The organism is Aurantimonas sp. (assembly GCF_964217435.1).
GTDB classification, from domain to species: Bacteria; Pseudomonadota; Alphaproteobacteria; order Rhizobiales; family Rhizobiaceae; genus Aurantimonas; species Aurantimonas coralicida.
Map to the genome: position 1 here is coordinate 1 of NZ_CAXPJM010000037.1, position 113,822 is coordinate 113,822.

A 113,822-nucleotide genomic window follows, 5' to 3' on the forward strand; every position below is an offset into this window, starting at 1 on the left:
AGTTAACGCATTAAGCTTCCCGCCTGGGGAGTACGGTCGCAAGATTAAAACTCAAAGGAATTGACGGGGGCCCGCACAAGCGGTGGAGCATGTGGTTTAATTCGAAGCAACGCGCAGAACCTTACCAGCTCTTGACATGCCTCGACGGTATCCGGAGACGGATGCCTTCCTTCGGGACGAGTGCACAGGTGCTGCATGGCTGTCGTCAGCTCGTGTCGTGAGATGTTGGGTTAAGTCCCGCAACGAGCGCAACCCTCGCCCTTAGTTGCCAGCATTCAGTTGGGCACTCTAGGGGGACTGCCGGTGATAAGCCGAGAGGAAGGTGGGGATGACGTCAAGTCCTCATGGCCCTTACGGGCTGGGCTACACACGTGCTACAATGGCGGTGACAGTGGGCAGCCAACTCGCGAGAGTGAGCTAATCCCAAAAAACCGTCTCAGTTCGGATTGCACTCTGCAACTCGGGTGCATGAAGTTGGAATCGCTAGTAATCGTGGATCAGCATGCCACGGTGAATACGTTCCCGGGCCTTGTACACACCGCCCGTCACACCATGGGAGTTGGTTCTACCCGAAGGTGGTGCGCTAACCTAGCAATAGGAGGCAGCCAACCACGGTAGGGTCAGCGACTGGGGTGAAGTCGTAACAAGGTAGCCGTAGGGGAACCTGCGGCTGGATCACCTCCTTTCTAAGGACGATCCCTCACGGCGTCCGGTCCGTCATCTCGCAAGAGGTGGCCCGCCGGGCTTCCCGTATCGGATTGTTTTAGAACAAAGGTCCCGTTAGTCAGACGGGGCCGCGCAGAACAAGAGCGCCAACGAGCCCTTCGCAAGGAGGGTGTACGGCGTGATGGCAGGCACCGCCGCCTTCGTTTCTCTTTCTTCCCTGGATGAATTGCCGGACCATTGCGTCTGGTGTCGCAGGCCCGTCATGGGTTTGTGGGACCGGTAGGCTCGACACGGTTCGGGCCCGTAGCTCAGTTGGTTAGAGCGCACCCCTGATAAGGGTGAGGTCGGTAGTTCGAATCTACCCGGGCCCACCATATTTGGTCGGCACCGGTCGACGGCACCCGGACATGGGGCTTTAGCTCAGCTGGGAGAGCACCTGCTTTGCAAGCAGGGGGTCGTCGGTTCGATCCCGACAAGCTCCACCATTCGTCGGCAGTCGCCATCCAGGAGAAAGACAATAGTTTGCAGCCTCGAACTCCGGTTCGGGTGCCTGCCTGTTCTCAATCATCATCGTGAAGAAGAAGACGGATCTCGAAGGTCGTCATTTTGGCCAGCTTTGCTGGTCATGCCCCGCTCAGGGTTTGGACGATCTGTCGACGAAGGGTTCCAGTGAAGGGTTCATCGCCCGGCACCGGAGACAACAAGCCTTTCGTCCCATGATCGATGTGCCTGACCGCACATTGTCGGGGTCTGTCTCAAGAAGCTGGTCTTTCGTCGATCGGGTTTAGCCGCCCGGTCGACAGATAGAACACCGCTGCAGGATCTTGGACGAGGTTGCACACCTTGCCGGGATTTGCGGTGTTCGAAGAGGACATTGTGAATGTTCGCCTCTCTCTCCTGGTGCCGTTTAGGCGGGGCCGGGATGGTGGGCATTGACGATGAGAATGATCAAGTGACTTAAGGGCATTTGGTGAATGCCTTGGCATGCACAGGCGATGAAGGACGTGATACGCTGCGATAAGCCATGGGGAGCTGCGAATAAGCTTTGATCCGTGGATTTCCGAATGGGGCAACCCACCTTTGACGCCTGTTAAGTTCAAGCGGTTGGCAAGACTTCGTGTTTTGCGAACCGTTTGGATTAACAGGTGTCTATAAAAGGTATCTAACTCTGAATACATAGGGGTTAGAAGCGAACTCGGGGAACTGAAACATCTAAGTACCCGAAGGAAAGGACATCAACCGAGACTCCGTCAGTAGCGGCGAGCGAACGCGGACCAGGCCAGTGGCCATCGAGAGAAGAAGCGGAACAGGTTGGAAAGCCTGGCAAGAGTGGGTGATAGCCCCGTACGCATAATGTCTCCGATGGTCCTCGAGTAGGGCGGGACACGTGAAATCCTGTCTGAAATTAGGGGGACCACCCTCTAAGCCTAAGTACTCGTGCATGACCGATAGCGAACCAGTACCGTGAGGGAAAGGTGAAAAGCACCCCGACAAGGGGAGTGAAATAGTACCTGAAACCGAATGCCTACAAACAGATGGAGCTCAAGGTTCGTCCTGGGTGACATCGTACCTTTTGTATAATGGGTCAGCGACTTAGTCTGGCGAGCAAGCTTAAGCCGATAGGTGGAGGCGTAGCGAAAGCGAGTCTGAACAGGGCGTTCAGTTCGTCGGATTAGACCCGAAACCGAGTGATCTAGCCATGAGCAGGTTGAAGGTGCGGTAACACGCACTGAAGGACCGAACCCATATCTGTTGCAATAGATCGGGATGACTTGTGGCTAGGGGTGAAAGGCCAATCAAACTCGGAAATAGCTGGTTCTCCGCGAAATCTATTTAGGTAGAGCGTCGGATGAACACTCCAGGGGGTAGAGCACTGAATGGGCTAGGGGGTCTCACCGACTTACCAAACCTAATCAAACTCCGAATACCTGGAAGTGCTATCCGGCAGACACACGGCGGGTGCTAACGTCCGTCGTGGAGAGGGAAACAACCCTGACCACCATCTAAGGTCCCCAAGTTATGGCTAAGTGGGAAAGGATGTGAAGACTCCAAAACAACCAGGATGTTGGCTTAGAAGCAGCCATCATTTAAAGAAAGCGTAACAGCTCACTGGTCTAATTAAGAGTCTTTGCGCCGAAAATGTACCGGGGCTCAAGCCATACACCGAAGCTGTGGGCTCGTCTTTGACGAGCGGTAGCGGAGCGTTCCGTAGGCCTGTGAAGGCGGACCCGTGAGGGCTGCTGGAGGTATCGGAAGTGCGAATGCTGACATGAGTAACGATAAAGGGAGTGAGAGACTCCCTCGCCGAAAGTCCAAGGGTTCCTGCTTAAAGTTAATCTGAGCAGGGTTAGCCGGCCCCTAAGGCGAGGCCGAAAGGCGTAGTCGATGGGAACCACGTTAATAATCGTGGGCCTGGTGGAGAGTGACGGATCTCGTGTATCGTACGGTCTTATTGGATTGATCGTGCGGTGAAGAGGTTCCAGGAAATAGCCCCACCGTATAGACCGTACCCGAAACCGACACAGGTGGACTGGTAGAGTATACCAAGGCGCTTGAGAGAACTATGTTGAAGGAACTCGGCAAATTGCACGCGTAACTTCGGAAGAAGCGTGACCCCCATTTACGCAAGTAGGTGGGGGTGGCACAGACCAGGGGGTAGCGACTGTTTATCAAAAACACAGGGCTCTGCGAAGTCGCAAGACGACGTATAGGGTCTGACGCCTGCCCGGTGCTGGAAGGTTAAGAGGAGGGGTGCAAGCTCTGAATCGAAGCCCCAGTAAACGGCGGCCGTAACTATAACGGTCCTAAGGTAGCGAAATTCCTTGTCGGGTAAGTTCCGACCTGCACGAATGGCGTAACGACTTCCCCGCTGTCTCCAACATAGACTCAGTGAAATTGAATTCCCCGTGAAGATGCGGGGTTCCTGCGGTCAGACGGAAAGACCCCGTGCACCTTTACTATAGCTTTACACTGGCATTCGTGTCGGCATGTGTAGGATAGGTGGTAGGCTTTGAAGCGTGGGCGCCAGCTCGCGTGGAGCCATCCTTGAAATACCACCCTTATCGTCATGGATGTCTAACCGCGGTCCGTCATCCGGATCCGGGACAGTGTATGGTGGGTAGTTTGACTGGGGCGGTCGCCTCCTAAAGAGTAACGGAGGCGCGCGATGGTGGGCTCAGACCGGTCGGAAATCGGTCGTCGAGTGCAATGGCATAAGCCCGCCTGACTGCGAGACAGACAAGTCGAGCAGAGACGAAAGTCGGTCATAGTGATCCGGTGGTCCCGCGTGGAAGGGCCATCGCTCAACGGATAAAAGGTACGCCGGGGATAACAGGCTGATGACCCCCAAGAGTCCATATCGACGGGGTTGTTTGGCACCTCGATGTCGGCTCATCGCATCCTGGGGCTGGAGCAGGTCCCAAGGGTTTGGCTGTTCGCCAATTAAAGCGGTACGTGAGCTGGGTTCAGAACGTCGTGAGACAGTTCGGTCCCTATCTGCCGTGGGTGCAGGAGAATTGACAGGATCTGACCCTAGTACGAGAGGACCGGGTTGGACGTACCTCTGGTGGACCTGTTGTGGCGCCAGCCGCAGTGCAGGGTAGCTATGTACGGTCGGGATAACCGCTGAAGGCATCTAAGCGGGAAACCCACCTGAAAACGAGTTCTCCCTATCAGAGCCGTGGTAGACCACCACGTTGATAGGCCGGGTGTGGACGTGCGGCAACGCATGAAGCTTACCGGTACTAATCGCTCGATCGGCTTGATCATTCTCATTCGTTAATGCCCACCCCAAAAGGGTGGCAACACACACAATGCCCTCCCAAGACCAGCTTCCAACTTGCCATTTGCCGACCTGGTGGTTCTAGCGGGGCGGCCGCACCCGATCCCATTCCGAACTCGGCCGTGAAACGCCCCAGCGCCCATGATACTTCGTCTCAAGACGCGGGAAAGTCGGTCGCCGCCAGGTCTGCAAATCGCAAGTTGAAACAAGAGACCCTTCTTCACACCAAGCACCAAAGCCCCTCGCGCTCAACAGCCGAGGGGCTTTGTGCGTTCAGGGCGATGTTTCGGTGCCTGAGCTCTCGCAAGACGGCCGATGGGCGTCCGGTGAGGCTTGGGTTTCGGAGACCTGGATGCCGTCCGCACTCGGTGCCGTTGTGCGATTGTCGACGACGTCGACGGCCCCGCGCGAGTGGACGGAAGAGCTATAGGCGCTCTGCGTCAGTTGCCGCCTATTCTTTGTGACAGCGATCTCTCCGGCGAACGCTGCGCGTGTACGACGGCTGACACCGCCGGGAGGTCAAGGATCCGATCGCACGATCATGAGGGCGAGCCGCGAAGGTGCCCCCGTATGTGTGCGGTACGGGAGTTTTCTACACCCGCAACACGGCGTCGGTTCCCCGCTCAGCGCCTGCCGGCCCGGCCATAATAGCCGCGCATGAGGAGGGGCGTCAGGAACATCGGGATCTGGTAACAGCCGACGAAGACCATCATGGCCTCCAGAGACGCGGGCGGCAGGGCAACGAGGAACAGCGCCAGATTGCGGTTGCCGGCCATCAGCGCCACGGCGCCGCCGATGGCCGGATCGCTGCCGGCACGGCGCATGACGGTGTTGGCCGTGATCTGTAGCCCGAAATTCAGAGCGAAGGCGGCCGCGAGCATGCCGGCGACCTGCAGCGGATCACGCAGCAGCATCGGCTGGATCGCGTCCATCAGGCCCAAGACCAGGGCCGCGAGCAGAAGTGCGCTGACGGCATCGAGCATGACGATGGCGTCCGATTGCGGTCCGGGGCGCCAGATCCGGCGCATGATGATCGCCAGGCCACCGGCCAGCGCGATGACACCGAGAAGGCGCAGTGCGGGCTCCAACGGCGAGATTGTTGCGCCGGGAAAGACGATCTGCAGGGGCAGCATCGAAGTGAGCGGCAAGAGGATGGTGCCCCAGACCAGCAGTCGCAGCGCCGTCATGCCGTCGAGGCCGGTGAGGGCGGCGAGGCCTGCGCCGCCGGTGATCGGCGCGGCGGCCAGGGTGAGAATGACGACGCTGGCGAGCGGGCCGCTGATATTGCCGAGGTAAAGGATCGCGGCGACGGCGAGGGGCAGCGCGAGCTGCAGGAACAGGACCAGCGGCACGTCGCGCCGCATATGGGTGAGGGACCGCGCGATCTGGGCAGGATCCACCCGCAGGACGGAGACGAAGAGAATCGCGGCGATCAGCGGGAACAGGCAGGCCCGCATGAGCGACGCGAGGCCGGGAAACAGCACGCCGCCGACAAGGCCCGCCACCAGCATCCAGCGGCCATTGCGGGCGATGATCGTCAAAAGCCGTGTCATGGCGTGTCAGGCGCCTTTCTGCTCCGGCCGTCCAGATGGGGACATGCGCCTGTCACTATTCCGCCGCCTACGACGGAAAGTCTGAGCCTGCGGTTCACGCCGGGCTCTGGCCTGCGGCGCCGGTCTTGCGGCGATCGCGCCGCCAGGTGGCGGCGGCGAGACAGCCGCCGATGATGGCGAGGCCGGTGAGAACGCCGTAGCTGCCAATATAGCTGCCGACATGATTGTGCACCGAGGAGAACAGTGTCGGCCCCACCAGCACGCCGGCGAAGGTGACGAACATGGCGGTACCGGTGACCGAGCCGACGGCGCGCAGGGGGCTGAGGCGCGCGACTTCGGAGAGATAGACCCCGTTCCAGCCGACGCCGGTCAGGCCGAGCAGCATGAAGGCTGCGATCACCGCGGCGAGCGGCCATTGCGGCGAGACGAAGAGGATCGCGGTCGAGATCACGGCCATCAGCGCGGCGAGGCCCGTGAGGACGGCGAGGCCGCTGCGGATGCGATCGGCGACATGGCCCCAGAGCAGGCGGCCGACGGCGCCCATGACCTGGACGGCGGCCAGAACCATGCCGGCTTCGACGAGGCCCATCTGCAGCTCCTCCACCAGCAGCACGACCAGGAAGGCGACGAGACAGAGCTGGATGGCGGAAAAGCAGAAGGAGGCGGCGGCCAGCATGAGCAGCGACCGGTCGGAGCGGATGGTCGTAAGGCCGAGGCCGGCCGAGCGCAGCAGCCGGGTTGCCGGGTTCGCATGGGCATCGAGACGGGCGCGGCCGCGCTCGAGCGCCAGCATCAGCACGATGCAGGTCGCGGCCACGGCCCACAGCACGGCGCCCCATTCGAACGCCACGGCCATCGGCGCGCCGATGAGCCCGGCCATGATGCCGCCGATCGGGACGCCGGTCTGCTTGATGGAGAAGAAGAGATTGCGCCGATGCGCCGGCGAATGGCGCTGCAGGAGATCTGAGGCGGACGGGTTGATCAGCCCGTAGGAGAGGCCGATGGCCAGCGATCCGGCGATCATGCCGGCCAGATAGGGAATGCTGGCGAGAAGGCAGCCGGCGGCCGTCAGCGCCATCGCGGTCTGGCCGGTGCGGCAGGGGCCCCAGCGCGACACGACCGCGCCGCCGACCAGCGAGGACAGCATCGCCGCCAGATAGACCAGCCCGACCTGATAGCCGACGAAGCTCGACGGCACGCCGAGAGTGAGCGCGACGGCAGGGGCAAGGGCCGGCACGGTCAGCACCGCGGCGGTGCCGAGCGCCTGGATGATGGTGGTCTCGGCCAGCAGCCATGGCAGGCTCACGGCCTCACCGGGCCGATCGGAAACGGACGCGTCTGTCGTCATGGGGGGGATGCTGCCTCTGTCGAACCCGGACGCCGTCGGCGATCCGGTTGCGGGAGCCCGGCAAGACGGGCGCCAAGATCATGCGACCTTACTAGTCTGGGAGGGTCCGCGACAATGGCCGGTGGGTTGCCGTGTGGGACAGGATCGCTGTGGCGTCTTCCGGGTAATGGGTGACCGCGGCGTCGGGGACGGTTGCGGCGCGAAGCTGCGCAGCTTGATCGCTGGCGGAGCCCCGATCCCGACAGCTCGATGTCGCCCCGACGCTAGACGACGGTCTTCACGCGGTCCCAGGTCTTCTGCAGATGCCGGGCAAGGACCTCGCCGAGCCGCTCACCATCGCGGTTCCGCAGGGCCACGGCCATCTCCTCATGCTCGGCGACCGCCTTGGCCCAGGCCTCCGGCCCCTGGTTGCCGAGAAAGCGGATGCGCTTCAGCCGGCCCTGGATGGTGCCCTGCACGTCGATGAGCATGTTGTTGCGCGACAGCCGGGCGATGCCAGAATGGATCGCCTGGTTCATCTTGTAATAGGGCAGGCGCTCGCGCTTCTCGTAATAGCCGATCATGGCGTCGTGCACGGCCAGCAATTCCGCGAGCTCGTCGTCGGTGGCGCGTTCGCAGCACAGCCGGCCCGCCAGCTTCTCGAGCTCGGCCAGCACTTCCAGCATCGAGGCGACGTCTTCGGGCGACAGGCGCCGCACGACGCTGCCGCGCGACGGGCGGATGTCGATCAGCCCTTCGCCGGCCAGGGTACGCAGCGCCTCGCGCAAGGGCGTGCGCGAAACGCCGAGGCTCTGGACGAGGGCTGCCTCGTTGATTCGCGAATCCGGCGGGAGATGCCCCTCGATGATCATGTCGCGGATCCGCCCGGCGACCTGCTCGTGCAGGGTCTGCCGCTGGATCAGGGGCGCGTCCAGCGTCGCCGTCTCTGCCGCATCCATGTGGTTCACCTTCCTGCGTCGCTCGGGTCGTCGCGGAGATTATAGCAAAAAGGGGGCTTGTGGGGGCAAAGAAAAATATCGTATGCAAAATGCGATATGCGGAACCGGTGAGGAAACAGCATGCCCCAGTCCCAAGTCCTGGCCTTTGCCATTGGTGATCCGGCCGGAATCAGCCCGGAGCTGGCCGCGCGGCTTCTCGCCGATCCCGTGGCGCAGACGGCGACCCTCCTGGTCATCGGCGACCGCCGGGTGCTCGACATGGGTGCCGCCCATGCCGGCGTCACGCTGGATCTGCCGAATGTGACGGCCGCGGAACTCGGCAGCGAGCGGCCGCAGCGCAGCTGCTTCGTCGATCTCAAGAACTGCGATCCGGCGGCGATCACGCTGGGCGCCTCGAGCCCCGAGGGCGGCGCCTCGGCGCTGGCGAATTTCCGCTGCGCGCTGCTTGCGGCCAAGAACGGCTATGCCGACGCGGTGTTCTTCACGCCCTTCAACAAGCACTCGATGCGCCTGTCGGAAAGCGACTATGTCGACGAGATCGGCTTCGTGAACCGGACCATCGAGGTCACCAAGAACGGCAGCGAGTTCAACGTCCTCGACGAGGTCTGGAACGCCCGCTGCACCTCGCATATTCCGCTGTCGAAGGTCGCCGAGTCGATCACCGAGGACCGCGTCTTCGAGAGCCTGCGGCTGACCATCGAGACGATGCAGGGAGCCGGCTACGAGCGGCCGCGCATCGGCGTCGCCGCGCTCAACCCGCATGCCGGCGACGGCGGCAATTTCGGCACCGAGGACGACGCGATCATCCTGCCGGCCGTGCAGCGGGCCCAGGCCCACCAGATGGCCGTCACGGGTCCGGTGCCGTCCGACACGGTCTTCGTGCGCGCCATGAAGGGCGAGTTCGACGCCGTCCTGACCATGTTCCACGACCAGGGCCAGATCGCCATGAAGCTGATCGGCTTCGATCGCGGCGTCACGCTGATCGCCGGCTATCCGTTCCCGATCGTCACGCCGGCCCACGGGACGGCCTTCGACATCGCCGGACAGGGCATCGCCAATCCGGGCGCCGGGCAGAAGGCGATCGAACTCGGCCTGATGCTGGCGGCCCGAAAGGCTGCCGAGGGCAACATTCTGCCGCCGCCGGAAACGCCGTTGTCGGCACTGTTCGCCAAGGGGCTGCAGGGACCCCGGGCCGCCTGAGGGGCGAGTGCCCCTCCAATACATCCAAGACGGCCGCCAAGGTCGCGTCGCGCAGACACCAGCCACCACTTAACCCCAACGATCTGACGGGAGGACCCACATGATCCACTTCACGCTGAAATCGGCCGTTGCCGCCGCCGCACTTCTGGCCGCCAGCGGCTTCGCCCAGGCGCAGGAAGAAATCATCTTCGGCCTGAGCGCCGCCAACGGTTCGCTGCAGGAGCGCACCGCCAGCGAGTTCGCGCGCCGCGCCAACGAGAAGCTCGGCGACACCGCCGTGGTGAAGGTGTTCGACTCCTCGCAGCTCGGCAAGGACAAGGACATGCTCCAGAAGATCAAGCTGGGCACCATGCACATGACCCTGCCGTCTTCGACCATGCCGGAGATCGCCGCCGAATACGCGCTGTTCGACCTGCCCTTCATGGTGAAGGATCGCGATCACCTGGCGCGAATCGACGAGACGCTGTTCCGCGACGTGCTGGTGCCGGCCGCCGAGGAGCAGGGCTATCGCCCGCTCGCCATCTGGGAGAACGGCTTCCGCCAGATCACCAACAACGAGCGGCCGATCAACACCCCGGCCGACCTGGAAGGCCTGAAGATCCGCACGCCGAATTCGTCCTGGCGCGTCGAGATGTTCAAGACCTACGGCGCCAACCCGACGCCGATGTCCTTCTCGGAAGTCTTCGTCGCGCTGCAGACCGGCGTCATCGACGGCCAGGAGAACCCGCTGACCAACATCTCGGCAGGCAAGCTGAACGAGGTGCAGGAATATCTGTCGATGTCCGGCCACGTCTATTCGCCGGCCTATCCGACCGTCGGCGTCACCGCCTTCGAGAAGCTCGACCCGGAGATCCAGGAGGTCCTGAAGACCACCGCCGAGGAAGTGGCGTTGTGGGCCCGCGAGCAGGGCGCGGCCGATGACGAGAAGCTGCTGAAGGAACTCGAGGAGTCCGGCATGAAGGTGAACCAGGCCGATCGCCAGGCCTTCGTCGACGCCTCCAAGCCGCTCTACGAAAAGTTCGCTGCCGAAGTCGATGGCGGGCAGGAGATGATCGACAAGGCGATGTCGCTCGCCGACTGATCGATCGCGATCCATGACCGGCGGGGAGGGGCGACGCCTCTCCCCGCCGACCGGTCCGGGCCCTGCCCACAAGAACTCTTCATCGGGGGAACCCACCCATGTCCCGGCTCGCCCGCTGGCTTGACGTCTCACTTCAGGCCGTGACGATCTTCCTGCTCGTCGTCCTCGCACTCGTGGTGCTGCTCGGCGTCGGCTACCGCTATTCCGGCAATTCGCTGATCTGGTACGACGAGGTCGCTTCGGTGCTCCTCGCCTGGATCACCTTTTCGGGCGCCGCCCTCGCAACCATGCGCAATGCGCATCTGAGCTTCAGCGGCCTGCTCTATTCCCTGCCGCCCAAAGGCCGCCTGCTGCTGTTCTCCGGCGTGGAACTGATCTTCCTGGCGACCTTCGCCGTCATCGGCTGGGCCGGCTGGGCCATTCTCGACATCTTCGGCAACGAGACGCTGATCTCGGTGCGCTTCGTTTCCCGCAGCTTCGTGCAGAGCATCCTGCCGGTGAGTGCGGGCCTGGTGATCCTGGCGCGTCTCCTGACGCTGCCCGAACGCTACGAGGACGCCAGGATCGGGCTCGATCCCGAGGAGCGTGAAATCGCCGCCGAAATCGCTCGCGCCCAGGCCGAGCTCGAAGCTTCGCGCGCTGGAGAATCCAAATGACCGAGGCGTTGATCCTTCTGTCCCTGTTCGTGATGATCGCCATCGGCCTGCCGATCGCCGTCGCGATCCTCGCCAGCGCGCTGGTGGGCGTCTACATCCTCAACGGCCATCTCGGCTTCCTGAACGCCGCGCTGTCGGTGTTCGACGGGGCCACGAGCTTCCCGCTGATCGCCATTCCGTTGTTCATCCTCGCCGGTGCGCTGATGAACACCGGCGGCATCTCGCGCCGGCTGATCAATTTCGTCTCGGCGCTGATCGGCTTCATGCGGGGCGGCCTCGCCATGGTGAATGTCGGCGTGTCGCTGTTCTTCGCCGAGATCTCCGGCTCGGCCGTCGCCGACGTCGCGGCGATCGGTTCGGTGCTGATCCCGGCGATGAAGAAGAAGGGCTATTCGCCCCGCATGGCCGCGGCGGTCACCTCGTCCTCGGCATCGCTGGCAATCATCATTCCGCCCTCGATCCCGATGATCCTCTACGGCGCCCTGTCCGACACCTCGATCGTGCAGCTCTTCGTGGCCGGCATCGTGCCGGGCCTGCTCGGCGGCTTCGGCATGATGGCGCTGTGCTACTATTTTGCGGTGCGCTACGACCTGCCGCGTGAAGAAGCCTTCAGCCTGACCCGGCTCTGGAAGGCGGCGAAGGATGCCGGCTGGGCACTGATCCTGCCGGTGATCATTCTCGGCGGCATCTTCGGCGGCTTCGTCACCGCCACCGAGGGCGCGGGGCTCGCCGTCATCGCGGCGCTGGTGATCGGCGGCTTCGTCTATCGCGAGATCGACATCCGCCTGTTCTACCATGCGCTGACCGACGGGGTGATCCAGACCGCCGTGGTGATGCTGCTGGTGGCCAGTTCCGCGGTTCTCGGCCTCTATCTGACCGAGACCGAGATGCCGCAGCGGCTGGCGGCGAGCATCACCACGCTGACGACGGACAAGTTCCTCGTCCTGATGATCATCAACGTCTTCCTGCTGTTCGTCGGCATGGTGCTGCACGGGGCCGCGGCGATCATCCTGACGGTGCCGATCTTCATGCCGCTGGTCCATCAGATCGGCATCGATCCGGTGCAGTTCGGCATCCTGCTGACGCTGAACATCGCGCTCGGCCAGCAGACCCCGCCGGTCGCCAGCGTGCTGGTCACGGCCTGCTCGATCGCCCGCACCGACATCTGGCGCACGACGCGGACGAACCTGCCGTTCATCGGAATCCTGCTGGTGGTCCTGCTTCTGGTGACCTACGTGCCGGCCGTCTCGCTGTCGCTGGTGGATTTCTTCTACAAATAGCGCGGCGTCGCCTCACACCACATGCAACGAAAAGGGCCGGTCTGACCGGCCCTTTTTCGTTGTCGCAACTCTGCGGAACATGCGCTTCCCTGCCGCTTCCGCATGGGAGCTATTCGCCAGAGGCCCTAACCGGGACGGCCGCGCCGGCATAATTTAATGGCACAGCAATTCGCTCGGCGAGGAAGAGACATGACGATCGACGCACGCGCTCCCAAGAGCTACTCCCGCATGATCGACTATTTGCGCGGCGCCACCGGCAGCCTGCGCGAAGCACGCCGGATGCGGGCCGAGTTCCGCAACCGCTATCCGCATCTGATGGACTGAGACCGAAGCGCCTGGCGCGGCCTCAAGGGCGCGCCAGTGCATTTTCGGCGAGGATGTCCGGGGTGATCGCATCCAGCGATGGCGCCCCGATCATCGCCATGTCGCGGTCGATCTCGGCCGCGAGCAGCGAGACGGCGTGCTTGACCCCGGCGTCGCCCGCCACGGCGGCTGCGAACAGGAACGGCCGCCCGACAAAGACGAAGTCCGCGCCCAGCGCGATCGCCTTCAGGACGTCGGAGCCGCGCCGCACGCCGCCGTCGAGCATGACGGCCATGTCGCCGGCCGCGGCCTTCACCGCCGGCAGCGCCGCAATTGCCGACACCGCATAATCGAGCTGCCGGCCACCATGGTTGGAGACGATGATGCCGTCGGCGCCCAGTTCGCGGGCCCGTCGTGCGTCCTGCGGCGACAGCACGCCCTTGATCACCAGTCTGCCCTTCCAGCGCTCGCGCGCGATCGCGGCGTGGCGCCAGGAGAAGGTGCCGCGCCCGCCGAAGGAGCGCACGACGTTCTTCGAGATGATGGCCGGGCCGCGCTCGACATCGGCATTCTCGAAATGCGGCATGCCGTGGTTCATCAGGGTGCGGGCCATGGTGCCCATCACCCAGCCCGGCCGCATCACACCCTGCAGGGCGAGATCGAGGCTGGGCTTCATCGGCGCGCCGAAGCGGTCGCGCCTGGAATCCTCGCGGTTGCCGGCAACCGGCACATCCGCCGTGATGACCAGCGTGTCGTAATTGGCGGCGGTGAGGCGGTCGACCATGCCGGTGACCCGCGCGTCGTCGCCGGGCAGATAGGCCTGGAACCAGCGCGCATGGCCTTCCTTGGCGACCCGCTCGAGGCTGATCAGCGAGGTGGCGCTGAGGACGGCCGGAATGCCGCATTCATGGGCGCTGCGGGTGAGAACGATGTCGCCGTCATAGGCGGTGAGGGCGCTGAGCCCCATGGGCGAGATGCCGAAGGGGTGCTGCCAGGTCTTGCCGAACAGGGTGCGGCTCTGGTCGCGGACCGCAAGGCCGGCGAGAATGCGCGGGACGAGGCGGATATCCTCGAAGTCGGCGCGGTTCGCCTTAAAGGCGGCGCCGGTCTCGACCGAGCCGGAGATGTAGGAGAAGACGCCGCGCGGCAGCCGCTTGCGCGCCGCCGGCTCGAACTCGCCGATGTTGAAGATGTTGCGAAGTCTGCGCGGAAGCCGTTCCTCGCGCCGCGCCTCGGCGACGCCGGTGGGGGTGCCCGCAGCCACCCGGCCGCCGGTCTGATCCGTCATTGTGTTCTCCCTGGTGGTCCGCTCTCTCGTCTCGGTCGGCCCTATCGGCTGGCGTCCAGCGGACGGTCCGACAGGGCCTTGCGCAGCCGGGCGAGAAGCTCATCCGACAGGGCGACCCCCTCCGCCATCTGCTGACGGCGAAGGCGCAGCGCCCGCTCGCCCGGCAGGCGCACGGCACTGGCGCCATCAGGCACCTTCGCGTCCCGTGCGGCCCCGGCCATGAAGCCGGTCTGCCGCTCGAAGGCGGCGCGGCCGCCATGGTGCTCCGGATCGACGACCATTACGAAGACCGAGGCGCCCCATTGGTCGGGCGCGTCGGCCCGGCCATGGCCGGCGAGACCCGCCGTCAGCATCTCGACGATCAGGCCGAGGGCGAAGCCCTTGTGGCCGTATTCGGTGCCGCCCAGCGGCAGCAGCGCGCCGGCTGGCTCGGCTGTCAGAAGCGCCGGATCGTCGCTGGCCGTGCCGTCGGGGCCGATCATCCAGGCGCCGGGGAGCGTCCGGCCTTCTTCGACGCGTTCGCTGACGAGGCTGTTGGTGGTGATCGAGGCGGAGATGTCGACGAGAACGGGATCGCCGCCCGTCGGCCAGCCTGCCGCGATGGGGTTGGGCGAATAAATGCCCTCGACGGCGCCGAACGGCGCGACCGAGGCGGTGGCCGGCGAGGACGAGGCGATGATCGCCGCCATCCCTTCGTCGGTCACCGCCTTCAGATAGGCGGCGAGGCAGGCAACGTGATGGCTCTGGCCGATCGCCACGGTGGCGACGCCGGTGTCGCGGGCCCGCTGCGTGCATTGAGCCAGCGCCCGGCGCACCAGCACCGGGCCCGGCAGATAATTGCCGTCCCAGGCCTCCGAGGCGCCATGGTCGCGAACGACCGAGGGCTCGCCCGCCTTGGTCATGTGCCCGGCCGCGAGCTCCCTGAGATAGCGCGGCAGGAGCGCAAGGCCGTGGGTGGAATGGCCGAGGAGATCGCCTTCGACGAGCGTCTCCGCGACGATCTGCGCATGACCGGCATCCAGTCCGCTGGCGGCAAGGGCGTCCTGGGCGTAGCCGATCAGCGCGCGATAATCGTAGCGCCGGCTCATCCCCGGGTTTCCGGCACGCTGCCGCTGGCGGGCGGAACGAGGAAGTCGAAGTCGCAGCCCTTGTCGGCCTGGGTCACCGTTTCCAGGAACAGCCGCTTGTAGCCGCGATCGGACCCGGCATGGACCGGGGCGACGAAGCTCTTGCGCCGCTCGGCCAGTTCGGCCTCGCTCACATCCAGCGAGATCGTGCGGTTCGGCACGTCGAGCGTGATCCGGTCGCCAGTGCGCACAAGGCCCAGCGGGCCACCCTCGGCGCTTTCCGGCGTCACGTGCAGGACGATGGTGCCCGACGCCGTGCCGCTCATGCGGGCGTCGGAAATGCGCACCATGTCCTTGACGCCGGCGGCGGCGAGCTTGCGCGGGATCGGCATGTAGCCGGCTTCCGGCATGCCCGGTGCGCCCTTCGGTCCGGCATTCTGGAGAACGAGGATGTCCTCGGCGGTCACGTCGAGATCGGGATCGTCGACCCGCTCGGCCATGTCGGCGATGGAGGAGAACACCACGGCCCGGCCGGTGTGGCTCATCAGCGCCGGGGTCGCGGCGGACTGCTTCACGATGGCGCCGCCGGGGGCCAGATTGCCACGGACGACAGCCATGCCGCCTTCCGGATAGAGCGGCGCGGAGACCGGCGCGACGATCGACTGTTGCCAGCCGGCGGGTGCGGAGTCGATCTCTTCGCCGAGCGTGCGCCCGGTGACGGTCAGGCAGTCGAGATGCAGGAGGTCCTTCAGCTCGCGCAGGATGGTCGTCAGGCCGCCGGCGGCGTGCAGGTCCTGCATGTAATGCTGGCCGGACGGTTTCAGGTCGACCAGCACCGGCACCTTGCGGCCGATCCGGTCGAAGGCGTCGAGATCGAGGGACAGGCCGAGGCGGCCGGCCATGGCGGCCAGATGCACGATGCCATTGGTCGAGCCGCCGGTGGCGAGGAGCACCGTCAGGGCGTTCTCGAAGGCCCTCACGGTCATGATCTTGTCGGGCGTCAGATTGCTGGCGGCCATCTGCACGGCCAGCGCACCGGTGGTCTCGGCGATGCGGCGACGGTCGGCGGAGACCGCCGGCGGCGTCGCGCCGCCGGGCGCCATCATGCCGAGCGCCTCGACGACAAGGGCCATGGTCGAGGCGGTGCCCATCACGCCGCAGGTGCCGGCGCCCGGCACGAGCTGCGAATTGACGTCGGAGATCTCCTCCGCATCGACCTCGCCGGCGCGGTGGCGCGCCCAGAAGCGGCGGCAATCGGTGCAGGCACCGACCTTCTCGCCGCGATGGCTGCCGGTCAGCATCGGCCCGGTGACGAGCTGGATCGCGGGGACCTTCGCGCTCGCCGCGCCCATCAGCTGGGCCGGAACGGTCTTGTCGCAGCCGCCGATCAGGACGACCGCGTCCATCGGCTGGGCGCGGATCATCTCCTCGGTATCCATCGCCATCAGATTGCGCAGATACATCGAGGTCGGATGGGAAAAGGATTCATGGATCGAGATGGTGGGGAAGGGGACCGGCAGGGCCCCCGCCAGCATGACGCCGCGCTTCACCGCCTCGATCAGGTCCGGGACGTTGGCATGGCAGGCATTGTAGCCGCTGGCCGTATCGACGATGCCGACGATCGGCCGATCGAGCGCATCGTCGGAATAGCCCATGCCCTTGATGAAGGCCTTGCGCAGGAACAGCGAGAAACCGGCATCGCCGTAGCTCGTCAGTCCCTTCTTCAGCCCCCGTCCGTTCTCTTCCGACATGCGATACGCTCCTTACCCTTTTACGCCTGCTGCTCTGGGTTGACCTGACAGACGATTGCCAAGATTGTCAACAATATGTTTGACACCTGCACAGGTGTCGATAAGGTCCATCGACGCGCTTGGAGGAGTGCGTCAATCCAAAAGGGAGGATTCACCCATGAGAATGACCATTGTCGCGGCTCTCGCCGTTACCACCGCCATCGTCGCGCCCGCCTTTGCACAGGACGCCAAATACTCCGCATCCGACGAGATCAACGTCATGCAGGGCTTCAAGGCCGGCGGCGGTTCCGACGCCCTGGCGCAGCTCGTCCAGCCGTTCCTCGCCGAAGAGCTCGGCGTCAATTTCGTCAACCAGTACATTCCCGGCGCGACCGGCGCGATCGCGTGGACGCAGCTCGCCAAGCAGACCAAGCCGGACGGCGCCACGGTCAGCATCACCAACACCCCGATGCTGACGACGAACTACATCATGAATCCGTCGATCACCTACACCGTCGACGAGATCACGCCGCTGGCCAACGTGGTCACCGATCCGGGCATCGCGGTCGTCGCCAAGGACAGCCCGTTCCAGACCTTCGAGGATTTCGTCAAGGCGGCGAAGGACAATCCGAGCACCGTGACCGTCGGCAATTCCGGCGTCGGCGGCGACGACTTCTTCACTTCGCTGATGTTCGAGAAGGCGGCCGGCGTGCAGCTCCAGAAGGTGCCGTTCCAGGGTGACGGCCCGTCCTGGACCGCCGCGATGGGCGGCAAGATCGACGCCAGCTTCACCAATGTCGGCGTCGCCTATCCGCAGGTGAAGGAGGGCAATCTGCGTGCCCTCGCCGTGTTCACCGAAGAGCGCCTGCCGGAGCTGCCGGACGTGCCGACCGCCAGGGAGCTCGGTTACGATCTCGTCGCCGGTTCGTCGCGCGGCTACAGCGGCCCCGGCGGTTTCCCGGAAGAGGCGCGCACGCAGTTCGTGGAGGCGCTGCGCCGGGTGACCGAGAATCCGGAGTTCCTCGAGAAGGCCAAGGCATCGGCGATGAACATCGATTTCATCGGTGGTGACGACTACACGGCGTTCCTGAAAAAGCAGGAAGGCGAGTACCGGGAGATCTGGGCCGACATCAAGGACGAAGTCCAGGCCAAGTAGCACCCTCGGGGGCGGCGACCCGCCGCCCCCGCCACAGACTCCGTCCGGAGACCATGTCATGGGTCGAATCCTGGTTGCGCTCGCGGCCATCGCGCTCGCCTTCTTCTTTTGGAGCGAGGCCGCTGCCTATCCCCGAACAGCCGCCCGCCTGCCGAACCTTCTCGGTTGGATCGTCCTGATCCTGGCGCTCGCGGCGATCGCGCAGACGCTTCTGGCATGGCGCCGGGAGAGGGCCGCCGGCACGCTGGTGCTGATCCCGCCCTTCGCATGGCGCGACATCGCCGTCGGGGCCGGCTTCGCGGGTCTGATCGTGCTCTATGCCTGGAGCATCAACCATGTCGGCTATCTCGTCGCGACGCCGTTGTTCCTCCTGATCCCGCTGGCCGTGCTGCGGCCGATCGGATGGACCGCGACCGTGCTGACCACGCTCGTGGTGACCGGGTTCATCTGGGCCGTCTTCGTCTATTTCCTGAACCTGTCGATCCCCCTCTACCCGGCCGTCTGAGGAGACCCGTCATGCCTGAATCCTTCCTCTGGATCGGCCTGGCCAATGTGGTCGACCCGATCAATCTCCTGGCGATCTTCGCCGGCGCGCTCATCGGCATGTTCGTCGGTGCGATGCCCGGCCTGTCGGCGACGATGGCCATCGCGCTCTTGTTGCCGCTGACCTATTCGATGCGGCCCGAAACCGGGCTGGCCATGCTCGCCTCGCTGTATCTGGCGGCGATGTATGGCGGCTCCGTCGCGGCGATCCTCTTGCGCACGCCGGGAACGCCGGCGGCGGCGGCCACCGTCCTCGACGGCTATCCGATGGCGCAGAAGGGGCTTGCCGGCAAGGCGCTCGGCCTGTCGCTGACGGCATCGCTGATCGGCGGCGTCATCTCTTCGATCGTGCTTCTCACCGTCGCGCCGTTGCTCGGCCGGGTGGTGCTGAATTTCGGCCCGGTGGAGATCTTCGCGGTCGCCGTCCTCGGCATCACCATCATCGGCTCGCTGTCGCAGGGATCGGCGATCCTCGGCCTGATGTCCGGCGCGATCGGTCTCTTGATCGCCACGGTCGGCATGGACCCGACGACCGGCACGCCGCGCTTCACCTTCGGGGTGCTGGACCTGTTCGGCGGCGTCAATTTCACCGTCGCGCTGATCGGCCTGTTCTCCATTCCCCAGGCGATCCGGCTGATCGTGCAGGGCAATTCCAACCAGGACGAGCGCGTCTCCAGCATTCGCGACCGGATGTTGCCGACCGGCGCGGAGTTCATCAAGCTCCTGCCCAACAGCGTGCGCTCCGGCTTCATCGGCGTCTTCGTCGGTCTCATTCCGGGCACGGGCGGCGATACCGCCTCCTGGTTCGCCTATAACGAGGCCAAGCGCTTTTCGCGGCACAAGGCGGAGTTCGGCACCGGCTATCCGGCCGGCATCGTGGCGCCGGAAGCGGCCAACAACGCCGTCGTCGGCGGCGCGTTGATCCCGACCATCTCGCTCGGCATACCCGGCTCGTCCTCCACGGCCGTGCTGCTGGGCGGCCTGATGGTGCACGGCATATTGCCCGGGCCGTCGCTGATGACCGAGCATGGCGACGTGACCTACACGCTGCTCTGGGCGGTGATGTTCGCCAATATCGCGCTGTTCGTCGTCGGCCTCCTGTTCACCCGCGCCTGCATCACCGTGACCCGGATCCCCAACCGCGTCGTCGGCCCGATCATCGTCGTCCTTTCGGTGATCGGCTCCTTCGCCATCAACAATTCGGTGTTCGACGTCGGGCTGATGATCGCCTTCGGCATGGTCGGCTTCGTCTTCGACCAGTTCCGCATTCCGACGCCGCCGCTGGTGATCGGGCTGATCCTCGGACCGATCCTCGACACGACGCTGCAGCAATCGATGCTGATCGGGCGCAACGACTGGATGATCTTCCTGCAGAACCCGATCTCGGCGACCCTTCTGGCCGTGGCCTTCCTGTCGATCCTGCAGGCGACGCCGTTCTTCGGATCGCTGGCCCGGCTGTTCCGCAAGCCGGCGGCGGCCAGGACCGTATCCTCGGTGGAGGGGGACGTCGCGGGGAGCCGCGACTGACACCATCGTCAGTTGAGCAAACCTTCCGGCGCCGCTATGCGGGGCCGTTCGATCGCAGGAGTTGCCAATCCATGTCCAGAACGGCCGCACCCGGCGATGCTGACGAAACCTATGCGACGGCCACGGGCCGACAGAGCGGCGAGGAGGCGTCGCTGGAGATCGCCGGGCAGCTGGAGGAAGACATCGTCTTCGGTCGCCTGCATCCCCGCGAACGGCTGATCGAGGAAGACATCTCCAGCCGGTTCCAGGCCAAGCGCCACGTGGTGCGCCAGGCGCTGATCGAGCTGGAGCGGCTCGGGCTGGTCAACCGGGTCCGCAATCGCGGCGCGGTCGTGCGGCTCTACAGCGAGGCCGAAGTCGAGGACATCAACGCGGTACGCGAGCTCCTGGAATCCCATGCGGCATCGCTGATCGAACTGCCGATGTCCGACGCGGCGATTGCCGAGCTCGAGGCGATCCAGGACCGGCACTCCGCGGCGATCGAGGCGGAAGACCGGCGCGGTGTGTTCCGCTCCAACATCGAATTCCACCAGGCGCTGTTCGCCCATTGCGGCAATGCGGCGCTGATCGAGGCGATCAACAGCTTCGCCCAGAAGTCCCATGCCTATCGTTCGATCTTCGTCAACGACAGGGGCTATCTGCTCTGGGCCGCCAATGCGCATCGGGAGATGATCGCGGCGATCCGTTCGCAGAACCGCGCCGAGCTGATCGCGCTGTGCCGGGCGCATCTCGCACCGGCGAAGAACCATTACATCGAGATGTTCCGCACCCGCTTCACCTGAGCGCGGCGTCTTACGCCGGCTCGTCCAGATGGGCGATCAGGCGGCGCAGCCGCGCGGCCGCCGCGGCGATCTCCGCCCTGGCGTCGCGCCCGTCCCAGTCGTAGAAGCCGCGGCCGGCCATCGCACCGGTCTCGCCGCGCTCCAGCATCGCCTGGACCGCCTCGTTGGGCTCGGCATCGTGGCAGAGGTCCGGCACGATGCTGCGCTGGGCCAGGATATGGCCGGTGAGGCCGGCGAGATCCTTCTGTTTCAGGAGCCCGGCGATGCACATGCGGGGCCCCAGCAGCCAGCGGGCCGCCCGGTCGATGTCCTCGACGCTCGCCAGTCCCTCGGCCATCAGATGATAGGCCTCGTGCAGGATCGCATGCTGCAGGCGATTGACGACCGCGCCGGGAACGGGCCGCGGCACGACGATGCTGTCCCAGTCGGCCGCGCGCAGAAGTGCAAGCGCGGTGTCGACCGTCGCCGGCGCCGTTTGTGCAACGCGCACGCTTTCCACCATCGGCAGCTCGTCAGCGGGATGGAACCAGTGGATGCCGAGAAACAGATCGGGCCGGGCCAGCCGGTCGGCGATGTCCTGCAGCGGCAGGCCGGAGGTGTTGGAGGCCATCAGCGGGACCGAATCCGGCCCGTAGCGCGCCTCGACCGAGCGGAAGAAGGCGGTCTTCAGCGCCAGGTCCTCCGGGATCGCCTCCACGACCATGGCCGGCGGTTCGTCGGGCAGGGCGCCGACGAGATCGACGCCCGCCGGGGCGGGATCGGCACCGGCCGGATCGCGGGAGACGAGAAGGGTCCGCTCCCCCGAGCGGGCAAAGCCCGCGGCGATCGCCCGGCCCATCGTGCCGGCGCCGACGATGGCGACGCCGGTCATCAGGCTGCGTCCCCGCGGCCCGGCATGGCAAAGCCGCGACCGTCCAGCATCTGCGACAGCGACGCCAGATCGGCGTCGGTGAGCGGGGTCAGCGGCGGGCGCACCCGCTCCCAGCCGCGTTCGCCGGTCGCGAGGCCAATCGTCGCCTTCAGCGCCGGGATCATCGGGAAGGCGGCGACGGCCCTGCGGAAGTCGGTGATCGCCGCCTGGCGCTGGTCCGCATCGGCGGCCTGCCAATTGGCGTAGACGTCGTGAATGGCGGCCGGATTGATGTTGGCCGTGGCGCTGATGCAGCCGGCGCCGCCGGCCCGCATCGTGTCCAGAAGGAAGGCTTCCGAGCCAGCGAAGACGGCGAAATCATCGAAGCCCGCGATCATCGCCCGGGTGTTCTCCCAGTCGCCGGAGGAATCCTTGATGCCGGCGACCGTGCCCGGATAGGCCTTCAGCAGCCGTTCGATCAGCGGCAGCGAGATCGGGACCTGGGCGACCGGCGGGATATGGTAGAGATAGACCCGCAGCCGGGCATCGCCGACGCGCTGGATCACCTCGCTGTAATAGGCGAAGAGGCCGTCGTCGGAGACGTTCTTGTAGTAGAAGGGCGGCAGCATCAGGACGCCGGCGGCCCCGCCGTCGACGGCCGCCCGGGTCAGCTCCACCGTCTCGGGAAATGCCGAGGACGCCGTGCCGGGCATCATGCGGGCCGGGTCGAGGCCCGCCTCGAAGGCAGCCTCCAGAAGCGCCCGGCGCTCGGCGACGGCCAGCGAGTTGGCCTCGCTGTTGGTGCCGAAGATCGCCAGGCCGCATTCCTGCGACAGGAGCCAGCGGCAATGGGCGAGCCAGGCCGCCCTGTCCGGGCGCAGCTCCGCGTCGAACGGTGTCACCACGGGCGACAGAACGCCCCTCATCGCATCGGCCGGCATGGTCTACTCCCCCTCAAGATGCGGCGTCGGCGCCGCGGTCGCCCCCTCGCGAAAACGCTGCCTACGCCCAGTCGTCGAGCGCGAAGGTGTCGAGCGCCTTGTCGTCGAAGTCGAAGCCGAGGCCCGGCTCGGTCGGCAGGATGAGCCGTCCGCCCCTGGTCTCGAGCTGCCGGTCGATCAGCCGGCGGAAATTCAGCACCTGGTCGTCCGGGAAATATTCGACGAACTGGCCGTTGGCGGCTGAGCCGACGAGATGGACATGCAGATCGTGGAACCAGTGCGGGCACAGTTTGACGCCGTAGCTCGCCGCCGTCGCGCCGATGCGGCGATATTCGCTGATGCCGCCGCACACGGCGGCGTCGGTCTGCAGGATCGCGGCGGCATCCTGGTCGAGCAGTTCCTTGAACCGCCAGCGGCCGGCCTCGATCTCGCCGGTGGCGACCGGGACCCGGGTGTTCTGGGCGAGGCGCGCGTGGTTGGCGATGTCGTCCGGCGAGAACGGCTCCTCGATCCAGTAGGGATCATAGGGCTCGTAGCGATCCATGAAGCGCAGGCAGGTTGGCAGGTCGCTCCAGGCATTGTTGGCGTCGAGCATCAGGAGAACGTCGGGGCCGATCGCCTCGCGGGCGGCCCGGATGCGGGCCTCCTCGTCGGCGGGATCGAGCCGGCCGACCTTCATCTTCACTGCCTGAAAGCCCAGCGCGACATAGCCGGCGAGTTCCTCGCCCAGCGCCTCGGGCGACTTGCCGTCGAGATAATAGCCGCCGGAGGCATAGGCCGGCACGCTCTCGTCGTGATAGCCGCCGAGATAGCGGTGCAACGGCATGGCGACGGCGCGGGCGTTGCGGTCCCACAGCGCAATGTCGAGGATCGACAGCGAGCGCATCAGCGATCCGGTGCGGCCCTGCAACAGGCCCGACGCATACATCTTGTCCCACAGGCCTTCGACGCGGGTGGCGTCCTCGTCGATCAGGAGCGGCGCGAAGAGCTCGCGGACGCCCTGGGTGACGAGACTGCCGGCATCGCTGCCGCCATAGCAGAAGCCGATACCACGCACGCCGTCGTCGGTGGTGACGCGGGTGACGGCATAGTCGCGGTGATGGACCTGCCGGGTCGAGAAGGAGGTCGGAGAATCCAGCGGAACACGGATCGTCCGTGCCTCGACGGTCCGGATCGTCGACGGTCTTGCCATGGTCATCTCCCGTTTGGTCACCCCTTGCATAAACGCCCATGGCAAATTGTCAAATAGATTGTTGACAATCGGAGCTTTGAATCACGTCGCTGGAGCGTGCGAGGGTATCGCCGCTCCTTCGCCCAGTCGGACCGCAGCCCGGGAACAGCTCGGCAGAGTCGTTCCGTATGGCGATACTGCACAACTGACCGTCGTTCGGGCCCGTCGCCGCCTCGCCCCGCTTAATCCCCGCTGCACTTCCATCGTCGCTACCGAACCTCCGGAACGGCCTCCTGCGAGCGCTCTGCGTGCCGAATGTTGGTGTGCGGCGTTACGTCCGATGCGGTTTCGCACGCTTGTATCCCGGTGGATACTTTGACATAAGTCGGGCCGGGCGACGCCCGATCTGAATTCATCCGAAGGGACTGATGTCGACGATGGCAGGCGAGGGAGACCAGCTCGACGTACTCGTTGCCGGGGGCGGCAACGCCGCCCTTTGCGCCGCGATCTCGGCGGCCTGTACGGGCGCAAGGGTCATGGTCGTGGAGCGGGCGCCGAAATCCTATCGCGGCGGCAACACCCGGCACACGCGCAACATGCGCGTCGCCCACGATGCGGCGAACGGCACCCTGACCGGTCCCTATCCGGTCGAAGAGTATCTCGACGATTTGATGCGGGTGACCAAGGGCCGGACCGACGAGGAACTGGCGCTCCTGACCCTGGAACGGTCCAAGGAATTGTGGGATTTCATGTGGGAGCAGGGGGTGCGGTTCCAGCCCTCGCTGGGCGGCACCCTGTCGCTGGGGCGCACCAACGCCTTCTTCCTCGGCGGCGGTCGCTCGATGCTGAACGCCCTCTATCGCACGGCCGAGGATCTCGGCGTCCAGATCCGCTACGACACGCGTCTCGTCGACATGGAGATCGACAACGGCTTCTTCGTCGGCGCCACGCTCAAGGTCGAGGGGCGCATGGAAGAGGTCGCGGCGCGCTCCTTCGTCGCCGCCTCGGGCGGCTTCGAATCCAACATCGAATGGCTGACCGAGGCCTGGGGCCCGGGGGCGAAAAACTTTCTCATCCGCGGCACGCCCTACAATCGCGGCGAGATCCTGCGCATGCTGCTCGATCGCGGCGTCGAGCAGGTCGGCGATCCGACCCAGGGCCATGCGGTGGCCATCGACGGGCGGGCGCCGAAATTCGACGGCGGCATCGTCACCCGGCTCGACTGCGTGCCCTTCGGTGTCGTCCTCAACGCCAATGCCGAGCGCTTCTACGACGAGGGCGAGGATTTCTGGCCGAAACGCTACGCGATCTGGGGCCGGCTGGTCGCCGCCCAGCCCGACCAGATCGGCTATGTGATCATCGACGAGAAGTCGATCCGCTCCTTCATGCCCTCGGTGTTTCCGCCCGAGCGGGCCGATACGCTGGAGGAGCTCGCGACCAAGATGGGGCTCGACCCCGCCAGGACGCGCGCGACGATCGACCGTTTCAATGCCGCCTGCCAGCCCGGCCATTTCGACCACACCATCCATGACGACTGCCGGACCGAGGGGCTGGAGCCGCCGAAATCGCACTGGGCCCGCACCATCGATCAGCCGCCCTTCTACGCCTACACGCTGCGGCCGGGCATCACCTTCACCTATCTCGGGGTCAAAGTGAACCGCGAGGCCCGCATGGTCATGGCGGACGGCACGGAGTCGCCGAACATGTTCGCGGCCGGCGAGATCATGGCCGGCAACGTCCTGGGCGAGGGCTATCTGGCCGGAATTGGAATGACCATCGGCAGCGTCTTCGGGCGGCTGGCGGGAGAAGGAGCGGCTCGCTATGTCCGGAATTGATCTGGCGTCCCTCGCCTCGGCCTCGCAGGAGGAAGCCGCGCGCCAGATGAGCGTGTGCAATGCCTGCCGCTATTGCGAGGGCCTGTGCGCGGTGTTTCCGGCCATGGAGCTGCGCCGCGACTTCGCCGGCGGCGACGTCGATTTCCTCGCCAATCTCTGCCACAATTGCGGGGCCTGCTACTACGATTGCCAGTACGCCCCGCCGCATGAATTCGCCATCAACGTGCCGGTCGCCATGGCCGAGCTGCGCGACGAAACCTATGCCCGCTACGCCTGGCCGCCGGTCTTCTCCGGGGTCTTTCAGCGCAACGGCCTCTGGGTGGCGCTGGCTGCGGCGGGATCGGTCGCGGCCTTCCTGATCGGTTTTGCCGCCTGGCAGGACGCCTCGGTGCTGTTCGGCGTCCATACCGGCGAGGGCGCCTTCTACCGGCTGATGCCCCACAACACGATGGTCGCCATCTTCGGCGGCGTCTTCCTTTACGCCATGGTAGCGCTGGGGATGGGCGTGCGGTCCTTCTGGCGGGCCAGCGGCCCGGTGCAGGACCTGCGCCTGTCGTCGCTGTGGCAGGCGGTCAAGGACACCAGCCGTCTGCGCTATCTCGACGGTGGCGGCATGGGCTGCATGGACGAGAGCGAGCGGCCCAACGATCGCCGGCGCCTCTACCATCATTTCACCTATTACGGCTTCCTGCTCTGCTTCGCGTCGACCTCGTCGGGCACGCTGTTTCACTATTTCGGCTGGGAAGCGCCCTATCCGGTCTGGCATCCGACCGTGATCCTCGGGGTTCTCGGCGGGATCGGCCTCGTCATCGGGCCGATCGGACTGTTCCGCCAGCGCGAGCGCCGCGACGTCGCCATCCGCCGCGACGACCGCACCGGCATGGGCGCGGCCTTCCTGTGGATGCTCCTCCTGACCAGCGTCACCGGCCTGGCGCTGCTCGTGTTCCGCGCCACACCGGCCATGGGCGTCCTGCTCGCCGTCCATCTCGGCGTCGTCTTCGCGCTGTTCCTGACATTTCCCTATGGCAAGTTCGTCCACGGCATCTACCGCTTCACGGCCCTCGTGCGCCATGCCCATGAACAGCGGCTGGCCCATGGCGACGTCGCGGTGAACGCCCCGCTGGCCGGCGATCGCAAGCGCACGTTGCTGCCGGTGGCCGGCCGATCGCAGGCCTGAGGACGGTCCGGTCCGCATTGGCCGCGTGATCGCGGGCCTGCGGGGGGCGGCGCCGGCGGGTGGGCCTGTGCTATGGTTCCGGTCGCACGCCCGGCATTTCGAAATGGGTGCCGTTTCCAACCGGATATGGACAGACATGAGCAAATCGGATGTCTCGCGCGGCGAGACCGCTTACCAGCAGTTGAAAGCCGCCATCCAGGCCGGCGAGATGCCGCCCGGATCGCGGGTCAGGGAACTGGAGATCGCCGAGCGTCTCGGCCTCAGCCGCACGCCGGCCCGCGAGGCGATCCGCCGGCTCGAGGCGGAAGGACTGATCTCCTTCACCCCGCGATTCGGCGCCGTGGTCTCCAAGCTCGATCACCAGGAGACCATCGAGCTCTATGACATTCGCGAGGTTCTGGAGGGCGCGGCCGCCGGCTTTGCCGCCCGTCACGCCTCGGTCGCCGAGATCGAGGAACTGGAAGAGCTGATCGCCTCGGAGGTCGACCATTTCGGCCAGTCGAAATCCATGGCCGACCTCAACCGGCTGATCCATTCGGCGATCTACCATGCGGCCCATAATCGCTTTCTCAAGCGGTCGCTGATCGGCCTGCGGGACTCCATGGCGCTGCTCGGCGGCACGACGCTGCGCCTGCCCGGGCGGGACGAGAGCGCCCATAACGAGCATCTCGCCATTCTCGCCGCCATCAAGGGGCGCGATCCCAAGACGGCGAACGAGGCGGCGCAGATCCATATCCGCAATGCCCAGCGCAGCCGCCTCAAGCTCATGCGCCAGGAATATCTGTCGCGCTCCAGCGATGAGGACGAGCCGGGCATCACCGACGACTGACCCCGACCGGCGCCGTGGCGCCCCACGGCCGGTATGGCGTCGGGCGCTCGCGCCGGCGTGGGCTTGGGGCCGTTCGGCGCGACGCCCGTTCAACACCAGGGAGACCAGCATGGCCGACTATCCGAAACGCGTGAGGATCAACGAGGAGGGACCGCGCGAGGGCTTCCAGTTCGAGAAGGGACCGATCGCGACGGCCGACAAGATCGCGCTGATCGATGCGCTCTCGCAGGCGCGCCTGCCGCAGATCCAGGTGGCGTCCTTCGTCAATCCGGCCCGGGTGCCGGGCATGGCGGATGCCGACGCCGTGGTCGCCGGCATCCGCCGCGCGCCGGGCACGGCCTACACCGCGCTGTGGCTGAACGAGAAGGGGTTCGACCGGGCGCTGGCCCATCGCGGCCAGCTCGATCTGAAAGGCTCGATCTCGATGGTCGCGTCGGAAAGCTTCATGCTGCGCAACCAGAACCGGGATTTCGCGGAGAACCGCCGGGTCCAGACGCGCATGGTCGAGCGCTATCTGGAGGCGGGGCTGACCGTCGAGCGGGCCTCGATGATGGCGGCCTTCGGCTGCAATTTCGAAGGCGAGGTGCCGGTCGCGCGGGTCCTCGCGGTGATGGCCGAGACCTTCGAGATCGCCGAGGAATGCGGCGTCACGATCAAGACCTATTCGCTGGCCGACACCATGGCCTGGGCGACGCCTGCCGCGGTGCAGCGGGTCGTCGGCGCGGTGCGCGAGCGCTGGCCGGATCTGAAGGTCGCGCTGCATCTGCACGACACGCGCGGCATGGGCATCGCCAACGCCTTTGCCGGTCTGCAGATGGGCGTCGACACCTTCGATGCCTCGGTGGCCGGTCTCGGCGGTTGTCCGTTCGCCGGGCACAAGGCCGCGGCCGGCAATGTCTGCAGCGAGGATCTGGCGTTTCTCTGCGAGGAGATGGGCATCGAGACCGGGATCGATCTGGAGGCCCTGTCGGAAGCGGCGCGGCTTGCCGAACAGGTCGTCGGCCATGCGCTGCCCGGCAGCGTGATGAAGGCCGGCCGCCTCAACGCCTATCGCCGCGCCGCCTGAGGCATCAAACGCGTCCGGGGCGGGCGGTCAGTCCGTTCCGGCCCGGTCGCGCCATTCCTCCAGCGACATGCGCGGCATGGAAAACCGCGTGCTCTGGCGCGAATAGAGGCTGGCGAACAGGCGGCCGAGCGGCTCGTAATTGTCGATGTCGACATTCAGCGTCTGCGGATCGACGAGACCCTCGCGCACATGGACGCAGAGCACCTCGCCCAGAACGATGTTGCGTCGGGGCGAGAATTTCAGCGTCTGCACCTCGCGGCATTCCAGCGCGATCGGGCTTTCCACGATCCGTCCCGGCCCGACCATGGACGAGGCGGCGATGGTCAGGCCCGCCGCGTCGATCTCGCTTTCCTCCGGCGGCAGGTCGACGGCACAGATGTTCATCCGGTCGGCCAGGGCGTCGTCGACGAGGTTGATGACGAATTCCTTTTCCCGCGCGATGTTGTTGGCCGTGTCCTTGTGCTCCCCGGCCGCATTCACCTGCAGGCCGAGAGCGACGATGGCCGGATCTTCCGACAGGACGTTGAAGAAGGAATAAGGCGCGGCGTTGTGATGGCCCTGGGGCGAGCGCGTCACGACCAGCGCGATCGGGCGCGGCACGATGGCGCTCGACAGGAGCTTGTAGCGCTCGCGCGGGGTCAGCTCGGCAAGGTCGAAACGCGTGGTGGCGTCGGTCATGTCATCTCAGGCGTAGAGGAGGGAAGGGGTGTCGACGAGGATCGCCCGCAGCGCCGCCGCGTCGCCCTCGCACCAGCCGGCAAGGACGTCGAGAAGGTCGGCGTCGTCGGGCATGATGCCGGCATGGTTGGGATGCGGCCAGTCGGTGCCCCAGACCAGCCGGTCGGGTGCGGCGGCGATGATGCGGGCGGCCATCGGCGCGACGTCCGGATAGCCGGGCGCATGGTTGGAGATCCGATAGGCGCCGGAAATCTTGGCATAGGCCTCGCCCGCCGCCAGCATGTCGCACAGGAGAACAAAGCCCGGATCGTCGGCGCCGCGGGAAGCCTGGGTGCGACCGAAATGGTCGATCACGAAGGGGATCGGCAGCCGCCGCAGCTCGCTCCGCAATTCCGGCAAAAGGGCCGAATCCACCCAGAGCTGGGCGTGCCAGCCGAACTGCTTCACCCGCTCGGCGAGAGGGAAGAGGTGTTCCTGGCCGACGCCACCGCGAAAATGCGGGCCGCCGGTCTGCTGCATGAGATTGATCCGGAAACCACGCACGCCGGCCCGGTGCATCGCCTCCAGCTCGGCATCCGAAATGGTGGAGTCGATCACCGCGATTCCGCGCAGCCAGCCATCGTCGGCGGCGTTGCCATTGGCTTCCGCGAGCGCTTCGATCAGAAGGCGGTTGTTGGTGCCGTAGACGGTGGAGGTGACGAAGACTCCCCTGGCAAGGCCGAGCCGGTCGAGCAGGCCGCGATAGTCCGCAAGCGTCGCTTCGGGCGCCATGTGGGTTGCGGTGTCGGCCGGCAGATAGCGATCATGGGCGCCGAAGAGATGGCAATGGCTGTCCCAGGCTCCCGCCGGGATCGTTGCGCGGGGCCGCCGGTCGCTGCTCAGCGGCGGTGCGCACAGGGGCTTGCCGTGGACCAGCCGTGGCGGAACGGTGGGGGCGTTGGAGCTGGCGGAAGCCATGGGCGGTCGCGATTTTCGTTGAAGTTGTCCTGAACGCTGGTATACATTTGCATCCTGTTGCGCGCAAGACGACGCCGCTGCATCGGAATTGTCGCCATTATACTGGGAGGTAAGCATGGCATTCACGACAGGAACGCTCACGCGTCTGATCGGCGCGCTCGGCATCGTCGCCGTTGCCGCCACGCCGATCACCGCCGTCGCGCAGGAGCGCATCACCATCGGAACCGGCTCCACGGGCGGGGTGTATTATCCGCTCGGCGGCGGCATGGCCGACATCTTCTCCAAGACCATCGACGGCGTGTCGGCGGCGGCGGAAGTCACCGGCGCCTCGATCGAGAATTCCCGCCGCGTCGGCGCCGGCGAGATGACGCTGGGGATCGGCAACGCCAACACGGTGTTCTTCGCCCGGAACGGGGAGGAGCCGTTCCGGCAGTCCTGGCCGCTGCAGGCGGTCGCCGCGCTCTATCCGAGTACCATCCAGATCATCGTGCGGACCGATTCCGGCATGGAGAGCATTGCCGATCTCGAAGGCAAGCGCGTTGCGGTCGGCCCTCCGGGCGGCTCGACCCGGGTGATGGCCGACGCGGTGTTCGAGGGGGCGGGCATCGACGTGCAGCGCGAATATCTCGACTTCACCGAGGCGACCGAGGCCCTCAAGGACCGCAATCTCGACGCGTCCGTGGTGCTGGCCGGCTTCCCGACGCCGACGGTGATCGATCTGGCCACCGCGGCCGAGATCAAGATCCTGCCGCTGGACAAGGCCGCCATCGCCGCCACGCACGAGAAATATCCCTATTATATCGAGGGCGTGATTCCGGCCGGGACCTATGAGGGTCAGACCGCGGACATCCCGACGATGGACATCTGGAACATCCTCTTCGTCAACGAGAAGACCGACGAGGAACTGGTCTATTCCATGACCAAGGCGCTGTTCGAGAATATCGGCGAACTGCAGGCGATCCATCCGGCGGCCAACCAGATCACGCCGGAATCGGCGGTTAAGACGCCGATCGATCTGGCGCCGGGAGCCCAGCGCTACTATCGCGAAATCGGCGCGCTCGACTGAGCCACGGTTTCGACCGAACAGCAGGGCGCGACCGGCGGGGCCGGCCGCGCCCATCCTGCTCCAGCCAGCGATGTTGCGATGTCCGACAAGTCAACTCCCGCCGCCGGCGTGCTGCTTGAGCGCGACCTCCTGCCCGCAGAGGACCCGGCCCTGGCCGCCGGTGCCGCCATCGGCGGCAACGGGCACTGGATGCTGCGGCTGATCGTCGGCATCGGCGTCGTCGCATTCACGCTGTTCCACCTCTACACCGCCTATTACGGCCCCTTCACCGCGCTGCAGCAGCGCGTCGTCCATGTCTGCGGCATCGCCGCGATCCTGTTCCTGTCGACGGCGGCGGTGAGCGGTCGCTGGCTGCGCACCGCGCTCATTGTCCTGGCGCTGGTGACGGCCCTGCCGGCACTCTATGTCTGCCTCGACTATCGCGAGATCATCGAGACCGCCGGCATCGTCACCGAGCAGCAGATCTGGCTCGGCGCGATCCTAATTTCCGTCGTGCTGATCGCCACCCGCATGGTCATCGGCTGGCCGCTGGTGATCATCGCCCTTCTCGCGCTGGCCTATGCCGCCTTCGGCAACCTTCTGCCGCCGCCGATCGGGCATACGGGCTACGGCATCGACCGCATCGTCTCGCATCTCTACCTGACCACCGAAGGCGTCCTCGGCACCCCGGTCGGCGCCTCGGCGACCTATATCGCCGTCTTCGTCCTGTTCGGCGCGCTGTTGCAGACCACCGGCATGGGCGACGTCTTTATTGGCTTCGGCCATGCGCTGACCGGCCGCAAGAAGGGCGGGCCGGCCTATGTCGCCGTGATCTCCTCGGCGCTGTTCGGCTCGATCAACGGCAGCGCCGTCGCCAACGTCGCCAGCACCGGCACCTTCACCATCCCGCTGATGATCCGCACCGGCTACAAGCCGCAGACGGCGGCGGCCATCGAGGCGGCCGCCTCGTCGGGCGGGCAGATCATGCCGCCGATCATGGGCGCGGCGGCCTTCCTGATGGTCTCCTTCACGGGCATTCCCTATGTCGAGATCATCAGCCACGCGCTGTTCCCGGCACTGCTGTATTTCGGCGCGGTGTTCGCGGCGGTGCAGCTCCATGCGGCCCGATACGACGTGAAGGCGGTCGCTGCGGCGGACCTTCCGAATTTCCGGCATCTTCTTCTGACGCGGGGCTACATGCTCCTGCCGATCCCGATCCTCCTCTACTTCCTGCTCGACGGCTACACGCCCTATCGTGCCGGCTTCTATGCCATCGTGGCGGCGCTGGTGCTGGCGATGTTCGCCAGATCGTCGCGACCGACCCCGGCGCGGCTGATGGCGACCTGCCGGGCCGCGGTGGCCGGGCTGCTGCCGGTGGCGACGGCCTGCGCCTGCGCCGGCATCGTCATCGGCATGCTGACCCTGACCGGGCTCGGACTGAAGCTCTCCGGCCTCATCGTCGACGCCAGCGGCGGCTCGCTCTTCATCGCGCTCTGCCTGACCGCGGTCGCCTCGATCGTGCTGGGCATGGGACTGCCGACCGTGGGCGTCTATCTGCTTCTGGCGGTGCTCGTCGCACCGGCGCTGACCCAGATGGGCGTGCCGCTGATCGCCGCGCATCTCTTCATCTTCTACTACGGCCTCGTCTCGGCGATCACGCCGCCCGTGGCGCTGGCGGCCTATGCAGCGGCGGCCATCGCCAAGTCGAAACCGCTGGAAACCTCCGTGGAGGCGTTCCTGATGGGGCTCGCCAAGATCGTCGTGCCCTTCGTCTTCGTCTATGGCCCGGAAATCCTCCTGATCGGCACGACGGGCGACATCGTGGTCGCCATCACATCGGCCTTCGTCGGGGTCTATGCACTGTCCATCGCCACCACCGGCTGGTGGGGCGGACCGCTCGCCCCGTGGCGGCGCATCGTCGTCGGGGCGGGGTCGGTGCTGATGATGATGCCCGGCCTGTGGACCGATCTTGCGGCGATCCCGGTGATCCTCGCGCCGCTCTATCTGCTGCGCCCGACCAACCCCAAGCCTGCATGAGACGAACGACATGACTGCAGACGAACTGCGCGCCCTCGCCACCCGGGCGATCGCGGCGAACGGCGCTCCGCGCAAGATCGCCGAGACGGTCGCCGATGTGCTGGTGGAAGCCGATCTTCGCGGTGTCGCGTCCCATGGCGTGGCCCGCCTGCCCAATTACGTGGCGCGGGCGAGGAAAGGCCTGATCGATCCGGCCGCCGAAGCGACGATCGTCAGCGACGCCGGCGGTCTGGTGATCCTCGACGGCAACAACGGCTACGGGCCGACGGCCGCCATGCGGGCCGTGGAGTTGGCGGTCGAGCGGGCGGCGGCCCACGGCGTCGCCTGGATCTCGGTGCGGGGCTCCAACCATTTCGGCCTCGCCTCGGCCTATACCCAGCGGCTGGCGCGCCGGGGCTGCGCGGCGATCGTCGTCTCCAACGCGCCGCCGGCCATGGCGGCGATCGGGGGCAAGCGACCGGTGCTGGGCACCAACCCGGTGTCGATCGCGGTGCCGGGCGCCGAGCCGCCCGTCACGCTGGACATGGCGACGACCGTGGTGGCGCGCGGCAAGATCCGCCGGGCCGCCGCCGAGGACCAGCCGATCGCCGAAGGGCTCGCCCTCGATGCCGACGGCCGGCCGACGACCGACGCCCATGCCGCGCTGGCCGGGACGCTCGCCCCGATCGGGGGACCGAAGGGATACGGTCTGGCGCTGATGATCGAATTGCTGACCGGCTTCTTCGCCGGCGGCTCGGCCGCGACCGAGCTCGGCGAATCCAGCGATTTCTCCCGTACGGCCGGAACCTGCTTCACGCTGATCGCGGCCCGTACCGACCATCTGGGAGAGCCCGACGCGCGGCTTGCGGCGATCACCGGCATGATCCGGGCATCGGGCGAGCCGGGCGAAGTGCTTCTGCCGGGCGAGATCGAGGAGCGGCGCAGCGCCGCGAACCGCGAGAGCGGGCTGTCCATCCCGGCCAAGGTACTGGCGGAGATCGACGCGCTTCTGTGACGGACGGGACACGCGTGGCTGAAGGGGCACCCCTCAGTCGCGGGTGTCCAGCGCCGGGTCGCGGGGAGCCATGCGGATGACCGCGTCGAGGGCGAGGATGCCGCGCGCATGTTCGCGGACCAGCACGGGATTGATCTCGGCCTCGGTCACGCGCGGCTCCGCGGCGAGCTGCGACAGGGCGACGAGACCGTCGGCCAGCGCGTCGAGATCGCCTTCCGGCGCCCCGCGATAGCCCCGCAGCAGCGCAAAACTCTTCACCGATGCGATCATGGCGCGCGCGCCGTCACGCGAGACCGGGGCCGGGCTGACGGCGAGGTCGGCGAAGATTTCCGTCATCACGCCGCCGAGCCCGACGCTGACCATCGGGCCGGTAACCGGGTCGCGTGTAAAGCCGAGAATGGCTTCGCCCAGGCCGCGCGCCATCTGCGCCACCATGTAGCCCCTGATCCGGGCCTCTGGCACCTGCCGGGCGAGATGGGCGCGCATGTCGAGAAGTGCGGCGGCGACGTCGCTGCGACCGGCAAGATCCAGCCGAACGGCGCCCGCCTCCGATTTGTGCGGCAGATCGGCCGAGACCGCCTTCAGGACATAGGGCCCGGCAAAGGGCAGATCGGGCAGAGGCTCGTCGGCCCCCACATGCAGGCATTGCGGTCCGGCGATGCCGAGCGTCGCGAAGATGTCTGCCGCGGCGATTTCGTCGGCCAGCCCTTCGGGCAGCGCCGCGAGCCGCTCCGTGACGGCGTCGGGCAAGCGGGCGGGACCCGGCGGCGCCGGCGCGGGATCGGCGAGAAGCGCCGCAACGGCCTGGGCACAGCTTTCCACCGTCCGGAAGGCCGGCACGCCGCCATCGTTGAACAGCGCCAGGCTCTCGGGCGCGTGCGGGACCGGCATGGCGATCACCGGTGCGGCCTCCGGTCCAAGCTCGGCGACCGCGTCGACAATGGGCCGGACGGCGATCTCGGGATTGAACTGGGCCGAGGAGCCGATGGCGGCGACGATCAGGCCGGTCTCTGGATCGCTCGCCAGCGCGGCGACCACGGCCTTCATCGTCTCGTAGCGGGCCCCGGCGAAGGTGACGTCGACGATCAGTCCGGGCTTGATGGCGATCCCCTCGGCGCGAAGGGCGGCATCGGCGCGGGGCGACAGGCCGGCCAGCGCCGAGCTCCTGAGGGCGATGCCGTCATAGACCATGCCGCCGCCGCCGCCCGTCGTCGTCAGCACGGTGGCCCGCTTCGGGCGCGACGCGAGGCGGGTGCGCAGGGACAGGGCGCCGGCGGTCTCGATCATGCCCTCGAAACTGTCGGCGACGACGATGCCGTGATGGGCGAGGAAGCTTGCCAGGGCCCGCGGCCCGCCGATCATCGCGCCCGTATGGGACTGGGCCAGAGCCCGGCCGGCTTCCGAACGGCCAACGAGGAAGGCGGTGATCGGCTTGCCGAGGGCACGGGCGCGCGCCGCAAAGGCGGCGACCCTCTCGGGCCGGCGCAGGGTCTCGACGAACAGCGCGAAGGAATCGAAGGCCTCGTCCTCGACCAGCGCCTCGCCGAGTTCGCCGACGCCCAGCATCGCCTCGTTGCCGACGGACACGAAGGCGCCGAAGCCGCGCCCCGTGGCGGCGCCGCGCGACATGATGGCGCCGATCACCGAACCCGATTGCGACAGCACAGCAGTGCGCCCCTGGGGCAGGGCGTCGACGGCGAAGGCGGCATTGGTCGTGGCCGAAAAGCCCGCGGCCGACCCGACGACGCCGGTGGAATTCGGCCCGATCAGTGCAACGCCGGCCTCGCGCGCGGCGGCGACGAGCCGGGCCTGCCGGGCGATGCCCTCGCCGCCGGATTCGGCAAAGCCGTCGGCCAGGACGGTGGCGACCCTGACGCCGGCGGCGGCGCATTCGGCAACGGCGCCGATCGCCCGCTCCGTATCGAGCAGGATGTAGGCGTGGTCCGGCACCTGCGGCAGGGCGGCGAGGCTGGGCCAGGCCCTTGCCCCCTGCACGGTCTCGCGGCGCGGATTGACCGGATAGACGGTGCCGGCATAGCCGTGGCGGGCGAGAAACGCCTGCGGCCGGGCGGTCAGCCGGCCGGCGGTGTCGGAGGCGCCGATGATGGCGACGCTGCGCGGGCGCAGCAGGGCATCGACGAAGGCCGGGCCGCGTGCGCTGCCGGTCATGGCCGGGCGTCCGACGGTGCCGTCCGGGGCGGCCGTTGCGAGAACTTCTCGCCGAAGATTTCCTCGGCGATGCGGTTCTTCAGGATCTCGGTGCTGCCGCCGGCGATCATCCAGCCGCGGGTGCGGCGCAGGCAGTACTGGACGATATGGTCCTCGCCGAAGCCCAGCGCGCCCATCACCTGCAGCGCCTCGTTCGCGGCGAAATGGCCGGCCTCGTTGCAGGCGAGCTTGGACATCGCGGTCTCCATGGCGGAGGGCAGGCCGTCACCGGCATTGATCACGGCGCGGGCCAAAAGCAGTTCGGCCGCGTCGAGCTTCACCGCCATGTCGGCGAATTTCCACTGGATGCCCTGGAACTCGGCGAGACGGCGGCCGAACTGGCGCCGCTCCAGCGCGTGGTCACGGGCGACCTCGAAGGCAAGGCGGCCAAGGGCGACGGCCCGCGAGGCATTGCCGAGGCGCTCGACATTGAAGCCGGAGATCTGCTTCTTGAAGCCGCCGGGGCCGAGCAGGACGTTCTCGGGCGGCACGTAGAGATTGTCGAAATAGAGCTGGCTCCAACTCTCGCCGTTCATGTAGCGGACCGGCTGGCCGACGCTGAAGCCCTCCATGCCGCGCTCGAGAATGACCGAGCCGATGCCGGAGACGCCGGGCGCGAAGCGGCAGTAGCAGAGGATCAGGTCGGCGGAGCCCGAATGGGTGCCGAAGACCTTGGTGCCGTTCAGGCGGTAGCCGTCGCCGTCGGGCGTGGCGGTGGTCGCCAGTTCGGTCACGGCGGAACCGGCCTCCGGTTCGCTCATGCCGACCGAGATCACCGTCCGGCCGGCCAGCAGGCCCGGCAGCCAGCGCGCCCGCTGCGCGGCGGTGGCGAATTCCGACAGGGTGCGGATCGCGCCGAAATTGCCGGCCTGCACCACATCGGCGGAGCGGGGGCAGACCTGCGCGATTTCGCGGATGGCGATGACCGCGTCCATCAGCGTGCCGCCCTGGCCGCCATCGGCCTCGTCCATCATGATGCCCATCAGCCCCATGTCGACGAGTTTCTGCGTCGTGGCCGGATCGAGACCGTCGGCATTTGCGCGGGCAACCCGGCCCTCGGCCAGTTCGGCCCGGGCGAATTTCGCGACCGCGTCGCGGAACATGATCTGTTCCGGCGTGTAGAGGCTGTCCATGGATCGTCCTTTCAGCGGTGTCTCAGCGCGACAGGGCCCGAACGACCGCGTCGGCGAAGCCGGCGGTCGTTCCGTCGCCGCCGAGATCGGGCGTGTGGGTGGCGGGATCGGCAAGGGCGGCGGTCACCGCGGCCTCGATCGCCCTTGCGGCATCGGTCAGGAGCGGCTCGCCCCGCCGCGCTCCGAGCCATTCGAGGAGGAGGGCGGCCGAGAGGATGAGCGCCACCGGATTGGCGATGCCCCGGCCGGCGATGTCGGGCGCCGAGCCGTGGACGGCCTGCGCCACGGCGTGCTCCGCCCCGACATTGAGCGCCGGGGCGAGACCCAGCCCGCCGGCCAGTTCGCCGGCCTCGTCGGAGAGAATGTCGCCGTACATGTTGGTGGTCACGACGACATCGTAGACGGAGGCATCGCGCACCAGATGCGCCGCCATCGCGTCGACAATCACCTCTTCGAGCGACACCGTCGGATAGTCTCCGGCCACATGGCGCACGGCCTCCAGAAACAGGCCGTCCGTCTGGCGCAGCACATTGGCCTTGTGGACCGCCGTCACCTTGCGGCGACGATGCAGGGCGGCCTCGAAGGCGGCGCGGGCGATCCGCTCGCAGGCGCTTCGGGTGATCTTGCGCACGGCCAGCGCCATGTCGGGGCTCGGCATGAACTCGCCGCTGCCGGCGAACATCGAGCGGTCGGCGTAGAAGCCTTCGGTGTTTTCCCGGTAGATCACCAGATCCATCCGCCGGGCGGCGCCCGGCAGGCGCGACACGCTGGGCCGGATATTGGCGTAGAGGTCGAGCCCGCGGCGAATGCGGGCCGAGGGATTGGGCTGCCCCTCGGCATATTCGTAGGTGGCGAGCGGCGCCAGGATGACGCCGTCGGCGGCGCGGATCCGCGCTTCGCTGGCATCGGAAAAGGTCGTGCCCTCCGCCGCGAAGGCCGCCAGCCCGACCGGTATCTCGCTGAAGGAGAGGCCGAGCCCGAAACGGCGGTCCGCCGCCGCGAGCACGGCGAGGGTCGCCTCGGCGATCTCCGGGCCGATGCCGTCACCCCTCAGAACCGCCAGATCGATCGCCATGACACGCCTCCCCATGCTGTTGTCCGGCAAATGTTCGGTTGACCGGACAATTGGTTTGGGGTTCATTCGCACGGAATGAAGGCGGGCGGCAAGCCTTGCGGCACACGGGTCGCCGCCCTCGCCATCACCGGACCAGAATGGGAGGAAACCAGCCGTGCTTCTGAAAGAGATCGGGGCCTATGTCGCGCGCGAGCGCAGCTCGCAGCTGTCGGACAAGACGATCCACCACGCCAAGCGCGCGGTGATCGACTGGTTCGCGGCGACCATGCCGGGGACCGCGCAGGACCCCGGGCCGATGCTGCGCGCCGCGCTCGCCGAGGAGATCGGCCATGGTCGCGCCGTCGTGCTGCCGGGTGGCGCGTCGGCGCTGACCCGCACGGCCGCCTTTCTCAACGGCACGGCCGCCCACACCGCCGAGTTCGACGACATCCATCGCGACTCGGCGGTTCATCCCGGCTGCGCGACCATCGCGGCGGCGCTCGCCTGCGCCCAGACCACGGGCTGCGACGGCGAAACCTTCCTGCGCGGCGTGATCGCCGGCTTCGAGGTGTCGACGCGCATCGGCCTTGCGATGACCCGCGAGCACTACAAGTTCTGGCACGCGACCGCGACGATCTCGACCTTCGGCGCGTCGGCCGCCGCGGCGCTGATCCTCGGCCTCGACGAGGACGAGACGGCCCATGCGCTGGCGACGGCCGCGACGATGGCGGCGGGGCTGCAGCAGGCCTTCCGGTCCGACGCCATGAGCAAGCCGATCCATGCCGGCCATGCCGCGGAAGCCGGCGTCACCAGCGCGATGGCGGCCGGCAAGGGCGTCACCGGGGCGCTCGACGTCCTCGACGGGCCGGTCGGCATGGGGGCCGCGATGAGCGGGCGGGCCGACTGGTCGAAGGCAACCGCCGGGCTCGGCAGCGCCTACAATATCGAGGTCATGACCTTCAAGAACCACGGCTGCTGCGGCCATACCTTCGCGGCAATCGACGGGGCGCTGGTGCTGAAGCAGCAGCACGGCATCGACGCCGCGGACATCGACAGCATCCATGTCGGCACCTACCGGCCGAGCGTCGACATCTGCAACCGGCCCGACCCGCAGACGCCGGTCGATTGCCGGTTCAGCCTCCACTACGTCGTCGCCCATGCGCTGGTCCACGGCTCGGTCCGCCTCGCAGCCTTCGAGCCCGAGCGCATGGCGGACCCGGCGGTGCGCGATCTCCTGCCGAAGATCACGCTGGAGCTCGACGAGGACATCGATTCCCGCTTTCCCGGCCAGCGCGCGGCGCGGGTGACGATCGCCATGAGGAATGGCGAGCGCTTCAGCTTCCTGCAGCCGACCCGCAAGGGCGATCCGGACATGCCGCTGAGTGACGAGGAACTGTCCGACAAGTTCACCGAACTGGCCGGCTCCGTGCTGGCCGAAGCCGAAGCCGAGGCGCTGCTGGCGGCGCTCTGGGGTCTGGAGAAGCGGAGTTCCCTCGACCTGCCGGGTCTCCAGGCGAAGGCGGCGCGTGCCAGCGTCGCCTGACCACCTTCCGATGCAACGAAAAAGGCCGGGCCCCCGCGGGTCCGGCCTTTTTCATGTCCGGCGTTGCCCGCTTCAGGCGGGCGCCGTTCGGCGCCTGGCGATCATGTCGCGGATGATCGGGAAGGCCAGGACCAGCAGCGTCAGCACCGCGATGGTGACCGAGATCGGCCTAGTGACGAAGACCAGCCAGTCGTTCTGCGAGATGAGCAGCGCCAGCCTCATGTTCTCCTCCGCCATGGGCCCGAGGATCAGGCCGAGCACCGCCGGGGCAAGCGGGAAGTCCAGCCGCTCCATGGCGTAGCCCAGAAGGCCGAAGCCCAGCATCATGTAGAGATCGAACATGGAATTGTTGATCGAGTAGACGCCGACGGCCGTCAGGCCGGCGATGAGGGGCACCAGCAGCACCCGCGGCAGGCGCAGCACGTGGATGAACACGCGCGTGCCGATGATGCCGCCGATGAACATCAGCAGCGCCGAGGTCACGAACATCTGGATCATGAAGCCGTAGACAACGTCGGGATAGTCGCGGAACAGCGCCGGGCCGGGCCGCAGACCGTGGATCAGAAGGCCGCCGAGGATGACGGCGGCGACTGAACTGCCTGGCACGCCGAGGGTCAGGGCCGGCACGAGGGCTGCGGAATTGTCGGCATTGTTGCCGCATTCGCCGGCGGCGACGCCTTCCGGCGAGCCCTCGCCGAACTCGTCCGGCGTCTTGGAGGCGCGCTTGGCCTCGTTGTAGGACAGGAAGGCGGCGATGTTGCCGCCGGCGCCCGGCAGCAGGCCGACGATGACGCCGATGACCGACGAGCGCGTCCAGGTCTTCCACAGCCGCCGCCAGTCGTCGAACATGCCGTGGCTGGATTTCACCCGCAGCTTGTCGCGGCTGATGCCCGTCTTCACCGCCTCCTCGGCCATCGCGATGGCCGGCGGGATGGCGTAGAGGCCGGTCAGCAGCACGACGATGTTGAAGCCGTCATAGAGATTGATGTTGCCGAAGGTGAAACGCTGGGCGCCGGTGATCGTGTCGATGCCGATGCAGCCGATCAGGAGGCCGATGCAGGCGGACAGGACGCCCTTGATCGGGTTCTTGCCGACGAAGACGGCAATGGCCGACAGGCCGAAGATGCCGACCCAGAAATATTCCGCCGGGCCGAAGGCCAGGGTAACGCGGGCCAAAGGCGGCGCCAGCGTCATCAGGACGACGGCGCTGACCATGCCGCCGATGGCCGAGGAGACCACCGCGATCTGCAGGGCGCGGCCGGCCTCGCCCTTCTGGGCCATGGGGTAGCCGTCGAAGGTGGTGACGATCGAGGCCGGGGTGCCGGGAATGCGCAGCAGCACGGCCGGGATCGCGCCGCCATACATGGCGCCGTTGTAGATGCCGGCCATCATGCCGAGCCCGACCAGCGGATCGAGCCCGAAGGTCAGGGGAATGAGAACGGCGATGCCCATGGTCGCGGACAGGCCGGGCAGGGCGCCGATGGCGATGCCCAGCACCACGCCCGCCACCATGGCGAAGAGATTCGCTGGCTGGAAGACATAGGGAAGGGCGTGAAGGAGCGGTTCGAACACGTCAGGAACTCCGAATGGCCGCTGGTGTCAGTAGAACATGCCGTGCGGCAGCGGCCGCTCGAACACGAGGATGAAGACCACGTAGACCAGCACCAGGAAGCTCGCCGTGGCGGCGGCCAGAAGGCGATAGTCCCGGAAGCCGAGAGCGAGGGCGAGGGCGACGATGAGGATGGCCGTCGCCACGAAATAGCCGAGGGTGCTGATGGCCACGACGTAGGCGATGAACGCCCCGAAGGTGATCAGGAAGTTCCGCGAATTGCGGAAGAAGGGCTGGTTCAGCTTGGGGTCCGTGGCCGCCGCGGGGGCCCGGCCGGACCGCAGCGGCACCGTGCGCAGGAGCATCAGGACCGCGCACAGGGCCATGACGGTGCTGATCATCCGCGGGAAGATCATCGACTTGAAGGGCAGCGAACCCGAGGCGACGAACACGCTGACCGCCAGCAGCAGCAGCGCCACCGCGCCAATTCTGTCCTTGATGTAAGTCATCCTAAGTATCCGTTATTAGATTCCGGCATAAATTCTCTGGAATGCGCGGTTTTGTGCTTCGCGATCTGGCGATTCGTCTTCCATAAATCGCATTTTTCGTGATTTCAATGTTTACATCTTCATATGATTATTCCACGCTATTGCGATTCCCGGCGAGGTGCCGGGAAGTTCAGACCAGAAGCAGTGGAGGAAACCATGCGAATATTCAGGGCAATCGCGGCAGCGGGCCTGGCAGTGTCGGCGCTGGCCATGGGCGCGTCGGGCAGCGCCGCGGCCTACTATCCCGAGCGCAACGTCACCATGTATGTGGCCTACTCGCCCGGCGGCGGCACCGACGTCATGGCGCGCACCCTCATTCCCTATCTGGAGAAGTATCTGCCGGGCGACGGCTCCATCGTCGTCGAGAACAAGCCGGGCGCCGGTGGCGAGATCGGCTTCACCGCCATCGCGACCGCCGAGAATGACGGCTACAGCATCGGCATGATCAACGTGCCGGCCGTCGTCACGCCGCTGATCCAGCGCACGCCCGGCTACGACCTCGACAGCTTCGAAACCCTGGGCAATGTCGTTTCCGATCCCGGCACCATCGTCGTGCGCGAGGATTCCGAATTCCAGACGCTGGACGATCTCGTGACCTATGTCCGCGAGAATCCCGGCTCGCTTCCGATCGGCAATTCCGCCATCGGCGGCTCGACCCATACGGCGCTGCTGCGCTTCCTCGGCATGGCCGATCTGGAAGTGACCCATGTGCCGTTCCCGGGCTCCGCGCCGAGCCGCACGGCGCTTCTGGGCGGGCATGTGGCCGCGTCGATCATGGGGCTCGGTGAGGCCGGCCCGTATCACCAGGAAGGCAAGCTGCGGATCCTCGGTACCATGGCGTCCGAGCGCTGGGACGAAGTGCCGGAGGCCCCGACCTTCAAGGAACTGGGCTATGACATCGTGGCCGGCTCCGATCGCGGCCTCGTCGCGCCGGCGGGCATTCCCGAAGATGCGGCCACTGCGCTGGCCGAGGCCGTGCGCCAGGCGGTCGCCGATCCGGAGTTCCAGGAGGAGGCACGCAAGCAGCTCCTGCCGCTGAACTACCTGCCGCCGAAGGAGCACCGGGAGCATCTCGCCGAGACCCTGACCAAGATGGAAGAGGTCTGGGAGCGCACGCCCTGGGGCAAGTGACGCCCTGAACCGAACACCCCTGCCGCATTCGCTGCGGCGGGGGAACGGTCCGGACGACTGCGAAGGCCGGCGGGACCGCAGCGCGGACGCGCCGGCGCTGCCGGACGTTGTCATGCGCATGTCTCTGCCGGCCTCGAGCAACCGTACACTCCTCCCATGGCCAGCCGGCTGAACGCCGGTCTGCGACCGTTTCCCAGCTCCAGACTACGACGGTATACAGAAGTCTACAAGAGGTGGTCCAGCGTACAGTCGCGGTCAGCCGGGACTGGTCGCGCGCGCCATCCGCGTGGTGACGGCGTCCGGCGCTTCGTACGGGGCCCAGTGCCCGACACCCGGCAGCACGGCCTGGCGCGCGGATGGCAGCATGTCGCGCAGGATCGCGAGGCGCTCCTCATGTTGTGGGGAGACGACGTCGTGCTCGCCGTAGATGGCGGTCAGCGGGCAAGCGATGCGGGCGAGGGCATCGCCGAGCGCGGTGCTGCGGGAGACGAGACGGCTGGGCGTGCGCGCCCGCGGGACGTTCAGCGCCTGGATGCGAACCGCCAGATCGTCGATCAGCGCGGCGTCGTGGATCATCATGGCGGCGAGATTGTCCCGATGGGCCGCCATGAGCGACGCCTCGGTCGGGTGATTGCGGACCGACCGCGTGGCCAGGGGCCCGGTCGGCAGCAGCCCGAGGCCCGGCGCGCCGACGATCACCAGGGCCGTGGCCGAGGGGCCGAGCTGCGCCGCCATGGTCGCGGCGATGACGCCGCCGAAGGAGAAGCCGGCGAGGGCAACCGGCCGTTCCCCGCAGATCCTGTTCAGCCCGGCCAGCACCGGTGCGGCGACGGCTTCGGCCGCGGCGGTGCCGGCCGCCGGAGCGTCGTCGAGGCCGGCGGATTCTCCGAAGCCGGGCAGGTCCGGCACCAGGAGCCGGTGATGCCGCGCCAGCGCAGGGATCGCCAGCAACCAGTGCAGCCAGGAACCATGCCCGCCGTGCAGCAGCGCCAGCGGCGGCCCGTCGCCGAAGACCCGCCAGGCCATCGTGCCGGCGCCGCAAGGCGTCTCGAACCGCGTGCCCGCCTCTTCCACGGCGGCGATCACTGCATCCGGGTCCTCTTGCCGGCGGCCGGCGAGCATCGCAGCCGCGTGGTCCAGCGGGTCGTGTTGCATCGTCTGGTCAGTCCTTCACTGCGGGTTCGACGGGTGGCGCGGCGGACATGCGGGTCCCGCGACAGGCCGTGCGACGGGGGCGGGATCGGTGCGCCGAGCGGCGACGGGAATGATTGTATCCTATTGTGTTCTGTCGTGCGCTTTGTCTATGTTGCCACGACGCGATGCGGGAGGTCCATGCAGGGCGACAGGCAGCCGGCACCGGCTGCCGTCGCTTTCGGGAGCGCATCGACGGCAAGATTTTCCGAGTGGAGGAGACGACAATGAGCTTACGTACCAAGATCGCGGCAGCGCTGGCGGGCACGCTGATGCTGGCCGGCGCTGCCCATGCCCAGGGTTATCCCGAGCGGGACATCACCGTCATCGTCGGCTACTCGGCCGGCGGCGGTACCGACGTGATGGCGCGCACCGTGGCGCCGTTCCTCGAGAAATATCTCGGCAACGGCGTCTCCGTGGTCGTGGAGAACAAGCCGGGCGCCGGCGGCGAGCTCGGCTTCACCGCGATCGCCAATGCCAATCCCGATGGCTACACGATCGGGATGCTGAACATCCCGTCCTTCATCAACCCGATCATCGAGCGCGAGCCCGACTACACGATCGATTCCTTCGAGCCGGTGGCCAACATCGTCTCCGACGGCACAACGCTGGTCGTGCGCGAGGACAGCCAGTTCAAGACGCTGGAAGACTTCATGTCCTATGTGAAGGAGAATCCGGGCGTGATGCCGGTCGGCAATTCCTCGCTCGGCGGCGCCACCCACACCTCGCTGCTGCGGGTTCTGACGCCGAACGATCTGGAAGTGACCCATGTGCCGTTCCCGGGCGCCGCGCCGAGCCGCACGGCGCTGCTCGGCGGTCACGTCGCCGCCTCGGTGATGGGGATCGGCGAAGCCGCGCCTTACGTGACCGACGGGACGCTGCGGGCGCTGGCGACGATGCGTGCGGAGCGCTGGGACCAGCTGCCGGACGTGCCGACCTTCAAGGAGTTGGGCTATGACGTGGTCGCCGGCTCCGATCGCGGCCTCGCCGCACCGGCCGGCATTCCCGACGAGGCCCGCGACGCGCTGGTCACGGCCGTCGACAAGATGATGCAGGACGAGGAGTTCCAGGCGGCCGCCAAGAAGCAGGACCTGCCGCTGAACTTCCTGCCGCCGAAGGAATATGGCGAGCACATGCGCTCCACCAAGGAGCAGATGCAGGCGCTCTGGGAGAAGGCGCCCTGGATCCAGTAATTCGAGACCAGATTGCCAACCAAGCACGGCCCCCCGTCCGCGGGGGGCCGTTTGCGTCAACGGATCAGGACGACGACCATGCAGGACAGTAACGCAGCCATTCTCTGCGACGTGGCGGACGGCATCGCGACCGTCACCCTCAACCGGCCGGACAAGCGCAACGCCATCGACGACGCGACGCGCGTCCTGTTGATCGACATTCTCGAACGGCTGAACGTCCAGGAGGAGGTCCGGGCCATCGTCCTGACGGGGGCCGGCAGCGCGTTCTGCGCAGGCGGCGACATTGCCGGCATGAAGGCGCGGCTCGACGCCCCGATCGGGCAGGTCGGCATCAATGGCTGGAAGCGGCAGAAATCGACGCACCGGGCCATCTCGACAATGAACAATATCGACAAGCCGACGATCGCGGCGGTCAACGGACCGGCGTCGGGCCTCGGTTGCGATCTGGCGCTGGCCTGCGACTTCGTCATGGTCTCGGCAGAGGCCAGCTTCGCCATGGCCTATCGCAAGCGCGGCCTGATCCCGGATGGCGGCGGCCTGTATTTCCTGCCGCGGCGGGTCGGCCTGCCGCGCGCCAAGGAGCTGATCTATTCGGCTCGCACGGTCGCGGCGGACGAGGCGCTGGCCATCGGGCTGGCCGACCGGCAGGCGGCGGGCCCGCTTCTGGACGAGGCGCGCGCCTGGGCCGGGGAACTGACCCGCGGCTCGATGATTGCCATGGCGTTGTCGAAATCGATCCTCAACCGCGCCCTCGACCTGCCGGCGGAGCAGATCTTCGCCCTCGGCTCTGAGGCCCAGTCGATCTGCTACGCCTCCGACGAGCACCGCGACGCGGTGCGCGCCTTCCTCGACAAGAAGAGCGCCAAGTGACCGGCGCCGGCCTGGCGAGCCCGCCATTCGAGGGGCTGAAGGTCGTCGAGCTCGCGCAGGGCGTCGCCGCGCCCTATTGCGGCATGATGCTGGCCCAGAACGGCGCCAGCGTCACCAAGATCGAGCCTATCGGCTATGGCGACTGGAGCCGCGGCCTCGGCAAGCGGGTGGACGACTTTTCCGCCGAGGCGATTGTCCTCAATCGCGGCAAGCGCTCGCTGGCCCTCAATCTGAAGGCGCCGGAGGGGCGCGAGACGGCGCTGCGGCTCCTGGAGCAGGCGGATGTGGTGATCGAGAATTACCGGCCCGGCGTCACCAGCCGGCTCGGACTGGACTATGCCAGCGTGGCGGCCCGCAACCCGTCCGTTGTCTATGCCACCGTCACCGGCTTCGGCGAGACCGGCCCGAATAGGGACCTGCCGGCCACCGACACGGTGATGCAGGGCTATACCGGCTTCATGTCGATCAACCGCGATCTCGCCGGCGTGCCGCGCCGGCTCAACATGCTGGCGATCGACATCTCCACCGGGCTCTATCTCGCCCAGGCCGTGTCGGCGGCGCTCTACCGCAAGGCGGTCAAGGGCGAGGGCACGCATCTGCGCACCAGTCTGCTGGAATGCGCCATGGCCTTTCAGGAGGCGCGGATCGTCGCCGAGATCTTCGACGGCGCGGCGGTCAAGCCGGTCGGGGCGCCGGTCGGCACCTTCCCGACGGCGGACGGTTATCTGAGCCTCAATGCCCGGCGCGATGCCCATTTCGCCAAGCTGGTGACCATTACCGGCACGCCGGAATGGCTGGAGGATGCGCGCTTTGCGTCCGAACAGCAGCGCGTCGCCAATGCGGCCGACCTCAACGCGCTGGTCGCGCCGCATGTCGCCGCGCATCCGACGCGCTGGTGGCAGGAGAAACTGTCCGAGGCCGATATCCTGCACGCCAAGGTGCACGATTACCGTGAGCTGATGGAGGATCCGCAGGTCGTCGAGATGGAGGCGATCGGCTGGGCCGAACTGAACGGCCTCGGCCGTCTGCCGGCCACCCGGCTTCCGGGCCTGGCGAAGCCGTCGGAGCGGGATTCGGCGCTCGCCACACCGCCGAGGGTGGGGGAAGGCGGCCGTGCGGCACTGGCCGAGGCCGGCTTCGACGAGGCCGAGATCGCGGCGCTGGCCTCGAGCGGCGCGGCGGCTTTCGCCTGAACCGGGCGAAGCGGCGCGATCAGCCCAGCGACGGGGCGTCCGGCGTCAGACGACGGATGGGCGCTCCAGCCTGGAAGGCGGCGATGTTCTCGACCATCTGGCGGTAGAACACGCCCATGTTCTCGCGCGAGACATAGCCGACATGGGGCGTCAGGACGAGGTTCGGCACGCCGCGCAGCGGATCGTCCGCCGGCAGCGGCTCTTCGTCATAGACATCGATGGCGGCGCCGGCGATCCGGTTGTCCTGCAGCGCGGCAATCAGCGCCGGCGTCTCGACCAGCCCGGCGCGGGCAGCGTTGACCAGAAAGGCCGAGGGCCGCATCGCGCCGATCGCCGCCGCGTCGACGATGTGCCGGGTTCGCTCCGACAGGGTCAGATGCACCGTCACCACGTCGGCGGTTGCGAAGAGTTCGTGCTTGGAAACGCGGCGGGCGCCGCCGGCCGCGGCCGCTTCGTCGGTCAGGTTCTGGCTCCAGGCGACGACCTCCATGCCGAAGGCCGGCGCGATCGCCGCAACGCGGCTGCCGAGGCGGCCGAGGCCGACCACGCCGAGCCGCCGGCCGGCCAGAAGCGTGCCGAGCCCGGTCTGCCAGCCGCCGGCCTTCATCGCCGCGTCGTTCTGCGGGATGCGCTGGGCAAGGGCGAGGATCAGTGCCCAGGTGAGTTCCACCGTGCCGCCACCATGACTCTCGGTGCCGCAGACGATGATGCCGCGCTCGGCGGCCGCGTCGAGATCGATCCGCATGTTGCGGCGTCCGGCGGTGACGATGAGGCGGAGATCCGGCAGTGCCGCGATGACGTTGCGGGGCAGGGCCGTGCGCTCGCGCATCAGGCAGACCGCGTCGAAGCCGGCCAGCGCCTGTGGGAGATCCTCCTCGCGGATGTGGCGGGTGACGAAGGTGATCTTGGCGTCGAGCTGGTCCCAGTCCGCCAGGTCGCGGGCCGTGTCCAGCCAGTCGTCGAGTATGGCGATCTTCATCGTCAGTCTCCTGGGATCGTTCCGGTCTTGTGCGCGCCGACGGCGGTCGGTTCGTCGAGGGGCAGCGTCGCCGGGCGGCGACGGCGGATGTTGAGGACGATGATCGTCGCCACGAAGATGATCGCGGTGCCGACGAAGGTCCACAGGGTCGGGCTTTCGCCGAAGACCATGAAGCCGATGGCCGCGGCCGCCGGCACGCGGATGAAATCGATCGGCGTGACGACGGTCATGTCGCCGTATTTGACGGCGAGCGAGGACATCAACTGCCCGGCCGAGCCGCAGATTGCCATGAGACAGAGCCAGGCCATCTGGGTCAGCGTCGGCGTCTGCCACCACAGGATCGCCGGGCCCACCAGGATTACCGCGCAGATGGCGGAGAAGTAGAACAGGATCCGCGCGACCGGCTCGGTCCGGGTCAGCTTTTTGATGAAGACCAGCGCCAGGCTCGACGAGGCGGCGCCGGCCAGCGCGATGATCATGCCGTGATGGATGCCCGATTGCGGTTGCACCACGACGAGCACCCCGCCGAAGCCGGACACGGTGGCAAAGCCGCCCAGCCAGCCGACGACCTCGCCGAAGGCCAGATAGGAGGTCAGCATCGACCAGAGCGGCCGGGTGAAGGACAGCGCTGTGGCATCGGCCAGCGGCAGGACGGTGATGGCGTAGAAGGTGCAGGCCATCATGCCGAGGCCGAAGACGGTGCGGCCGATATGGGCGCCGGGCCGCTGGGTGCGCAGGCCGGACAGGCCGATGCGATGCATGGCGAGCGGCGCGGCGATCGACAGGATCAGGATTACCCGCAGGAACAGGATCATCACCACCGGCAGGTCCTGGCCGAGGTGCTTGACCAGCGACCCCTGCACGGTCAGCACCAGGGCGCTGCCCAGCATCCACAGGGCGCCGACGAGATTGGGAGCCAGACCCTTCACCGCGGGCCGCCCGTCACGACGAACGCGGGCGGCGGCGGCGCCGACCGGGGAATGATCCGACCGGTGCGACGGCGGCGACGATCGGCATCGAGGACATGGCAGACAAGGCGGACCCTTCGCGCAGTGCGGGGCATGCTTGCCCATTTGTACGGATGTTATTATCAATCATACCAATCGCGGTCGGGATGTCCAGCCGGCCACAGACCCGTTGACCCCTTGGAGACGCCCATCATGCTCGGCAGCCCGGACACGAAACTTCCCGTCCGCACCCTCGTCTTCGCGCCGCTGGTCGATGCGTCCTACGGATTTCTGGCCGCCGGTTGCGAGGCGAGCGACCTGCGCGACCGGATCGGCGAATTCGACGCCGACTTCATGCTGCAGGCCGAGCGGGAGGCCGTCGCCGCGGTCGTGACCAGCGGCATTGTCGGCTTCACAGCTGCGCAGATGGATCTCTTGCCGAATCTCAAGCTCATCGCCTGTTTCGGCGTCGGCTACGAGAATGTTGATCTGGCCGCCGCGATCGAGCGCAGCATCGCGGTGACCAATGCACCGGCGACCAATGGCGAGACGGTGGCCGACCATACGATCATGCTGATGCTGGCCGCGGCGCGGGGACTGCCGGAGGTGATGGGCGCGGCGCGCGAGGGGCGCTGGAACGAGGCCCGCAAGCGCTACCGGCCGACCCTCAACGGCGCCCGGGTCGGCATGCTGGGGCTGGGGGCGATCGGCCAGGCCATCGCGACGCGCGCCAGCGCCTTCAACGCGTCGATCAACTACACCACCCGCAGCGAGAAGACCGGTGTGCGCTATCGCTACATTCCCGACGTCCTGACGCTGGCGCAGGAGAGCGACTTCCTCGTCGTGGCGATCCCCGGCGGCAAGGAGACCCGCCACCTCATCGGCCGTGAGGTGCTGGACGCACTCGGACCGGACGGCATCCTGGTCAATATCGGCCGTGGGTCGGTGGTGGATTCGCAGGCGCTCGCCGAGGCGCTGAAGGACGGGCGCATCCATGCGGCGGGCGTCGACGTGCTGGAGGAAGAGCCCGAGATCCCGGCGGCGCTCCTCGGCGCGCCCAATTTCGTGGTCACGCCACATATGGCGGGCCGCTCGCCCATTGGCCTGCGCCGCCAGTGCGAGCGGGCTCTCGACAATCTGGACCGGCTGCTGCGCGGCGACGTCTTTGCCTGCCGCGTCGCGTGACGTAAGAGGGGCTTGCGGGACGCGCGCGCCGGCAGGGCGCGCCGTCAACCGATGGACGATGCCGCTTCGCCCGGATGGCGAGGCCGGGCCGCAGGAATGAGGATGGCGATGGGAACGGACCCGCTCGGCCTGGCCGGACAGCCGCCGCGCTATCTGCGGATCGCGCAGGCGCTGGCCGCCGACATCGCCGATGGCCGCTATGCGGTCGGCGGCATGCTGCCGACCGAGGCCGAGCTCTGCGTGCTCCACGGCGTCAGCCGGTCGACGATCCGCGAGGCGCTGCGCCGACTGGCGGCGCTCGGCCTCGTCTCCCGGACCCAGGGCATCGGCACCCGCGTCGAGCAGCGCCACGCCAAGTCGACCTACATCATGTCCGCCCAGTCGGTGGAAAAGGTCATGCAATATGCGGCCGAGACGGAGTTCTCGGTCCGGTCGATCGACGAGATCACGGCCGATGAGAGCTTCGTCGCCCGGATGGGCGGCCGGATCGGCGAGCGCTGGGTGGCGTTTTGCGGTACGCGGGCGGTGCCCGGCGACAGCCAGGGCGCCTTCTGCCGCACCTGCGCCTATGTCGCCGGCCGGTTCGGCGAGGTCCGCAGGTCGATCGCGCTCGGCGGGCCGCCGCTGACGACGCCGATCTACCAGACCGTTGCCGACACCTACGGCCTGGCCATCGGCGAAATCCGCCAGACGATGCGCGCCGAGGCCGCGGGCGAGGAGGATGCCGAGCTGCTGAACGTGGCAGCCGGTTCGCCGATCCTGCACATCGTGCGCCAGTACATCACCGCCGACGGCGAGACGATGGAGGTCTCGACCAACACCTATCCTGCCGGTCGTTTCGAATATTCGATGCGCCTGCGGCTCTCGACGGGTGGCGGCAGCAGCGACGACTGAACCGCGCCCGGCTGCGGGATGAGACGAGCCGTGCCGGCTCCTCAGTCGGCGGGCAGCGCGGCGAGGATGTCGGCAAAGCGGGTGGCGACCGGCGGCAGATTGCCCGATCGCCGGGTGAGCAGCGCGAAGCTGCGCGACAGGGTCGTCTCCGGCAGGGCGATCTCGGTCAGGATCCCCAGCGAATTGCGCCCCACGAAGGTCAGGAGATCGAGTTCGGCCACCATCTCCGGCAGGGCCGAGATCGAGCTGGTCTCCACCCGGGCCTGGGGCGGTGGCAGGCCGTTCTGAACGAAGATCCGGTCGAGCCAGGCGCGGGTGCCGACCGAGCGCGACGGCAACACCCATTTCTCGCCGGCGAGATCGGCAAGGCTCGCCCCGCCTTTCGCCAGCCGGTGCGAGGGGCTGGCGGCGACCACCATCTCGTCGCGGTAGATGGTGCGGGCGTCGAACTCGCTATGGGCCCGCGGATCGACCGGGGCGATCACCAGGTCGCATTCGCCGGCCCGCAGATGCGCCTGCAGGACGTCGCTCATGCCTACGGTCAGCGCGATGTCGACACCCGGCGCCACCGCCGTCAGCATGCGGCAGGCGCGGGGCAGCACGTGGTTGACGATGGTCGTGCCCGAACCGATGCGCAGCGTGCCGGCCTCGCCGCGCGCCACTTCGCCGACCTCCCGCGACACCGCTTCGGCTTCCTGGCGCAGGTGACGCGCCTTTTCCAGGAGGATCGCGCCCACCGGCGTCAGCCGCTTGCCGCGGCCGGTGCGGTCGAAGAGCTTCGCGCCGATCTGCTGTTCCAGCCGGCGCACGGCCTTGGTCAGCGCCGGCTTGGTCCGGCCGACCTCGGCGGCGGCCTCTTCATAGGAGGCGCGCGTCGCGACGGATTCGAAGAAGGCGAGGTCGCGCAATTCCATTGGACACCAAAAGTTACCGTTCAGGCGAAACTAGTGCATGGAAAGATAACAGGCAATGGCGCATGACTGGGGCATCGAATGCCATGCCGCCCGGGAGCGAGGGCGGCTGTCGCAGCGGCGGAGCAGCCTCGCGCGCCCGCCTCGCAAGGAGGAAGAGCCATGACCAAGCATGACAAGAACATTGTCGCGGAAGACCCGATGGCGGTTCTGAAGACCAAGAACTACACGACCGACATCGCGTCGATGAAGGACAAGGTCAGCGAAGCGGAATGGGAAGCGCGGGTGAACCTCGCCGCCGCCTACCGGCTCGTCGCCCTGTGGGGCATGGACGAGATGATCGCCAACCACATCTCGGTGCGCGTGCCGGGCGAGGAGGACACCTTCCTCATCAATCCCTATGGCTATTTCTACGAGGAGATCACGGCTTCGAGCCTGATCAAGATCGACCTCGACGGCAATGTCGTCCAGAAGCCCGACTTCGATTACGAGCCGAACCGCGCCGGCTTCGTCATCCACAGCGCCATCCACCGGGCGCGCGAGGACGCGCATTGCGTCATCCACACCCATACGCCCGCCGGCATGGCGGTCTCGACGATGAAATGCGGCCTGCTGCCGCTGACCCAGACGGCGATGCGCTTCGCCACGATCGGCTATCACGACTACCAGTCGGTCGCCGTCGATCTCGCCGAGCAGGAATCCATCGTCGCCGATCTCGGCGATTCCGACCTGCTCATCCTGCGCAATCACGGCCTCCTGACGGTGGCGCCGTCCGTTGCCCAGGCCTTCTCGAACATCTATCGCGCCGAACTGGCCTGCAAGGTGCAGGTGATGGCGATGTCGGCCAATACCGAGATCGGCACGCCGCCGGAGGCGATCATCGAAAAGACCAACGCGCTCTACCGGCCCGAGACGCGCCGCCCGTTCGGCGTCCTGGAATGGCCGGGCCTGCTGCGCAAGCTGGACCGGATCGACCCGTCCTTCCGGACCTGAGCCTTGCCCAGCGAACCAGCCGCACGCCTGCCGCTAGCCGGCATCCGCGTCCTCGACTTCGGACATACGGTGATGGGCCCGACCTGCGGGCTCATCCTGGCCGATCTCGGAGCCGACGTGATCAAGATCGAACCGGCCCCGCGGGGCGACCCGACCCGGACCCTGAAGGGGTTCGGGACGGGCTATTTCGGCTTCTTCAACCGCAACAAGCGATCGATCGCGCTCGATCTGAAGACGGCGGAGGGGCAGGAGATCGCCCATCGCCTGGTGCGCAGCGCCGACGTCCTGGTGGAGAATTTCGCGCCGGGCACGATGGACCGGCTGGGCCTGTCGGCCGAGACGGTGGCCGAACTCAATCCGCGGCTCGTCAATGCCAGCCTGAAGGGCTTTCTCAAGGGGCCCTACGACAACCGGCTGGCGCTGGACGAGGTCGTGCAGATGATGGCCGGCCTCGCCTATATGACGGGGCCGCCGGGGCAGCCGTTGCGGGCGGGCACCTCGGTCGTCGACATCACCGGCGGCATGTTCGCGGTGATCGGCATCCTCGCGGCGCTGATGCAGCGGGGCGAGACCGGCAAGGGCGCCGCCGTCGGCTCGGCCCTGTTCGAATCCTGCGTGTTCCTGGTCGGCCAGCATCTGGCCTATGCCTCGCAGATCGACGAACCGGTCCCGCCGATGCCGGCGCGCCGGTCGTCCTGGGCGGTCTACGAGCTGTTCACCCTGAAGGACGGCGAGCAGATGTTCGTCGGGATCACCACCGACGCCCACTGGAAGCGTTTTTGCGCGGCGCTGCAGCGTGATGATCTGGGCAGCGATCCGGAACTGGCGACCAACAACCAACGGGTGGCTGCCCGCGGCCGGCTAATCCCGATCGTCCAGGAGGTCTTCCGCAATCTCGACTCGGCCGGGGCGATCGCGCTCTGCGAGGCGGCGCGCATTCCCTTCGCCCCGATCGCGGAGCCGGCGGATCTGTTCGACGATCCGCATCTGGAAGCGACCGGCGGGCTGCTGCCCACCACCATGCCCAACGGGACGAAGACCAGGCTGCCGCGGCTGCCGTTCCAGATCGCCGGCCACGATCTCGGCATCCGCTCCGATCCCCCGGCGATGGGCGCCGACACCGACGCGCTGCTCTTGGAACTGGGCTATGACGACACGTCGATCGACGCGCTGCGCCAGTCCGGGGTCATCGTGACCCCGACGGACTGAACCGATCACCGCCGGCCCGCCCGACGGGTGCGGCCGGCGGGCTTCCGGTTAAGCCAGGTCCCGGAACGCCCGCGTCCCTGGCCGCCGCATCGATCGCGACGATGTCCTTGGCGGTGAGGGGCGGGCCCAGGCGCGAGAACCTCCGCACGGGTGACGTTCATTCTGCAAGACGGACCTGCGGTCCGTCATCCAGCGCGTCGAGGCGGACAACGCGATGATCGGCATCGCCGACGATGCGGCAACGTTCAAGCAGATGATGGCGGAGAAGCAGGCACTGCAGAAGTGCGGAGCGGCTGGCGCGTTCGGCATTCGCAGATTTTAAGGAAATGGTGCGCCCGAAAGGATTCGAACCTCTGACCCCCAGATTCGTAGTCTGGTGCTCTATCCAGCTGAGCTACGGGCGCATCCAGAAGGGGCCGCGTTTGCCGCCCGCTCTTGAGGGGGTTCCTAACGGCTCGGTTCGCGGAATGCAAGCCGTCCACTGACGCATTTTTTCGTCGTCGCTGATTGGCCTGTCTATCCGGCGTTCGTGACGCTCGGGTGACGGGAGTTGCCGGCCTTTCAGGGCGCGTCGGGCGCCGTCGGTGCTTCCGCTCCATTGCGCGGCGGGCGCCCGGGGGCCGGGCGGACCGGGGCGGCGGTGCCCGGAAGGGCGATCTCGAACCGGGTTCCCGAGGCGTTGGTCTCGGCCAGGCGAATCGTTCCGCCATGGGCCTCGATGATCTCCGCGGCGATGGCGAGGCCGAGGCCGGTTCCGCCGGTCCGGGCCGAGCCCCGGAAGGCGCGGAACAGATTGTCGCGGGCGCGGGTCGGCAGTCCGGGGCCGGTGTCGTCCACGGCGATGACGATGCTCTCGGCCGGCCCGCCGGTGGCCGACACGGTGACGCGCCGCACCAGCGAGGACAGATCGTCGTCCTCGGCCTCCAGCGCCTGCGCGGCGTTGCGGCACAGATTGAGAAGGACACGGTGCAACTGGTCGAGATCGGCATCCAGCTCCATGCCGGCGTCTACCGCGTTGACGAGCTCGATCGGCGATTGCGGCGAGATCGTCAACATCTGGAAGACGTCGTCGACGAGCTGCCTGAGGCGGATGCGGCGCTTAACCGGGACGGTCTCGACGGCGCGGCCATAGGCCAGCACCGACTGGGTATAGTGCAGCGCCCGGTCGAGGCTGCGCAGCAGCATCGGCGCCACCCGCTGGACGCGCGGATCGTTCACGGTGGACAGGCGGTCGGAGATCATCTGGGCCGAGGCGAGGATGTTGCGCAGGTCGTGATTGATCTTGGAAACGGCAAGGCCGAGATCGGCGAGATGGCGCTGTTCGCGCAGGGTTTCGGCCAGCCGCGACTGGACGTCGGCAAGCTCGGCCTCGGCGACGCCGATCTCGTCGTCGCGGCCGCTCGGCCGCAGGATCCGCCGCGGGTCGGACGGCTGCTCGGCAAAGCGCACCATCGCCGTCGTCATCGCCTGGATCGGTCGCACCAGATAGACGCTGATGGCGGCATAGACCAGGAGCGCGGCAAAGCTGGCGATGGCCAGCGAGAGAAGCAGGATGTTGCGCGAATAGACCAGCATGTCGCGGCGCAGCGGCGCTTCCGACATCACCATCTCGGCCAGCATGGAGCGGTCGCCGACGGGCCCGGAAATCCGCATGATGCGATCGCCCCCGAAGAACAGCGTGTCGAAGGCGCCGGTGACCGCGCTCCATGGGCCGCGATTGCCCAGATCGATCTGCAGGTCGACGGCGTCCAGGCGGGGGTCGCGGGCCAGCAACCGCGAGGCGTCGCCCTCGATGATGGCGACGAGCAGCGCGTCGAGCGCCCGCAGGAGGCCGGCCTCCTCGTCCGGACTCAGCGGCGCGGCGTCCTCGCTGTCGCGCCCCCGCGAGGCGAGGCCCGCCACCGCCACCGTGGCTATCCTGTCGGACAGCCATTCCTCGCGGAAATTGGCGATGGACGGCACGAAGATCAGCACCTCCGCCAGCATGACGGCCAGCATGGTGATGATCAGGAGGCGGTTGGAGATGCGGTGCCGCACAGTCGGCACGCTGGCGCGCGTCGTCGCGCCGTCCGCAGGTCTGTCGGGCGTCAGCGGCAAGTCGCAGTCTGTCCTTTCGCTGCCATCCACAGCCATCCGCGCGGTCCGCTGCCGGAGCGCCTGCCTCCGGTCAGCCGAACCGCTGCAGGAAGGCAACGGCGCGGCGCACCAGGGGACGCCGCGTATAGGGCTGATAGTAGGCGGTGGCCGCCCGTTTGCCAATTTCCGACAAGGTGGGGTAGGGCGAAACGAAGTCACGCAGGGCCGCGACCGTCAGGCCCCGGCTGACCACCAGCGACAGGAGATTGGTGATCTCGCCGGCCTGGGCGCCGGCGACGCCGGCGCCGACGATCTTGCCGCGCCGGCAGACCACGAGCTTGACCAGACCTTCGGTCCGGCGCTCGGCCTGGGCGCGGTCGTTCTCGGCATAGGGCCAGCGCAGGATCTCGACGGTAAGACCGCGCTCCTTCGCCTGCGCCTCGGTCAGCCCGACCTGGCCGACTTCCGGATCGGTGAAGGTGACATGGGGCAGGATGTCGTGGTTCGTGCGGACCGGCAGCCGGAACAGCAGCGCCCGCATGACGAGGCCGGCGTGATAATTCGCCACATGGGTGAATTGCGGCCCGCCGGCGATGTCCCCGATGGCATAGGCGCGCCGGTTGCTGGTGCGCAGATCCGCGCCGACCGTGATGCCGCGCTTGTCATACGCGATGCCGGCCGCTTCCAGCCCGAGCCCGTCGAGATTGGGTGAGCGCCCGACCGCCAGGAGAAGATGGCTGCCCTCGATCGTCCGGCGGTCGCCATCGGCGGGGTCGATGGTCAGACGAATGGCGCCGTCCTGGCCTTCGGCGCGCACCACCTTGGTGTTCTCCATGATGGTCACGCCGTCGCGGCGCAGCGCGGCAATCGCCACTTCGGTCAGTTCGGGATCGTCGCGGCCCAGCGCCTTGCTGCCCTCGACCACCGTCACCCGCGATCCGAGCCGGCGATGGGCCTGCGCCATCTCCATGCCGATCGGCCCGCCGCCGATAATAAGCAGATGGTCGGGCCGTTCGCGCAGGCCGAAGACCGTCTCGTTGGTCAGATACGGCGTCGCGCCGATGCCGTCGATCGGCGGCACGAGTGCCGACGAGCCCGTGGCGATGACGAAACGCCGGGGGCGGATGAGCTGGCCGCCCGCCGAGATCGTGCGCGGGTCGACGAAGGTCGCGTCGGCCTTGATGACGGTCACGCCGAGGCCCTCGAAGCGCTCGACCGAATCGTTCGGCGCGATGGCCGCGATGACGGCGTCGACATGATCCTTGACCGCCGGAAAATCGACCAGCGGGTCGCCAGCCGACACGCCGAAGGCCGGCGCCTCGCGGATCGCGGCGGCGTGCTTGCCGGCCGCGATCAGCGCCTTGGACGGCACGCAGCCATAATTCAGACAGTCGCCGCCCATCTTGCCGCGTTCGACCAGAACTACGGGCACGCCGAAGGCGGCCGCGGCCGCCGCCGTGATCAGGCCGCCGGAGCCGGCGCCGATGACGCAGATGTCGGGTGTGAGGATCTCGGCCATTCAGCGCTCGCCGTTCTTGTGGTCCGCGGACGCGGCGCGCCGGCGAAAGAAGGTCTTCTTCAGGACCAGGCCGAGGATCGCGAGTGTCGCCAGTCCCGCAAGGCCGATGGTCGTTTCCATAGTCACGAGGTCGGCGATCTCGACATCGCCGCTGCCGACATTGACCAGCGTCTGGTTCAGGCCGCTGCCGAGAAAGGCGTAGACCATGGCACCGGGAATGATGCCGAGGAAGGTGGTGACGACATAGGTGCGCAGCGAGACCTCGAAGAAGGCCGGCGCGACGTTGACCGCCAGGAAGGGCAGGATCGGCGTCAGCCGCAGGACGAGGAGATAGGCGAAGGCGTCGTCGCGGAAACCCTCGGCGAAACGCCGGATGGCGCCGCCGGCCCGCCGCCGCAGAACATCGCCGAAGGCGTGCCGCGCGGCCAGGAAGAGCGCCGTCGCGCCGATGGTCGCGCCGATCACCGTCAGGGTGCCCCCGAGAAGCCAGCCGAACAGGAAACCGCCGGCGATCGTCACCACCGAGGCCGCCGGGAAGGCAAAGGCGACGAGCAGGGCATAGAGCGTGACGAAGCCGAGCGAGGCGAGGACAATATGGCCGGCGACGAAGTCGCGCAGGCGCTCGCGGCTGTCGAGGAAGACGTCGAGGGAGAGATAGAGGTGCAGTTCAAGCGCGTAGGCCAAGGCGAGGCCCGCGACGATCACCGCGACGGGAAGATAGCGCACCAGCGGCGGCGGCCCGGTTTTGGTGTCGAGATGCGGTCTCATGCAGCGTCCGATTTTTCTGCCGGCGCGGCCAAGGTCGCCCGCGCCGCCGTTTGGCGTGGCCCGCAACATCGCGCGGGGCGCGGCAAACCGAAAGGGCGGTGGCGCAAAACGGAGGCAGATCACGCCATGTTGCGCAAAATCCGGAATCGATCCGTTCGTCGTGACCTGCGCGTCGGTGATTGACTTTTCCCGCTCTTCCTTCCTATAAGCCGCGCACACGAGCGGGCAGCGTTCCGCGCGACGGATAGTTGCGTGCAGCGTCTTGTACCGCGAACCCAGTTTCCGGAACACATGAAGGGCCCGTGCCGCAAGGTGCGGGGGTGAAACGATGAAGCGCACTTATCAGCCGTCCCGGCTCGTCCGCAAACGCCGCCACGGTTTCCGCTCGCGCATGGCGACCAAGGGTGGCCAGAAGGTCATCGCCGCTCGCCGCGCACGCGGCCGCAAGCGGCTGTCGGCCTGACACCAGACGTGAGCAGGTCGCGGCCAGGCGAGATGCCGAAGGCTGTCGGCCGCATGACAAAGCGCGCGGAGTTTCTCGCCGCGCGCCGGGGTCGTCGTCTGAACGGCCCGTCCTTCTTCATCGAGGCGCTGGACCGCGGCGACGCGGCTCCACCTCGTGTCGGGCTCACTGTGACCAAGAAGGTCGGCAATGCCGTGGTCCGCAACCGGATCCGGCGGCGGCTGAGCGAGGCGATTCGTCTCGATGCGCAGGCTGACATGGCCCCGGGGATCGACTATGTGGTCGTCGCCCGCCGCGATGTGCTGACGCTGCCTTTCGAGCAGCTCAAAGACGAGCTGTCGCGTCGGGTCGCCAGGATGAAGCAGCCGCAGCGAGAGCCGGCCACAACGGAACGGCGCCCGTCGAAGCGTCCATCGGGGTCTGACTGATGCAAAACAACCGCAACTTCCTGATCGCCATGATCCTGTCGATCGGGGTGCTGGTCGGGTGGCAGTTTCTGGTCGTCAGCCCGCGCATGGAAGCCCAGCGGCTCAAGAACGAGGCCGCGCAGTCCAACGTCGCGCAGAACGACGGCTCGCTGCAGACGCCGCAGACGCCCGCCGGAACGCCGCAGGACAATGTCGCCGCACCGTCGGGCCGCGAAAGCGTCGTGCCGGATCAGGGCGCTCTGCCGACGACCGGCGAGACCCGCGAGCAGGCCATCGCCGCCGGCAACCGCATCGCCATCGACACGCCGGCCCTGTCGGGCTCGATCAATCTGACCGGTGCGCGGCTCGATGATCTGCGCCTGAAGAACTACCACGAGACCGTCGACGATTCGTCGCCGACGATCGTGCTCCTGTCGCCGGAGCGTCTGCCGTCGGGCTATTTCGCGGAATTCGGCTATCTCGGCCGCGATGCTGGCGAGCTTCCCGGGCCGAGCACGGTCTGGCAGGCCGAAGGCGGCCAGTCCCTGACGCCCGACAGCCCGGTCACGCTGACCGCCACGAACGGCGCGGGCGTCACCTTCGAGCGGACCATCTCCGTCGACGACCGGTTCATGTTCACCTACGAGGACACGATCCGCAACGAGGGCTCGGCGCCGCTGACCCTGTCGTCCTACGGCCGGGTCACCCGCTATGCGAAGCCGGAAGTCGCGTCGGTCTACGTCCTGTTCGAAGGTCTGATCGGCGTCTTCGGCGATGACGGCCTGTCGGAGATCTCGTACTCCACCATCGAGGACGACCTGCGCTACACGCCGCCGAAATCCTCCAGCGGCTGGCTCGGCATCACCGACAAGTACTGGGCGACGACGCTGGTCCCGGAAGCGGGCCGTCCGTTCCAGTCGCGCTTCCTCTACATGACCGATGGCCGTGCGCATTATCAGACGGAATATGTCGCCGACCCGGTGACGGTCGAGCCGGGCGCCACCGCGACCAACGTCTCGCGCACCTTCGCCGGCGCCAAGGTCGTCAGCGACATCGACAGCTATGAAGAGCGCTACAACATCCGCCAGTTCGGCCAGCTGATCGACTGGGGCTGGTTCTATTTCATCACCCGGCCGATGTTCCATGCGCTGGACTGGTTCTACAGCATGATCGGCAATTTCGGTGTCGCGATCCTCGCGGTCACCGTCGTGCTGAAGCTCATCTTCTTCCCGCTGGCCAACAAGTCGTACAAGTCGATGGCGCGCATGAAGAACATGCAGCCGAAGATCATGGAGATGCGTGAGCGCTTCAAGGACGACAAGCAGAAGCAGCAGCAGGAGATGATGCGCATCTACCGGGAGGAGAAGATCAACCCGGCCGCAGGCTGCTGGCCGATCCTGATCCAGATCCCGGTGTTCTTCGCGCTGTACAAGGTGCTGTATGTGACGATCGAGATGCGGCATGCGCCGTTCTTCGGCTGGATCCAGGATCTGGCCGCACCTGATCCGACGAGCATCTTCAACCTGTTCGGCCTGATCCCGCTGGAGATGCCGCAGCTTCTGATGGTCGGCGTCTGGCCGATCCTGATGGGCATCACGATGTTCATCCAGATGCGCCTCAACCCGACGCCGCCGGACCCGACGCAGCAGATGATCTTCACCTGGATGCCGGTGGTCTTCACCTTCATGCTGGCCTCGTTCCCGGCCGGACTGGTGATCTACTGGACCTGGAACAACCTGCTTTCGGTGATCCAGCAGTCGGTGATCATGAAGCGCAACGGCACCAAGATCGAACTCTGGGACAATCTGCGCGGGATGTTCCGACGAAAGGAAAAGCCCTCCGAGGGCTGAGCAGACGTCCCGTGCGATGCGGCCTTCGGGTCGCGCCGCGCGGGACGACGCCGTTCGGGGGTGCCGTCCTCAAAAAGGACCGAGCATGCACGGACCCGACCCGACCGATCCGCACCCCTTGGCCGGGCATCCGCGTGTCGGCTTCCTGAAGCCGCTGGTCGACCATCCGCAGATCGAGATCGGCGACTACACCTATTACGACGACCCGGATGGGCCTGGGCGCTTCGTCGACGCCTGCGTCGGTCATCTGTATCCGTTCATCGGCGACCGGCTAGTCATCGGCCGGTTCTGCGCCATCGCCCGCGGCGTGTCCTTCGTGATGAACGGCGCCAATCACGCGATGGGCGGGATCTCGACCTATCCCTTCCAGATCTTCGGCAAGGGCTGGGACGACGGTTTCGACTTCCAGACCATCCGCGACGGGGTGAAGGGCGATACGCGGATCGGCAACGACGTGTGGATCGGCGAGAAGGCGACCATCATGCCGGGTGTCACCGTCGGCGACGGTGCGGTGATCGCCGCCCATGCGGTGGTCACGAAGGACGTTCCGGCCTATGCCGTGGTCGGCGGCAATCCGGCCAGAACGATCCGCATGCGCTTTCCCGACGACGCCGTCCGGCGCCTCCTGGAAATCGCGTGGTGGAACTGGCCGGCCGACAGGATCAGCCGCAATCTCGGTGCGATCCGGGGCGGTGACATAGACGCGCTGGAAAAGGCGAAATGACGATGGATCAGGACATGACCGACGACGCCAACACGCCGCCGCCGCCGGCCGCCGCGCATTTCTTCGGCCAGCCCTGGGTCTTCGTGCGCGGTGTCCCGGCGATGAAGTTCCTGCCGCCGGAAGGCCCGCCCGAGATCGCCTTCGCCGGTCGCTCCAATGTCGGCAAGTCGTCGCTGATCAATGCGCTTCTCGCCCAGAAGGGCCTGGCGCGCACGTCGAACACGCCGGGCCGGACGCAGGAGCTCAACTTCTTCGTGCCGGACGGCTATGGCGGCGAGACCGCCGAGCTGCCGCCGATCGCGGTGGTGGACATGCCCGGCTATGGCTATGCCAAGGCCCCGAAGGACCATGTCGACGCCTGGACGAAGCTGGTCTTCTCGTATCTGCGCGGCCGCGCCAGCCTGAAGCGGGTCTTCCTGCTGATCGATGCGCGGCACGGAATCAAGAAGAACGACGAGGAGGTCATGGGCCTGCTCGACAAGGCCGCCGTCTCCTACCAGATCGTTTTGACCAAGACCGACAAGATCAAGGCGACCGGCGTGCCGAAGCTGATTGAGGCGACGGCGCTCGGCATCAAGCGGCACCCGGCGGCGTTTCCGCGAATTCTCTCGACGTCGTCGGAAAAGGGTGTGGGGCTCGACGAGCTGAAGGCCGAGATCGCCGCACTGGCCGAATAGGGCAGGGCCCTTCCGGCGTTGGCCGCCCGGCGCCTCAGTCTGTCGGTGCGGGCGGCGTCGCCTGATCCGGCAGCAGGCGCTTGCGGATGTGGTCGTCGATGCGGCTGCAGACCGCTCTGTAGGCTTCCATGATCTGGTCGCGGCTGCCGGTGGCGACCGACGGGTCGGGCATCGGCCAGAACTCGACATCCACCGAGGCCGTGCCGGTGGCGTCGAGGACCGCGTGGTGGGCTTCCGGCGCCATGGTGACGATCAGGTCGAAATAGCTGTCCTCGAGATCCTCCAGCCGCTGCGGCCGCCGGTCGCCGAGGCTGAGCCCCTTTTCCGCCAGAACACTGTCGACGAACGGATCACGCTGGCCGTCGCGCACGCCGGCGGAAGCGACATAGACCGACTGGGGGAGCAGCGACCGGGCCAGCGCCTCGGCCATGGGCGAGCGGATCGCGTTCATGCCGCAGACGAACAGCACCGAGGAGATGCGCCGTTTGTCGCCGCCTTCGCCGGCCGGGCTCATGGGCAACGCCTCCCGGCGGCAGCGGAACCGCGCCGGGTCCTGCCGGACCCCGCATCCCGATCTCGCCCCGATGCCGTCACTCGCCACACCATGGCCGGGGTCAGCTCCGCCAGTGGAGAACGCAGATCAGGGTGAACAGCCGCCGCGCCGTATCCAGATCGACGTCGATCTTGCCCTTCAGCCGTTCCATGAGGGTCTGGGAGCCGTCATTGTGAATCCCGCGCCGGCCCATGTCGATGGCCTCGATATGCTGGGGCGTGGCCGAGCGGATCGCCTCGTAATAGCTGTCGCAGATCAGGAAATAGTCCTTGATGACCCGGCGAAACGGGGTCAGCGACAGGATATGGGCGACCAGCGGCGCGTCGTTCTCGTCGCGGATGTCGAAGACCAGGCGCTTGTCGGCAAGCGACAGCTTCAGCTTGAAGCGGCCGCCCCGGGGCGCGCCGACCGGATTGAAGACGTTCTCCTCGATCAGGTCGAAGATCGCCACGGCACGCTCGTGCTCGACGTCGGGCGTCGCCCGGCCGATCGTGTCGTCGAGCTCGACGTCGATCAGATGGCCATCGCCCGTGCCGTCCGCTTCGCTCATGCCATCCTCAAAGGTTCAGCCGGATCGCGACCGACCGGCCATGGGCGTCGAGCCCTTCGACACGGGCGAGTTCGATCGCCGCCGGGCCGAGCTCGCGCAACTGGTCCGGGCCGAGCTTGAGGATCGAGGTGCGCTTGACGAAGTCGAGCACCGACAGGCCGGAGGAGAAGCGCGCCGAGCGGGCGGTGGGCAGGACATGGTTCGAGCCGCCGACATAGTCGCCGATCACTTCCGGCGTATGCCGGCCGAGGAAGACCGCGCCGGCGTGGCGCAGCCGGGCGAACAGGGCTTCGGGATCGTCGACCGCCAGTTCCAGATGCTCCGGTGCGATCCGGTCGGACAGGGCCGGGGCCTCGTCGAGCGAGCCGACGAGGATGATCGCGCCGTGGTCGCGCCAGCTCGCGGCCGCCGTCGCGCCGCGCGAGAGGGTCTTGAGCTGCCGCTCGACGGCAGCTTCGACCGCGTCGGCAAAGCCCGCGTCGTCGGTGATCAGGATCGACTGGGCGGCGGAATCGTGCTCGGCCTGGCTGAGCAGATCGGCGGCGATCCAGTCGGGATCGTTCTGGCCGTCGGCGATAACGAGGATTTCCGACGGGCCGGCGATCATGTCGATGCCGACGGTGCCGAAGACCTGGCGCTTGGCGGCGGCCACGAAGGCGTTGCCCGGGCCGACGATCTTGGCGACGGGGGCGATGGTCTCGGTACCATAGGCGAAGGCGGCCACGGCCTGGGCCCCGCCCAGCCGGTAGATTTCGCTGACACCGCAGATCTTCGCCGCGGCAAGGACCAGCGGGTTGAGGACGCCGCGCATGGCGGGCACCGTCATGGCAATGCGCTCGACGCCGGCGACCTTGGCCGGCACGGCGTTCATCAGCACGGAGGAGGGGTAGCTCGCCTGACCGCCGGGAACGTAGAGGCCGACCGAATCAACCGCCGTCCAGCGACTGCCCAGCTCGACGCCGATCGCGTCGACATAGCGGTCGTCCTTGGGCATCTGCCGGGCATGGTGGCTGGAGATGCGATCATGGGCCGTGGTCAGCGCCGCCAGTGTCTCTTCGGGCGTTGCGGCATGGGCGGCGTCGATCTCGTCCTGGCCGACCCGCAGCACTTCGGGGGTCAGGTCGAGCCCGTCGAACTGGCGCGTCAGATCGATCAGGGCGGCGTCGCCCTCTTCGCGCACCCGCGCGATGATGTGGCGGACCGCCGAATCGACATCGTCCGCCTGCTCGCGCTTGGCGCCGAGCAGAGCGCGAAACTCCGCCTCGAAACCGGAATCGTCGGTATTGAGCCTCGACGGCACTCTGCAAACCCCTTCCGTCACTCTCGTCGGACGCCGTCGGGCCGTCGCGGTTCCACCTGCCTTGCGGCAGGGCGCGCCAGCCATGCGGCCGTCAGCTGATCCGGTCTGGCCGGTTGTGGTCCGGCTTCGACCCGGTGCTCCAGGAGCCGCCGATATCGGCGAGCTGCGCCTCGATCACCTCGACGGTCAGCCTTATCGCGGAGCCGCCGGCGAAGACAAGCTCGACAATCCCCGAGGGCGCTTCCGTCACAGTGAAGCGGATGGCGAGGAGAACCAGCACGTCGTCGGAGGCGGGCGCGAGGCCGGTATGCTTGACCTCGGTGACCCGGTCGAAATGCAGCACCGCGCGGCGGCGCTCATATTCGGCCTTCTTGAACAGGCGGAAGCGCGATACGCCCTGTGAGGTCTCCCAGACGAAGCGGTTCATCTCGACGATGAACTGGCCGGCGGCGGCCCGGTGCTGGCAGTCCTTCGGCTTGACCACCGCGTCCTGACAATAGGCTGAGATGATCGCCAGGTCGTCGGTGTCGACGGCGAGGAGGCGCAGGCGGTCTGTCATGCGAAGGGTTCTTTCCGTGTTGGCAGCGCGGAACCTAGGGCGCGCCGGCACCGACCGCAACGGCATCTCGGCCCGACATCCGGCCCATCGCCGCCCCCTGCATCGAGGCATGACCAAAAGCTTAACGTTTCCGGTCCATTCTGGCGGGGTCCAACGACCGCGAGAGCCGACGGCGCCGCCGATCGGCGCGGGCATCCGGGGGGATTGCCATGCACGACAAACAGCGTGAGGCCGCCGTTCAGGATCGCAGCCAGCCGGCACGGTTCGAAGCGCTGGATGGCTGGCGCGGTATCTGCGCGCTGCTGGTCGTCCTGTTCCACGCCCCGGTCGCCGGCATCGTCCACGAGACCGCCTTCTTCCGGCACGGCTATCTCTTCGTCGACTTCTTCTTCGTCCTGTCGGGCTTCGTCATCGCCCACGCCTTCTACGACCGGCTGCGCGGAGAGCAGAATTTCGGCCGCTTCTTCGGCTTGCGGCTGTTCCGGGTCTATCCGCTGCATCTCTTCATGCTGGCGCTGTTCGTCGCCTTCGAGTGCCTGATGCTGGTGGCCAAGGGCCCGTCGGAGGCCTTCGTCGGTGGCAATTCCGTGGTGGCGCTCGCCCACAACCTCCTGATGAGCCATTCCTTCGGCACCGTGGATACGCTCGGCTGGAACTATCCGAGCTGGAGCATCTCGGCTGAGCTTCTGGCCTATGGCCTGTTCGCGCTCATGGTCATCCGCGCGCCGCGGGCGATGCTGCCGCTGATGGCGGTGACCATCGTCGCCGGACTCGTCGTCATCGCGCTGGTCGAGGGCACAATGGACACGACGGTCCGCTTTGGCTGGCTGCGCTGTCTCGCCGGCTTCTCGCTCGGCGCCGTCCTGCGGCTGGTGATCTGGCCGCGGGCTGGTGGACGGGTGGCCGTCGGGGGCACCGCCTGGACGCTGGCAGAGCTTGCCTGCGTCCTGCTGGTCGCGGTCTTCGTCAGCGAGCTCGGCGGATCGGTGCTGTCGGTGGCCGCGCCCCTGGTCTTCGCCTTCGCGATCTATGTCTTCGGCCATGAGGGCGGCGCGATAAGCCGTCTTCTGAAGGCAGGTCCGATCGCCTTTCTCGGGGCAATCTCCTACTCCGTCTACATGACCCACGCCTTCGTCATCTCCCGCGCCGAGAACGTCGCGACAGTTCTCGGCGACAGAACCGGCTGGCCGATCTTCTCGGCGGCGGCGGACGGCAAGCGCCTGATGGGCAGCACGGAATGGCAGTCGCTGACGGCGCTGGCGATCATCCTGGCCGGCACGATCGCCATGAGCGCGATCACCTGGCGGTTCATCGAGCGGCCGGGCATGGCCTATGGCCAGAAGCGCCTGGCACGGAAGGCTGCTCCGGTCGCCGGACATCCGGCCGACAAGCCTGTCGCGGACGGCTCTACGCCCTGACCGAGTGGCGCGACAAAAGCCGCAGGCCGATGACCGCGAAACAGACCGCCATCCAGATCGGATTGGCCCGGTCGAACAGGAAGCTCTCCAGAAACGCGTTCAGCAGCAGATAGGCCAGGACCATCAGGAAGAGCTGGCCGAGCCGCTGGCTCTCGCGATCGCGCCCGACACGGGTGAAATCCCACAGCGGCAGGACGACGAGCACGATGACGGCGAGGACGAGGCCGGGCAGGCCCATCGAGATGGCGATGTCGAGATAGCCATTATGGGCGTTGGGGCTGCCGCGCGGATCCCAGGACAGTTCGAAATTGCGCTCGGTGCCGTAGACGACCTGGCTCTGCCAGAAGGCGTTGAGGCCGAATCCGGTCCATTCATGCCCTTCGAAGACTTCCAGGGCAAAGCGCCACAGATCCATGCGGCCGGTGAAGGTCGTACCCGGCACCACCGTCTGGACGATCTGGTCGAACAGCGGCGACAGGACCGTGCCGATCGTCAGGAACGCCATGACGGTCAAGGTCAGGGCGATGCCGATGGTCAGCAGCCAGCGGCCGGTGAGCGACCCGATGATGACGATGGCGGCGACCACCGGCAGCAGCGTGATCGACGTCTTGGAACCGGTCTTCAGAACGAAGAAGGCGGCCAGAAGCGCAATGGCGAAACCCGACCAGCGCTGGCCGCAGCGAAACAGATAGACACCGCAGAAGAACACCACGGCGAACACCGCGCCGGCGACGTTCTTGTGGGAATAGGCGCCGCGCCACAGGCCCGCATGCTGGGGCTCCGAGCCCGAGCCGTCGTGCATGGCAAGGCCCGGCATGGCGATGACGCCGAAATAGGACAGCGCCAGCACGGCCAGCATGGCGAGCGTCAGCGCGGTGCGGAAGGCGTGTACATCCTTGGGGAAGCACAGGATGGCGCTGACGGTCGCCATCGCCAGCAGCGTGAAGGCCGCGCCGCGCAGGGCGTTTTCCGGACTGTCCGCCCACAGGGCGCTGACCAGCAGCCACGCCGCCATGATGAGCCACATGGGGCGGGCCAGCGCAAGCAGCGTCGTGCGGTCGGTGAGGAGGGCATGCCCGGCGAAGACGACCAGCGCCATGGAGGCGTAACCCAGCTGGTTGGCCAGGCTGCCGGCGTCCTGATCGCCGGTGAAGGTGACGGCGAAGGGCGTGACGGTGACCAGCAGCGCCGTGAAGATCCCGGCGCCCAGCAGCATGCGGACGGTATCCGTCCACCACTGGGTGTCGCCGAAGGAGCGAAAGTCAGTTCTGTTCTGGACGGCGATATTGCTCATTCACCCATCCGAATTCTGCCATCAGCCGGCCGATGGCGACCTGCATGTGATAAAGCCCGATCACCGGCGAGCGCGTGCGCAGGGCCAGCCCTGCCGAGCGCAGCGGCGAGGCCGCCAGCAGCGCGGCGCTCTTGGCGACGCGGCGCAGCCCATTGCGGCCGCCCGAGGTCTGCCGGCGCTCGATGATCGAGGATATGGCGCCGTTGCGCAGGCCGCGGGCGTTCAGCCACGAAAACTCGGTGCGGCGCGCCGGGGTCGTCTCCAGAACCGGTGCCTCGGCACACCAGCCGAAGGTGAAGCCGCGCTGGCGGCAACGCGTATAGAAGTCGCTGTCACCGCCGCCGATGAAGTTGAAGGCGGTGTCGAGAAAGGGCGCGCCGATCGTCTCCAGCACCTTCCGGCGGATCGCGACATTGCCCGAGGAATAGAGGATCGGGACCGCCCCGGTCTCGCTGTAATGCGGCGTGAAGACGGGATGGCGCGCGTAGCGGGTGCTGGCGCCGTCCTCGAAGACCGGCACCTGCGGCCCGCCGACGATATCGACATCGAGCCTGTCGGAGGTCGCCACGAGACGGTCGATCCAGTCCGGGTCGGCGATCTCGTCGTCGTCGATCACCAGCAGATGGCGCATCGCCGGAAACCGCGTCAGCGCAGTCTGCCAGCCGGCATTGTAGGCGGCGCAATTGCCGCGCTCATGGGCGATCAGGACGAGGCCGTTCAACTGACCGTCGGCAAACAGAGGGCGCGCGGCATCGAGCCCGGCACGGCCCTCGGCATCGTTCTCCATGACGATCACGGCAAAGGGACGGGCGGTCCGCTGCGCGGCCAGCGAGGCGAGCGTCTTCAGGAGATGCTCGGGCCGGCGGAAGGTCGGAAGAGTGACGACGATCGCGAAGGCGTCGCCATCGAGGCCGGGCGATTCACATGCGATGGTGATGGCGTCGGTCATCGATCTCGCTCGGGCGATTGTCCGCGGTTCGGCGCGAGCAGACCAGAGAAAGGTGAAGAAAGGATCGATTTCCCTCAGATCGCGCGCTGTCGCACGGGGAAATCCTCGTTTTGGGCACGAACCTGCCGGGTTTGATCCGGCGGGTTGATATTCCTTCAATCCTTCCGTGCCAGCATTCCGCTCCTTGCAGCGCACACCCCTGGTTTGTCGGATGCATCTTCTCTTTCTCTCCTCGCTGCTGCCGGACGGCCGGCCGTCGACCGGATTCGAGATCGCCAATCACGCGATCGCGCAGTCCTACCGGCGGCAGGGCGTGCGCCTGAGCTTCGCCGGCTTTCGCCGGCCCGGGAGCCGGCAACCGGGCGCGGACGAGATCTGTCTCGGCGAACTGGCCATCGAGAACGCCGCGGCGTCGCTGTCGCAGAAGATCGGCTGGGTGGGCGCCGCGACGCTGCGCAACCTGCCGGTGTCGGCCGCCAAGGTCGCCGGGCTGACGCGGGACGGGCTGCGCGCGCGGCTGGCGGAGGCCGGCCCGGTGGACGGCTACGTGCTGAGCTCGGTGCAGATGCCCGCCGCCTATCCGTTTCTGGCGGGGGAGAAGCCGTCGATCTTCATCGCCCACAATGTCGAGCATCGCTCGGCCGCCGAGAATGCCCGCAATGCCGGTCGCCTGCACACGCGGGCGCTCTATGCCCGCGAGGCCGCGCTCTTGCGGCGGGTGGAACACCGCATCTGCCGCGACGCGGCGGTCATCCACACGCTGAGCGAGGAGGATCGCGCCGCGCTGGGCCTCGCCGGAACCGCCCGTTGCCGGCCGCTGGCCCTGACGACGGGACGCTCCCCCCGCGCCGACGACGGCGTGCGCAGCCATGACGTCGGACTGATCGGCACCTGGAGCTGGGCGCCGAACCGCGTCGGTCTCGACTGGTTCCTGGCGCATGTCGTGCCGCGCCTGCCGTCCGACATCCGCGTCGCCATCGCCGGCAACTTCGACGGCACGCCGCCGGCGCTGCCCGGCAACGTCTCCTTCCTCGGCCGGGTCGCTGACGCACAGGCCTTCGTCGGCGCCTCGCGGGTGCTGGCGCTGGCGACGAGGGGCGGCACCGGCATCCAGCTCAAGACCATCGAGACCTTCGAGGAGGGCATGCCGGCCGTCGCGACACCGCAGGCCCTGCGGGGCGTCGGTGCCGTGCCGGCAAATGTCCGCACCGCCGACGATCCGCAGGATTTCGCCGACCGGCTGGTCGAGCTGGTGGCCGCCGAGCGCGCCGGGGAGAGCGTGCGCATGGATGGCGCCGATTTCGTGCGGTCGCAGACCGCCGCGCTGGATGCCGGCATCGCCGCCGGTCTCGACATGCTGCGCACGGCATTGGCCCGCCAGGCGAACGGCCCGGGGCGGCGGGACACTGCGCGCGTGGCCGCCGAAGCCGGGCCGGTCGCCCTGGCCGGCCGGGATCCGGCCTGATGGACGGCGGACAGCACCTGCCCCAGGAGGCATCCCCGCAGGCGGCGATGCCCGAGCGCCGGATCGCCGGGATCGCGGTGGCCGATATCACCGGAGCGGACGCCATTCGCCGGCTGGGCGCAGCCCTGACAAGCGACGCCGGCCCGACGCGGCTTGCCTTCCTCAACGCCCATTGCGTCAATCTGGTGCGCGCGAAGCCTGACTACCGGCAGGCGCTGGCCGCCTGCCTGGTCCTGCCGGACGGGATCGGCGTCGACATCGCCGCGCGGCTTCTCTACGGCGCGCGCTTTCGCGAGAACCTCAACGGCACCGACTTCGTCCCGCGACTTCTGTCAGCGCTGGATCGGCCGCTGCGCGTCGCGCTGATCGGCGGCGCGCCGGGCGTTGCCGAGCGTGCGGCAGGGCGATTCGGCGAGATTGCGCCCCACCACGACTATGTGACCATCTCCGACGGCTATTTCGATGCGGCGGGGCAGGCCGTTGTCCTGACCGCGCTGGAGCATGCGGATGCGGACATCGTGCTGGTGGCGATGGGCGTGCCGGCGCAGGAGCTCTTCCTGGTCAACGCATTGAATTCGCGGCACGGTCGCCTGTTCGTCGGGGTCGGTGCGCTGTTCGATTTCTACGCCGGAAACGTGTCGCGGGCGCCGGCGCTCGTGCGGCGGTTGCGCATGGAATGGGTGTGGCGCCTGGGGCTCGAGCCGGCACGGTTGTGGCGGCGCTACATTCTCGGCAATCCAGCCTTTCTCCTCGGGATTCTGCGCGATAGGTTCGCGCCGCGTCACCCGATCGGCTGATGTGTTGAGGCCCGCGGGACGGAGACGATGACCTTGCAGTCGGCCATTGTGACGTCGAGCTATCGCGGCGATTTCGAGCGCTGCCGCCTCCTGTGCGAGAGCATGGACCAGCGCGTCACCGGCCATCGCCGTCATCTGATCATGGTCGAGGGTGCCGATGTCGCCCTGTTCCGGCAACTGGCCGGCCCGCGCCGCGAGATCGTCGACGAACGCGATCTGCTGCCGCGATGGCTGCGGCCGTTTCCCGATCCGTTGTCGCTCGGGCGCCGCCGCATCTGGCTGACGCCGAAGGGGCCGCCGCTGCGGGGCTGGCACGTGCAGCAATTGCGCCGTCTCGCCATTTCCGCGCTGCTCGACGAAAAGGTCGTCGTGTCGGTGGATTCCGACGTCGTGTTCCTGCGGCCTTTCGATCTCGGCTGGTTTCACCGCAACGGAGGGGTCGACTTCTTCCGGCGTCCAGGCTCCGTGGCCTTTCTCGACGAGCCGGCCCGCAGCGAACACCGCGCCTGGTCGCGCCGGGCCGGGGCCATGCTCGGGATCGACGCGCCGGCAACGACCGACGAAGGCTATATCGGGACGCTGCTGCCGTGGCGCACGGACACGGTGCGCGAGATGAAGGCCCGCATGGAGACGGTCGGCGGCCGCTCGTGGATGAGCATCCTGGTCGGTGGGCGGGCGCTGTCGGAATGCACACTCTACGGCCGCTTCGTCGCCGAGCTGGAGAACCGGCCGGACCGGCATGTCCCGACGGATGTCGAACTCTGCCACATGTACTGGAACGGCGCGGCACTGGGCGCGCAGGCGCTGGCCGATTTCTCGCGCGGGCTCGCACCGCATCAGGTGGCGGCGGGCATCCAGTCCTTCACCGGGACGGACCCGGCGCTCATTCGCCGGGCTGTGGGGCTGACCTGAGCCAGCGGCGCGACCGGCGGCGGCGCGGGCGCGACCAGTCGAAGGCGGCGTAGGTCGAGGACGCCGAGACGATCCACAGCACCAGGAACAGCCCGTTCAGGCCGAGGATCCAGCGTTCGGTGTCGGGCGCGGCGCGCAGCAGCACCACCAGAAGGCCCGCCTTGATCAGGCCGACAATGGCGAGGATCAGCGCGCGCAGTCCGGTCTTGCCACGCGCATAGAGCAGCTCGCTCTCGTATTCGATGAGATTGCGGAAGGCCGGGACGAACAGCGCGACGAGGACCAGCGGCGCGGCGTCGGCGACATTGCGACCGAGGAGCGTGGGGTAGAGGTGCAGGATGCCGCCGAGGACCGCGAGCCCGGCGACCGAGACGACCGCGACGATCGCTTCCAGTCCCCAGCGCCTCTTCCAGTCGGAGATCCAGCCCGGACTCTTCATGAGCTTCTGGACGATCATCGTGTTGGCTGAGCGGATCGGCAGCGCGGTCAGGTCGATCAGCCGCATCAGGATGGCGTAGATGCCGGCCATCTGCGGTCCGCCCAGCGACAGGACGAGCAGCTTGTCGAGCTCGGACTGCAGATAGAAGATGATCTCGGCGCCGGCGACCGAGAGGCTGTCGCGCCAGCGCCCCAGATAGAGCGCCGGCCGGAAGCGCAGCCGCTGGCGGGGATAGAAGCCGACAATGGCGAAGAGCGCAGCGACGGCATTGGCCGTCATGTAGATCCAGGACCATTCCAGCAGGGTGCCGCTGCCGAGAAGGACGAAGCCGACCGCGGCGGCGGCGCGGATCGCCGAACCGGCGATGACGATGCTGGCGCCCCGTCCGAAGCGGCCGAGGCCGTTATTGACGATGACCACCACTTCCAGCGCCCGCCAGAAGAGGATTTCCGCGGTGACCACGGCGACGAAGGCGGCAATGCCCATCTCGCCGTCGAAGAAGGCGGCATAGAAGCCGGCGGCGGCGATGGCGACGACGGGTAGCGACAGGAGGAAGGCGACGAGCAGGCCGGCCGTATAGGTGCCGACCAGACGCTGGCGCACCGTGGCCATCCGGTAGAGCGGCGAGACGAAGCCGAAGCCGCCGATGCGCGACAGGACGACGCCGGTCGCCGACGCGGTGGCGAACAGGCCGAAATCGCCGACGGACAGGCCGTTGGCGATGCTGACGAAATAGGCGAGCGACAGGACCAGCCGGCCGGCGGATCCGCTGAGCAACCAGGCGTAATCGCGGATCACGCTTAGGTTGCCCTTAAAGCTTTCGATCCAGACTGCTGTGCGTGGCATGCTCCAACCTTCGGGAGAGCGATAGGCAGATGACGATACACCACCGCGGGCGCGATGCACGTTCCAAGCTGCGAAGCGTGCACCAGCCGGAAGCGGCGGCGCCTGGCGGCTCGTCCCCGACTAGCGCGGGAAGTTTAACGCGCCGTTCCCTTCTGGGCGCCGGGGCCGCGCTGGCGTTGGCGCCGGGTGCTGCCTCGGCCGCCGGAACGGGTGCGCGAGCGGCCGGCGGCGTGCCGCTGGGCGGCGCCATCCAGGCCGAGTTCATGGAGGTCGACCCCGGCTACAAGCAGGCGTTTCTCGACCATTGCGACCTGATCATGCCGATGAACGGGCTGAAGTTCAGCCTCGTCCATCCCGCGCCCGACCAGTGGAATTTCGAGCCCGCCGACCGGGTGGTCGATTTCGCCCTTCAGAACGACCGGCTCAGCCGGGGGACCTGCCATGTCTGGTGGGGCGCGACCCCGGACTGGGTGGAGCGGCTCGACACGCCGGCCGCGGCGGAGGCCGCGCTGGTCGACCACATCGAACGGATTGGCGACCGCTACAAGGGCCGGCTGACCGGGTGGGACGTCGTCAACGAGGTCATTGCCAACGATCCGGCGACCGAAGGCCCGCTGCGCCAGACCGTCTGGCTGGACAAGCTCGGGCCGAAGCACATCCCCATCGCCTTTGCGGCCTCGGCCCGGGCCGATCCACAGGCGCGGCTGGTGATCAACGACTACGATCTGGAGTTCGTCGGCCCGCGCTTCGACGCGCGCCGGGAGATCATGCTCGGCATCGTGCGCCAGCTGCAGGACGGCAATGTGCCGGTCCACAGCGTCGGCATGCAGGGGCATCTGTATGCGGGCCGGCAGATCGACAAGGAGGGGCTCGAAGGCTTCCACAAGGAACTGGACCGGCTCGGCGTCGGGCTGATGGTCACCGAGCTGGACATCATCGACTGGGAAACCCCGCCGAGCAACGCGGCGCAGGACGAGACCGCCTACGGGCTGGTCTCCGACCTTCTGGACGCGATCTTCGCCTGGAAGCCGCCGCAGGCGGTGACGGTGTGGGGCATCACCGACCGCTACAGCTGGGTGCCGGATGTGCTGCCGCGGCCGGACGGCCATCCCGACCGGCCGCTTCCGCTCGACCGCGACCTGCGCCCGAAACCATGGATGGAGCTGCTAAAATCACGCCTACGGACCGGCTGACCGACGGAAAGTTCCGCTAGGGACGTGCGTCTTAACCGTTCATTAGCCATGATTGCCCAGAGTCGGTCGGCAAGCTCCGGCACTTGATCCGGACGGCTATTCTGCGGATCGATATGGCTATGTTCTCATCCGAGACGAACCCGAACGCACCGTATGCCGCGCGCCCGTCAGGACCGCAGATGCAGGATTCCAACGGCTCGCTGATCGACCCGGTGCATGTCTTCCAGTCGGTCTGGTCGGCGCGGCGGCTGATCATCCTGACGACCATCTTCGGGCTGTTGCTCGGCGTCGCATTCGCGCTGTCGATGCCGAAGAAATACACCGCCTATTCGCAGATCTTCGCCGATCCCCGCGACATCAAGGTGGTGCAGAACGAGGTCACGCCGAACGGCCTGCCGACGGAGGCGACGCTCGCCCTGATCGAGAGCCAGATCGCGGTCATCAATTCCAACGACATGATGGCCAAGATCGTCGAGAGCGCCGACCTGACGTCGGATCCCGAGTTCAATGGCCAGGGCGAGTCGCTGCTGCCGTCGCTGGAAAGCCTCGGCCTCACCAGCCCCACCACCGCGTCGACCAACGAACGCTTCCTGCAGACGATGGAGAATCTGCGCGAGGTCACCGGCGTCTCGCGCGATGCCAAGAGCTTCATCCTCAACATTTCGGTGACGACCGAAAGCCCGGAGAAATCCGCCCGGCTGTCGCGTCTGGTCGCCAATACCTTCATCGACCATCTGGCCGAGGTCCAGTCGGATACGGCGGGGCGGGCGACCAATGCGCTCTCCTCGCGCCTGGCCGAGCTGCGCGAGAAGGTCTCGGCCGCCGAACGGGCGGTGGAGGACTACAAGTCCGAGAACGAGCTCGTCGGCGTCGGCGGACAGCTGGTCGACGACAGCTACATCCTGCGGATCAACGACGAACTGTCGCGCGGCCGGGCCAATGTGACCGCCCTCAGGGTGAAGGCCGAGCAGATGTCCAGGGCCAGTGTCGACGACGTGGTCGAAGGCGCGTTTCCCGAGGAGCTGACCTCGGATGCGCTGACGCGCCTGCGCGCCACCTATTCGGACCTTGCCCAGAAGACCGCGTCGCTGGCGGCCACTCTCGGCCCCCGGCACCCGCAGCTCATCGCCAGCCGCCAGTCGCTGGCGTCGGCGCGCGACGCCATCCGCTCCGAGCTCGCCCGGATCGTCGCCGGGGCGCAGACCGATCTCGCCCGCGCCGAGCGCACCAACAGCGATCTCACCCGGCAGCTCGACGAGCTGAAGTCCGATCAGGTGGCGACGAGCGGCTCCTTCGTGCGACTGCGCGAATTGCAGCGCGAGGTCGAGGCGTCGCGGGCAGTCTATGAATCCTACCTGCTGCGCGCCCGGGAAACTGGTGAACAGCAGGGCATCAACACGGCCAATGTCCGGGTGATCTCGGAAGCCACTCCGCCGCTGCGGCCCTCCAGCCTGTCGCGGCGCCTGGTGGTCGGGGCCGGCGGCATGCTGGGCTTTCTGGCCGGGGTGTTCCTGGCCGGCGTCGGTGCGATCTCCGAGCAGTATCGCAACGCCATGCGGATGCGGGCGGAGATGGCCGCACGGCCCCGCCTGAGCGGCTTCAGCACCTCCTACGGCTCGGCCGCGACCGGTCATTTCGGCAATGGCGGCGGCTATTCCACGGCTATCGTTCTGGCCCCCGGGGACGGCGCCATGACCGCCGGCACCCAGACCAAGGACGACGACTTCCGTCCATCGGTCCATGCGAGCGCGCAGGATCAACGGCGCATGGCCGAGGCGATGCCGGTTGCCGAAGCGCCCGTGTCCGATGAGGCCGACCCGGCGCAGGCCGAGACCGCTGCGTCGGAGGATCGGCCGGTCCCGGCGAATGACGCAGAGGATGCCGCGGCCCCCGTGCAGGACGCGTCGGACGCGGACAGTGCAGGCGAAGACGAGACCCTGCCGCCGGCCGCGCGGCGCCGGACGCTGCGCGAGCGCATTCGTGCGCTGGGCGGCGATCTTCCCGATCCCGCCGACAGCGAGAAGCCGCAGGCGGGCGACGACGAGGAAGTCGTGCGGCTGCAGAACGACATCGCCGCGGTGAAGAAGCACATTGCCGACATTCGCGGCCGCCGCCAGGCGCTGTAGTCCCGACACGCGGTCAGCGCGGATCGACGACGGGGGAGGCGAGCGCGCGCTGTCGCCAGCGCAGGCCGTTCAGTCAGCGTCCCGCGATGGTGTTGTGATGAGGATCAGGCCGGTGCCGGCGGTGTCGGCTGGGCCAGACGCGCCGGGTCGGCGCCGGTATCGTCGTCGATGATGGCCGGCTGGTATTCCGGCACGATGCGCCTGAGGATCTCCAGCGCGCGCTCGGCATCGCCGGCTGTGACCGCACCCTCGATATTGGCGAAGCTGCGCGACAGGAGCTTCACGTCGCTGACGCGAGAGCCGGCGATGAGCAGGCCGGCGCGGCCGGTCTCCTCGCGCGTCTCGCCCTCGCCGAACAGTTCCTCGTAGAGCTTCTCGCCCTTGCGCAGCCCGACGAAGCGGATGTCGATGTCGATATGCGGCTTCAGTCCGGCCAGCTGGATCACCCGCTCGGCGAGCTCGGCGACGCGGATCGGCTTGCCCATGTCGAGCACGAAGATCTGGCCCTTGGCGCGGGTGTCGGTCATGCCGTGGCCCGCCGCATGCAGGATCAGCCGCGACGCCTCGGGAATGGTCATGAAGAAGCGGGTGATATGCGGGTGGGTGACCGTCAGCGGCCCGCCCTTTTCGAGCTGCGAGCGGAACAGCGGGATCACCGAACCGGTCGAGCCGAGGACGTTGCCGAAGCGCACGGTGATGAAGCGCGTCGCGTCCTGATCGAGATCCAGTGCCTGGCAATAGGCTTCGGCGGCCCGCTTGGTCGCGCCCATGACGTTGGACGGGTTCACGGCCTTGTCGGTCGAGATCATCACGAAGGCCGAGGCGCCGGCGGCAAGGGTCGCATCGGCGACGTTGCGGGTGCCCAGGAGGTTGGTGTCGATCCCCTCGACCGGATTGTCCTCGACGATGGGCACGTGCTTCAGCGCGGCGGCGTGGAAGACGACGTCGGGGCCGACCTCGGCGAACAGCGCCCGGATACGATTGCCGTGGCGCACGTCGACGATCCGCGGCAGGATCGGAACGCTCGGGAATTCGTCGGAAATCTGCCGGGTGACCGACCAGAGATTGAATTCGGAATTGTCGACGAGGACGAGACGGCGCGGCGCGAAGCGCGCGATCTGGCGCACGAGTTCGGAGCCGATCGAGCCGCCGGCGCCGGTGACGATGACCAGCCGGTCCTTGATCAGCCGCTCGACCTCGGCGATGTCGAGATCCACCTCCTGGCGCCCCAGGAGATCTTCCAGCGCGATCGGCAGCGGCTCTATCGGGCGGTTCTCGTCGACGATGCCCGTCTGGCTGATGTCGGGCAGCCGCTTGACCGTCACGCCCAGCGGCGCGCAGGTGGCGACGATGCGCGACAGCCGCGCGGCCGGAATGTCGACCTCGGTGACCACCAGTTCGCCGACCGGCGTGCCCCGCTTCTCGGCCCAGGCGATGGTCTGTTCCAGTTCGGCCAGCGTGCCGAGCACGCGGATGCCATGCAACTGCCGGCGCCGGTTCTTGGACTTCTCGTCGATGATGCCGACGATAGCGTCCTGCCGGCGGTTACGACGGCTGTTGCGGATGAACAGGTCGGCATTGTCGTTGAAGCCGTAGAGCAGGAGGTCGCGCTTGGTGCCGGCGATGGCCGAGGCGGCGAGGCTGCGGCGGTCGAGGCGGCGCTCCTTCATCAGCCGGTAGGCGAGGCGGGGGCCGCCCAGGCCGACGATCATGATGAACCAGGAGATCACGATCGTGGAGCGGGGCAGGAAGGCGCCGCGAAACAGCAGGAAATGCAGCAGCAGGAAGGCCAGGTTGATGAAGGTGACCGCCTTGACGATCGACAGGACGTCGAGCAGCGAGGCATAGCGCCAGGCGCCGCTGTTGAGCGAGAAGAACGGAAAGCAGACCGCGCTCAGTGCCGTATAGGCACCGATCAGAAGCCAGATCTGCCAGACGCTGAACAGCGGCTGCCATCCCCAGGCGATCGACATGGCGATGGTCATCGATACCGCGGCGATCAGGATGTCGTGGACGATACCGAGCTGTCGCAGGGAGATGGCCAGCATGCTCTTGGCGAAATTCATCAACAGGAATCCATGGTTCCGCCTCCTCGGGCAGACCATTTAGTGCGCTATCATGCGAACGCGCGCTGCGGAAGCCGTCAAAAGACGCTGGCGCCTGCGTCAGCCGTCCCCACCGCCGCCCGGAAGGTGGCGAACAATTCCCGGCCCATGCCGAATTCGTTGCCGCTGAGATCGGGGTCGGCGAGGGGGCGCGCCGCCAGTTCGTCGGCGTCCACGAGGATTTCCAGCGTGCCGCCATCGGCATCGAGGCGCACCATGTCGCCATCGACCAGCCTGGCGATCATCCCGCCGGCCTTGGCTTCCGGCGTGACGTGGATCGCCGCCGGCACCTTGCCGCTGGCCCCCGACATCCGCCCGTCGGTGACCAGCGCCACCTTGTGGCCGCGGTCGAGGAGGACGCCGAGCAGCGGCGTCAGCTTGTGCAGTTCCGGCATGCCGTTGGACCGGGGGCCCTGGAAGCGGACCACGGCGACGAAGTCGCGGTTGAGCTCGCCGGAATCGAAGGCGGCCTTCATGTCGTTCTGGTCGTGGAAGATCTTCGCCGGCGCCTCGACGATGCGGCGCTCGGGCCGAACGGCGGAAACCTTGATGACGGCCTTGCCGAGATTGCCCTTGAGCATGCGCAGGCCGCCATTGGACGAGAAGGGCTGGTCGGCTGTTGTCAGCACCTTGGGATCGCCGCTGTGGGCGGGGGCGGCTTCGCGCAGCACGGTCTCGCCGTCCGGCGCGAGGCGCGCTTCCACCGTATAGGCGCGCAGGCCATGGCCCCATGCGGTCCGCACGTCCTCGTGCAGCAGGCCGCAATCGAGCAGTTCGCGGATCAGGAAGCCCATGCCGCCGGCTGCCTGGAAATGGTTCACGTCGGCGAGGCCGTTCGGATAGACGCGGGCCAGCAGCGGCGTGATGTCCGACAGGTCGGAAATGTCCTGCCAGGTCAGCCTGATGCCGGCAGCCGCGGCCATCGCCACCAGATGCATGGTGTGGTTGGTCGAACCGCCCGTGGCGTGCAGCCCGACGACGCCGTTGACCACGGCGCGCTCGTCCACCACCAGGCCGGCCGGCGTGTATTCGTTGCCCAGTGCGGTGATCGACAGGGCGCGCTTTGCCGCTTCCCGCGTCAGCGCATCGCGCAGCGGCGTGTTCGGATTGACGAAGGACGAGCCCGGCGTGTGCAGGCCCATGATCTCCATCAGCATCTGGTTGGAATTGGCGGTGCCGTAGAAGGTGCAGGTGCCGGGGCCGTGATAGGACTGGGATTCGGCGGCGAGCAGCTCCTCGCGCCCGACCTTGCCCTCGGCGTAGAGCTGCCGGATGCGGCTCTTCTCGTCATTGGGCAGGCCCGAGGTCATCGGTCCGGCGGGCACGAAGATCGCCGGCAGATGGCCGAAGGTCAAAGCGGCGATGGTCAGGCCCGGCACGATCTTGTCGCAGACGCCCAGATAGACGGCGGCGTCGAACATGTCGTGGGAGAGGCCGACGGCGGTCGCCATGGCGATCACGTCGCGCGAGAACAGCGACAGCTCCATGCCGGCCTGGCCTTGCGTGACGCCGTCGCACATGGCCGGAACGCCGGACGCCACCTGGGCGGTGCCGCCCATGGCGCGGGCGGCCTCGCGGATCAGTTCGGGGTAGCGCTCGAAGGGCTGATGGGCCGAGAGCATGTCGTTATAGGCGGTGATGATGCCGAGATTGGGCGTCTGGTCGCCCGACAGGCGGGACTTGTCCAGCGGGCCGCAGGCGGCGAAGCCATGGGCGAGGTTGCCGCAGGTCAGGGTCGAGCGCTTCGGTCCCTCGGCGCCCTTGGCCATGATGCGCGCCACATAGGGTTCGCGCGTCGGCGCGGAGCGCTCCCGGATGCGGTCGGTGATCTCTGCAATGCGCGGATCGACGGTCATGGGATTGACCTCCTGGACGGTGAAAGGGGCGTCAGGGACACCAGAAGACGTTGGCCGGGTCCTTGCGCGGTGCTTCGAGGACCGCCCGGATCGGCAGCTCCTCGACGGGGCCGCCGGCCAATGCCTTTTCGTAGACGGCGAGCTTTTCCTCGCCTTCGATGTGGATCGCCAGGAGCCGCGCTTCCACCAGCATCGGCAGGGTCAGGGTGACGCGGGGCTCGCCGGCCCCGGGCGCCCGCATGGCGACGACCGGCTCGGTGGTCTGCGGGTCGATGGCGGCATCGAGATTGTCGCCGCCCGGAAAGAACGAGGCGGTATGGCCGTCCGTGCCCATGCCGAGCACGGCGGCGTCGAGCGGACGGGCCAGCCGCCGGAAGCGCTCGGCGAGATCCTCGCGCGCATCCTCGGGCGTTTCGGCGTCGAGATAGAAGGGGATGAAATGCGCCGCCGCGGCGCGGTTCTTCAGGAGCTTGTCGGCGACCAGCGCGGCGTTCGAGCGATCGCTCGATGCCGGCACCCAGCGTTCGTCCACCAGCAGCACGTTCACATTCGGCCAGTCGATCTCGGCCTGCGACAGACGCTCGAAGAAGCGCTTCGGCGTCGAGCCCCCGGAGACCGCCAGGGTCGCCGTGCCGCGGGTGGCGATGGCGCCGGCGAGGACGGCGGCCACGCCGACCGCGAGGGCCTCGGCCAGGGCGTCGCCATCGCGGTAGCGGTGCAGGACGGGGGCTGTGCTCATTCCGGATCGCCTCAGTCGGGTTCGTGCCAGGTGCGGCCGTCGCGCTCGATCAGCGCCACGCCGGAGGAGGGGCCCCAGGTGCCGGCCGTGTAGCCCTGCGGCTTCATGGATTTCTCGGCCCAGGCCTGCGGGATCGGGTCGATCCAGTTCCAGGCCGCCTCGACTTCGTCGCGGCGCATGAACAGGGTCTGGTTGCCGCGGATGACGTCCATCAGCAGCCGCTCATAGGCGTCCGGGTTTCGCACCCGGAAGGATTCGGCAAAGCTCATGTCCAGCGGGACGTGGCGCAGGCGCATGCCGCCGGGACCGGGGTCCTTGATCATTACCCACTGCTTGACGCCCTCATTGGGCTGCAGCCGCATGACGAGCTGGTTCTGCTGGATGCTGCCCGAGAGGCCGGCGAAGATCGAATGCGGGATCGGCCGGAAGGTGACGACGATCTCCGACATGCGCTCGGACAGGCGCTTGCCGGTCCGCAGGTAGAAGGGCACGCCGGCCCAGCGCCAGTTGCCGATCTCGGCCTTGATGGCGACGAAGGTCTCGGTGTCGCTCTGGGCCTCGCCGAGATCGTCGAGATAGCTGCGCACGGCCGCGCCATCGGAGGCGCCGGCCTTGTACTGGCCGCGCACGGTGCGGCTCTCGACATTCGAGGCATCGATCGGAGTTAGGGCGCGCAGCACCTTCAGCTTCTCGTCGCGCAGGGCGTCGGCGTCCAGCGTCGGGGGCGGCTCGAGGGCGACCAGGCACATCAGCTGCAGGATATGGTTCTGCACCATGTCGCGCAGCGCGCCGGCCTTGTCGTAATAGCCGGCGCGGCCTTCCAGCCCGACCGATTCCGCCACGGTGATCTGCACGTGGTCGATATGGGCGGAGTTCCAGATCGGCTCGTACAGCGCATTGGCGAAGCGCAGCGCCATCAGGTTCTGCACCGTCTCCTTGCCGAGATAATGGTCGATGCGGAAGACCTGGTCCTCGGTGAAGTAGCGGCCGATGATGTCGTTCAGTTCACGGGCCGATTCCAAATCGCGGCCGACGGGCTTCTCGACGACCAGCCGCGTGTTGGCGTGGACGAGACCCTTCTCGCCGATACGGCAGGCGAGATCGGCGAACAGCGCCGGGCCGACCGCCAGGTAGAAGGCGCGCACGCGCGTGCCGTTGCCATCCTCGGCGCCTTCCAGAAGCGCCTTCAGCTCGTCCCAGCCCTCGTCGGCGCGCGCATCCACCTGGCGGTAGTGCAGGCGCGAGACGAAACGTTCGACGGACGTCGTGTGAGTGTCCTCGGGCTTGACGTGCTTGGCGATCGCCTCGCGGGCGAAGGCCCGGTATTCCTCGTCGGAAATATGGGTGCGCGAGGCGCCGATGATCCGCGAATCCTGCGGCATCTGCCCGTCATGATCGCGATGATAGAGCGCCGGCAGCAGCTTGCGTTCGGCAAGGTCGCCATTGCCGCCGAACACGACATAGTCGAACGGATCGACGGGAATGATCTGGCTGGACATGTATCGTCCCTCTGCAAGACAATGAGCGGGGGAAGCCGTTCCGTCCGCTGTGTAATCTAATCGATTGAATTATTCCATAGCCGCGGTGGGCCGGCGAAGATCATTCGCGCCGGGCGCTCAGGCCGCGGCCTCGCGCCTGGCAAAGGCCCGTGTGACCGCCTCCAGCATGCGGACGTCGTCATAGGGCTTGTTGATCGCTTCGCTGGCGCCGGCTTCCGGCGGCAGATCGAGATTCTCGCCATAGCCGGTGACGAAGATGTAGGGCACGCTCCGCGCATTCAGCGGCGCGATCAGCGCAAAACTGGTCTCCGAGCCGAGATTGACGTCGAGCAGCGCGACATCGATCGTTTCGGTCTCGATCAGGCGCAGCGCCTCGGCGACATTCGCGGCGGTCAGGATCCGCGCCATGCCGTTGTCGAGCAGCAATTGCTCGGCATCGAGCGCGATGATCATGTTGTCCTCGACGATCAGCCCCGTGCGGTCCTTGAGAATGTCGAGATCTGGCATCGTGTCGTCTGCTCCTGGGCCGTCATGGTGCGTCGGTTGGGCTGCCTGCCTGTCGGCTGCGGGCGAAGGGTCCCGCCGCGCACGATCCGAATATGTCGCGCGGCCCGGGTTTTAGAAGCGGTCGCGCAGGGAAAACCAAGTCATTGCGAGGAAAAGCAGCGGCGCGCGCAGTCGCCGGCCGCCCGGAAAGGCGGGAATGCGCAGCGCCTCGAAGTCGGCGAGGCGGTCGCGATTGCCGTTGACGCGCTCGGCATAGAGCCGGCCGGCGAAGTTCGCGAGCATGACGCCATGTCCGGAAAACCCGCCGATGGTGGTGATCCCCGGCGCGAGGCTGCGCACATAGGGCAGGCGCTCCATGGTGATGCCGACCGAGCCGCCCCAGGCGTGGCTGAGGCGCACATCGGCCAGATGCGGATAGACCTCGGCGATCTGCTTGCGGATGTGCCGGCCGATGTCACCGGTGGCGGAGGTGTAGGCCTCGCGGCCGCCAAAGAGCAGGCGGCCGTCGCCGCTCTTGCGGAAATAGCGCACGACGAAGCGGGAATCGTCGCAGGATTCGCCGCCGGGCAGCACCGCGTGGGGATCGGCGAGCGGCTCGGTCGCACCGATGAAGGAGCCGATCGGCATGACATGGGCGTCGACCTGCGGGTCGAGGCCCCCGCCATAGGCATTGGTGGCGATCAGCACGCGCTCGGCGCTGACCTCGCCATGGGCGGTGACGGCGACGATCCGGCCATCGCGCCGGTCGAGCCGCTCGACATGGCTGTTCTCGAAGAGCTGCGCCCCGGCCTCGGCCGCGACCCGGGCGCTGCCGACGACCAGCTTCATCGGGTTGATATGGCCGGTGCCGGTGTCGCGAATGCCGCCGAAATAGCGGCGCGAGCCGAGCCGGTCGGCGGTCTCGTCGGCATCCATGAAGCTGACATGGGGATAGGCGTAGCGGGTCGTCAGCTCCTCGACCTGGGCGCGATAGTCCTTCAGGTAGCGGCGCTTGTGGACGACCGAAAGCTGGCCTCCGCGGTAGTCGGCGTCGATGCCGTTGGCGGTGATGAACTCGGTCAGATGGGCCTTGGCTTCCTCGGCGAGATCGAACAGGGCCTTGGATCGCTCGAAGCCGTAGGCCGCCTCGATCTCCATCGGCCAGAGCCGCTGGCCGGTTCCCATCTGTCCACCATTGCGACCCGAGGCGCCATCGCCGAAGCGATGCGCCTCCAGCACCGCCACGTCGACGCCGGTGCGGGCGAGATGCAGCGCCGCCGACAGGCCGGTGAAGCCGCCGCCGACGACCAGGACGTCCACCTTGCGGCTGCCGTCCAAGGCCGGATAGGTCGGTCGCTCGACGCTGTCCTCGTACCAGGAGCGGCCGGGGGCGATGGGAGACTGATAGGCGGACAAGACTCAGACCTGCAGGAGCAGGAACTCGCGTTCCCAGGGACTGATCACCTGCATGAAGGTCTCGTGCTCGCCGCGCTTGATGCCGGCATAGGTGCCGACGAATTCCGGGCTGAAGACGGTGTCGAAATCCTTCTCGGCCTCGAAGATCGCCAGGGCTTCCAGGAGACCGCGGGGCAGCGAGATGACGCCGTCCTCGTTGACGGTCCGGTCGGTCGGACCCTCGGGCGTCAGCTTGTTGACCATGCCCAGATAGCCGCAGGCGAGCGAGGCCGCGATGGCGAGATAGGGATTGGTGTCGGACGAGGGCAGGCGGTTCTCGACGCGGCGGCCGGCGGCGTCCGAGGTCGGTACCCGGAAGGCGGTGGTGCGGTTGTCGTAGCCCCAGGCCGTGTTGGTCGGCGCGGCCATGCCGTAGGTCAGGCGGCGATAGGAATTCACATAGGGCGCCATCATGATCAGCGCCGCCGGCACGTAGCGCTGCATGCCGCCGAGAAAGGCGAAGAACAGGTCGGAGGCCGAGCCGTCCTCGTTGGAGAAGACGTTGCGGCCGGTTTCCTTGTCGATCACCGACTGGTGGATGTGCATGGCCGAGCCCGGCTGGCCCTGAATGGGCTTGGCCATGAAGGTGGCGTAGATGTCCTGGCCGAGCGCCGCCTCGCGGATGGTGCGCTTGAACATGAAGACCTGGTCGGCGAGCTCCAGCGGGTCGCCATGGCGCAGATTGATCTCGAGCTGGGCGGCGCCCTCCTCGTGGATCAGCGTGTCGATCTCCAGCCCCTGCGCGTCGGAATAGTCGTAGATGTCGTCGATCAGCTCGTCGAATTCGTTGACGCCGCCGATGGAATAGGACTGGCCCGACTGGATCTGCCGGCCGGAGCGGCCGATCGGCGGCACCAGCGGGTAGTCCGGGTCGACATTCTTGGAGACGAGGTAGAATTCGATCTCCGGTGCGACGACCGGCTTCCAGCCCTTGGCGTCATAAAGCGCCATCACCCGCTTCAGAACGTTGCGCGGCGTGTAGCCGACGGCGACGCCGTTCTGGTCGACGAGATCGCAGATCACCTGGGCGGTCGGGTCGCTCTCCCACGGTACCCGGCACAGGGTGGAGAGGTCGGGCACGAGCTTGAGGTCGCCGTCGCCGGGCGAATAGCGGAACTCGCCGCTCTCCTCGGGATATTCGCCGGAGATCGTGTGCATGAACAGCGCCGACGGCAGCGCCAGCGAAGTGTTGGCGGTGAACTTCTTGGCCGGCATCATCTTGCCGCGGGCCACGCCCGCCAGATCCGGCGTGATGCATTCCAGATCGTCGATGCCGCGGGCGGCGAGCCAGCCCGAGGCCTCGTGCATGGAGGCGACGCCGCGCTTGGATTCCAGATGGGCGCCGTCATTCGCGGGCACCTTGACCGGGGCCGGGTCGCGCTTGGCGTTCGGCGCGCCCTTGACGGCGCTGGCCTCGTTGCCGCCGACGCGGCCGGTCTTGCGGCCGTAATCGATCCGTGCGGGTCCGCTCGGACGCGGCGATTTCGGAGGTTTCGTGCTGGTCATGCCATCCTGCGGGGAAGCGCCTCTCGGGCGGATTGGGCCGGAGTGTAGCGTGCCGGACGGGGGTGAGGGAAGGCGGGGCCCGCGCCGGGATGCCCGTTGTGGCGATGATCAGCGCCGCATCCCCGACGCAAAGCGCCCGCTCCCCGGCTGTGCAAGGAACGGGCGCCGCTTGGGTGGTTTCGGAAGGCGCCGTTCTACGGGCGTCCGCCGGGTGCTCAGATCCCGGTCTTGACCACGACCGGGATCAGCAGGTCGCCCCAATTGCCGTTGCCGGAATGGTGGCGGGCGGAGCGCACGAGTTCGACGGAGACGCCGGCCTCGACCGCCTTCATCACGGACTGGTTCAGCCGGTGAAGGTCGTTGGCCAGCATGCGGATCGCGGCCTGCTGGGCCTCGTCCATGGCGGAGGACTGCTCCTCGGCCCGCTCCTTGACGCGGGTGCGAGGGCGGCTTTCGTCGATAGCGACTGCACTCATCGTCTGTCTCCTTGGTTGGTCGTCATGTCGGTGTCGTGGGGTCCCGGAACGCCGCTCGGGGGAGCGTTCCGGGGGAGCGGGAGACTGGGGGCCGCGGAAGCGGGAAGAGAAACTCCCGCGCGTGTCCCGCTCCGTTTGCGCAAGGGGCCGGAGGTTGGCCAACCGACTTGCGCGAGGGGGTTACTCGGCTGCCACGCTGAGATGCTGGTCCTTCTTGAACTGCGCGCTCTCGGTGGATTCGCCCATGGCGGTCGTCGAGGACTGGCCGCCGGTGATGGCCATGGAGACGGCGTCGAAATAGCCGGTGCCGACCTCGCGCTGGTGCTTCGTCGCCGTATAGCCGTCGGCCTCGGAGGCGAACTCGGCTTCCTGCAGCTCCGAATAGGCGGCCATCTGCCGATCCTTGTAGCCGCGGGCCAGTTCGAACATGCCGTGGTTCAGCTGGTGGAAGCCGGCCAGCGTGATGAACTGGAACTTGTAGCCCATGGCTCCCAGTTCGCGCTGGAACTTGGCGATGGTCGCGTCGTCGAGGTTCTTCTTCCAGTTGAAGGACGGCGAGCAATTGTAGGCGAGCAGCTGGTTCGGATGCTCCTTCCTCACCGCCTCGGCGAAGCGCCGGGCCTGCTCCAGATCAGGCTTCGACGTTTCGCACCAGATCAGGTCCGAATAGGGGGCGCAGGCGATGGCCCGGGCGATGCACGGCTCGAGGCCGTTCTTGACCCGGTAGAAGCCTTCCGGCGTGCGGCCGCCGTCATAATCGACATAGGGCTGGTCGCGCTCGTCGATGTCCGAGGTGATCAGCTTGGCCGCCTCGGCGTCGGTGCGGCAGATCACCAGCGAAGGCACGCCCATCACGTCGGCCGCCAGCCGCGCCGCGGTCAGGTTGCGGATATGCGCCTGGGTGGGGATCAGCACCTTGCCGCCGAGATGGCCGCACTTCTTTTCCGAAGCAAGCTGGTCCTCGAAATGGACGCCCGCCGCGCCGGCCTCGATAAAGGCCTTCATGATCTCGAAGGCGTTGAGCGGGCCGCCGAAGCCGGCCTCTGCGTCGGCAACGATCGGGGCGAACCAGGTGTCGACGGACTTCGCGCCTTCGGCATGCTCGATCTGGTCGGCGCGCTGCAGGGTGCGGTTGATGCGGCGGCAGAGCTCGGGCGCGGCATTGGCCGGATAGAGCGACTGGTCCGGATACATCGACGATGCGGTGTTGGAATCGGCGGCGACCTGCCAGCCGGAGAGGTAGATCGCCTTCAGGCCGGCGCGGACCTGCTGCATGGCCTGGTTGCCGGTCATCGCGCCGAGCGAATTGACGAAGTCTTCCGAGTGGATCAGCTCCCAGAGCCGGTTGGCGCCGTTTTCGGCCAGCGTGTAGCGGATCTGGACCGAGCCGCGCAGGCGCTGGACGTCCTCGGGCGTGTAGTTGCGCTCGACATTGTCGAAGCGGCCTTCGGGGGCAGACGGGACGAGATTGTAAAAATCGGTCATGGCGGTCGATCCTCTCCTGAATTCCGGCTGCCGATGCGACTGTGACAAGTCACCGGCAGTGCCTGGGGAGAGACATGACATCGCCGGTATGTGCTGAGAAGCGCCGGGCGGGTGGATCGCAGGCTTATTCGGGTCGTCTTGTCAGGACCTTCACAGACTGCGATTGTCACGATGTAAAAATTGTCATAGGCCGGGATGGCGCATTGCGGTCGCCCGCGGCCGTCGGCCCGGGGCGCTCAAAGCCGTTGCTGTGGCGTCACAGGGGTATGGATTTTCGTGAAAGACATGATCCACCAACACAATATCGCCTTGGATTCCATCAATCGAAACCTTTCCCGGTCATGCTGCCAATTGTCGGCGGACGACCGGTCGAGATTTGGAGCGGACGATGAGTGCGGTGCGTGTGGTTTTGCGTCTTCTGGGCCTGAGCAACGCTTTGGCGGCCTACCATCCCGAGCGTCACTACATGCGCGGACCGGGCCCTGCCTGCCTGCGTCGCATGCAGGGCGGCGGCACGCATCTGGGCGCCTGAACGACCGTTTCGCACGCGGTGGCCGGCGCACCCGGCCGCACCCCTTCCACTCCCTTACCCCTGACGATTCCCTGGCCCCTGACGATCCGGCGCGCTCTGTCTTCCCGGGAGGTGCCTGATGGCCGAGAACAAGATCTTCGCCGGACCGCGCATTCGCCGCATCCGCAACGGTCTCGGCCTGACCCAGACCGCGATGGCCGAGGAACTCGGCATCTCGCCGTCCTATCTGAACCTCATCGAACGCAATCAGCGCCCGCTGACGGTGCAGCTCATCCTCAAGCTGTCGCAGACCTACGAGGTCGATATCGGCGATCTGCGGGGCGAGCAGCAGGGCTCCGTCGCCGAATTGCGCGGGGTCTTCTCGGACCCGCTGCTCGCTGGCGAACTTCCCGGCGAGCAGGAACTCTTGGAGATCGCCGAAGCCGCGCCGAACGCGGCGACCGGCGTGATCAAGCTCTATCGCGCCTATCGCGAGCAGCACGGGCGGCTCTCCGACCTGTCCGATCTCCTGGCGCGGGAGGGGCGCGGCACCGGGCTGGCCGGCGCGCGGTTGCCGATCGACGAGGTCCGCGAGGTGTTCGAGACCCGGCCGAACTATTTCGCCGCTCTCGAAACTGCCGCCGAGACCCTGCACCAGACGCTGGCCGCCGGCGACGACCTGATGGGGGCGCTGAAGACCTGGCTGCGCAAGGAGCACGACATTTCCGTGCGGGTGCTGCCGGTGCAGACCATGCCGAACTGGCGTCGCCGCTTCGACCGGCACTCGCGCCGGCTGTTCCTGTCCGAGCGTCTCGCCCCGGCAGACCGGCTGCGCGAGGTGGCGCTGGAATCCTGCCTTCTGGCCTTCGGCGAGGTGGTCTCGGCCGAGGCCGCGACCTTCGCCTTCACCAGCGACGAGGCGCGCCGGCTGGCACGGTTCGAGCTGCTGCGCTACGCCGCCCATGCGCTGATGATGCCCTATGCCGCCTTCCAGGCCGCGGCCGAGCGCTCGGCCTACGACATCGACGTCCTGCGCGGCCGTTTCCAGGTGTCCTTCGAGCAGGCGGCCAACCGGCTGACCATGCTGCAGCGCCAGGGTGCGCCGGGCGTGCCGTTCTTCCTGCTCGAGGTCGACAATGCCGGCAACCGCTTCCGCCGGGCCGGTGCCCGCGGCTTCCCGGTGCAGCGCTTTGGCGGCGGCTGTCCCAAGCTGCCGATCCACGCCGCCTTCGCCCAGCCGGGGCAGATCCTGGTCGAGAGCGCCGAAATGCCGGACGGCGCCGAGTTCCTGCTCGTCGCTCGGACGCTGGAAGGGCTGCAGGCCGGCTTTGCCGAGCGTCCGCGGCGGACGGCCATCCTGATCGGCTGCGACATCGGCTACAAGGACGAGACGGTCTATGGCCGGCATCTGGGAACCAAGCCCGCCACGGTCGGCATCGGCCCGGCCTGCCGGCTGTGCGAGCGGCAGGCGTGCCTTGCCCGCGCCGAGCCGCCGCTGACGCGCCCGCTGGGTCTCGACGAAATGGTCACCGGCCTGTCGGCATTTGATTTCCAGTGAACAGGGGCCAGATGCAGCGCGACGCGCCCTTGCAGGTGTCAGCGTACCGTCACAATTAGCGGGCGAGCGCGGCGACCTGCGGCGAAGGCGGACATCGCCCGGCGGTGGCCGGCGGGAATGCGAACACAACGAAAGACAAGCCTGTGAGCCAGCAGAAGCAGAAGACCGAAGGTCTGGACGATACGATGACCCGCGACGGCTTCGTCGCACGCTCGGTGCAGCGGCTCGTCGATGGCGCCGAGAAGCTCAATCTGAAGCATTCGGCCGTCGGCAATCCGCCGGTCTTCGAGACCGACGACTTTCCATGGGCGCGCGAGGTCGAGGCCGAGTGGAAGGCGATCCGCGCCGAGCTCGACAATGTCCTGGTGCGCAAGGGCGAACTGCCAGCGTTCCACGAGATTTCGTCGGAAGTGCGCTCGATCTCGTCGGACCAGAACTGGAAGACCTTCTTCCTGTGCGGCTACGGCATCAAGTCGGAGGAGGCGATCCGCCAGTGTCCCGAGACCTGGCGCATCCTGCAGAAGATCCCCGGCATGAAATCGGCGATGTTCTCGATCTTCGAGCCGGGCAAGCACCTGCCGCCGCATCGCGGTCCGTATAACGGCGTCCTGCGCTTCCATCTCGGCCTGCTGGTCCCCGACGAGCCGGACAAGATCGGCATCCGGGTCGCCGACCGCACCTGCCACTGGGAAGAGGGCAAGGCGCTGATCTTCGACGACGCCTATGAGCACGAGGCCTGGAACCACTCCGACAAGGTGCGGGTGGTGCTGTTCGTCGATTTCGAGAAGCCGCTGAAGCAGCCGGCCAAGACGACCAACAAGGCGGTCCTCAACATGGCGGTCTTCACGCCCTTCATCCGCGAGGGCTACAAGGCGCACAAGGCCTGGGAAAAGCTGTTCTACGGCGAGGGCACGAAGCACCGCTGACCGGCGGCCGGCTGCGGGACGGGACGGCATGCAAATGACGGCGCAGAACGACACGGCCCGGTGGCGCCTCATGGCGCGCTCCGATCTGCGCGCCGCGATCGCGCTGGCCGACCGGGTTCACCCCGGATTGCCGGAGGAGGAGGCGGTCTTCACCGACCGCCTGAATCTCTGTCCGGCAGGCTGCCTCGTTCTCGCCGACCCGGCCGGCATCGTCTGCGGCTACACGCTCGCCCATCCCTGGACAGAGGGCCCGCCGCCCAAGCTGAACACGCTGCTCGGCACGCTGCCGACGCCCGCCGACCGGTTCTTCATCCACGACGTGGTGGTGGCGCCCGAAATGCGCGGGCAGGGCCTGGCCGCGCCGGGTGTGGAACTGCTGCTCGAACAGGCCGCGTCCTATCCGTCGGCGGCGCTGGTCTCGGTCTATGGCACTGTGCCCTTCTGGGCCCGCTTCGGCTTCGTCGATGCGTCGGACACGCTGCCGACCGGGGCCCTTGCGGACTATGGCAGCGACGCCCGCTTCATGATCCGCCCGAGAGAGGGCTGAAGCGGCCCGGCAACACGCCGGAAGGGCGCGCAAGGGCTAGGAATTGGCGCGCCGATGTTCTTAACTTGGCGCCGACACCCGGCGGGGACGATGCCCGCTTCCGATACACATCTTATGGAGGTCCTGACCGAATGACACGACTGATCGCGATGCTGGGGGCTGCTGCCGCGACCCTCGCCATAGGCGCCGGAACGGCGACCGCTCAGGAAGAGAAGGTCGTCAATGTCTACAACTGGTCGGACTATATCGACGATTCCATCCTGGCGGACTTCACCGAGGAGACCGGGATCAAGGTCGTCTACGACGTCTATGATTCCAACGACATCCTCGACACCAAGCTGTTCGCCGGCGGAAGCGGCTACGACGTCGTCGTGCCGTCCTCCGAATATCTGGTCCGCCAGATCGAGGCTGGCCTGATCCAGAAGCTCGACAAGTCGAAGCTGAGCAATCTCGACAACATGTGGGACGTGATCAGCGACCGCGTCGGCGAATATGGCGACGCCAACGACTATTCCGTCAACTACATGTGGGGCACCACCGGGATCGGCTACAACAAGAAGATGGTCGAGGAGCGGATCGACAATCCGCCGACCGATTCCTGGGACCTGATCTTCGATCCGCAATATGCCGAGAAGCTGGCCGATTGCGGAATCATGATGCTCGACGCACCGACCGAGGTGATGCCCGCGGCGTTGAACCATCTCGGCCTCGACCCGAACTCGACCGATCCGGCCGAGATCGAGCAGGCCAAGGAGATGCTGCTGAAGGTGCGCCCCTTCGTGCGCAAGTTCCACTCGTCGGAATACATCAATGCGCTGGCCAATGGCGACATCTGCGTCGGTTACGGCTATTCGGGCGACATCTTCCAGGCCCGCGACCGCGCGGCCGAAGCCGGGCAGGGCGTCGAGATCGCCTATTCGATTCCCAAGGAGGGCGCCCGCATGTGGTTCGACCAGCTGGCGATCCCGGCCGACGCGCCGCATCCGGAGAACGCCCACGCCTTCATCGACTATCTGATGCGCCCCGAGGTCATCGCCAAGGCGACCAATTACGTCGTCTACGCCAATGGCAACAAGGCCAGCCAGGAATTCGTCGATGACGCGATCATCAACGATCCGGCGGTGTATCCGAGCGACGAGGTTCTCGCCAATCTCTACACCAAGGAAGCCTACGACGCCCGCACGCAGCGGCTCATCAACCGCGCCTTCACGACGGTCCAGACCGGTCAGTAAGGCGCTTCGCCCGACATGAGCGCACACGCTTCCGGCCTCAGGCCGGGAGCGGGTCATCGCCATGATCACCGGGCGGTGCAACGGGTCGATTCACGGACGAGGTGGCGACGGTGCAGAAATCCCTCGGCAACATCCGTCGCAGCTTCGCGCCCTGGGCCGACGCGACGCAGTCGCCGGTTATCGAGTTCGATCGCGTCACCAAGCGCTTCGGCGAGTTCAAGGCTGTCGACGACCTGTCGCTCGGCATCTACCGGCGCGAGTTCCACGCGCTGCTGGGGCCGTCCGGCTGCGGCAAGTCCACCCTGTTGCGCATGCTCGGCGGCTTCGAGGAACCGAGCGAGGGCGACGTGCGCCTCGACGGCCAGAGCCTGATCGGCATTCCGCCGCATCGCCGGCCGGTCAACATGATGTTCCAGAGCTACGCGCTGTTTCCCCATATGGACGTCGCCGGCAACATCGCCTTCGGCCTGAAGCAGGACGGGATGGCGAAGTCGGAGCGCGACGACCGCGTCGCCGAGATGCTGAAGCTGGTCAAGCTCGACGGCTTCGCCGCGCGCAAGCCGCAGCAATTGTCCGGCGGCCAGCAGCAGCGCGTGGCGCTCGCCCGCTCGCTGGCCAAGCGGCCGAAGGTACTGCTCCTCGACGAGCCGCTGGGCGCCCTCGACAAGAAGCTGCGGGAGGAGACCCAGTTCGAGCTGATGGATCTGCAGCAGGAAATGGGCCTGACCTTCCTGATCGTGACCCACGACCAGGAAGAGGCCATGACCATGGCCGACCGGATTTCCGTCATGGACCAGGGGCGCATCGTCCAGGTCGCCACCCCCGAGATCATCTACGAGGCGCCGGCCACTCGCTATGTGGCGGATTTCATCGGGTCGGTGAACATCCTCGGCGGAACGATCGAAAGCAGGGTCGGCGGGACGACCCGGATCGCCACGACGAGCGGCGTGATCATCGAGGCGGAGACCGCCGGCGATCTCGCCACCGGGAGCGAGGCGTTCTTCGCCATCCGACCCGAGAAGATGCGGCTGTCCCGGCAGAAGCCGGAGAACGTGTCGATCAACGCGCTCCACGGCGAAATCTGGGACATCGCCTATCTCGGCGACATGACCCTGTTCAACGTCCGGCTGGAGAGCGGCGACATCGTGCGCGCCGCGACGCTCAATTCGGTGCGCGGGGCGTCCGAGCAGATCGGCTACGACGAGGCGGTCTGGCTGACCTTCGCGCCGGATTCCGGCATCGTCCTGGCTGGCTAGCCATGGCGGTGGAACCCCTGATCCCGGCCGACGCGCCACCGGAACCCGCACGGGACAAGCTGCGCAGCCGCGGCGCGCGGCTCTATCGCAGCCTCGTCGTCGGCGTTCCCTTCGTCTGGCTGCTGGTGTTCTTCCTGGCGCCGTTCCTGATCGTCTTCAAGATCTCGCTGTCGCAGATCGCGCTGGCGCAGCCGCCCTATGTGCCGTCCTTCTCGCTGGAGAACCTGTCGACCTTCTGGGACAATCTCCAGCAGTTCACGATCGACAATTATGTCTGGCTGACGTCGGACCCGCTCTACATCAATTCCTATCTGTCGAGCCTGCAGATCGCCGGGATCGCCACGGCGATCACGCTGCTGATCGGCTATCCGCTGGCCTACGGCATCGCGCGGGCGCCGGGCGGCCTGCGGCCGGTGCTGATCCTTTTGACCATCCTGCCGTTCTGGACGAGCTTCCTGATCCGCGTCTACGCCTGGATCGGCATCCTGAAGACCGACGGGCTCCTGAACCAGTTCCTGATGTGGCTCGGCGTGATCTCCGATCCGCTGGTCATCATGAACACCAATATCGCCGTCTATATCGGCATCGTCTATTCCTACCTGCCCTTCATGGTGCTGCCGATCTACGCGTCGCTGGAGCGCATGGACTACCGCCTGATCGAGGCGGCCAACGATCTCGGCTGCCCGCCGGTGAAGGCGTTCTGGACGATCACCTTCCCGCTGTCGCGGCCGGGCGTGCTGGCCGGGATCATGCTGGTCTTCATTCCGGCGGTGGGCGAGTTCGTGATTCCCGATCTCCTCGGCGGCTCGCGCACGCTGATGATCGGCCGGACCCTGTGGAACGAGTTCTTCTCCAATCGCGACTGGCCGGTCTCCTCGGCGGTGGCGATCCTTCTGCTGATCGTGCTGGTGCTGCCGATCGTCTGGTTCCAGCGGGCGCAGGCCAAGACAACGGGGAACGGCTGACGTGACGCGGAACTGGTCGCCCTTCAACATCGTCTCGGTCGTGTTCGGCTTCGCCTTCCTGTACCTGCCGATCCTTCTCCTGGTGATCTACTCCTTCAACGCCTCGCGGCTGGTCACGGTCTGGGCGGGCTTCTCGACCGTCTGGTACCGCGAATTGTGGAACGACCAGGCGCTGCTCGACGCGGCCTGGGTAACCCTGCGCGTGGCGCTGTTGTCGGCCAGCATCGCGACGATCCTCGGCACGCTTGCGGCGACGACCCTGGTGCGCTTCTTCGACTTCCGCGGCCGGCTGCTCTTTGCCGGCATGGTCTATGCGCCGCTGGTCATGCCCGAGGTGATCACCGGCCTGTCGCTGCTGCTTCTGTTCGTGGCGATGGATTTCGACCGGGGCTTCTGGACCGTCACCATTGCCCACATCACCTTCTCGATGTGCTTCGTGGCGGTGGTGGTGCAGTCGCGGCTGATCAGCTTCGACCGGAGCCTTGAGGAAGCCGCGCAGGATCTCGGCTGCCCGCCCTGGAAGACCTTCTTCCTGATCACCATGCCGGTGATCTGGCCGGCCGTCGCCGCCGGCTGGATGCTCGCCTTCACCCTGTCGCTGGACGATCTGGTCATCGCCAGCTTCACCTCCGGGCCGGGGGCAACGACGCTGCCGATGAAGATTTACAGCCAGGTGCGGCTGGGCGTGACGCCGAAGATCAACGCCGTCTGCACGCTGTTGATCGCGGTGGTCTCGGTCGGCGTCATCATCGCGGCGATCCTCAACAAGCGCCGCGAGGTGCAGAAGGCCCGTGACGCCCATCTGGCGGCGACAGCCGGCTGACCTGCCGGCAGTCCTGGCGACGGTTCGACAGGCTCAGCGGTTCGCCGATGCCGTTCCGGCAGTGGCGTCGGCCATGTTCGCGCCGGTGCAGTCGCAGGCTTCGCCATGCGCCGTGGTGATCGCGTCCATGGTGGCGGCGATGGCGGCGAGCATCGGGTCGTAGCCGCCGCGTGGCCGGTGGGCGAGATGGTCGAGCGCCTCGATATCGGCGAAGGCTTCGGTCAGGGCGCTGCGCACCAGCGTGTCGCCGATCTCGGCCGAGCGGCCGACGACCAGCGGCTGCAGCGTTTCCAGACGAGCCAGAACCGGGCGTTTCGCGCGCTCGCCGCCGATGGCGCCGGTGGTCGCCGGATCGGCCTTCGGCCGGGCGCCCGCAACCGGTTCGGCGGCCGTCTCGGCGACGGCGGAAGGGCCGGCCAGGAAGCCGTTGGTCCGGGCAGTGTCGATCAGAATATCGAGGACGGCCAGCCGGTCGGCGTCGGTCTCGAGGGCCGGATGCGCGGTCACGGCCATCGCCAGCGGCGGCAGCGCCGGGTCGAAATGCGGGCCGAAGGCAACGGTCTGCGTGGACCGTTCGAGACCCTTGGACTGCCGCAGGTCGAAGACCAGCGGATGGCCGCGCAGCGGCGGCGCGAAGCGCGGCGTCGGGACCGGACCCATGGCGACCAGTGCGGCCCGGATGCTGTCCTGCGTCGCCGCCGTCTGGACAGCGCGGTGGCCGGCAGCCTTGGCCGGGCTTGTCGCGATGCGGTCCATGTAGCTCTTCAACGTGTCGAGATACGCGGCGACGCCGCCGCACAGATAGGGCGAGGCGTCCTGGCTCACATATTCGCCGAGATCGGTGACGATGCGATCGGCGATCCAGCGGTCGTTGGCGCTGCCGACCCAGCTGGCCCGGCCGCGATTGCGGGCAATGCCGGCGGCTTCCGCCAGTGCCTTCGCCTCGGCCGAGCCACGCCTGGCGGAGGCGCGGAAGATCGGACCGTCGGGAAGCAAATCGTCGCCCTTGAAGGCGATGGCGCGGGCCGGCTTGATCGCCGCGAAGGCGCCGGTCCGGATGGTCTGCAGGGCCGAGTGATAGCGCGTCGCGCAGTCCGGGCGGTCGCCCGCCCCGGCATCCGCGGCGGGCGCGGCATGGGCGGCAGCGGACAGCATCAGGGCGGCGGCGAGGGGCAGAAGCGGCCGCCAGCAGCGGGTTGCGGGAACGAGGATGAGCGGTGCGCGAAGCATGTCGGAGCGTCCGTTGCTGGCCGAGCGCGGACCCGCGGATCGCCGCCACCGGTGCCTCATACGCCTTGTCGGCGGACCGGGGAGGGCTCTACCGCGTCGTGACGCTCGGGTTGGGCCATTGCCCCTGCAGGATGAACGCAACCGGTTTCGATGTGGTGAATTCGCGCTCGGCCGAGGCGGTCTGCTGCGCATCCGCATTGTAGGTGCCGCGCAGACTGATCTCCTCGTCATGGAGGGCGACGCTGCCGACGGCAGTCAGAAGGCCGGCGCCGTTGGCGATCGCCAGATCGTCGATCCGCAGTCGCGGGCCCGCGGCCGACAGACCCAGTTCCATCGTGTCGAAGGGCACCGTCGAGCCCGCCGTGCCGGCAAGCAGGGGCCGCGCTTCGGGGGTCGCGAAGACCTGTGGATCGAGGCCCCGTATGGCGCCGCCCCGGGCGCTGATCTGCCCCTCCAGGCGGACATGGCGGATGATCGTCTCCCAGTCGCTGACCGGCGTCTTCATGCTGACGGAGAGATCCGACCGGCCACCGACGCGGAGGGTGGTCACGTCGAGGGCGCCGAGAAACGCGTCGGTGTCGATCCCGCTGAGGGTCAGGCTGCCCGTCGCCGTCGCGCGTTCGGTGGTGGAGTGGAAGGTCAGGCTGGCCTGGCCGCGACCGCCAAAGACCTGCGCGTCGCCGATGTCGAGCTTGGCGATCCCGTCGTCGAGGGCGACGACCGCCGCGATCTCGGACATCGGCACATGCGCGAAATTCGCCTGCGCCGCCGACAGCCGCACGTCGAGGTCGATCTCGTCGGCAAAGGCGAGGTCGATCGGGCGGTTGAAGTCGAGGACGTTGCGCGGCAATGGCGCAATGGATCGGGTGAACGGATCGAAATCCAGCGTCTGGAAGGCTAGCGTGCCCCGCACCCGTGGCTTGTCGCCGCCGAACTCGGCTTCCATCACACCCTGGCCGCGGCTGCCGGCAATGGTGATGCGGGTATCCTGCAGATTGGCGCGGCTGCCGGCCAGAAGCAGCGTGCCGTCGAGAGCGACCGGGCCGATGTCGGGCGTGTCGGGTCGCGACTCGCCAAGCCATTCGATGCTGCGGCTGAGCGACGGCGCATCGATGCGCAGCGCGCCGGAGATGGTCGCGTTTCGATCGAGGGTCGCTTCGCCGTCGAAGCTGGCGGTGAGAGGCGGCGACGACAGGGCGATGCGGACCTCGCTCGGGTCCCCGGACAGCAGCGCCTTGGGGGCGGCGAGACGAAGATCGAGCTCGCTCGGCTGGCCATTCCAGATGAAGGAGCCGGACACGTAGATCGCCGACGTGGAGGAGGCCTGCGCCACGATCAGATTGGCGTTGCTGATGCCGGCGCGGCTGTCGCCGGCCCGAGGCCGGTATACGCCGGAACGGATTTCCAGCGTTTCGAGATCATGGAACCGCTCGAGCAGCGTGCGCACCAAACGTCGCGGGCCGTCGAGCGGCCCGCCCTGGTGCGGCGCAGCCATGCCGTTGGCGGCCGGAACGAGGACCGGCTCGGCGGTCCTGGACACCGGCTCGGTCTCGGGAAGCGGGCGCCACTCAGGCCGCACCAGGACGACACGCGCGATCGAGGCGGTGCCGATCAGGGCATCGACCGCATCGAGATCGGCGACGACGGTGTCGATGGTGAAGGCGTTGGCCGTGCCGATCCGCACATGGCGTGCCACGAGCCGGGTGCGCGGCAGGAGGGAAAAGGTGACGTCGCCCTCGACCGTGACGGTCTCGCCGGTCATGGTCTGGAGCCGCGCGACGAGGTCGTTGCGCGCCGCGTTGGTGTCGATCGCCAGCTGCGGGAGGGTCAGAAACGCCGTCAGAAGCAGCGTGACGAGGATGACGCCGGCAGCGGCCAGTCGCTTCGTTCCCCGCCGTCTCCCGCCGGGAGCGTCAGCCCGTTTCGCGAGCCGGTCCAGGGAGAAATTGCGCGCCACCGATTTCCTTTCAGATTTTCGAGCCGTTCTAGTCCAAGGCGTCGCGCGAAACCAGAGGGAGCGCGCCCTTACGGAACGTTCGGATGTGGATACGGGCGGTGGACGGGCGAGCGCCGGCGGCGATTTCGCCAGCGTTGCCAATGGCAAGGCGGTGTGGCACCAGCAAGGCACGATCACTGGGAGGCGGGAATGGCTGGACGGCTGCTTTGGAAACCGGACGCGGCGCGGGTGGCGCAGCATCCGTTGACGCGCTTCGCACAGGAAGCCGGCGCGCGGACCGGCCGGGACTTTGCCGATTACACGGCGCTGCACCGCTGGTCGGTCGATGACCGGGCGGCCTTCTGGGACGTTCTGTGGGATGTCACCGGCGTTGTCGGCGACAAGGCCGGGCCGAGCCTCGTGGCCGGTGACACGATGCGCGACGACCGGTTCTTCCCCGAGGCGCGGCTGAACTTTGCCGAGAACCTCCTGGCTCACGCCAGGGACCGGCCCGACGCCGATGCGCTGGTCTTTCGCGGCGAGGACAAGGTGCGCCGGCGGCTGAGCTGGCGCGAGCTCGAGGCGCTGGTGTCACTGCTCGCACAGGCGTTCCGCGCCGAGGGCATCGTGGCCGGCGACCGGATCGCGGCGATGATGCCGAACATGCCCGAAACCATTGCGGCCATGGTCGCCGCAACCTCCATCGGCGCGGTCTGGTCGTCCTGCTCGCCCGATTTCGGCGAGCGCGGCGTCCTCGACCGCTTCGGCCAGATCGAACCCAAGCTGCTGATCGCCTGCGACGGCTACTACTACGCCGGCAAGACCATCGAGATCGCCAACAAGCTGGCGGCCATCGCCGGCAAGCTGGGCGCCGCGAAAACCATCGTCGTGCCGTATCTCGGCAAGGCCGAGGAAGTGGCCGCAACGACGCCGGGCGGGGTTTCGCTGGACACCTTCATCGCGCCCTACGCGCCAAGGGAGATCGCCTATGAGCGGCTGCCCTTCTCGCATCCGCTGTACATCCTGTTTTCCTCCGGCACGACCGGCGTGCCCAAATGCATCGTCCATTGCGCGGGCGGGCTGCTGGTTCAGCATCTGAAGGAGCATCAGCTGCATTGCGGCGTGCGGCCGGGGGCACGGTTCTTCTACTTCACCACCTGCGGCTGGATGATGTGGAACTGGCTGGTCACGGCGCTCGCCTCGGGCGCGACGCTGTTGCTCTACGACGGCTCCCCCTTCCATCCGAAGCCGGAGGTGATCTTCGACTACATGGCCGAGGAGAAGGCCACCTTCTTCGGCACCAGCGCCAAGTTCATCGACGCCTCGCGCAAGCTCGGCCTGAAGCCGGCGGAGACCCATGACCTGTCCGCCGTCGAGGTGTTGTCCTCGACCGGTTCGCCGCTGTCGCCGGAAGGCTTCGAATATGTTTATTCCGACATCAGCCCCGATCTGCATCTCGCCTCGGTCTCCGGCGGCACCGATATCGCCGCCTGCTTCGTGATGGGCGTGCCCTGGCTGCCGGTCTATGTCGGCGAGATCCAGGGACCGGCGCTGGCAATGGCCACCGACGTCTGGGGCGATGACGGCCAGCCGGTGCGCGGCGAAAAGGGCGACCTCGTCTGCACGAAGGCCTTCCCGTCGATGCCCATCGGCTTCTGGAACGATGCGGACGGCTCGCGCTATCACGACGCCTATTTCGCGCGTTTCCCCGGCATCTGGTGCCATGGCGATTTCGCCGAATGGACCGAGCATGGCGGCATGATCATCCATGGCCGCTCGGACGCCACGCTCAATCCCCAGGGCGTGCGGATCGGCACGGCCGAGATCTACAATGTCGTCGAGCAGATGGACGAGGTGATCGAGGCGATCTGCATCGGCCAGCCCTGGGACGACGACGTGCGGGTCGTGCTGTTCGTGCGCCTGGCGGAAGGGCTGACCCTCGACGAGGATCTGATCAAGCGGATCAAGAGCGTCGTGCGAGAGGGGGCGTCGCCCCGCCACGTGCCGGCCAAGGTGCTGCAGGTGCAGGACATTCCGCGCACGAAATCCGGCAAGATCGTCGAACTCGCCGTGCGCGAAGTGGTCGAGGGCCGGCCGGTGAAGAACAAGGAAGCGCTCGCCAACCCCGAAGCGCTGGAGGAATTTGCGGGGCGGGAAGAGCTGACGACCTGAGGCGGGCCAGCGTTCGAACTCTGTGACGGCCATGAAAAAGGGCGCCGGCAGCGATGCCGGCGCCCTCGTCACGTTCAGGAGGCCAGATTACTGCGCCTTGGCAGCCTTGGCTTCCTCGATCGCGGCCATGCAGGCTTCCTCGTCGCCCTTGGCCAGCGCCATCTCGGCCCGCTCCAGCGGCGTGCCGCTTGCGGAGGCGTCGGCGGTCATGGAGGACTCGCCCGCAGCCTGGTCGGTCCCGGTCGCGGCATTGGCCGCGGTCTCGGCACCGTCCTGCTGCGAGGCGCTGTCCTGACCGGACATGGCGGTGTCGCCACTGGTCTCGCTCTCCATCGGCATGGTCGAGCCGTCCTTGGCAATCGCGCCACCGGACGCGCCGCCGGAAGCCCCGGACTGACCGGATGCGGCAGAGGTCGTGGATTCAGCGCTCGCGGCGCCGCCGGTCCCGGTGCCGGTTGTGGCCGAAGCGTTCGCGTCGCTCTGCAGCGGCGCCATGCTGCCGTCCTTGGTGACCTCGCCATCGCCGGTGTCGAGGCCGGCGCCGGTTTCGTAATTGGTGGTCTTGCCGTCGGCCGTGCCGGAGGCGCTGGCCGAGCCGGCCATATCGCCTGCGGAGCCGGAGATGGAAGCCGTCGTGCCGGTCCCGCCGAGCATGGCGATTTCCTCGCGACAGTCGGCCGAGGCCGCGCTGATCGGCAGGGCGAGAAGGGCGACGCTTCCGAGCAGAAGAGACATGCGTTTCATGACTTGTTTCCTCCTATTGTTGGCAACTGGCGGAGAGAACGTGAGCGCCGGGGCGCAGGTTCCGTAAGGAATGATCGTTTTTTATCATGCCGTTACGGAATTCCGTCAGGAAGCCGAAACAAATGGGAGGGGTTGCGCGGCGCGCTATCCGCGCTCGGTCTCGCGCACGATCGAGCGGTTGAGGATCACCACCGGCAGGATGCCCACGAGCACGATGAGGAGGGCCGCGATGGCGCCGTCCTCGAAGGCCGCGCGCGAGGTCTGGGCATAGACGAAGGTGGCCAGGGTCTCGAAGTCGAAGGGCCGCAGGAGGATCGTCGCCGACAACTCCTTGCTGGCATCCACGAAGACCAGCAGGAAGGCGGTCAGCAGCGCCGGCTGCATCAATGGCAGCAGCACCTGGCGTAAAGCGCCGCCGGGGCCGCGGCCCAGTGTGCGGGCCGCCATGTCGAGATGCGGCGACAGCTTGGAAAAGCCGCTTTCCAGCGCGCCGTGGCCCATCGCCATGAAGCGCACGAAGCAGGCATAGACGATGGCAAAACCCGATCCGGACAGAAGCAGGCCGGTGGAGATGCCGAACCATTCGCGCATGCGTGCATCGACGGCATTGTCGAAGGCGGCCAGCGGGATGAGGATGCCGATCGCCAGCACCGTGCCGGGCACCGCATAGCCGAGGGCGGCGACCCGCACGAGGCTGGCGAGGCGGTTCGAGCCGGTCAGGCGGATGCCGTAGGCCATGGCGAAGCCGGCGGCCACGGTGACGACGCCGGTGGCGGCGGCGATGGTCACCGTATGGCGCAGGGCCCGCCAGAGCTGCGGATCGGCGAGCTGGTCCAGCCGGTTGATCGCGAAATCGCCGAGGACGAGCAGCGGCACGCCAAAGCCCGCAGCAATCGGCACGAAGCAGGCCAGCATCGCCAGCGCCGCCTTCCAGCCGGCCAGATGCTCGCGGCCGGTCTGCGGCCGGTCGGCTCGCTGGATGCTGAAGCGCTGCTGGCGCCGGGCGAAGCGTTCGACCAGCACGAGGGCGACGATGACCAGTAGCATGAACAGGGCGATCTGGGTCGCGCCGGCGAGATCGCCGCGGTTCAGCCAAGTCGAATAGACCGCGAAGGTGAGGGTGCGCACACCCAGAAACTCCACCGCGCCGATGTCGTTGACGGCTTCCATCAGCGCCAGTGCGACGCCGATGGCGATCGCCGGCCGCGCCATGGGCAACAGCACCTTGCCGAAGACCGCGGCGGGCGAGGCGCCCAGTGTGCGGGCGACGTCGCCGGCCTTGCGGCCCTGCATGACGAAGACCATGCGCACCGTCAGGAAGACATAGGGGTAGAGGACCGAGGACAGGATGACGATGGCGCCCGGCAGCGAGCGAACCTCGGGAAACCAGTAGTCGCGGGAGGACTGGAAGCCGAAGACCGAGCGGATGGCGGTCTGGATCGGGCCGGCGAAATGCAGGAATTCCACGAAGCAATAGGCGGCGATGTAGGTCGGCACCGCCAGCGGTAGCACCAGCGCCCAGGAGAATATCCGCCGGCCGGGAAACTGGAAGGTCGCCACCAGCCAGGCCGTGACGACACCGACCGAGCCGGCGAGCATCGCGATGCCCGCCATCAGGAGCAGCGTCACGCGGCTGGCTTCCGGCAGGATGGTCTCGGCCAGGTGCCGCCAGTTGGCCGAGGTGCCCGACAGGGCGATGACCAGGAGCGCGATCAGCGGCAGGATCACCGTCAGCGCGACCATTGCCGCACCCACCAGATAGCCACGGTCGCGCCCCCGCCGGAGGCGGAACCGGGCCCGGATGCCGGGTCTCAGGAGCGGGGCGGTGGCGGACATGGCGGGCTTGACGCGATGAGGCCCGGTCTCGCGAATACGCCTTGATTAAAGCGCGCCGCGGCCGGGCCGTATGGAGACAACGGAGCGGCGCCCGCAGCGGAAAACCCGCCCGGGCGCCGTCCTGTTAGCATGTCAGATGGGCTCAGCTCTGCGGCCCGTTGTCGTAGCCGACCTCGTCGACCATCTCGGAGGCCTTGGTGCGGAACTTTGCGATCTCGTCGAGCGGCAGCGTGTCGGGCTTCAGGTCGCCGAAGGACTTGACCAGTTCGGAGGCCTCGATGCCCGGCTCCAGCGGATATTCGTAGTTCAGCTCGGCGTAGATCTTCTGCGCCTCGTCGCCGGACAGGAATTCCATCAGCTTGACGGCGTTGTCCCGGTTCGGCGCGTTCTTGGCCAGCGCGACGCCGGAGATGTTGACGTGGGTCAGGCCGTTCTCGAAGGTCGGCATGATCACCTTGATGGCGTCCGCCCACTCCTTCTGCTCCGGCTCCTTCTCGTTGGTCGCCATCTTGCCGACATAGTAGGTGTTACCCAGCGCGATGTCGCATTCGCCGGCGAAGATCGCCTTGGCCTGGTCGCGGTCGCCGCCTTCGGGCCGGCGGGCGAGGTTGTCGCGCAGGCCCGTCACCCACTCGCGCGCCGCCTCTTCGCCGTTATGGGCGATATAGGCCGCGATCAGGGCGATGTTGTACTGGTGCTGGCCCGAACGGGTGCACAGCCGGCCCTTCCACTTGGGATCGGCCAGTTCCTCGTAGGTCAGCGCATCGGCATCGACGCGCTCCTTGGAGGCGTAGACGACGCGGCCGCGGGCGGTCAGGCCGAACCATTCCTTCTCGCTGTCGCGATAGGCTTCCGGAATGTTCTTCTCGAGGATATCGTCCTCGACCGGCTGGACGACGCCGGCCTGCTTGGCGGCGTCGAGGCGGCCGATGTCGACGGTCATGATCACGTCGGCCGGCGAATTGGCGCCCTCGGCCGCGATCCGCTCTTCCAGGCCCTTGTCGATGAAGATCGTCGCGGTGGTGAGGCCGCTCTCCTCGGTGAAGGCGTCGAGCAGCGGCTGGATCAGCTCGGGCTGGCGCGAGGTGTAGATGTTGACGTCGGCGGCGCTGGCGACAGCCGGCGCGAAGGCCGCGGCCAGAACGGCCGTCGACAGGGCGAGGCGGCGGGAGATGCTGGGCATCATGAAAATCTCTTCCCATGCTGCGCGATGCCGAAAGCCGGCGAACGCGACGTTGACAGGCAGGCGATCCGCAGATCGTTGAATGGCGATGGCCGCTAAATCTTGCGGCAGCCACTCACCTATGCCGGATGGCGCCGGCCAGCGCAACACCCTGCCGATCGATAGGCCAGTAAAATCAATGTATTAGAAGAATTCTAAACTAGGCCGCCGGCAACGCCCCGGTTCCGGCGGCCGGTCGCGGGGGCGTCAGTCGGTCAGAACCCGCTGGGGCGGAAACGAAATTTCCACCAGCGTGCCTTCGCCCGGCGTCGAGGACATGGCGAAGCCGGCGCGGTTGGCTTCCGCCAGCGCCTTGGTCAGCGGCAGGCCGAGACCGGTCCCTTCGCCGCGTCGCCGGTTACCCGGATTGACCTGCTGGAACGGCATCATCGCAATCTCGATCTCGTCCTCGCTCATGCCGATGCCGCTGTCGCGGAAGCGCACCACCACGTCGCCCTCGGGGGAATAGCTGGTCGAGACGATGATCTGCCCGCCGGCCGGGGTGAAGCGCACCGCGTTGGAGACCAGATTGAGGGCGATCTGCCGCATCGAACGGCGGTCGGCGACGACCGGCGGCACCGAGGAGGGCAGGTTGGAGCGCACGATGACCTGCTCGCGATTGGCCTGCGGCTGCATCAGCGCCACGACCTCGCCGATCACCTCGTTCAGCGACACTGCCTCAAAGGCGAGTTCGAGCTTGCCGGCCTCGATCTTGGAGATGTCGAGAAGGTCGTTGACCAGATCGAGAACGTGATGGCCCGACCGCTTGATGTCGTCGAGATATTCCAGGTAGCGCTCGTTGCCGATCGGGCCGAAGCACTCGGTGGCGATGACGTCGGCAAAGCCGATGATGGCGTTGAGCGGTGTGCGCAGTTCGTGGCTGACATTGGCCAGGAACTGGCTCTTCTGCAGGCTGGCCGCCTCGGCCTCGCTGCGCGCCTTGATCAGTTCCTGCTCGACGCGCTTGGCTCTCGAGATGTCGCGGATGACGGCGCACCAGCCGCGCTCTTCCGGCAGCCGGCCGAAGCTGACCGACAGGGGCACGAAGCCGCCCTCGGCGACGCGGCCGATGACTTCGCGTCCCTCGTCGCGCGGCGCCGTGGCGCCGGCCGTGCGCAGCGTCTCGATGTGCTCCAGCGTCGGCTTCTGGCTTTCATGGGCGAGCAGCGTGACGAACGGACGGCCGGCCGCATCGTCCGCAGCGATCCCGAACAGGGCATGCGCCGCCCGGTTCATGGAGCGGATCATGCCCTCCCGATCGACCAGGACGACCCCGTCGGTGGCCGCCGACAGCACCGCCTGCAGCTCTTCCACTTCGGCAACCAGGCCGGCGTCCGTCTCGGCCGCGTCGGCCTGCGCCGGAGCGTCGGGCTCGGAACGCAGCGCCGCGGCGCTGAGGCTGGGCGAGGCGAAGAAGGACATGACCAGGCAGGAGCGGCCGGCAATGGTGGAGCGCTGCATGTGGCTGCGCGCCGCCAGCGTCTCGCCGGTGACCCGGCGGATCGCGACCTCGCCCGAACCCGCCGCCCGGTCGTCGCCGTCGAACAGGCGGGCGAGACCGCCGGCCTCGGCAAGGGCGGGGATGTCGTCATAGCCGGTCAGGTCGAAGAATTCGCGATTGCCGTAGACCAGGGTCTCGCGGATCTGGACGAGGACCGGCAGCGGCAGGCAGCCATAGACGGTGGCGAGATCGGCGAGGAGCTGGGCGTGATCGGGCAGTTCGGGCTCGTCCGTGTCGTCCTCGTCCTCGTCCTCGTCTGCGTCGACCGGGTCGGCCGGCTCGTCCGCGCGGTCGGTGACGGGGGGCGTCGCGGCCGCCTCATCGGCGGGCTGCGCCGAGGCTTCGACGGGTGCGGCCGGAGCTGGCTCGTTGTCGTCGGCCTGCGCGGCGACGTCCGGCAGGGACGGCTGTTCGGCCGGCGCGATGCCGCGTGGCGTTTCGGGCCGTGGCATGGACGCGTCCGCGTCCTCCGGCTCGTGCACATCGGTGGAATCGTCGGACTGATCGACGGGATCGGCGTTCAACGCCGTGTCGTCGGCCTCGGCGGTCGGTGCGGCCTCGTCGCCCGCAGGGATTGCGTCGGGTGCGTCGATCGCCTCGAGATCATCATCGGCGTCCGGGGCAGCTTCGATGGGCTCGGCGTCGCGGGCCTCGTCCTCGAACTCGCCGATCCGGCGGCTGGCGGTGCGGATCGCGCCTTCCAGCCCGCCGATGCGGTCCTCCTCGCCGAGGGTTTCGCCGATGGCACGGAACGCCGCTTCCTCGGACTGGCTGAGATGGCTGTCCTTGGAGCGGCGGCGCTCCTCGAGGCGGATGATCTTCTCGGCGCGGTCGCCGGTGTCCGGCGTCGGTCGGGCGTCGGGATCGCGGCGCCCGAAGGGTGCCGGCGGCTCCTCCGCCGAGATGCGCTTCAGAAGGGCCCGGGCCCCGCCCTCCAGGGTCAGGTCTTGTCGCTCCTGCGCAGCCTCTTCGACGCGCTCTTCCTGCGCCACCGCAACGGGGGCCTCGACGGCGTCGGCAAGGCGCACGATCCCGAAGCCGCGGAAACCATCGAAGCTGCGGTCGCGGGCATAGACGGGCAGGGCGGCCAATTCGACCGGGACGCGCCGGGTCGAATTCTCCACTGGCCATTCCAGCGTGCGCCCGGACCAGGTGTCGCGCTTGGCCAGCAGCCGGCGAATGTCGCCATCCGCATCGAGCCCGTATTCTTCCGCGACCTCCTCAAAACGGCGGTCGATCACGTCGGCAAAGCGCGGCCCGACGGCGGCGGCGAATTCCGGCGAGAGCGAGCGGAAGCGGCCTTCGCTATCGATGCGCCAGACGAAGCGCACCGGCGCCACGTCGAAACGCGGCTCGAAGGCGGCGCCAGAGCCGTCCGCCGCGCTCCCGGTGTCCGGATAGGAGCGGAAATCCGATGCCAGCACCGGCCGGGCCCCGCGGGGGGCGGGCTGGCTTGGCGCCTCATCCTTATCGGCCGTGTCGTCTTCGACGTCGGGAACCGCCGGCTCCGCCGCGTCGTCTTCAGTGTCGGGCGTATCCGTGGCCGCAGTTTCTAAGTGAAGCTCGGTCGCCATCACGTCCGGCTCCGTAACCTCCGACTCCACAGCGTCCGGCTCCTCGGCTGCAGGCGCCAGCGTCTCTGGCGTTTCCTCTGCCTCGGTCAGCGTCTCGTTTTCGCGCTCGTCGGTCGGCGGCGTCGGCGCGGGGCCCCAGATGGAGCGCATGCGGCGGGGCTCGGACGGGGCTGCGTCCGCCGGGCGGTCGATGGACCCGCTATGGCCGGAGCGCGCGCCATAGGGCTGCTGCGGGCCGGGGCCGGGCGTCTCGGCGGGCGTCGCCATACGATCGTCGCCGGATGGCATGAATTCGCTTTCTCCGGGAGACCCGGACTGTTCGGCCTGTTCGGCGGCTTGTGTGCGCTCCGCGTCGGCTGCGCCGGTGTTGCGGAAGTACCAGCGCTGCAGGATCGCGCTCATGCCGATCTTGCGGTCGTGCTCGGGAGGCTGAAGCTCGCGCTCCGGTGCGGTGGCCTCCGGCGCGTCCGCGACCGGCTGGGTCATCTCGTCGGCGTCGGCGTCGGGCGACGAAGCGTCGGAACCCGAAGCCTCGGACGGGCTCTGCCTCCAGGCCAGAACATGGTCGCCGGCGAGGCGTGCGACGACGGTGCTGCTCCCGTCGCTCGAGGCGATGGCGCGGTGGTCGTTCGACGATGCGAGGAATTCGGCGATCTGCGAGGCGTCGATGTCGATATTTGCCGCCTCGCTTCCGGCCGCGGCGACGTCACCATTGGCCGAGAGAACAGCCGCGTCCGTCATGCCGCTTTCCGCCAGGAGGTCGCGGGCGGTCTCTGCTGCATTTCGGGGCGTCGCGGACGGATCGGCGATCGTCACGAGCACGGCCTCGCCGAAGGTTTCGCCCGTGATCGTGACGAGTTCGGCGTTCAGCGGCCGGCCCAGCCCGGCCCGCGCCGGCGAGGTGACCCGCGCTTTTGCCGAGCCGGTGCGGGCGAGCATGCGGCCGGAGGCGCGGATCTGGCGAATGATGGCGGAATTCGGCGTGGCGTCGGAGGATTGCGGCCCGGCCGCGGACAGGCCCAGCAGCTCGGCCGCGGTGGTGTTCACCCACAGGAGACGGGTCAGGTCGGACGTGAAGACAGCAAGCGGCATGCCCGCGTCACTGGCCTCGCGCAGCGTCCGATGGGCCATGATCGCCACTGCGATTGGCACCGTTGATGTCGCCATAAGCAACGCTTCCAAACATTCTTCACGCTCATATGTTGAGTCGTGAGGGACGGTTCCAGAGCCGATCTTAAGAATGGATTCATAATAGCCGGCTTCCGACGAATCCAGATTCTTCCGGCTTGCGGGGCGAGGAGTTGCGATTGAGGGTTAACGAGTGGGCAGTTTGCGGAATATCCGGACGCTGAATGTTGCACCGCACAAAAATAGTGATTAAGTAAAAGGCAGTCGCAGGCGTTTTGGGACGCAGCGGCCAAATGATAGTTACCCAGATAGAGGAGACACCCAGATGGCCGACGCCAAGAATTCCCAGGATCCTTTCGCCATGCCGAACCCGCAGATGATGGGCATGGATCCCTCGCAGATGAACGAGACCTTCCGCGCCATGACGCAGAAGTCGATGGAGCAGTCCAAGGAAGCCTACAGCCGCATGAAGTCGGCGGCCGACGAGGCGACCAAGGCATTGGAATCGACCATGGAGAACGCCCATCAGGGTTCGCTCCAGCTGTCGAAGAAGGCCATCGACGCGATGCGCTCGAACGCCGAAGCCGGCTTCCAGCACCTCGACAAGATGATGTCCGCCAAGTCCTTCGCCGAAGTGATCGAGATGCAGACGGCCTATGTCCGCAAGCAGATCGAGATGGCGACGGATCAGTCCAAGGACATGCAGGCGCTGACCCAGTCGGTCGCCAAGGACATGATGAAGCCGGGCCGCGATGCCTTCGAGAAGGCGTCGAAGAACGCCCGCTGATTCTTCGCCACGGGCCGGCGGGGCATCTGCCTTCCGCCGGCTGAGCGATGATGCCGGGCATCGTCCCGGCGACAGGCGCCCGACGTCTTCATAGGCACCGGGCGTTCTCTGATGCCTGCCCCGCGGCCACATGCGGGGTCAGGAAAGCCGGTCTGTCCCATTGGCGAAAGCCGATGACGGACTTTTCCGGCCTTCGCTCCGATCCGGGCTTGCACCGCGGGGCGAAAGATTTTATCTCGTCACTGCGCGGGCGAAATCCCGTTGTGCGGTTGTAGCTCAGTTGGTTAGAGCGTCGGATTGTGGCTCCGGAGGTCGGTGGTTCGAGACCACCCAACCGTACCATCCCTTTTCCACATTGATATCGGTTCGGTGACGCAGCGAATGGCTGCGTCTCGGCGCATCAGGCTTGCCCGCGCTGCCTTCCATGGCGGCGGCGAACGTATGTGCGCCTATTCGGCCCGGGCTGCACGCCCGGCGGAGTTGGCCTCGCGCGCCGCGTGCTGCAGGCGGTAGAAGCAGCAGAAGCCGAAGCCGGCCGCGACCAGCATGAAGGATTCGCCGATCGCCAGCCGGTTGTTGGAATTGGTCAGCATGGTCAGCGCGAAGAACGCCGTCGCCGTCACGTAGAGCACCAGCGCGGATGACGGGATCAGGCCACGGGCGCGGCACGCAAAGGCCTGCCGGAGGCTCCAGACCATGAGAACGGCATAGAAGCCGAGCCCGACGAGGCCGTAGCGCACGCCCACTTCCAGATAGCCATTGTGCATCAGGTGGTAGCCGACGCCTGCGTAGCTGGTCGTCTCCCAGAGCGCCTCCCAGGCGACCCCGGTGCCCAGGACGAGGTTCGTGCGCCAGATCTCCCAGCCATTCATCCAGATCATCAGCCGCTCGTGGAGACTGAGCGGGACATTGCCCGAGGCGATCAGCGCATCCAACGCTGCAAGCGGATCGCCGCTTCCAGTCGCCCCGCCGACGAACGCGATGGCGGTGGCGATATTCGGCGCCATCAGGGCCGAGATCTCCGGGTAGAACAGCACCGACGGGATGGCCGCGGCGACCATGACCGCGGCCAGGAGCAGCCAGTGCCGCAATTGCGTGCGATCGGTGAAGACCATGGCGAAGAGCACCGGCAGGGCACCCAGCAGCGCCAGCCAGACGCCCTTCGAGAACGCGCCGGCAATGCCGAGGAAGCACAGCCCGGCGACGATGACGCAAAGGGCGATGCCGCCGATCCGCAGGCCCTTGTGGCGCGATCCCGGCCGCGCGAGATAAAGGCCGAAGCAGATGGCCGCCAGCGCGATCAGGCCGGCGCCGACCGAGGCGTGGATGGGATTGCCGTGGAAGAGCAGCGGCGCGCGTTCGCCCGACAGCATCGTCTGCGGCTCGAGGCTCGCCAGAAGGGCGACAAGGCTGATAACCAGGAACCCCCAGGCCGTCGCGGGCATCCGCTGCCAGTTCAGGAAGAAGGCGTAGCCCAGCGTCGGGTAGACCAGCGGGAAGAGATAGATCCCCTCGGCCGAGCCTCCGGCCATGTCGGGGGTCAGAACGAAGACGGCGGCATTGCGCAGGAGGATGTAGACCACCCAGGCGATGCACAGCCAGCCCATGATTCCGATTGACGGCCGCTCGTCGGTTCTGACGAAGGTGACAAGGGCCTGGAGCAGGAGAAACGGCGCGCAATAGCGGTAGAGGTCGCTCTCCACCCAGACGGCCGAGACCAGGCCGAGCATCAGGAGAACCGTGAGGGTTGGCATCGCCGCCTGCGCTGCCCGTGTCAGGCCGTCGCTCATCTCAAGGCGTAGGCCGCGCGGCGCACATAATCCACGGCGCGGAAGAGGAGGGTGGGCGTGCGCTGAAAGAGGGGGATCTTCGAGCTCTTGTAGTCGGAACTCCGGCTGGTGGTGATGGTCGAGCCGCGGCTCAGCTTGCTGAAGCCGATGACCTTGCGCGGAACCGTGTAAATCCGCGCGTTCAGCGCCCAGCCCCGCTCGAAGGCGATGTCCCAGGGAAGCCACATGGTCTGGAGGGCGTCATGCAGGATTCGTGCGCCCTCGCGGGTGACGGCGTAGCAGGCAGCCGATCCCTGCGGGCCGTGAACGCAACGTCCGAATTTCCCGATGCCCTCGCCACCATGGGAGACGAAGCCGCGGATGCGGTGATTGGCGAGCTTGA

At 67.3% G+C, this 113,822-nt stretch carries 93 protein-coding genes, 4 tRNA genes and 3 rRNA genes (1 of these 100 running past the window's edge); 52 read left to right on the plus strand and 48 right to left on the minus strand.

Translation table 11 applies throughout. The features are described from left to right. The 5 genes from ACEQX1_RS14035 to rrf form a co-directional block, all read left to right on the plus strand. A 16S ribosomal RNA gene (locus ACEQX1_RS14035) occupies positions 1-686 on the plus strand; the annotation flags it as partial. A gap of 277 nt (positions 687-963) precedes the next feature. Continuing rightward, a tRNA-Ile gene (locus tag ACEQX1_RS14040) sits at positions 964-1,040 on the plus strand. A 35-nt stretch (positions 1,041-1,075) separates the two neighbouring features. Further along, a tRNA-Ala gene (locus ACEQX1_RS14045) sits at positions 1,076-1,151 on the plus strand. Positions 1,152-1,612: 461 nt separating this feature from the next. Continuing rightward, positions 1,613-4,434, plus strand: a 23S ribosomal RNA gene (locus tag ACEQX1_RS14050). A gap of 84 nt (positions 4,435-4,518) precedes the next feature. Continuing rightward, positions 4,519-4,633 (plus strand): 5S ribosomal RNA (gene rrf / locus ACEQX1_RS14055). Between the two features lie 437 nt (positions 4,634-5,070). Here the strand turns inward: rrf and ACEQX1_RS14060 are convergent. The 3 genes from ACEQX1_RS14060 to ACEQX1_RS14070 form a co-directional block, all read right to left on the minus strand. Next, positions 5,071-6,000, minus strand: coding sequence for a hypothetical protein (locus ACEQX1_RS14060; RefSeq protein WP_370192549.1), 930 nt, complete (start codon positions 5,998-6,000; stop codon positions 5,071-5,073). Positions 6,001-6,094: 94 nt separating this feature from the next. Further along, complete coding sequence (locus ACEQX1_RS14065; RefSeq protein ID WP_372521522.1) at positions 6,095-7,306, minus strand: MFS transporter; 1,212 nt, start codon at positions 7,304-7,306, stop codon at positions 6,095-6,097. Positions 7,307-7,611: 305 nt separating this feature from the next. After that, positions 7,612-8,295 carry a GntR family transcriptional regulator gene (locus ACEQX1_RS14070; RefSeq protein ID WP_370196945.1) on the minus strand — a complete coding sequence of 228 codons (684 nt, stop codon included), beginning with the start codon at positions 8,293-8,295 and terminating at the stop codon, positions 7,612-7,614. Positions 8,296-8,406: 111 nt separating this feature from the next. Here ACEQX1_RS14070 and ACEQX1_RS14075 point away from each other — a divergent pair, with 111 nt between their 5' ends. From ACEQX1_RS14075 to ACEQX1_RS14095, 5 genes are all read left to right on the plus strand, one after another. After that, complete coding sequence (locus tag ACEQX1_RS14075) at positions 8,407-9,486, plus strand: 4-hydroxythreonine-4-phosphate dehydrogenase PdxA (protein ID WP_370194703.1); 1,080 nt, start codon at positions 8,407-8,409, stop codon at positions 9,484-9,486. Positions 9,487-9,586: 100 nt separating this feature from the next. Beyond that, positions 9,587-10,567, plus strand: a complete 981-nt coding sequence (locus ACEQX1_RS14080; protein ID WP_228241231.1) for a TRAP transporter substrate-binding protein — start codon at positions 9,587-9,589, stop codon at positions 10,565-10,567. 98 nt (positions 10,568-10,665) lie between these two features. Continuing rightward, positions 10,666-11,223 (plus strand): TRAP transporter small permease, encoded by a 558-nt coding sequence (locus tag ACEQX1_RS14085; protein WP_187392004.1) that lies wholly within the window; start codon positions 10,666-10,668, stop codon positions 11,221-11,223. After that, positions 11,220-12,503: a TRAP transporter large permease gene (locus ACEQX1_RS14090; protein ID WP_024352345.1), complete on the plus strand. Its 1,284-nt coding sequence runs from the start codon at positions 11,220-11,222 to the stop codon at positions 12,501-12,503. The genes ACEQX1_RS14085 and ACEQX1_RS14090 overlap by 4 nt, the downstream gene beginning before the upstream one ends. A gap of 189 nt (positions 12,504-12,692) precedes the next feature. Further along, positions 12,693-12,827 carry a hypothetical protein gene (locus ACEQX1_RS14095; RefSeq protein ID WP_266102179.1) on the plus strand — a complete coding sequence of 45 codons (135 nt, stop codon included), beginning with the start codon at positions 12,693-12,695 and terminating at the stop codon, positions 12,825-12,827. 22 nt (positions 12,828-12,849) lie between these two features. Here ACEQX1_RS14095 and ACEQX1_RS14100 read toward each other — a convergent pair whose 3' ends face one another. The 3 genes from ACEQX1_RS14100 to ACEQX1_RS14110 are packed head-to-tail and all read right to left on the minus strand — an operon-like array spanning position 12,850 to position 16,912. Continuing rightward, the gene (locus ACEQX1_RS14100; protein ID WP_370194701.1) at positions 12,850-14,094 is read right to left on the minus strand and encodes an alpha-hydroxy acid oxidase; all 1,245 of its coding nucleotides are present in this window, start codon (positions 14,092-14,094) and stop codon (positions 12,850-12,852) included. A 41-nt stretch (positions 14,095-14,135) separates the two neighbouring features. Beyond that, entirely contained in the window at positions 14,136-15,182 is a 1,047-nt protein-coding gene (locus ACEQX1_RS14105; protein ID WP_370194700.1) for an Ldh family oxidoreductase, read from the minus strand. Next, positions 15,179-16,912, minus strand: a complete 1,734-nt coding sequence (locus ACEQX1_RS14110; RefSeq protein ID WP_370196946.1) for an IlvD/Edd family dehydratase — start codon at positions 16,910-16,912, stop codon at positions 15,179-15,181. The genes ACEQX1_RS14105 and ACEQX1_RS14110 overlap by 4 nt, the downstream gene beginning before the upstream one ends. 157 nt (positions 16,913-17,069) lie before the next feature. On the opposite strand from ACEQX1_RS14110, the gene ACEQX1_RS14115 reads away from it, so the two are divergent. The 4 genes from ACEQX1_RS14115 (at position 17,070) to ACEQX1_RS14130 (ending at position 20,899) form a co-directional block, all read left to right on the plus strand. Continuing rightward, positions 17,070-18,047, plus strand: coding sequence for a tripartite tricarboxylate transporter substrate binding protein (locus ACEQX1_RS14115; RefSeq protein ID WP_228241227.1), 978 nt, complete (start codon positions 17,070-17,072; stop codon positions 18,045-18,047). A gap of 58 nt (positions 18,048-18,105) precedes the next feature. Next, positions 18,106-18,552 (plus strand): tripartite tricarboxylate transporter TctB family protein, encoded by a 447-nt coding sequence (locus tag ACEQX1_RS14120; protein ID WP_370194697.1) that lies wholly within the window; start codon positions 18,106-18,108, stop codon positions 18,550-18,552. 11 nt (positions 18,553-18,563) lie between these two features. Beyond that, positions 18,564-20,117 (plus strand): tripartite tricarboxylate transporter permease, encoded by a 1,554-nt coding sequence (locus ACEQX1_RS14125; RefSeq protein ID WP_370196947.1) that lies wholly within the window; start codon positions 18,564-18,566, stop codon positions 20,115-20,117. Between the two features lie 71 nt (positions 20,118-20,188). Further along, the gene (locus tag ACEQX1_RS14130) at positions 20,189-20,899 is read left to right on the plus strand and encodes a GntR family transcriptional regulator (protein WP_188077739.1); all 711 of its coding nucleotides are present in this window, start codon (positions 20,189-20,191) and stop codon (positions 20,897-20,899) included. 10 nt (positions 20,900-20,909) lie between these two features. Here ACEQX1_RS14130 and ACEQX1_RS14135 read toward each other — a convergent pair whose 3' ends face one another. The 3 genes from ACEQX1_RS14135 to ACEQX1_RS14145 all read right to left on the minus strand — a co-directional run bounded on the left by ACEQX1_RS14135 (position 20,910) and on the right by ACEQX1_RS14145 (position 23,882). Further along, complete coding sequence (locus tag ACEQX1_RS14135; protein ID WP_370196948.1) at positions 20,910-21,770, minus strand: 3-hydroxyacyl-CoA dehydrogenase family protein; 861 nt, start codon at positions 21,768-21,770, stop codon at positions 20,910-20,912. Then, positions 21,770-22,690: a dihydrodipicolinate synthase family protein gene (locus ACEQX1_RS14140; protein ID WP_370194692.1), complete on the minus strand. Its 921-nt coding sequence runs from the start codon at positions 22,688-22,690 to the stop codon at positions 21,770-21,772. The genes ACEQX1_RS14135 and ACEQX1_RS14140 overlap by 1 nt, the downstream gene beginning before the upstream one ends. A gap of 61 nt (positions 22,691-22,751) precedes the next feature. Next, positions 22,752-23,882: a mandelate racemase/muconate lactonizing enzyme family protein gene (locus tag ACEQX1_RS14145; protein WP_370194691.1), complete on the minus strand. Its 1,131-nt coding sequence runs from the start codon at positions 23,880-23,882 to the stop codon at positions 22,752-22,754. A gap of 416 nt (positions 23,883-24,298) precedes the next feature. Between ACEQX1_RS14145 and tcuA the strand changes: the two genes are divergently transcribed. The 4 genes from tcuA (at position 24,299) to ACEQX1_RS14165 (ending at position 28,768) form a co-directional block, all read left to right on the plus strand. After that, on the plus strand, positions 24,299-25,696 hold the full coding sequence (gene tcuA, locus ACEQX1_RS14150) for an FAD-dependent tricarballylate dehydrogenase TcuA (RefSeq protein WP_370197003.1): 1,398 nt from the start codon (positions 24,299-24,301) through the stop codon (positions 25,694-25,696). Beyond that, positions 25,683-26,873: a tricarballylate utilization 4Fe-4S protein TcuB gene (gene tcuB, locus ACEQX1_RS14155; protein ID WP_370195066.1), complete on the plus strand. Its 1,191-nt coding sequence runs from the start codon at positions 25,683-25,685 to the stop codon at positions 26,871-26,873. Before tcuA ends, tcuB begins: the two co-directional genes overlap by 14 nt. Before the next feature lie 136 nt (positions 26,874-27,009). Further along, positions 27,010-27,702: a GntR family transcriptional regulator gene (locus tag ACEQX1_RS14160; protein ID WP_051141661.1), complete on the plus strand. Its 693-nt coding sequence runs from the start codon at positions 27,010-27,012 to the stop codon at positions 27,700-27,702. Positions 27,703-27,811: 109 nt separating this feature from the next. After that, positions 27,812-28,768 (plus strand): hydroxymethylglutaryl-CoA lyase, encoded by a 957-nt coding sequence (locus tag ACEQX1_RS14165; protein ID WP_370196949.1) that lies wholly within the window; start codon positions 27,812-27,814, stop codon positions 28,766-28,768. Between the two features lie 27 nt (positions 28,769-28,795). On the opposite strand, the gene ACEQX1_RS14170 is transcribed toward ACEQX1_RS14165, so the two are convergent. Beyond that, entirely contained in the window at positions 28,796-29,446 is a 651-nt protein-coding gene (locus ACEQX1_RS14170; RefSeq protein WP_230788325.1) for a flavin reductase family protein, read from the minus strand. A gap of 6 nt (positions 29,447-29,452) precedes the next feature. Beyond that, positions 29,453-30,403 (minus strand): amidohydrolase family protein, encoded by a 951-nt coding sequence (locus ACEQX1_RS14175; protein ID WP_370195064.1) that lies wholly within the window; start codon positions 30,401-30,403, stop codon positions 29,453-29,455. A gap of 115 nt (positions 30,404-30,518) precedes the next feature. On the opposite strand from ACEQX1_RS14175, the gene ACEQX1_RS14180 reads away from it, so the two are divergent. The 3 genes from ACEQX1_RS14180 to ACEQX1_RS14190 all read left to right on the plus strand — a co-directional run bounded on the left by ACEQX1_RS14180 (position 30,519) and on the right by ACEQX1_RS14190 (position 34,479). After that, positions 30,519-31,469: a TAXI family TRAP transporter solute-binding subunit gene (locus ACEQX1_RS14180; RefSeq protein ID WP_370195063.1), complete on the plus strand. Its 951-nt coding sequence runs from the start codon at positions 30,519-30,521 to the stop codon at positions 31,467-31,469. A 78-nt stretch (positions 31,470-31,547) separates the two neighbouring features. Next, positions 31,548-33,485, plus strand: a complete 1,938-nt coding sequence (locus ACEQX1_RS14185) for a TRAP transporter permease (RefSeq protein WP_370195061.1) — start codon at positions 31,548-31,550, stop codon at positions 33,483-33,485. A 10-nt stretch (positions 33,486-33,495) separates the two neighbouring features. Continuing rightward, complete coding sequence (locus ACEQX1_RS14190) at positions 33,496-34,479, plus strand: Ldh family oxidoreductase (RefSeq protein WP_370195059.1); 984 nt, start codon at positions 33,496-33,498, stop codon at positions 34,477-34,479. Positions 34,480-34,512: 33 nt separating this feature from the next. Here ACEQX1_RS14190 and ACEQX1_RS14195 read toward each other — a convergent pair whose 3' ends face one another. The 3 genes from ACEQX1_RS14195 to ACEQX1_RS14205 are packed head-to-tail and all read right to left on the minus strand — an operon-like array spanning position 34,513 to position 38,895. Then, entirely contained in the window at positions 34,513-36,648 is a 2,136-nt protein-coding gene (locus ACEQX1_RS14195) for an acetate--CoA ligase family protein (protein WP_370196950.1), read from the minus strand. Then, complete coding sequence (locus ACEQX1_RS14200; RefSeq protein WP_370195056.1) at positions 36,645-37,820, minus strand: acyl-CoA dehydrogenase family protein; 1,176 nt, start codon at positions 37,818-37,820, stop codon at positions 36,645-36,647. The genes ACEQX1_RS14195 and ACEQX1_RS14200 overlap by 4 nt, the downstream gene beginning before the upstream one ends. A gap of 22 nt (positions 37,821-37,842) precedes the next feature. Then, entirely contained in the window at positions 37,843-38,895 is a 1,053-nt protein-coding gene (locus tag ACEQX1_RS14205) for an isocitrate/isopropylmalate dehydrogenase family protein (RefSeq protein ID WP_230788344.1), read from the minus strand. Positions 38,896-39,049: 154 nt separating this feature from the next. Between ACEQX1_RS14205 and ACEQX1_RS14210 the strand changes: the two genes are divergently transcribed. Further along, positions 39,050-40,417, plus strand: coding sequence for an MmgE/PrpD family protein (locus ACEQX1_RS14210; RefSeq protein WP_370196951.1), 1,368 nt, complete (start codon positions 39,050-39,052; stop codon positions 40,415-40,417). Positions 40,418-40,489: 72 nt separating this feature from the next. Here the strand turns inward: ACEQX1_RS14210 and ACEQX1_RS14215 are convergent, their stop codons facing one another. Together ACEQX1_RS14215 and ACEQX1_RS14220 are read right to left on the minus strand one after the other, a co-directional pair. After that, positions 40,490-41,989, minus strand: coding sequence for a tripartite tricarboxylate transporter permease (locus ACEQX1_RS14215; RefSeq protein WP_370196952.1), 1,500 nt, complete (start codon positions 41,987-41,989; stop codon positions 40,490-40,492). Between the two features lie 27 nt (positions 41,990-42,016). Continuing rightward, positions 42,017-42,475 (minus strand): tripartite tricarboxylate transporter TctB family protein, encoded by a 459-nt coding sequence (locus ACEQX1_RS14220; protein WP_370194474.1) that lies wholly within the window; start codon positions 42,473-42,475, stop codon positions 42,017-42,019. A 195-nt stretch (positions 42,476-42,670) separates the two neighbouring features. Here ACEQX1_RS14220 and ACEQX1_RS14225 point away from each other — a divergent pair, with 195 nt between their 5' ends. Next, positions 42,671-43,645: a tripartite tricarboxylate transporter substrate binding protein gene (locus ACEQX1_RS14225; RefSeq protein WP_370196953.1), complete on the plus strand. Its 975-nt coding sequence runs from the start codon at positions 42,671-42,673 to the stop codon at positions 43,643-43,645. 255 nt (positions 43,646-43,900) lie between these two features. On the opposite strand, the gene ACEQX1_RS14230 is transcribed toward ACEQX1_RS14225, so the two are convergent. Then, on the minus strand, positions 43,901-44,800 hold the full coding sequence (locus ACEQX1_RS14230; protein ID WP_370194476.1) for an alpha/beta fold hydrolase: 900 nt from the start codon (positions 44,798-44,800) through the stop codon (positions 43,901-43,903). A gap of 263 nt (positions 44,801-45,063) precedes the next feature. Between ACEQX1_RS14230 and ACEQX1_RS14235 the strand changes: the two genes are divergently transcribed. The 3 genes from ACEQX1_RS14235 to ACEQX1_RS14245 all read left to right on the plus strand — a co-directional run bounded on the left by ACEQX1_RS14235 (position 45,064) and on the right by ACEQX1_RS14245 (position 48,092). Then, positions 45,064-46,029 carry a Bug family tripartite tricarboxylate transporter substrate binding protein gene (locus tag ACEQX1_RS14235; RefSeq protein ID WP_370194477.1) on the plus strand — a complete coding sequence of 322 codons (966 nt, stop codon included), beginning with the start codon at positions 45,064-45,066 and terminating at the stop codon, positions 46,027-46,029. A gap of 78 nt (positions 46,030-46,107) precedes the next feature. Next, positions 46,108-46,899: an enoyl-CoA hydratase/isomerase family protein gene (locus ACEQX1_RS14240; protein ID WP_024352114.1), complete on the plus strand. Its 792-nt coding sequence runs from the start codon at positions 46,108-46,110 to the stop codon at positions 46,897-46,899. Then, positions 46,896-48,092 carry a CaiB/BaiF CoA transferase family protein gene (locus ACEQX1_RS14245; RefSeq protein WP_370194478.1) on the plus strand — a complete coding sequence of 399 codons (1,197 nt, stop codon included), beginning with the start codon at positions 46,896-46,898 and terminating at the stop codon, positions 48,090-48,092. The genes ACEQX1_RS14240 and ACEQX1_RS14245 overlap by 4 nt, the downstream gene beginning before the upstream one ends. A gap of 19 nt (positions 48,093-48,111) precedes the next feature. On the opposite strand, the gene ACEQX1_RS14250 is transcribed toward ACEQX1_RS14245, so the two are convergent. Together ACEQX1_RS14250 and ACEQX1_RS14255 are read right to left on the minus strand one after the other, a co-directional pair. Then, positions 48,112-49,071 carry a D-2-hydroxyacid dehydrogenase family protein gene (locus tag ACEQX1_RS14250; protein ID WP_370196954.1) on the minus strand — a complete coding sequence of 320 codons (960 nt, stop codon included), beginning with the start codon at positions 49,069-49,071 and terminating at the stop codon, positions 48,112-48,114. Between the two features lie 2 nt (positions 49,072-49,073). Next, entirely contained in the window at positions 49,074-50,000 is a 927-nt protein-coding gene (locus ACEQX1_RS14255; protein ID WP_370196955.1) for a DMT family transporter, read from the minus strand. 231 nt (positions 50,001-50,231) lie between these two features. Here ACEQX1_RS14255 and ACEQX1_RS14260 point away from each other — a divergent pair, with 231 nt between their 5' ends. Continuing rightward, positions 50,232-51,203, plus strand: coding sequence for a 2-hydroxyacid dehydrogenase (locus tag ACEQX1_RS14260; protein WP_370196956.1), 972 nt, complete (start codon positions 50,232-50,234; stop codon positions 51,201-51,203). A 102-nt stretch (positions 51,204-51,305) separates the two neighbouring features. Continuing rightward, positions 51,306-52,097, plus strand: a complete 792-nt coding sequence (locus ACEQX1_RS14265) for a GntR family transcriptional regulator (protein ID WP_024352119.1) — start codon at positions 51,306-51,308, stop codon at positions 52,095-52,097. A 41-nt stretch (positions 52,098-52,138) separates the two neighbouring features. Here ACEQX1_RS14265 and ACEQX1_RS14270 read toward each other — a convergent pair whose 3' ends face one another. After that, on the minus strand, positions 52,139-53,011 hold the full coding sequence (locus ACEQX1_RS14270; protein ID WP_230788368.1) for a LysR family transcriptional regulator: 873 nt from the start codon (positions 53,009-53,011) through the stop codon (positions 52,139-52,141). A gap of 198 nt (positions 53,012-53,209) precedes the next feature. On the opposite strand from ACEQX1_RS14270, the gene ACEQX1_RS14275 reads away from it, so the two are divergent. Further along, positions 53,210-54,001, plus strand: coding sequence for a class II aldolase/adducin family protein (locus tag ACEQX1_RS14275; protein ID WP_024352121.1), 792 nt, complete (start codon positions 53,210-53,212; stop codon positions 53,999-54,001). A gap of 3 nt (positions 54,002-54,004) precedes the next feature. Beyond that, positions 54,005-55,210: a CaiB/BaiF CoA transferase family protein gene (locus tag ACEQX1_RS14280; protein WP_370196957.1), complete on the plus strand. Its 1,206-nt coding sequence runs from the start codon at positions 54,005-54,007 to the stop codon at positions 55,208-55,210. Positions 55,211-55,537: 327 nt separating this feature from the next. On the opposite strand, the gene ACEQX1_RS14285 is transcribed toward ACEQX1_RS14280, so the two are convergent. From ACEQX1_RS14285 to ACEQX1_RS14300, 4 genes are all read right to left on the minus strand, one after another. Next, positions 55,538-55,614 (minus strand) — tRNA-Arg (locus ACEQX1_RS14285). A gap of 157 nt (positions 55,615-55,771) precedes the next feature. After that, on the minus strand, positions 55,772-57,307 hold the full coding sequence (locus ACEQX1_RS14290) for a sensor histidine kinase (protein ID WP_370194484.1): 1,536 nt from the start codon (positions 57,305-57,307) through the stop codon (positions 55,772-55,774). 70 nt (positions 57,308-57,377) lie between these two features. Further along, entirely contained in the window at positions 57,378-58,805 is a 1,428-nt protein-coding gene (locus ACEQX1_RS14295; RefSeq protein WP_370196958.1) for an NAD(P)/FAD-dependent oxidoreductase, read from the minus strand. After that, complete coding sequence (locus tag ACEQX1_RS14300; protein ID WP_370195085.1) at positions 58,806-59,573, minus strand: TVP38/TMEM64 family protein; 768 nt, start codon at positions 59,571-59,573, stop codon at positions 58,806-58,808. Positions 59,574-59,901: 328 nt separating this feature from the next. Between ACEQX1_RS14300 and rpmH the strand changes: the two genes are divergently transcribed. The 5 genes from rpmH (at position 59,902) to yihA (ending at position 63,694) form a co-directional block, all read left to right on the plus strand. Continuing rightward, entirely contained in the window at positions 59,902-60,036 is a 135-nt protein-coding gene (gene rpmH, locus ACEQX1_RS14305) for a 50S ribosomal protein L34 (protein WP_024349338.1), read from the plus strand. 32 nt (positions 60,037-60,068) lie between these two features. Then, positions 60,069-60,464, plus strand: a complete 396-nt coding sequence (gene rnpA, locus ACEQX1_RS14310) for a ribonuclease P protein component (RefSeq protein ID WP_370195084.1) — start codon at positions 60,069-60,071, stop codon at positions 60,462-60,464. Then, a complete protein-coding gene (yidC, locus tag ACEQX1_RS14315; protein ID WP_370195082.1) occupies positions 60,464-62,293 on the plus strand; it encodes a membrane protein insertase YidC in 1,830 nt (609 codons plus the stop codon). Before rnpA ends, yidC begins: the two co-directional genes overlap by 1 nt. Positions 62,294-62,378: 85 nt before the next feature. After that, on the plus strand, positions 62,379-63,017 hold the full coding sequence (locus tag ACEQX1_RS14320; protein WP_370196959.1) for a CatB-related O-acetyltransferase: 639 nt from the start codon (positions 62,379-62,381) through the stop codon (positions 63,015-63,017). Between the two features lie 14 nt (positions 63,018-63,031). Beyond that, positions 63,032-63,694, plus strand: coding sequence for a ribosome biogenesis GTP-binding protein YihA/YsxC (gene yihA, locus ACEQX1_RS14325; protein WP_024349334.1), 663 nt, complete (start codon positions 63,032-63,034; stop codon positions 63,692-63,694). Between the two features lie 34 nt (positions 63,695-63,728). On the opposite strand, the gene ACEQX1_RS14330 is transcribed toward yihA, so the two are convergent. From ACEQX1_RS14330 to ACEQX1_RS14345, 4 genes are all read right to left on the minus strand, one after another. Beyond that, positions 63,729-64,208, minus strand: coding sequence for a low molecular weight phosphatase family protein (locus ACEQX1_RS14330; RefSeq protein ID WP_370195329.1), 480 nt, complete (start codon positions 64,206-64,208; stop codon positions 63,729-63,731). Positions 64,209-64,308: 100 nt separating this feature from the next. Continuing rightward, positions 64,309-64,797: a UPF0262 family protein gene (locus ACEQX1_RS14335; RefSeq protein ID WP_370195330.1), complete on the minus strand. Its 489-nt coding sequence runs from the start codon at positions 64,795-64,797 to the stop codon at positions 64,309-64,311. Positions 64,798-64,804: 7 nt separating this feature from the next. After that, a complete protein-coding gene (gene hisD / locus ACEQX1_RS14340; RefSeq protein WP_370195331.1) occupies positions 64,805-66,097 on the minus strand; it encodes a histidinol dehydrogenase in 1,293 nt (430 codons plus the stop codon). Positions 66,098-66,188: 91 nt separating this feature from the next. Further along, on the minus strand, positions 66,189-66,656 hold the full coding sequence (locus tag ACEQX1_RS14345) for a DUF2948 family protein (RefSeq protein ID WP_009208227.1): 468 nt from the start codon (positions 66,654-66,656) through the stop codon (positions 66,189-66,191). A 209-nt stretch (positions 66,657-66,865) separates the two neighbouring features. Here ACEQX1_RS14345 and ACEQX1_RS14350 point away from each other — a divergent pair, with 209 nt between their 5' ends. After that, positions 66,866-68,074, plus strand: coding sequence for an acyltransferase family protein (locus tag ACEQX1_RS14350; RefSeq protein WP_370195332.1), 1,209 nt, complete (start codon positions 66,866-66,868; stop codon positions 68,072-68,074). Here ACEQX1_RS14350 and ACEQX1_RS14355 read toward each other — a convergent pair. Together ACEQX1_RS14355 and ACEQX1_RS14360 are read right to left on the minus strand one after the other, a co-directional pair. After that, entirely contained in the window at positions 68,064-69,368 is a 1,305-nt protein-coding gene (locus tag ACEQX1_RS14355; protein ID WP_370195333.1) for an O-antigen ligase family protein, read from the minus strand. The genes ACEQX1_RS14350 and ACEQX1_RS14355 overlap by 11 nt on opposite strands. Then, complete coding sequence (locus ACEQX1_RS14360) at positions 69,337-70,317, minus strand: glycosyltransferase family 2 protein (protein ID WP_370195334.1); 981 nt, start codon at positions 70,315-70,317, stop codon at positions 69,337-69,339. The genes ACEQX1_RS14355 and ACEQX1_RS14360 overlap by 32 nt, the downstream gene beginning before the upstream one ends. A gap of 211 nt (positions 70,318-70,528) precedes the next feature. On the opposite strand from ACEQX1_RS14360, the gene ACEQX1_RS14365 reads away from it, so the two are divergent. From ACEQX1_RS14365 to ACEQX1_RS14375, 3 genes are read left to right on the plus strand one after another with little or no spacing between them, the layout of a single operon-like run. Next, positions 70,529-71,782 carry a glycosyltransferase family 4 protein gene (locus tag ACEQX1_RS14365; protein ID WP_370196960.1) on the plus strand — a complete coding sequence of 418 codons (1,254 nt, stop codon included), beginning with the start codon at positions 70,529-70,531 and terminating at the stop codon, positions 71,780-71,782. A 47-nt stretch (positions 71,783-71,829) separates the two neighbouring features. Next, positions 71,830-72,579 carry a WecB/TagA/CpsF family glycosyltransferase gene (locus ACEQX1_RS14370; protein WP_370196961.1) on the plus strand — a complete coding sequence of 250 codons (750 nt, stop codon included), beginning with the start codon at positions 71,830-71,832 and terminating at the stop codon, positions 72,577-72,579. A gap of 27 nt (positions 72,580-72,606) precedes the next feature. Next, entirely contained in the window at positions 72,607-73,491 is an 885-nt protein-coding gene (locus tag ACEQX1_RS14375) for a DUF6492 family protein (protein WP_370194202.1), read from the plus strand. Here the strand turns inward: ACEQX1_RS14375 and ACEQX1_RS14380 are convergent. Next, entirely contained in the window at positions 73,463-74,776 is a 1,314-nt protein-coding gene (locus tag ACEQX1_RS14380; RefSeq protein WP_370194200.1) for a lipopolysaccharide biosynthesis protein, read from the minus strand. The two genes, ACEQX1_RS14375 and ACEQX1_RS14380, sit on opposite strands and share 29 nt — an antisense overlap. 176 nt (positions 74,777-74,952) lie before the next feature. On the opposite strand from ACEQX1_RS14380, the gene ACEQX1_RS14385 reads away from it, so the two are divergent. Further along, the gene (locus ACEQX1_RS14385; protein ID WP_370196962.1) at positions 74,953-75,969 is read left to right on the plus strand and encodes an endo-1,4-beta-xylanase; all 1,017 of its coding nucleotides are present in this window, start codon (positions 74,953-74,955) and stop codon (positions 75,967-75,969) included. Positions 75,970-76,148: 179 nt separating this feature from the next. Beyond that, the gene (locus ACEQX1_RS14390; RefSeq protein WP_370196963.1) at positions 76,149-78,095 is read left to right on the plus strand and encodes a GNVR domain-containing protein; all 1,947 of its coding nucleotides are present in this window, start codon (positions 76,149-76,151) and stop codon (positions 78,093-78,095) included. 104 nt (positions 78,096-78,199) lie between these two features. Here the strand turns inward: ACEQX1_RS14390 and ACEQX1_RS14395 are convergent, their stop codons facing one another. From ACEQX1_RS14395 to aceA, 9 genes are all read right to left on the minus strand, one after another. Further along, complete coding sequence (locus ACEQX1_RS14395; RefSeq protein ID WP_370194197.1) at positions 78,200-80,161, minus strand: polysaccharide biosynthesis protein; 1,962 nt, start codon at positions 80,159-80,161, stop codon at positions 78,200-78,202. Between the two features lie 77 nt (positions 80,162-80,238). Beyond that, a complete protein-coding gene (gene edd / locus ACEQX1_RS14400; protein ID WP_370196964.1) occupies positions 80,239-82,056 on the minus strand; it encodes a phosphogluconate dehydratase in 1,818 nt (605 codons plus the stop codon). 31 nt (positions 82,057-82,087) lie between these two features. Then, positions 82,088-82,795: a 6-phosphogluconolactonase gene (gene pgl, locus ACEQX1_RS14405; protein ID WP_188075096.1), complete on the minus strand. Its 708-nt coding sequence runs from the start codon at positions 82,793-82,795 to the stop codon at positions 82,088-82,090. 11 nt (positions 82,796-82,806) lie between these two features. Continuing rightward, positions 82,807-84,294, minus strand: a complete 1,488-nt coding sequence (zwf, locus tag ACEQX1_RS14410; protein WP_024349319.1) for a glucose-6-phosphate dehydrogenase — start codon at positions 84,292-84,294, stop codon at positions 82,807-82,809. 117 nt (positions 84,295-84,411) lie between these two features. Then, complete coding sequence (locus tag ACEQX1_RS14415; protein WP_370194175.1) at positions 84,412-84,801, minus strand: response regulator; 390 nt, start codon at positions 84,799-84,801, stop codon at positions 84,412-84,414. Positions 84,802-84,912: 111 nt separating this feature from the next. Next, entirely contained in the window at positions 84,913-86,196 is a 1,284-nt protein-coding gene (locus ACEQX1_RS14420) for an NAD(P)/FAD-dependent oxidoreductase (protein ID WP_370196965.1), read from the minus strand. Positions 86,197-86,199: 3 nt separating this feature from the next. Then, positions 86,200-87,741, minus strand: coding sequence for a glutamine synthetase family protein (locus ACEQX1_RS14425; protein ID WP_370196966.1), 1,542 nt, complete (start codon positions 87,739-87,741; stop codon positions 86,200-86,202). Between the two features lie 215 nt (positions 87,742-87,956). Continuing rightward, complete coding sequence (locus ACEQX1_RS14430; RefSeq protein WP_370193135.1) at positions 87,957-88,217, minus strand: hypothetical protein; 261 nt, start codon at positions 88,215-88,217, stop codon at positions 87,957-87,959. A gap of 180 nt (positions 88,218-88,397) precedes the next feature. After that, entirely contained in the window at positions 88,398-89,702 is a 1,305-nt protein-coding gene (gene aceA, locus ACEQX1_RS14435; protein WP_024349314.1) for an isocitrate lyase, read from the minus strand. Between the two features lie 388 nt (positions 89,703-90,090). On the opposite strand from aceA, the gene ACEQX1_RS14440 reads away from it, so the two are divergent. From ACEQX1_RS14440 to ACEQX1_RS14475, 8 genes are all read left to right on the plus strand, one after another. Next, positions 90,091-90,234, plus strand: a complete 144-nt coding sequence (locus ACEQX1_RS14440; protein WP_154653355.1) for a hypothetical protein — start codon at positions 90,091-90,093, stop codon at positions 90,232-90,234. A gap of 118 nt (positions 90,235-90,352) precedes the next feature. After that, positions 90,353-91,771 (plus strand): short-chain fatty acyl-CoA regulator family protein, encoded by a 1,419-nt coding sequence (locus ACEQX1_RS14445; protein ID WP_370193131.1) that lies wholly within the window; start codon positions 90,353-90,355, stop codon positions 91,769-91,771. 143 nt (positions 91,772-91,914) lie between these two features. Continuing rightward, a complete protein-coding gene (locus tag ACEQX1_RS14450; protein WP_024349312.1) occupies positions 91,915-92,697 on the plus strand; it encodes an aspartyl/asparaginyl beta-hydroxylase domain-containing protein in 783 nt (260 codons plus the stop codon). A 34-nt stretch (positions 92,698-92,731) separates the two neighbouring features. Then, the gene (locus ACEQX1_RS14455) at positions 92,732-93,244 is read left to right on the plus strand and encodes a GNAT family N-acetyltransferase (protein ID WP_370193129.1); all 513 of its coding nucleotides are present in this window, start codon (positions 92,732-92,734) and stop codon (positions 93,242-93,244) included. A 131-nt stretch (positions 93,245-93,375) separates the two neighbouring features. Further along, the gene (locus ACEQX1_RS14460) at positions 93,376-94,476 is read left to right on the plus strand and encodes a polyamine ABC transporter substrate-binding protein (protein WP_370193127.1); all 1,101 of its coding nucleotides are present in this window, start codon (positions 93,376-93,378) and stop codon (positions 94,474-94,476) included. 110 nt (positions 94,477-94,586) lie between these two features. Next, complete coding sequence (locus tag ACEQX1_RS14465; protein WP_370193125.1) at positions 94,587-95,732, plus strand: ABC transporter ATP-binding protein; 1,146 nt, start codon at positions 94,587-94,589, stop codon at positions 95,730-95,732. Positions 95,733-95,734: 2 nt separating this feature from the next. After that, the gene (locus tag ACEQX1_RS14470) at positions 95,735-96,697 is read left to right on the plus strand and encodes an ABC transporter permease subunit (protein WP_155898374.1); all 963 of its coding nucleotides are present in this window, start codon (positions 95,735-95,737) and stop codon (positions 96,695-96,697) included. A 1-nt stretch (position 96,698) separates the two neighbouring features. Then, complete coding sequence (locus tag ACEQX1_RS14475; protein ID WP_009208252.1) at positions 96,699-97,520, plus strand: ABC transporter permease; 822 nt, start codon at positions 96,699-96,701, stop codon at positions 97,518-97,520. 33 nt (positions 97,521-97,553) lie between these two features. Here the strand turns inward: ACEQX1_RS14475 and ACEQX1_RS14480 are convergent, their stop codons facing one another. Both ACEQX1_RS14480 and ACEQX1_RS14485 read right to left on the minus strand, forming a co-directional pair. Then, entirely contained in the window at positions 97,554-98,750 is a 1,197-nt protein-coding gene (locus ACEQX1_RS14480; protein WP_370193121.1) for a hypothetical protein, read from the minus strand. Positions 98,751-98,838: 88 nt separating this feature from the next. Further along, the gene (locus tag ACEQX1_RS14485; protein ID WP_370193119.1) at positions 98,839-100,707 is read right to left on the minus strand and encodes an AsmA-like C-terminal region-containing protein; all 1,869 of its coding nucleotides are present in this window, start codon (positions 100,705-100,707) and stop codon (positions 98,839-98,841) included. Positions 100,708-100,896: 189 nt separating this feature from the next. Between ACEQX1_RS14485 and ACEQX1_RS14490 the strand changes: the two genes are divergently transcribed. Beyond that, complete coding sequence (locus ACEQX1_RS14490; protein ID WP_370196968.1) at positions 100,897-102,858, plus strand: acetoacetate--CoA ligase; 1,962 nt, start codon at positions 100,897-100,899, stop codon at positions 102,856-102,858. Between the two features lie 87 nt (positions 102,859-102,945). Here ACEQX1_RS14490 and ACEQX1_RS14495 read toward each other — a convergent pair whose 3' ends face one another. The 4 genes from ACEQX1_RS14495 to ACEQX1_RS14510 all read right to left on the minus strand — a co-directional run bounded on the left by ACEQX1_RS14495 (position 102,946) and on the right by ACEQX1_RS14510 (position 110,902). After that, entirely contained in the window at positions 102,946-103,602 is a 657-nt protein-coding gene (locus ACEQX1_RS14495) for a hypothetical protein (protein WP_370193766.1), read from the minus strand. 144 nt (positions 103,603-103,746) lie between these two features. Next, the gene (locus ACEQX1_RS14500; RefSeq protein WP_370196969.1) at positions 103,747-105,438 is read right to left on the minus strand and encodes an ABC transporter permease; all 1,692 of its coding nucleotides are present in this window, start codon (positions 105,436-105,438) and stop codon (positions 103,747-103,749) included. A 142-nt stretch (positions 105,439-105,580) separates the two neighbouring features. Continuing rightward, entirely contained in the window at positions 105,581-106,624 is a 1,044-nt protein-coding gene (locus ACEQX1_RS14505) for a Fe(3+) ABC transporter substrate-binding protein (RefSeq protein ID WP_370196970.1), read from the minus strand. Positions 106,625-106,867: 243 nt separating this feature from the next. Then, positions 106,868-110,902 carry a PAS domain S-box protein gene (locus ACEQX1_RS14510; protein ID WP_370196971.1) on the minus strand — a complete coding sequence of 1,345 codons (4,035 nt, stop codon included), beginning with the start codon at positions 110,900-110,902 and terminating at the stop codon, positions 106,868-106,870. Between the two features lie 286 nt (positions 110,903-111,188). On the opposite strand from ACEQX1_RS14510, the gene ACEQX1_RS14515 reads away from it, so the two are divergent. Together ACEQX1_RS14515 and ACEQX1_RS14520 are read left to right on the plus strand one after the other, a co-directional pair. Next, complete coding sequence (locus ACEQX1_RS14515; RefSeq protein WP_009208261.1) at positions 111,189-111,650, plus strand: phasin; 462 nt, start codon at positions 111,189-111,191, stop codon at positions 111,648-111,650. A gap of 265 nt (positions 111,651-111,915) precedes the next feature. Then, positions 111,916-111,992 (plus strand) — tRNA-His (locus tag ACEQX1_RS14520). Positions 111,993-112,099: 107 nt separating this feature from the next. Here the strand turns inward: ACEQX1_RS14520 and ACEQX1_RS14525 are convergent. Both ACEQX1_RS14525 and ACEQX1_RS14530 read right to left on the minus strand, forming a co-directional pair. Further along, positions 112,100-113,404 (minus strand): O-antigen ligase family protein, encoded by a 1,305-nt coding sequence (locus tag ACEQX1_RS14525; RefSeq protein ID WP_370193769.1) that lies wholly within the window; start codon positions 113,402-113,404, stop codon positions 112,100-112,102. 32 nt (positions 113,405-113,436) lie between these two features. Continuing rightward, a protein-coding gene (locus ACEQX1_RS14530; protein ID WP_370193793.1) for a glycosyltransferase family 25 protein crosses the window boundary here: on the minus strand, positions 113,437-113,822 show its 3' portion. 298 nt of this gene lie beyond the right edge of the window; 386 of the gene's 684 nt are visible here — the last part of the coding sequence; its start codon lies off the right edge, out of view; the stop codon is at positions 113,437-113,439.

Excerpts from the sequence above, each read along its gene's own strand:
- ACEQX1_RS14060 (WP_370192549.1), bottom strand. The coding sequence starts at position 6,000 with ATGACACGGCTTTTGACGATCATCGCCCGCAATGGCCGCTGGATGCTG.
- ACEQX1_RS14075 (WP_370194703.1), top strand. The coding sequence starts at position 8,407 with ATGCCCCAGTCCCAAGTCCTGGCCTTTGCCATTGGTGATCCGGCCGGA.
- ACEQX1_RS14080 (WP_228241231.1), top strand. The coding sequence starts at position 9,587 with ATGATCCACTTCACGCTGAAATCGGCCGTTGCCGCCGCCGCACTTCTG.
- ACEQX1_RS14085 (WP_187392004.1), top strand. The coding sequence starts at position 10,666 with ATGTCCCGGCTCGCCCGCTGGCTTGACGTCTCACTTCAGGCCGTGACG.
- ACEQX1_RS14090 (WP_024352345.1), top strand. The coding sequence starts at position 11,220 with ATGACCGAGGCGTTGATCCTTCTGTCCCTGTTCGTGATGATCGCCATC.
- ACEQX1_RS14095 (WP_266102179.1), top strand. The coding sequence starts at position 12,693 with ATGACGATCGACGCACGCGCTCCCAAGAGCTACTCCCGCATGATCGAC.
- ACEQX1_RS14100 (WP_370194701.1), bottom strand. The coding sequence starts at position 14,094 with ATGACGGATCAGACCGGCGGCCGGGTGGCTGCGGGCACCCCCACCGGC.
- ACEQX1_RS14105 (WP_370194700.1), bottom strand. The coding sequence starts at position 15,182 with ATGAGCCGGCGCTACGATTATCGCGCGCTGATCGGCTACGCCCAGGAC.
- ACEQX1_RS14110 (WP_370196946.1), bottom strand. The coding sequence starts at position 16,912 with ATGTCGGAAGAGAACGGACGGGGGCTGAAGAAGGGACTGACGAGCTAC.
- ACEQX1_RS14115 (WP_228241227.1), top strand. The coding sequence starts at position 17,070 with ATGAGAATGACCATTGTCGCGGCTCTCGCCGTTACCACCGCCATCGTC.
- ACEQX1_RS14120 (WP_370194697.1), top strand. The coding sequence starts at position 18,106 with ATGGGTCGAATCCTGGTTGCGCTCGCGGCCATCGCGCTCGCCTTCTTC.
- ACEQX1_RS14125 (WP_370196947.1), top strand. The coding sequence starts at position 18,564 with ATGCCTGAATCCTTCCTCTGGATCGGCCTGGCCAATGTGGTCGACCCG.
- ACEQX1_RS14130 (WP_188077739.1), top strand. The coding sequence starts at position 20,189 with ATGTCCAGAACGGCCGCACCCGGCGATGCTGACGAAACCTATGCGACG.
- ACEQX1_RS14135 (WP_370196948.1), bottom strand. The coding sequence starts at position 21,770 with ATGACCGGCGTCGCCATCGTCGGCGCCGGCACGATGGGCCGGGCGATC.
- ACEQX1_RS14140 (WP_370194692.1), bottom strand. The coding sequence starts at position 22,690 with ATGCCGGCCGATGCGATGAGGGGCGTTCTGTCGCCCGTGGTGACACCG.
- ACEQX1_RS14145 (WP_370194691.1), bottom strand. The coding sequence starts at position 23,882 with ATGGCAAGACCGTCGACGATCCGGACCGTCGAGGCACGGACGATCCGT.
- tcuA (WP_370197003.1), top strand. The coding sequence starts at position 24,299 with ATGGCAGGCGAGGGAGACCAGCTCGACGTACTCGTTGCCGGGGGCGGC.
- tcuB (WP_370195066.1), top strand. The coding sequence starts at position 25,683 with ATGTCCGGAATTGATCTGGCGTCCCTCGCCTCGGCCTCGCAGGAGGAA.
- ACEQX1_RS14160 (WP_051141661.1), top strand. The coding sequence starts at position 27,010 with ATGAGCAAATCGGATGTCTCGCGCGGCGAGACCGCTTACCAGCAGTTG.
- ACEQX1_RS14165 (WP_370196949.1), top strand. The coding sequence starts at position 27,812 with ATGGCCGACTATCCGAAACGCGTGAGGATCAACGAGGAGGGACCGCGC.
- ACEQX1_RS14170 (WP_230788325.1), bottom strand. The coding sequence starts at position 29,446 with ATGACCGACGCCACCACGCGTTTCGACCTTGCCGAGCTGACCCCGCGC.
- ACEQX1_RS14175 (WP_370195064.1), bottom strand. The coding sequence starts at position 30,403 with ATGGCTTCCGCCAGCTCCAACGCCCCCACCGTTCCGCCACGGCTGGTC.
- ACEQX1_RS14180 (WP_370195063.1), top strand. The coding sequence starts at position 30,519 with ATGGCATTCACGACAGGAACGCTCACGCGTCTGATCGGCGCGCTCGGC.
- ACEQX1_RS14185 (WP_370195061.1), top strand. The coding sequence starts at position 31,548 with ATGTCCGACAAGTCAACTCCCGCCGCCGGCGTGCTGCTTGAGCGCGAC.
- ACEQX1_RS14190 (WP_370195059.1), top strand. The coding sequence starts at position 33,496 with ATGACTGCAGACGAACTGCGCGCCCTCGCCACCCGGGCGATCGCGGCG.
- ACEQX1_RS14195 (WP_370196950.1), bottom strand. The coding sequence starts at position 36,648 with ATGACCGGCAGCGCACGCGGCCCGGCCTTCGTCGATGCCCTGCTGCGC.
- ACEQX1_RS14200 (WP_370195056.1), bottom strand. The coding sequence starts at position 37,820 with ATGGACAGCCTCTACACGCCGGAACAGATCATGTTCCGCGACGCGGTC.
- ACEQX1_RS14205 (WP_230788344.1), bottom strand. The coding sequence starts at position 38,895 with ATGGCGATCGATCTGGCGGTTCTGAGGGGTGACGGCATCGGCCCGGAG.
- ACEQX1_RS14220 (WP_370194474.1), bottom strand. The coding sequence starts at position 42,475 with ATGACTTACATCAAGGACAGAATTGGCGCGGTGGCGCTGCTGCTGCTG.
- ACEQX1_RS14225 (WP_370196953.1), top strand. The coding sequence starts at position 42,671 with ATGCGAATATTCAGGGCAATCGCGGCAGCGGGCCTGGCAGTGTCGGCG.
- ACEQX1_RS14230 (WP_370194476.1), bottom strand. The coding sequence starts at position 44,800 with ATGCAACACGACCCGCTGGACCACGCGGCTGCGATGCTCGCCGGCCGC.
- ACEQX1_RS14235 (WP_370194477.1), top strand. The coding sequence starts at position 45,064 with ATGAGCTTACGTACCAAGATCGCGGCAGCGCTGGCGGGCACGCTGATG.
- ACEQX1_RS14240 (WP_024352114.1), top strand. The coding sequence starts at position 46,108 with ATGCAGGACAGTAACGCAGCCATTCTCTGCGACGTGGCGGACGGCATC.
- ACEQX1_RS14250 (WP_370196954.1), bottom strand. The coding sequence starts at position 49,071 with ATGAAGATCGCCATACTCGACGACTGGCTGGACACGGCCCGCGACCTG.
- ACEQX1_RS14260 (WP_370196956.1), top strand. The coding sequence starts at position 50,232 with ATGCTCGGCAGCCCGGACACGAAACTTCCCGTCCGCACCCTCGTCTTC.
- ACEQX1_RS14265 (WP_024352119.1), top strand. The coding sequence starts at position 51,306 with ATGGCGATGGGAACGGACCCGCTCGGCCTGGCCGGACAGCCGCCGCGC.
- ACEQX1_RS14270 (WP_230788368.1), bottom strand. The coding sequence starts at position 53,011 with ATGGAATTGCGCGACCTCGCCTTCTTCGAATCCGTCGCGACGCGCGCC.
- ACEQX1_RS14275 (WP_024352121.1), top strand. The coding sequence starts at position 53,210 with ATGGCGGTTCTGAAGACCAAGAACTACACGACCGACATCGCGTCGATG.
- ACEQX1_RS14295 (WP_370196958.1), bottom strand. The coding sequence starts at position 58,805 with ATGGCCGAGATCCTCACACCCGACATCTGCGTCATCGGCGCCGGCTCC.
- ACEQX1_RS14300 (WP_370195085.1), bottom strand. The coding sequence starts at position 59,573 with ATGAGACCGCATCTCGACACCAAAACCGGGCCGCCGCCGCTGGTGCGC.
- rpmH (WP_024349338.1), top strand. The coding sequence starts at position 59,902 with ATGAAGCGCACTTATCAGCCGTCCCGGCTCGTCCGCAAACGCCGCCAC.
- rnpA (WP_370195084.1), top strand. The coding sequence starts at position 60,069 with ATGCCGAAGGCTGTCGGCCGCATGACAAAGCGCGCGGAGTTTCTCGCC.
- yidC (WP_370195082.1), top strand. The coding sequence starts at position 60,464 with ATGCAAAACAACCGCAACTTCCTGATCGCCATGATCCTGTCGATCGGG.
- ACEQX1_RS14320 (WP_370196959.1), top strand. The coding sequence starts at position 62,379 with ATGCACGGACCCGACCCGACCGATCCGCACCCCTTGGCCGGGCATCCG.
- yihA (WP_024349334.1), top strand. The coding sequence starts at position 63,032 with ATGACCGACGACGCCAACACGCCGCCGCCGCCGGCCGCCGCGCATTTC.
- ACEQX1_RS14330 (WP_370195329.1), bottom strand. The coding sequence starts at position 64,208 with ATGAGCCCGGCCGGCGAAGGCGGCGACAAACGGCGCATCTCCTCGGTG.
- ACEQX1_RS14335 (WP_370195330.1), bottom strand. The coding sequence starts at position 64,797 with ATGAGCGAAGCGGACGGCACGGGCGATGGCCATCTGATCGACGTCGAG.
- ACEQX1_RS14345 (WP_009208227.1), bottom strand. The coding sequence starts at position 66,656 with ATGACAGACCGCCTGCGCCTCCTCGCCGTCGACACCGACGACCTGGCG.
- ACEQX1_RS14350 (WP_370195332.1), top strand. The coding sequence starts at position 66,866 with ATGCACGACAAACAGCGTGAGGCCGCCGTTCAGGATCGCAGCCAGCCG.
- ACEQX1_RS14355 (WP_370195333.1), bottom strand. The coding sequence starts at position 69,368 with ATGAGCAATATCGCCGTCCAGAACAGAACTGACTTTCGCTCCTTCGGC.
- ACEQX1_RS14360 (WP_370195334.1), bottom strand. The coding sequence starts at position 70,317 with ATGACCGACGCCATCACCATCGCATGTGAATCGCCCGGCCTCGATGGC.
- ACEQX1_RS14365 (WP_370196960.1), top strand. The coding sequence starts at position 70,529 with ATGCATCTTCTCTTTCTCTCCTCGCTGCTGCCGGACGGCCGGCCGTCG.
- ACEQX1_RS14370 (WP_370196961.1), top strand. The coding sequence starts at position 71,830 with ATGCCCGAGCGCCGGATCGCCGGGATCGCGGTGGCCGATATCACCGGA.
- ACEQX1_RS14375 (WP_370194202.1), top strand. The coding sequence starts at position 72,607 with ATGACCTTGCAGTCGGCCATTGTGACGTCGAGCTATCGCGGCGATTTC.
- ACEQX1_RS14380 (WP_370194200.1), bottom strand. The coding sequence starts at position 74,776 with ATGCCACGCACAGCAGTCTGGATCGAAAGCTTTAAGGGCAACCTAAGC.
- ACEQX1_RS14390 (WP_370196963.1), top strand. The coding sequence starts at position 76,149 with ATGCAGGATTCCAACGGCTCGCTGATCGACCCGGTGCATGTCTTCCAG.
- ACEQX1_RS14395 (WP_370194197.1), bottom strand. The coding sequence starts at position 80,161 with ATGAATTTCGCCAAGAGCATGCTGGCCATCTCCCTGCGACAGCTCGGT.
- edd (WP_370196964.1), bottom strand. The coding sequence starts at position 82,056 with ATGACCGTCGATCCGCGCATTGCAGAGATCACCGACCGCATCCGGGAG.
- pgl (WP_188075096.1), bottom strand. The coding sequence starts at position 82,795 with ATGAGCACAGCCCCCGTCCTGCACCGCTACCGCGATGGCGACGCCCTG.
- zwf (WP_024349319.1), bottom strand. The coding sequence starts at position 84,294 with ATGTCCAGCCAGATCATTCCCGTCGATCCGTTCGACTATGTCGTGTTC.
- ACEQX1_RS14415 (WP_370194175.1), bottom strand. The coding sequence starts at position 84,801 with ATGCCAGATCTCGACATTCTCAAGGACCGCACGGGGCTGATCGTCGAG.
- ACEQX1_RS14425 (WP_370196966.1), bottom strand. The coding sequence starts at position 87,741 with ATGACCAGCACGAAACCTCCGAAATCGCCGCGTCCGAGCGGACCCGCA.
- ACEQX1_RS14430 (WP_370193135.1), bottom strand. The coding sequence starts at position 88,217 with ATGAGTGCAGTCGCTATCGACGAAAGCCGCCCTCGCACCCGCGTCAAG.
- aceA (WP_024349314.1), bottom strand. The coding sequence starts at position 89,702 with ATGACCGATTTTTACAATCTCGTCCCGTCTGCCCCCGAAGGCCGCTTC.
- ACEQX1_RS14440 (WP_154653355.1), top strand. The coding sequence starts at position 90,091 with ATGAGTGCGGTGCGTGTGGTTTTGCGTCTTCTGGGCCTGAGCAACGCT.
- ACEQX1_RS14445 (WP_370193131.1), top strand. The coding sequence starts at position 90,353 with ATGGCCGAGAACAAGATCTTCGCCGGACCGCGCATTCGCCGCATCCGC.
- ACEQX1_RS14455 (WP_370193129.1), top strand. The coding sequence starts at position 92,732 with ATGACGGCGCAGAACGACACGGCCCGGTGGCGCCTCATGGCGCGCTCC.
- ACEQX1_RS14460 (WP_370193127.1), top strand. The coding sequence starts at position 93,376 with ATGACACGACTGATCGCGATGCTGGGGGCTGCTGCCGCGACCCTCGCC.
- ACEQX1_RS14470 (WP_155898374.1), top strand. The coding sequence starts at position 95,735 with ATGGCGGTGGAACCCCTGATCCCGGCCGACGCGCCACCGGAACCCGCA.
- ACEQX1_RS14480 (WP_370193121.1), bottom strand. The coding sequence starts at position 98,750 with ATGCTTCGCGCACCGCTCATCCTCGTTCCCGCAACCCGCTGCTGGCGG.
- ACEQX1_RS14490 (WP_370196968.1), top strand. The coding sequence starts at position 100,897 with ATGGCTGGACGGCTGCTTTGGAAACCGGACGCGGCGCGGGTGGCGCAG.
- ACEQX1_RS14495 (WP_370193766.1), bottom strand. The coding sequence starts at position 103,602 with ATGAAACGCATGTCTCTTCTGCTCGGAAGCGTCGCCCTTCTCGCCCTG.
- ACEQX1_RS14500 (WP_370196969.1), bottom strand. The coding sequence starts at position 105,438 with ATGTCCGCCACCGCCCCGCTCCTGAGACCCGGCATCCGGGCCCGGTTC.
- ACEQX1_RS14505 (WP_370196970.1), bottom strand. The coding sequence starts at position 106,624 with ATGATGCCCAGCATCTCCCGCCGCCTCGCCCTGTCGACGGCCGTTCTG.
- ACEQX1_RS14510 (WP_370196971.1), bottom strand. The coding sequence starts at position 110,902 with ATGGCGACATCAACGGTGCCAATCGCAGTGGCGATCATGGCCCATCGG.
- ACEQX1_RS14515 (WP_009208261.1), top strand. The coding sequence starts at position 111,189 with ATGGCCGACGCCAAGAATTCCCAGGATCCTTTCGCCATGCCGAACCCG.
- ACEQX1_RS14525 (WP_370193769.1), bottom strand. The coding sequence starts at position 113,404 with ATGCCAACCCTCACGGTTCTCCTGATGCTCGGCCTGGTCTCGGCCGTC.